The following is a 115,343-nucleotide window of genomic DNA, read 5'->3' on the forward strand; positions in this document are numbered from 1 at the left end:
CCAACGGAATCAAGGTGTTTTTCATCCAAAAACCTACCGACCGGGGTGGATTAAAAGGGAATAGCATCCCGCCATTTTCGGCTAATGTTGTCCGATACATCAAACCCATCGCTTGCTGCTGGCGAGTTTGAGCCACCTCTAACTGAATGACCTGCCCTTTAATTTTGGTTTGAGCGGCGATCGGCAATTGCTGGCCCATATTCTGCTTAACTTGACCTACGGTTGGCTGAATAGTAGGCTGACGCTGAGCTTGTCTTGTGGGTGCAACTGTAGAAGAGGGTGCTGCACAAGCTAACAACAAACTACTTAAACCGATAAATATCAATTGAGACCCAAACTTCACGGCGCTGTATTCCTGCGGGACCTTATGAGCGGAAAATATTGTTCGTTTTAGCTGAGGGCTTGCGAGGTGCGGCAGCCCCACACATAGCTTTAACTCGTTTGTCTTACGCTTCTCGAAGAACATAGCCAACACCTCTCACAGTCTGAATCAAACGCTTTTCACCCTCATCCTCGATCTTCAGGCGCAGGTAGCGGATGTAGACTTCAATGACGTTAGATTCTCCCAAAAAGTCGTAGCCCCAGACATTCTCTAAAATTTGTTCACGGGTCAAAACTTCTCGCGGGTGCTCCATTAAATATTTGAGCAATTCAAATTCCTTCATGGTGAGTTCAATGGCTCGACCATTACGAAGGGCTCTACGAGTAGCTAAATCTAAGACTAATTCACCAAATCGTAGCTGCTCGGTGCTATGCGTGTCAGGTTGGAGATAAAGCCGCACTAACTTTAAAAATTCTTCTGTACGGTAAGGCTTAAGGAAGTAATCGTCTGCTCCTGCCTCTAAGCAGGCTACGCGGTCATCTACCGCATCACGCGCCATTAACATGAGTACTGGCACCCTAGCCCCTGTATTCCGGAGATGATTGCATAGCTTTAAACCTGATTCTCCTGCCAGCATGCGATCGATCACAACTAGAGCCGGTTGCAATGTGTGGGCTTGATGCAGGCCGCTGGTAGCGTCATGAACAACCACAGCTTCATAGCCAGATTCCTTTAAATCAAGCATGACATGTTGAGCTAAAGCCTCATCTGGCTCAACTAGCAAAATGCAAGGACTGCGGTCAGAATTAAGAGTACTCATGACACCTGATGAGAGAGAAGTGAAGTAGAGAGCTTTGGCCGTCGTACCCCTAGGGGCTTCAACTAGCAATCAATACACTCACTAGGTTTGCTGATAGATGAAGATGATAGATGAAATAGGCTTTGCCCAACCTCTACAGGTACCTACTCAATCAGCCGAAGGGCTACAAAATGCCAGGGCAACCTGCGAAGGAGTGAGTATTAATACTTTTAACGTGCTTCCCTTGTTGTAGCACGTCCGTCAGGTATCGACTCTCCACTACGTGGTCAGAAACGATGATTAAGGCAGTTCAACCGAGGTGGGCTTGGCGATGTGAGGCAGTCCCCAACCAAGCTTTTCTCTGAGTAAATGGAAGAACTCTGGCTGTTGCAAGCGGATGAAACGAGCTGAATATTGCGATCGCACCATCCGGACTCGATCCTCTGGCAAGATATAACATCCTGCGTTGCCATCCACCACCATCACTAACCGATTTGGGTTGGCAGGAAAAATAGTCACAGGTTCGCTATCTGCAAAAACGAGGGCCCTAGAAGCCAACGAATGGGGACAAATAGGAACTAACTGCAAAACCGGGACACCTGGGGTAATGACAGGACCGCCCGCTGAAAGAGAATAAGCTGTAGATCCGGTGGGTGTGGAAACAATGATGCCGTCTGCGGCAATATCTACCGGGGCGTGCCGACCAATTTCGATTTCAAAGTGGCACATACTGGTCAAGGGTTCTCGATGCATGACCATTTCATTCAGGCACAGAGCTTCCCACAACAAGCGATCGCTGCGAAAGACTTGAACCGAGAGCATCACCCGCTCTTCTACTTCATAGTCACCCGCTAAAACCAGCTCTAAGGCTTGCGGCAAATAATTTAAGTAGGTTTCAGTGAGAAACCCCATGTGTCCGGTGTTAACGGTCAGTAAGGGGATATGGCAAGGAGCAATTTGTCGAAAAGCTGAGAGCACTGTACCATCGCCTCCCAAGACAATGGCAAAGTCCATCGTTTCATCAAACCCATCTGGAATCAGATGCTCAATCGGGGTATGACAGATCGGCCCTTCTGGTCCAGAGCACCCAAGAATTCCACCAGCGCCAGTAGTTGAGCAAACCTCCCAACCAGTTGCGGTGAGCTTGTCCTCTAGCTCCTCAGCCATGCGACAAGCAATAGGTTTGATGTCGTTGTAAATAATGCCGACTTTGGGCACGCTTAAAATCCAGCTTATAAGTCAATTTAAGGGGTTAGGAAGAAACTCAACTGCAACTATTATCTACGACTGATGCGAGACTCAATCCATTGCAAGGCGGTGAATGGAACCTGTAATCTTTCACAAATCAAGATGTTGCAAGCCGCGGCTTTAAGAGCCTATAGGCAAAGCTAAAAATCCATCTTTAAGGACGGAGGGGCTAAGCTTTTGAGTTTTCCAATAGCTCTAATGGTACCAGGTTGGTCACCGTAGGAAGTAGACCTCTCAAGTAAGCCACTGCATCAGAGCAACCAGTTAAGTCGATAGCAATGGCTAAAACAATGATTGGTTGCGGCTTTCATACATTTTTTTATAGTCCAAATAACGGACTAAGAGCAATAGGCGCTGCTGTCCTGATGCCAGTTATTTGAAAAAGCCAGACTTGAAGGCTGTCTTTTTATTGGTTTGTTTAGTAGCTTGGGTTTGCTCGTAGTCCAATTCCTTTAGCTTTTTCAAGATGCGACTGAAGTAATCTTGCAAGTAAACTTCTAGGGTTGTTGTCTCTTGAGGATCGATCCCAAAAGCACTGTAGGTCTCGTCCATCGAAGCTTTGAGCGGTTTTCCGGTTGCCAAAACTTCTGTGAAGGCTAAGCGATCGGCTAAGTTCCAGCTCCACTGGAAGAAACGAGCGCTCCGGCGTACCGAGCGCAACAGCCCCATCGGCATCCGAGTGATTTTTGCTTCTTTTCCAGACAGGCGTTCGCAAAGCCGAATAATTTCGTAGCTGCCCCAAGCCCGTGAACCTACTATGGGAAACGCCTTCTTTTCGGTTTCTGGGGCGGAGAGGGCTCGGATCGCAAATTTGGCAATATCTTGAGTGTCCATATAGGCAATGGGCGTGTCTTCTCCAGTCACCCAAACTGCCTGCTTTTCCAAGATTGGAATGGCGTATTGCCCGATTAACCCTTGCAAAAATCCGCAAGGCCGCAAAATTGTGTAGTTTAAGCCAGATTCAGCTAGAAATAGCTCGGTGCACCGCTTGATTTCCATCAATGGTACGTCTGGGTACTGGTCGGCATTCAAAATTGAGAAAAAGATAAAACGCTGGACGCCAGCTGCTTTAGCCGCTTGAATTAAGGCTACTTTTCCTTCCCAATCGACTTGCTTGATGCTCAGAGAATCGGTAGGACGGCTCGTGGCAGCATCGATAACGGCTGTAACGTCTTTAAGCGCTGGGATGAGGCTCTCCGGTTCACACAAGTCTGCTGGGATGAGTTCTGCTCCCCACTCCTTCAAGAAAGCTGCCTTCCTGAGACTGCGAACCAAGCAACGAACTTGGTGTCCCTCATCAAGGGCCCGACGAGCTACTTGCCTTCCCAAGGTACCAGTGGCACCGACAACTAATAACTGCATGAAGGGTGAATGATAGTTTGTTAACTTTTTATAAGATATTATCAGAAATTGTTGGTTTCTTGACAGCGATTACAATTCGCTATCTCAATGGCATCGTCTACCCTCAACGTATGAGGCCATTTTCAGGGCTCAGGAGCTGATAAGGATGAAAAATGAGAGGATCTAACAGGCGATCGCCGTTAATTCAGGTTGTAGAGTTTGGTGCGGAGTTTTATGGCAGCTTGGCCTGCGATCGCAGCGCTGATGTAAATAGAGCCAGCACGATTCGTTGGCTTCCTGCGATAACGTTAAACTGGACAGAACGACTGGTCCCTGAAACGGCTGATCCCTGAAACGGCAGAAGATAAATAAAAATTGAGCTTTTCCCGCAAGCTTTAGGGTTGCAAAAGTTTATTCTTCGAGCTCTACAATCAATCCACGACTGAGTTTTTAACCCGCTATGTCTAATCTTGAGTCTCTGTCTGTTTGCTCCGCCCCAGCTACTACAGCACCAGTGGCAGACGATCTCAATTGCAAAGACCAGCACCCGGTGAATCTGAGCCATGTGCGGCAACTACATCGAGATATTCTAAGCGTGGATAAAGCCCAACGCATGGCAGAATTTTTTGGGTTATTAGGAGATGCTAACCGCCTGCGAATTGTATCGGCTTTGGCAGTCCAAGAGTTATGTGTGTGCGATCTCGCTGCTGCTGTCAAAATGAGTGAGTCAGCGGTATCGCACCAGTTGCGGGCTTTGCGGACTATGCGCTTGGTGGGTTATCGAAAGCAAGGTCGCAATGTTTTTTATTGCCTCAAAGATAGCCACGTGCTGAACTTATATCGAGAGGTGGCTGATCATTTGGATGAACCGGAAGACTAAATTAAGCTCCACTATCACCGTCTTGTAAAGAGCAGTGAGCTATCTTAGAGGGCCAGACTTACTCTTCGCCGCCTTGGATTTTGAGCAGTAGGAAACCCATGCCCAATCCGACCAAGATCAAGGTAAAGGACAAAACAGCTGCATTGAGAATTTCACCATTCATCGCTTTAATGCTCCTTGTTAAACCCGCAGTCAGTATTTTAGAACAGTTTGACCCCTAATCCTTGCTCTGAGTATCGGCAAGCTCCCAGGTTCTATGAGGATTCAATCTACTCCAATTGCTTTGCCTACAACAGCGTTGCCACAGCTTCCTCGGTTAGTAGTGACGTTAGGTGATCCGGCGGGAATTGGTCCCGAAGTTGTTTTGAAAGCATTGGCTGAACCTAGCCTGACCTCAACCTGCGAGATCACGGTGGTAGGCAGCCAAAGATTATTACGCCAAGCTTATCTGCAATTGAAGCGGCAACAGAGTTTGGGCGATCGCGAAGCTGAACCCCTAGCAGATCCAGATCAACTTTTGATTTTAGATTTGCCTCTGAATCAAGCAACCGAATCCCAGATCACGGTAGGGGCTGGCAATGCTGCTAGTGGAGCTGCAAGTTTTGCTTATTTAGAAACGGCGATCGCTCATACTTTGGCAGGAGAGTTTGATGGTATCGTCACGGCTCCCATTGCCAAGTCAGCCTGGAAAGCAGCAGGGCATGAATATCCTGGACAAACAGAGTTGCTGGCAGAGCGCTCTGGAACTCAACGCTTCGGTATGTTGTTCGTAGCGCGATCACCTCATAGTAATTGGACATTGCGAACGCTGCTTGCAACTACTCACATTCCGCTGCGTCAAGTGCCTGATGTTCTAACGCCAGAGTTGATGACGGCTAAGTTGGAGCTATTAGCAGCATGCTTACAGCAGGATTTTGGTCTCAGTACCCCTCGAATTGCGATCGCCGGTCTTAATCCTCATAGCGGTGAGCAAGGCCAGTTAGGTCGAGAAGAGCAGGAGTGGCTGATTCCTTGGTTGGAGCAAGCCCGTCGTCAGTGGCCGCAGTTGCAACTCGAAGGTCCAGTCCCTCCGGATACGCTTTGGGTGAAGCCTGGACAAGCTTGGTATGGTGCCGCTGGTGCAGATTCCTCAGCTCATGATGCTTACTTAGCGCTGTATCACGACCAAGGCTTAATTCCTGTCAAGTTGCTAGCTTTTGACCGAGCTATTAACACATCTATTGGTCTGCCCTTTGTCCGCACGTCTCCCGATCACGGTACTGCTTTTGATATTGCGGGTCGAGGAGTTGCCAACGCTAACAGTATGAAAGCTGCGGTGCAATTGGCAGCGGAATTAGCCAGGCGCAGAATGAAGTCTTTTCCATCAACCTAAATAAACGCACCTGATCTGGGTATTGCTAATGAAGCCCAGACAATGATGGCAGTGCTAGCTCGATCCAGTGCAGCGATCGCCTTGCATTTGTTAAGACAGATTGAGTGCGATGTAGATATGTTAAGTTGGCGCTAAGTTTTCGGAACTTGAGGTCATCCTAGACCCATAAGACTCATAAATCTGAAGCTGCAAACTCGCTCCAATCAAACCAAATCTGTCTCAAGACAGTTTAATTGCGAAAATAAACATGCAGAAAACATCAACCTTTAATGACTTTTGCAATGTTTATTAATATAATCGAGTAAAAACTAGCGTGAAAATAAAAAACATTCAGTATAGGTGATTACAAAGTTATCTGAGCTACAAATTTTCTAACTACGTTATTTTGTTTGGATCCTTTGTAGTTTTCCAGTTGCGCTCAAAAGGGTAAATATGATTCAGTCCATTCAATACTCTATTAACTTGATTCAAGATGAAGCGTTGCACCTGGTGCAGCAGGGCGTTGTAAGTCGTCAGCAGCCGATTTATGCCCTGTGCAAATACATTCCAGCCCGTGAATGGGCCTTGGTGGAATGCGAACTAGAGCGCAGCAATTTCTTGCTCAGAGACCGCATTGGAGATCTGATTAGCTGCGAAAGTTGGGAAAACGACTAAATAATCTCTAAATATCAAGTCTAGACGTCTGATCCGAAGACGCCTCACTCGCTATATTTCTCCTGTGAGATGAGCCAGTTAATTTGAAAAGGCGATCGCTACAACCCTACTATTCAGTTGGGTTTTGACTTCTGAGTTTCTCCAATTCAGTTCGAATTGCGGCAATTTGGGCAGTTAATTCTTGCAACTCAAGCTGCACATCTGGAGGGGCAGCCGGGGTAGCTGTAGCAGTGTTTGTCTGAGCTTGAGTCGTAGCATCGTAAGGCGGCTGAGCTTGTTGACGCTGGCGCTGCTCTAAGATCGTATCAACAAAGTTGCGGGCTTCTTGCTCGGTCATAGCGCCCTTAGCATCCCATTCCTCTGCCAACTGACTGAGGTCAGTTCTTAGCTGGCTCAAGTTTTGCTCCCGCTTTTGGGGATCTTGCAGCACTTCAATCAAGGAAGTAGTTGCCCCGAGGGTCACCCGTAATCCTTTTTGCAGTAAGTAAGTCAGATTATTAGAATCCATTGGTAGGAATTAAGTGCTAATGGTGATTGGTTGCCTCGATTTTACTGTAAGTCACGATTAGGCAGCCTGCTCTAGGTACTGATTTACGTCTTCGACTAAACGCGTTAGTTCTGTTTCGGTTGTTAAACGAATGCGATCGTCGCGTAACGTGACCAGCACTTTGGCAGCAAAGGGAGTGGGCCAAATGTTGGGATTACAAAAGATTTCTAAAAACACATCCCCGGTGTAACGATACTCGACTGATTTCTGTGGATTAGGTCTGCCACCTGGAGTAGTTGCTGCAACCGCTTTCAAGCTTTCTAACAGTCCTGTTAAAGCAGCTTTCAGCTCTTGAGCCGCCTGAGCTGTAAAGTTAAAAGCAACAGAGCCTTCGCCCAAATTGAGAGTGAGTGGAGTCGCAGCCATAAGCGATCTATTTTGAGAGTCTGAGTGTTTATCGTACCGGGGAAACGGCCTGCGCAATACTAGTGATCTGAACAGATATCTCGTTTAGACTGAAGGCCAGAGAACTCTGATCCGGGTTCAGGAGAGTTCGATCATGGTCGTTGACAACCGTTCACAAGTTCGCAAGGTATTGCTCATTACCTTGGTGCTCAATCTATTTGTGATGCTCTTAAAGGCATTGGTGGGATGGTCAACAGGTTCGCTGAGCTTGCTGGCTGATGCTTTGCATAGCGTCACAGACAGCGTCAACAATGTTTTGGGATTAGTAGCTAGTCGTTTTTCCTCTCCCGAACCCGATCGCGATCATCCCTATGGTCATCAGAAATTTGAAGCTGTGGGTGCTTTAGGAATTGCAGCTTTTTTGGGGATCGCTTGCTTCGAGATTTTGCAAGGAACGGTCGAACGATTACTCCGAGGTAGTCAACCCGTCAACATCTCGGCCTCCGAGTTGTGGCTCTTGCTGGCGGTATTGGGGATCAATATTTTTGTCACTTTTTATGAGCGGGCAGTTGGGCAACGAGTCAACAGCCCCATTCTGATTGCTGATGCGCAACACACCATGAGCGATGTTTGGGTAACGATTAGTGTACTGGCTGGTTTGGTCGGGATTTGGGCTTGGAATCTGCAATGGCTAGACTTGGCGTTGTCGTTTCCAGTAGCGATTCTGGTATTTAGTAGTGGTTGGTCAGTGTTGCGGTCTAATTTGCCTTGGCTAGTGGATGAAATGGCGATCGCTCCAGAAGCCATTCACGCGATCGCAGCCCAAGTTCCTGGCGTGATCAACTGTCACAGTATTGCTTCAAGAGGAGTCTTAGGTCGGCAAGTCTTCATCGAAATGCATTTGATTGTGGATGCTGCGGATGTTGAAACCGCCCACCAAATTACCGAAGCCCTAGAAGCACGACTCGAAGAACGATATGGTCCAGCGCGAATTAATATTCACGTGGAGCCTCCTGCCTACATGTCTAACCAAATTAGTTACGAAAATGATTTGTCTTAGTTACCGACTTAGTGCTTAAAAACAAAAATCTGCATCTCATGAGGAAAGGCAAGAGTTAGATTTCCCATGGAAGCTTTTAATTAATTTTTAATAAACAGTTAATAAAGACTATAGTTTTCCACAGATCAAGGGGTTTTTCCACAGATTTAGCCCTGTTTTCCACAAAAAATTTATAAGAGTTATGGTGCCGCTATTTATTTCTTTAATAGCAGCACCCTATTTATTAGCAGTGATTAGCGAGATGGATCAGCGAAGTAGAACCTAGCTGATAAGAAGACTTAGCTATCTCGGGTCATCTCGGCATCGCAATAAATGAACCAGTAGAAGCTAGAGCGCACCTATTCCCACTCGATTGTGCCGGGGGGCTTAGAGGTAATGTCATAAACTACCCGATTGACACCAGGTACCTCGTTCACAATCCGATTGGAAATGGTTTCTAGCAGATCGTAGGGAACGCGAGACCAGTCTGCGGTCATGCCATCTTCGCTGGAAACCAATCGCAGGACAATGGGGTAGGCGTAGGTTCTTTGGTCACCCATGACACCGACACTGCGAACGGGCAGCAATACAGCAAAGGCTTGCCAGAAATCGTGGTAAATGCCGCGCCGATTAATTTCTTGACGCACAATTAAATCTGCGTCACGGAGAATTTCTAAGCGCTCTTCGGTGATTTCTCCTAGGATGCGGATGGCGAGACCAGGCCCAGGAAAAGGATGCCGCTGCACAATTTCTTCAGGTAAACCAACGGAGCGGCCCAACTTCCGCACTTCATCCTTAAACAATTTGCGGAGGGGTTCAACCAGCTTGAAGCACAAGTCTTTAGGTAAGCCACCGACGTTGTGATGACTCTTGATTTTGACTGCTACCCGTTCGCCTGTCTTTGGATCAACATTAGTATCTGCAGACTCAATCACATCCGGGTAGAGAGTACCCTGAGCTAAGTAGTCGAAAGGCCCTAGCCGCCTGGATTCTTCTTCAAATACGCGGATGAACTCATGACCAATCCGCTTGCGCTTTTCTTCGGGATCGGTAATTCCATCCACTGCGGCTAAGAAGCGATCGCGGGCATTGACGTAGGCAACATTGATGTGGAATTGCTCCTCAAACAGCTTCACCAACCGTTCTGGCTCATACTTCCGCATGAAACCTTGGTCGATAAACATGCAGGTGAGTTGATCGCCGATGGCTCGGTGCATCAAGAAAGCTAACGTCGAGGAATCAACGCCGCCAGAGAGAGCCAGCAACACTCGCTTATCACCAACTTTGGCCCGAATTTCCCGGATCGATTGCTCAACGAACGCAGCCGTGGTCCAAGTCGGTTCGGCTTGGCAGATGTGATAAACAAAGTTGCGAATCAACGGCATGCCGCCGAGGGAATGCACCACTTCTGGGTGGAATTGCACGCCATACAGCTTCCTCTCGTGGTGAGCGATCGCCGCACAGGAAGTATTATCTGTGTGCGCCAGCAATTCAAAGCCATCTGGTAACTTCGTCACCGAGTCGCCATGACTCATCCACATCGTGGTGCCATCGTCCACATTGGTGAGCAAGTCAGTGGGATCATCAATCACGAGAGCTGCTTTGCCATATTCCCCGCGATCGGCCCGCTCCACTTCGCCACCGAGCTGTTGCACCATCAACTGCATGCCATAGCAGACTCCCAGAACTGGAATGCCCAACTGCCAAATCTCTGGATCACACTGAGGAGCGCCCTGGTCATAGACCGAGCTGGGACCGCCAGAGAGAATAATGCCTTTGGGGTTGAGCTGCCGTAGCTGTTCCGCCGTGGTGCGATAAGAGATGACCTCAGAGTAAACCTGAGTTTCGCGAATCCGACGAGCAATCAGCTCTGAGTACTGAGAGCCGAAGTCTAAAATGACAATAATTTGTCGATCCAGCTGTTTTAAATCTTCAGCTTGAATCACTGGTTCAGTCTGTAGAGTCACGGACGTATCCTGATGCAGTTGGGGTAGATGTAGAGATAAACCCTTGCTATGGCGTGCCTAAAGCACAAAAGCAATGCCAAAAACGAATCCTAAAAATTTCTTTACTTTTAAATCAAGTGTACGCGCATTTAAGCTAGATTAACAGACTTGGGACAATAATTTCTGCGCGATTTCGCTTCGCACTAAAATGTGGCGATCGCGATCGAACAAAATTGAGCCAACTTGAACAGTGCGCTCGCTATGGGTGTAGATGTAGGCTTGGCAGCGCTGATCAATTTGTTGGGCGATCGCGCCATAAACCTGTTGCACCCAATTGTTGTCTGATGCGGTGTCGAGCGATCGCAAGTGGTTTAAAGCAGCTTCAGCCGTAGCGCTGGCAAATATGGTGGGTAGAGTTTGACTGGGTAGGCCTAGATTAGCGCAGTGAGCGGTCAAGATTTCTAGTCGTCCGTCAGCAACGTGGTGATGCGTGTGAAAAATGCCGCCAGCCAACTTGATCAACTTGCCGTGGTAGCCAAATAACAACACCGCTTGCACTCCTGCTAAGCCTGCTTCAACTAGCATGGGGCCAATCCAATTCGCAGTTTTAACCAAGCGATTCGGATTAATGCCTATCTGAGTGGCTAAGTCCAAGCCATTTTCGCCCACGCAAAAGACCAAACCATCGAAATAAGATTGCTTGGCGTGTAGCGCTTCCCGAAAGGCTTCAAGTTGTCCGGGAGCGCTCAAGGGCTGGGAAATACCTGTGGTGCCAAGAAGAGATAATCCTTCCACAACCCCAAAAGCCGCGTTAGAAGTGCGTTCTGCCAAAGTCCGTCCCTCTGGCAAAATAATCGTGACTCGAATTTTTTCACCTGACGTTAACTGCCGCTCCAAGTTAGTGTGCAAGAGCCGCTGAGCATAGGCATAGATCGCCGCCTGATTCTCTTGGTTTTCTGCCTTAATCTGTCGCCCCACCCCTTCTCCACCCTGGAGCACAACTGTCTCTAGCTGATTTGGCTCTCCCCACTCGACTAAGGCCCAAATAGGGGTATCGCGAGTCAGGTCTAAGTTATCGCCGGGGTCACTGTGGGCGATCGCTAGAGCCGAGTTAGCCGTGAGTCCAGCCACCTGAGCAATGGGAATTGTCACCGTTTCAGCAGGCTCGACTAAATCTAGGTCAACGGAAGAGATGCTTTGGGGGCCTTGGCGTAGCCATCGTAATGCAGCGATCGCGGCAGCGGCAGCAAAAACAGGCAGCGTGTATCCAGCTCGTAATTCGGTCAAGTAAAAAATCCTCAGTCCAACTCCGTGAATATACTTTTGTGACAAAAATCACGAAAAGTAAGTGATTGATCACAGTTTCTTTATAAGAATTTTAGGTTCAGATTGGATATGGAGGAGTCTGTCCTCTGGCAGTTGGGGTTTCAACGTCCAGCCTCAATGCCGCCTCTCTTGTGACGTTTCCTGGAGACCCCAATGAAAACCGTCATAAACTCGACTACGAATACTCTTAACTCCGATGCGATCGGCGTAGAAGAGGAGGCAACAACCCTTACTGTTGTGCTGCAACCTCAGGGTTGCTTAAACACGGCTAGCAGTCCAGGATTTCAACAGGAGCTAGAGCAGGCACTGGCAGGGGCATCGAATGCAGTGATTGTAGATTTGTTGCATGTAGAGGCAGTAGAGCCAGCAGGAGTGAGCGTCCTGTTAGCAGGAATTAAGCTGGCGACGAGCTTGAACAAATCTCTATCTATCTGGTCCATGAGCCGGGTGACGCGGGTGGCCTTGGAAACGGAGTGGGGCCGTCAGCGTGCCGTGACTTTAGGAACTTGGAGCGACTTGTGCAAGCAGGAATTTGAACTATTTTTGCGTACCAACAGTTGGGCTCGGAAGCAATCAGTGGCAGCTCAAGCAGTAGCGGCTCAAGCGGCGGCTAAAATCCCGGTAAACATCCCTGTTCCACGACGCATGAGTTATGTAGCTGGTAATACTGACCTAGAAATGCGAACGCAGCAGACTGCTTAGGACCGTGTACAGCCTAGAACCTTTGGGCAAGCGGCTGAGAGGTTTAGGAATTATTGCAATAGTTTGAGAAAGATATCTTTCGCCTGGATGGTGTTTAGGAGCGATCGCCCAAAATACTGTCAAAAGAATTGAGCAGCCTTAACCACAGGCTGATGGTATTGCGCCTACAAAATTAGTAAAAATATTTAACAAATCAAGATTTCTAGCTTCAGCATGCTGAGACAAGCAGTGGATTTGACAACTGTTGAGGTGGCAGCGGTTCCTGTGTCTGGAATTCTAGATCCGGTTGCCGATCCGGAACCTATAACGGTCTCTCGAAAACCTTCTAAGCAAGCAATTCGGATTAGCCTCAGAGCCTCCACCCTAGATGGTGTTTTTGCGACCATCTTCTCGAATGTGGCAGGCGGGGTTTTACTCAGCAACTTCTTGGTGGAGCTGGATGCCAGTCCTGTCGAGCTAGGGATGTTGGCCTCAATTCCACTGCTAGCCAATCTGCTGCAACCTTTGGGAGCTTACTTAGCCAACCGCACTACCAGTCGCCACCGCTACGGTTTGTGGATTTATGCTCCGGCTAGATTGCTCTGGCTAATTCTGGTCCTTGGCATTGGAGTCGCCAGTCTTCAGCCAACTCCTCCCCATCTTTTAGTGCAGTGGGCTTTGGCGATCGTCGTGCTGACCCATTTTTTAGGGGCTTTGGGGGGAGCCTCATGGTTCAGTTGGGTGGCAGCTCTAGTGCCTCGGCAATTGCGCGGTCGCTATTTTGGCATTCGCAACAGTGCCATTAGTTTGACCAACTTACTCAGCGTTCCTTTGGTGGGACTGGCGGTGACGGCTTGGCCAGGAGGTAGCATCCAAGGATATGGAGTGTTGCTATTCTTGGGCGTGATTGTCGGGCTGGTTAGCATCGGGTTTCAGTACTGGATGGTGGATGTCAATCCTCAAGCGCAGCAACAGGAACATGCTGAGTCATTGGCCCAGGAATCTGCTGATTTGGATGCAGTTGCAGCAGCTGAGCCTTCTAAGAGTAAAAGCTTTTGGCAAGACAGAAACTTCTTGATGTTCTTGCTCTACTTTGCCTTGTGGGGTTTCTCAGTTAACTTGAGCGCTCCCTTTTTTAACATTTATCTGTTGGATACTCTGTCTTTAGATGTCAATTGGGTGACTACTTATACGAGCCTGGGAGCGGGAGCTAATTTACTCATGCTGGTGCTGTGGGGCAGATTAGCCGATCGCATTGGGAATCGCCCCATTCTTGTATTAGTGGGCATTCTGGTCGCGGTTACTCCCTTGCTGTGGCTAGGGACAGGGACGGATTTAACATCCCTACTCGTTTGGTTTCCACTGCTGCATATTTTGGCGGGGGGCACTTGGGCCGCGATCGATCTGTGCATCAATAACATTCAGCTAGGAGTTGCACCCGTTCAGCATCAGGCTACCTATTTCGCGATCGCCGGAGCCGTAGCAGGAGTCAGCGGAGCCTTAGGAACAACCGCAGGAGGATTTCTGATCGAGTTCACAAACTCTGGTGGCATCTTGGGACTGTTTGCCCTCTCCAGCGTCATTCGCTTAGCGGCAATTTTGCCCTTGCTGTTTGTTCGGGAGCAACGTCCACGCTCAGTTCGCCAAGCAGTGCAAGCTCTCGCGCAAGGTTTGAGTAACGCCCTGAAAATACCAAAGCGATCGCCCTTGCTCTTCAAACCACAAGCTGTAGCAGTAGAAGCCACGACCTTCCCAGATCAGGCACAATAAAGACATCCATTACCTATTCCTGACTCAATAGAATAGGTTGTCTGGGGATACCAGTTGTAGATGAATCAGGTAGATTACCTTCGCATCAGCTTGATCGATCGCTGCAACTTCCGGTGCCTTTACTGCATGCCGGAGGGTACAGACTTAGAGTACGCACTTCAGCAAAACTTGCTAACTCATGCTGAGTTGCTCACTTTAATCAACGAAGTGTTTGTTCCAGTTGGGTTTACTCAGTTTCGCTTGACCGGAGGCGAACCCTTGATTCGTCCAGGGGTGGTGGATATTGTCAGGGCGATCGCGGCTTTGCCAGAAACTCAAGATCTATCCATGACCACCAATGGTTTTTTGTTGGCAGACCTAGCGCAGGAGCTTTACGATGCGGGTTTGCGACGAATCAATATTAGTTTGGATTCTCTAGAGCCAGAAACCTTCGACAAGATTATTGGCCATCGGGGGCGATCGCGTTGGCAGCAAGTTTGGGATGGTATTCAAGCGGCTCATCGAGTTGGGTTTAACCCGCTGAAGCTGAATGTCGTGGTGATTCCGGGCGTAAATGACCAAGAAGTTTTAGACTTGGCGGCTTTGAGCCTCGATCGCGAGTGGCACATCCGGTTTATTGAATTTATGCCGATTGGCAATGCTTCTCTGTTTGGCGATCGCGGTTGGATTGCTTCAGAGGAATTAAGACAGCAGATTCGCGATCGCTGGGGTCTGACGGAAGGGGAAGTGCGAGGAAATGGCCCTGCTGATGTGTTCCGCATTCCGGGAGCGCAAGGAACATTGGGCTTTATTAGCCAAATGTCTGAGTGTTTTTGCGATCGCTGCAATCGCATGCGACTCTCTGCCGACGGTTGGCTCCGCCCTTGCCTATTGAACGAAGATGAGCAAGTCGACTTAAAAACTGCTTTGCGCTCTGGGGTACCTACCGCTCAGTTACGCGCCCAAGTCAGAAAGCTGCTGCAACTGAAGCCTGAAATTAACTTCAAGCAACGCGACTCTGGAACTCAATCGGGTGCTTATAGCCGCACTATGTCGCAAATTGGCGGCTAATCCAAAATAATCCAAAAACTAAGGTTTAAAAAATCAAAAGCTCCCAAATGACGGTTCGGGAGCTGCTGATCAAATATTTCAATGCCGCGGTAACACAAGAATGCTGAAAAGAGTTCTGAACGATTAAGCTTGGCGAGAGTAGTACTCAACCACAAGCAGTTCGTTGACTTGGAGTGCGATCCATTCCCGCTCAATCACACCATTCACCTTGCCAGTGAGTTTGCCTTTGTCGAACTCTAAGTGGCTAGGCAGGTGAGCGAGGCCAGGATACTGTAGATTTTGTTCAATCAACTGACGAGAGCGATCGCGGTCTCTAACACCAATGACTTCGCCGGGACGGCACTGGTAGCTAGCAATATCTACGGGACGACCATTCACAGTAATGTGACCGTGGTTGACTAACTGACGTGCAGCAGGAATCGTAGGAGCCATACCGAGACGGAAAACGGTATTGTCCAGGCGCATTTCTAGCAACTGCAACAGGGTTTGTCCGGTAGAACCCGCAGCCCGACGAGCTTTCCGTACATAGCGAAGTAGCTGTCTCTCGGTGATACCGTAGTTGAAGCGCAACTTTTGCTTCTCTTCTAGACGGACACCGTATTCAGATTTCTTCTTGCGTTCTTGACCGTGCTGTCCAGGTGGATATGCCTTTCTGGGAGACTTCCGAGTCAAGCCAGGTAGGTCACCCAAACGACGCACAACTCTGAGGCGAGCGCCTCTATATCGCGACATGTAGCTTCCTCAAACTAAAATTTACCCAAAGATCCCAGTATAGACCCTGTTTTAAGAACAAGAAAGAGGCTATGTCAAATTAGTCTGTAGCTGCTTGTTGTGCCGTCGTTCAGAACTGTCAGCGAGAAATACAGACAAAACCAAGCGACTTAAAATGGAATTTATGAAGCGCTTAGTCATCGGCTCGATCCGGGGTTATCAAATTTTAGTTTCGCCACTGCTGCTGCCTGCTTGCCGCTTTCACCCGACTTGCTCTCAGTATGCGTTGGAAGCGGTAGAGCGGTTTGGCCCTTGGCGAGGTGGTGGATTAGCACTGCGCCGAATTGCTCGCTGTCACCCTTTCCATCCCGGTGGCTATGATCCTGTCCCTGCCGTAACGCCTGCTACTGATGCTGATGATGAACCCAGTCTCTGAGCCGATCGTCAAAGATTTGGTGCTAGTGGGTGGAGGTCATAGCCATGCGATCGCCCTACGCATGTTGGGGATGCAGCCTCTCTCTGGGGTGCGGATTACGCTCCTCACAGAAGCCTCAGATACTCCCTATTCGGGGATGCTGCCTGGACATATTGCGGGCTTTTATAGCCACGATGAATGCCATATCGACCTGCGACCACTCGCTCAGTTTGCTCAAGCGCAACTGTATCTCGATCGCGTGGTGGGCTTGGACTTAGCAAACAAGCGAGTGATTTGTGCCCATCGTCCGCCTGTGGCTTTTGATGTCGTTTCTATTGATATTGGTAGTACCCCGACGATTCCAGACATTGCTAGGGCTGTGGAGTCGAGTATTCCAGTCAAGCCAATTCGTCGCTTTCTAGATCATTGGGATCAACTCATTGAGCAGGTGGCAGAAAATCCTGAGAAACCAATCTGCATCGGAATTATCGGAGGTGGCGCGGGTGGCGTGGAACTGTCGCTTGCAGTCCAGCGACATCTGCACAAAGTTCTGAGGCGATCGCAGCAACCACCAACAAATCTATCCCTACATCTGTTTCAGCGTGGAACCGTTTTGATGCCAGGGTATAGCCGTTGGGTAGGCGATCACTTCCACAAAATCCTAGCTCATCGAGGCATTCACCTCCACCTCGGAGAAACAGTCACAGAAGTCCAGGCGCATCAAGTTAAGTGTGAATTGGGGTTGACGGTGGCTTGTGATCATACGTTTTGGGTCACGCAGGCTGCGGCACCAAATTGGATAAAAGCATCTGGCTTGGCTACGGATGCTCAAGGCTTTATTGGAGTGGATGAAAATCTGCGATCGCTCTCTCATCCCTTCGTGTTTGCCGCTGGTGACATCGCCACTATCAAAAACCATCCCCGACCTAAAGCTGGGGTGTTTGCAGTGCGTCAAGGCAAGCCACTATTTGAGAATTTACGCCGAACCTTATCAGGGCAGCAGCTCAAGCCCTACATTCCCCAGAAGCGTTATCTCAGCTTAATCGGCACCAGCGAGGACTCTGACTCTAATCAACACAATGCCGCGATCGCTTCTTGGGGTCCGTTTGGTTGGCAGTCTTCTACACTTTGGCAGCTTAAGGATGGAATCGATCGGCGGTTTATGGATCGCTTCAGTCAACTGCCGGAGATGATGCACCAGCCCACCTCAACTCTTGCTGCACAGTTACAGCCACAACCTCAGAGTCAAATCCAAAATCTTATGCGGTGTGGTGGCTGTGGGGCCAAGGTTGGTAGCAGCGTTTTAGAGCGAGTTCTCCAGCGCATTCAGCAAGAATATCCCCAGCCTAGCGATCGCGCCGATATTCTCATCGGTTTAGATGCACCGGATGATGCAGCCGTCTTGCAAATACCTGCTGATCGCGTTTTGGTACAAACCATTGATTACTTTCGCTCCTTAATCAACGACCCGTTTGTGTTTGGTCAAATTAGTGCCAACCACTGCCTCAGCGATATTTTTGCGATGGGAGCCATGCCTCAAAGTGCTTTAGCGATCGCGACGGTTCCCTACGCCCTGGAAGCCAAGGTGGAGGAAACGCTCTACCAGCTGCTAGCGGGTGCTTTAAAGGTTTTACATCAGGCAGGAGCAGCTTTAATTGGTGGTCACACGACAGAAGGAGCAGAATTGGCTTTTGGCCTAACTTGCAACGGTTTGGCTGAGCGCGATCGCCTTTTGAGAAAAACGGGAATGCACCCAGGACAAGTTCTGATTTTGACCAAAGCGTTGGGGACGGGAGCCTTGTTTGCGGCAGATATGCAGCGCCGAGCCAAAGGTCGTTGGATTGATGCGGCGGTAGAGTCGATGTTGCAGTCGAATCAAGCGGCTGCTGAATGCTTGATGCAACATCAAGCCAGCGCTTGCACAGATATTACGGGGTTTGGGCTGTTAGGACACTTGGCTGAGATGACCCAAGCTTCTCAAGTTGCGGTGGAACTAAAGCTGGCAGCGATCCCACTGTTGGCAGGAGCCAGAACGGTTGTAGAACAAGGCATTGTGAGTTCGCTGCAACCCCAAAACTTACGGGCCGCGTTAAAAGTACAAAATTGGTCGGAGATTAGCGATCGCCCGGAATCCGCTTTACTCTTTGATCCCCAAACTTCTGGTGGTCTGCTTGCCGCTGTGCCCGCAGAACGAGCTAGCGATTGTGTTAGTGCTCTCCAGTCATTGGGTTATCAGCAAAGTCGGGCGATCGGCGGCATTTTTCCCTGCACTTCATCCCCTGAGCCGATTACGATCGAACTGTAGGGTTGCTTGCTGTTTGGTTTGATTCATGCCCCAAGTCGTTGATGTTGCTGAGTTTTTGCATTGCCCTGGCCTGATTCTGGATGTTCGCAGCCCAGGAGAATTTTTTCAGGGGCACATTCCGGGTGCGCAGAGTTTCCCGTTGTTTAGTAATGACGAACGGGCCGAGGTGGGTACGTGCTACAAACGGCAGGGACAAGAAACAGCGATTGAATTAGGTCTGGCGATCGTCGGTCCCAAACTCGCTGGTTTTGTGACTCAAGCCAAAGCCCTAGCCCCTGAGCGTCGGGTACGATTGCACTGCTGGCGAGGCGGGATGCGGAGCAACAGTATGGCTTGGCTCCTGGAAACGGCAGGTTTTCAGGTCACTCTGCTGCGCAGTGGCTACAAAAACTTTCGTCATTGGGTGCGCTCCACCTTGGCTACTCCAAAAACTTTGGCAATTTTGGGAGGGATGACAGGCACTGGCAAGACAGAAATCTTAGTGGCCCTGGCAGAACAGGGAGAGCAAGTTCTGGACTTAGAAAACTTAGCGAACCATCGAGGCAGTAGCTACGGCAGTTTGGGGTTACCCGCGCAACCCACGACCGAGCAATTTGAAAACCACATTGCTTTGGTTTGGAGCCAATTTAATCACCAGCGGCCTGTGTGGATTGAGGCGGAAAGTCGGCGAATCGGACTGTGTCGGATTCCAGACGAAATCTTTCAGCAAATGCTACAAGCCCCTGTGTTGCAAATTCTGCGATCGCGTCCTGAGCGAATTGAGATTTTGCGCCAGGTCTATGGTTCGGTCAAACCAGAACAACTCATAGAAGCCACGGAACGTTTACGAAAAAAGCTAGGTGGCTTACGGACTCAACAAGCCGTTGAAGCGATTCATCAAGGTGATTTGACTACTGCAATTGATTTAGTTTTGGATTATTACGACAAAACCTATACCCATGATTTGCAACGGCGAGGTGTCCCGATTCACTCAATCGACATTGCCGATGCTTCGCCAACTGCTAGCGCTGCGTTATTAATGGAAAAATCTCAGGATTGGCTAATAACTTCTCAACCAATGCCTATCAGTATTACTGCCACTTAATGACCTCAGACGTTAAAGTCCACAATCTACCTCCGGAGTTGCGCTTCTCTCTTTCTTATTGATTTAGCTATAGTGATTTGGCTATATAGGGTGTTATGGAAAAGCCTTCTAATCTGTTGGTTAAATTTAGCCAGCGCTTATTCAAAGATGAAGTTTATCAAGAGGAATTTATCGATGCTTTGGTGAAGCCTAAGCCCTTTAATCCAGCAATTTTGTGGTGCCAGTCCCAGCCTGAAATATCACCATTTAAATTAGCACCACCGACGCTTTGGCAACCAAAGTTCATTGAGCGATTGGTCTTGGATGAGAAACCAGGCAAGCATCCTCTTCATGATGCTGGAAATTTCTATTGCCTAGATTTTTCTTCAATTTTTGCTGCTTCTACTTTATTGACTATCGAGCAACCTATTGATCTAGTTTTGGATATGTGTGCCTCACCGGGAGGCAAAAGTGTCTTTGCTTGGACTGCCCTACAACCTCGACTGCTGATTAGTAATGAGGTGATTGGGAAGCGTAAGGGAGCTTTAATTTCTAACCTAAAACGCTGCCATATTAGCCCTGCGATCGCCCTTAGTTTAGATTCGCAAGTGCTGGCTGAGCTAATTCCTAATACTGCTCAACTAGTCTTGGTAGATGCTCCTTGTACAGGTCAGTCTTTATTGGCAAAAGGCAGTAAAGCCCCAGGTTGCTTCCATCCAATTTTGATTAATAAAAATGCCAATCGACAAAAACGAATTCTGGCAAACTCAGCAAAGTTGGTCGCGCCTCAAGGCTATTTAGCTTATATGACTTGTGCTTATTCACCCGAGGAAAATGAGCAGGTGAGTGAGTGGTTTTTAGCTAAATTTCCTCAGTTTCAAGCTTTGGTCGTCCCCCATTTGGTTGCGGCACAGTCCCACTTAACAGACATTCCCTGCTATCGCATGTGGCCCCATTCAGGTTTAGGGGCAGGAGCCTTTACAATTCTGTTCAAGAACATGGAAGAGGGCACAAGGAGTGAGCTTCCTACCGAATTTTTAGAGCGCCCTGACTTTATTTATCTTTAGCCACTCGCTGAGGCAATCCCAAAGGACTGCCCCATAGTTTTGCCCTCAGCTTGCCAACCAGTAATTAACTAACTATGGCTGCTAACTGAACTAGCCAATCGCTGGTATCTACCAGTAGAACGGGGCCGAGTTGGAGTAGTTGCTGTAGGCCATTTAAGTTAATAGGGGTTGCAGAATCTTTGAGATGGAACTGAAGTTTATCTCCGCTCTGCCCCTGAGCCTGTCGCTGTAGTAAATCGACACAGACAGGCAAAATGTGACTTTGCAAAAATGAGAAATAAAGCTCTTGAGCCCGGTCAATTGAGAGGGCCAGTTTCAGTTGCTTCCCAGTTGTTAGCAAGCGTTGTAGTTGCTTCATCTCATCTGCGATCGCTTCTGGCCTGAAGTTGTGCAACAGGTTCCAAAGCGATCGCAAAATTAACCGCTCCAGAATTTCTTTGCCTGCGGCCAGGTTCAAGTGGCAGTGCAAATGGTTCGCTTCAGTGGCGATCGCTTCTAGCTCAGCGATGTGACTGAGGCAAGGGGGCGGTGCAGTGGTAGGATCGCTCATCTCCTGTTCCAGAGCTTGCAACGACGCGATCGCTCGGTTCGTCAAGGCAATCTCTGCGGCCACTTGCAATTCTTGCGGTACCTGCAATTTGTCTCGATGGAAGGCCATCAATACGCCGTAGTTATCTCGGTAAACCTGCGTGTAGAGCTGATCGAGACGGAGCAGAGTTTCTTGAGTCAGCAACTGCATAATCCGGTGGCGTTCTTCCTCAAACAGATTCTGTAAGTTGTAGGACTGATCCCCAAAAATGCGATTCATCGCCAAAATAGTCTGGGCAGCGCTCGCCTGTTTCAAAGCGGCAAACAAATTTTCTTTGAGCCGACTGTAGTCCCGCCGTCCCGAAAAGTTTTGAATGCAGCAGTGGAAGTCCCATCCGCCTAAATGCAGCACTGCAAAGGTGAGGTGAGTGCTTTCCCAGGTGATTTCAGAAACGAGTTGCACCTGCCCAACGGCCAAAGTCAGCGATCCCATGCGCTGCAATTGGTAGTCGAGTTGATGAGCGGTGTAGCAGTAAACTCGGTGCTCTGAGGGGTAAGTGGTGAATAGAGAACTAATGGCATAGTGGGCTGCCACCTGCTCTAGCGTAATTTGCGCGGTGGTCACCAAATGGCGGTACACCCCAGATCCATGCCGGAAATATTCAATATTGCTAGGTGCTGTGCCTAAGCGCTTGATAAATCCTTTCTCAAGCTGAACACCTGCGACATCACCTGCCAACTCTAGCGCCCGCGCCGCATAGCGGAGAATTTGCACTCCTTCCGGTCGAGACAACTCTTCAAAGAACCAGCCGCAACTGGTATACATCAGAAGAGCGTGACGCTGCATTTCTAACAGGCGCAGGGCATCCACTTGGTCGGCAGCGCTTAGCTTACGGGTGCGATGGCGGATCATGAAGCGCTCAATATTGCTGGCACTGCGATCGCGCATCACCTGAATGTATTCATCTCTGGCAAGCCAGGGGTCACGGAAAAACTTTTTGCCGCTGTCCTCATAGACTTTAATCAACTGATCCCGCAGCCAATCTAAGGCATCGCGCAAAGGTCGTCGCCATTTTTGGTGCCAAACCCCACCTTCACCACCACAGCCGCAGTCGTCTTGCCAGCGATCGACACCGTGGGCACAACTCCAAGCAGTCACAGGCTTGAGTTCTACTTCCCACGTTGGGGGATGAATGCTGAGGTAGTGAGCAAAGTTAGTAACAGTCCAACCGCGATTGGCGAATTCTTTCAAGAAGGCATAGGCCAGGGTTTTTTCTGTGCCGCCTTTGTGGTGGCCGAAGGTTTCGCCATCGGTCGCAACCGAAAGGACTTGAGCGGGCCGTTGATCCCCGCGTACGGCTTGACCAATCCGCCCCACAAAATGATTGGAGTTGTAGAGGACATCACTAAAGCCCATATCCCGTGAGATGGGACCGTCGTAAAAGAAGATGTCGATGTAATCATAATTGGGATTGCCCCCCGGCAAGAAGCAACGATAAGGACGAGTGGGATCAATCTGACCGCCTCCCACTTCATGCCATTGCGGGTGGGGTTGATGCTCACGAGGGAAGGGGCGACAACGTTCTGCTTGGGAAGGGGCCAGCACGATAAAGCGAATCCCTTCGGCAATCAAAGCCTCAACAGTCGGGTAATCTACCGCTGCTTCTGCCAGCCACATCCCTTCGGGATCACGACCAAAGTGAGAACGAAAATCTGCTTTGCCCCACCGAATTTGGGTGTATTTGTCTCGCTCATTCGCTAAGGGCATGATGATGTGGTTATAGACCTGAGCGATCGCATTACCGTGACCATTCAGGCGATCGCAACTCTTACGGTCTGCTTCCACAATCCGTTGATATACCTCCACGTCATGACGCTCTATCCAGTTCATCAACGTGGGGCCAATGTTAAAGCTCAAATACTCATAGTTATTGACGATCCCAGTTACTTCACCTTGGTCATTTAGCACTCTGGCAAAGGCATTGGGACGGTAGCATTCATGATGAATTCGCTCATTCCAGTCGTGAAACGGCCCCGCACTCGGCTGGCGCTCGATCGCATCTAGGTAAGGATTTTCTCTGGGCGGCTGGTAAAAATGACCATGAACTGTCACATAGACTCCCAATGCCGTTTGCAGGGGATCATTGCCAGGAGACACCTGAGTAGTGATGGAGCCAGAATGGGTGGCTTCACCCTTACGAGATGGTGAGAACTCAGCTAAATCTATCAGCCCAGATTCCTCATGCTCTGAGGTGAAAGCATCGGAGTGTGAAGTCATCTTAGGTCTATCCAAATAAAGAAAGGAGCGAGACAGAAATAACTTACCTAGCCACCACGGAACCACGGTGTTATGGCAGGAGTTAGCAATAGCAACAAGCCTTGTGAGATGTGATCCTGTGAGATGTGAAAGGAATAATTAATGGGCGTCAGCTTGGCTTGACCAGTGGTTTCTGGAGAAGGTAACGCACAGAGAACGACAGGTAAGCTGCGATCGCACCAAGGCTGTTCGAAGATTCAGGTAGCACTCTATCTAAGAGTAAACGACTAAACAATCTGACTAAAAGCACAATCTAAGCGTCCTGAAACTGAGCCTTGAGAATTAGGCTCTTCGGGGATCAAAGACCAGACGGCGATGCAAGGCGCGAAAGTTAGCAAAACATTGCTTGGTAACATAGCCCGATTGAACCGCAAAGGCCAGATAAATTTAACAGTCAGTTAAGGATTCGCAATAAGAATTGCGCGTAAAACACCAAAAGCAAGGTTTTGTTACTTAATTTGGTCTTGAAATAGTGGCTTTTGGGAAGATAATGAGCCGAAATTAGCACCCGGTGCGGTGTTGGGTATTCTAGAGTCGGGATTCGTTCACCTAACTGCAAATCTATAGCGTTCAACCTTAATGACAATTAAAGACATAGTTTTTACTGGATTACTGATCTTTGTGCCCATTTCGATCGCCGCTCATTTGTTGGACTGGGGATCGCTAGTGGTTTTTATCACCGCTGGGTTAGCAATTCTACCCCTAGCCGCTTGGATGGGCACTGCGACCGAAGAAATTGCGGTTGTGGCTGGGCCTTCTTTGGGTGGGTTGCTCAATGCTACCTTTGGCAATGCCACGGAACTGATTATTGCTTTAGTCGCCTTGCGAGCAGGATTGATTGATGTCGTTAAAGCTAGCATTACGGGCTCGATCATTGGCAACTTACTCCTCGTCATGGGCCTCTCGATGCTGCTGGGCGGGTTGCGTTACAAAGAGCAGGAATTTCAACCTATTGTGGCGCGGGTAAACGCCTCTTCCATGAACCTAGCCGTGATTGCTCTGCTGCTACCCACCGCAGTGAATGTCACCTCAACCGGGATCAGCCCCATCACTATTCAAAAGCTATCGATCGCTGTAGCTTTAGTTTTAATCGTGGTTTATGGCCTGACTCTCTTGTTCTCCATGCGGACCCACACCTATCTCTATGATGTGGGACTGGCAGAACTGGCCCCCGAAGAACTTGCCGAGGCAAACTTGGCCCCGGATGGCTCTGAGCATAAAGTCAATCTACCCTTGTGGATCGGAGTTTTGTTAGGTGCCACGCTTCTAGTTGCTGTGGAATCAGAGTTGCTAGTGGACACCCTAGAAGTCGCTACAACTCGCCTCGGCTTGACTTCCCTCTTTACAGGAGTGATTTTATTACCCATTGTCGGTAATGCCGCAGAACATGCAACGGCTGTGACCGTGGCCATGAAAAACAAAATGGATCTTTCCGTATCAGTAGCGGTCGGTTCTAGCTTGCAAATTGCTCTGTTTGTGGCTCCGGTGTTGGTTTTAGCAGGATGGCTGATGGACCAGCCGATGGACCTAAACTTCAATCCTTTTGAGCTAGTTGCCGTTGCTGTTGCTGTTCTAATTGCCAACTCGATTAGTTCGGATGGTCGCTCTAACTGGCTAGAGGGGACTTTGCTCCTAGCTGCTTACTTAGTCCTAGGATTTGCTTTTTACTTTCACCCTGTAGTCGAGGGTCTGATCTAGCGAAATTACTAGACGAGCTATAGCTTCTCAATCTATTTCTGGAGGTAAAGACGTAACTTAATGTCTTTGCCTCCTAATTTTTAAGAGCAATGTCTCACAAAGTCATGAGTTTGACACTGAGTTGCTTAGTACTTTATTAAGTCAGTAGTAAAAAATTTAGGTAGCAGATTTTACTAATTTATTGGGAAACATACATATAGTTTGCCAGGTGTGTTTCTGATAAGAACCTAGCTAAACCTTTAGAAAAGCTCTGAAGCGTGTAAATCTTAGCTGAGCGCTCAAATGCGATCGCTGAGTAAAACCGGATACTCATTGTCCAGGCACCCAATCTACTTCTGACTAGTGAGTGGCTCAGGGCATTTCTTTGAAAGTCTGTCTTCCTCACCCTTGATTCATTGGAGTAACGAGCCTGAATGACTGGTAAGCAAATTTCTCAGAAGAGTGGTCTAGTAGGTTTAAAGGCTTGGACTGCTTCAGAACTAAAGTCAGGAATGACTCAAGCCGTTCTGGATGCCCTAAAAGGCAACGGCTCAGTGGTTGGGAACCAAGTAGGTTCAGCTTGGCGGCAGGCTCAGCTCCAGTCTACCTTCTCGGTCTATCCAGCCTTGGTGTCATCTGTTGCTTTTAGTGCAGATGGGCAGGCCTTAATTTGTGGTCATTCTGCTTGGGATGGGCAACCTGGTCACACCATTAAAGTGTGGCACCGACAAACCCAAAAACTTCTTAGTAGCTTTCCGAGTCATATTGGTTCTGTCAGTTCCATCGCTGTCAGCTCTATAGCTGTAAACGCCAAGCTAGCCAGTATTGGCACCACTCCAGATGGCCAGCGAGGAACGGCCCAAGAAGTCTATCCCTGCTTAGTAAGTAGCAGTGCTGAAGAGGACGCCATTAAAGTTTGGGATCTACGAACCAGGACTCTATTACATACCCTCAAGGACCATACGGCTGGAGTTAAGACTGTCGCGATCGCTCCTGATGACCAAATAGCAGCTAGCGGCAGCTATGACAATAGCGTTAAACTCTGGGATCTCTCTACAGGCATGTTGCAGCAAACTTTCTTGGGGCATACGGATACAGTCAGTGGCGTCGCGTTCGATCCCCAAGGCCAAGTTTTGGCGAGTTGTAGCTATGACCAAACTATCAAGCTTTGGGATCTTAAGACAGGAAAACTCTCAAGTACGTTAGTCGGTCATTCCCATCGAGTTACTTCTCTTGCCTTCAGCCCGGACGGTTCTATCTTGGCCAGTGCTAGTGAGGATAAAACAATCAGGCTGTGGAACTGGGCCAGTGGTGAACTGCAAATAATTCTGAATGGACACGCAGGTGATGTTCTATCTGTTGCCTTTAGCCCTGATGGACAAACCGTAGCTAGTGGTAGTGCCGATGAAACGGTGAAGCTTTGGTGTCCTCTAACTGGCAGATTACTTCGAACCTTCGGTAAGTCTTGGAGCCGTCTACTGCCTGGTCATGCGAAATGGGTGAGTACAGTTAGCTTTAGCCCGGATGGTTGTTCTGTAGCCAGCGGTTGTACCGACGGCAACATCAAAATCTGGAGCTGTACTAAATAAGTGGTAAAACAAAGCGATCGCCCCCCCTATTTACGTTGAAGTTACGTTGGAGGCAATCGCTTACCGTTAAAAACCTTGAGTTCAGTTAAACCGCTTAACGATGCATGTGCTGTTCTAACAATTGCTTAGCTCTGGGTTTAAAGAGTAGGTAGAACAAAGACTCCAAGTAGCGGAGCATATCTTCTCGGTCTTCCTGAGAAGTGTAATTCCAGAAGCCATAAATCTTAGCCAGCGACAACAAGCGCGTGGTATGGATTCTCCAAGTGTAAGTACTGTAAACCCGCTCTACGCCTCGGCTAGAGATTTCTTGCCAATAGTCAGGATTTTGCTCGCACTTAGAAACAAACTCCAGAATCTTCTCAGCCATTTCGTCCAGTTTTGTCGGGTTGATGTAGAAGCCATTCACCCGATCCTGAATAATTTCTAAGGGTCCACCAAACTGAGTGGCAAACGTAGGTATACCAGAAATCATGGCTTCTAGAATCGTCAAGCCGAATGCTTCAAACAGCGCTGGTTGCACAAAAATGCCTTGGTGATCCGCGATGACGCGATAAATTTCACCGGAGTCAGTCTTGGGCAAACGCACCCCCAACCAACGAATCTTGCCGTGAAGATTGTATTCATCAATGATGCGGTAGAGCTTTTCCATTTCGCTAGCTTCTTCGCGATCTGCTGTATCCTCTACCCGCAACTTACCTGCCACCAAAATTAGATTGCAACGCTCTTGTAGTTCTGGACTGCGACCAAAACACTCGGCTAACCCAGTCAAGTTTTTAATGCGATCGAGTCTCGCCATGGAAAACAAGGGCTGTTTGCTCGGATCATCAAGCTTTCCATAGACCTGCTCTGGGTCATCCAGCGTGAAAAGCAAATCCTCTAAGCGATCGCGATCGTCAGGTAAGCGATCTTCGCTGCGGGTATAGGGGAAGTAAACCGCTTCATTTACTCCTGGCGGGACCACATTAAACTTAGGGCTGAACAGCTCCACACCATTCACCACATGGTAAAGCTCTGGCATGGTAAAGCACTTGTAAGACTCATACTGACCAATGCTGTCAGGTGTCCCTACAATTTCCTGGTAAGTGCTGCTGATAATGAAATTCGCAGCGTTCATGGCAATCAAGTCTGCCGTGAACTGGAGCGAGAAGTGGTATTGCTCCTCGGAATCTTGCCAGTAGAGGTTGCTGAACAAGTACTTTGACTTTTCCAAAGCGTGAGCAACATTACATTGCGTGACTTTCAGACGACGGGCTAACAAAAAGGCCACTAAATTGCCGTCTGAATAGTTACCTACAATCAAGTCAGGTCGGCCTTCAAACTCTGCTAGAAGCTCTCTCTCAGAATCGATCGCGTAGGTTTCCAAATAAGGCCAGATTTCAAAGCGGGAAATCCAGCTTTGAGTCAGATTTGGATTGAAATCCCGGAAAGGAACTCGCAAAATCCAAGCATTATCCGTACCGTGGACTTTTTCTAAACGCTGATTACAACGAGTGCCATCACTATTGGGGATTAACCGACTGAGAATAATGACCTTAGGTTTTACCTTTGTCACATCCAATCCAGCCAGACACAAATCCTCTTGGAGTTGCTTCTCTAAACTTTTGGCTTGGTCGAGCACGTAGACAACTTGACCGCCTGTGTCTGGTCGTCCCAATACGCCTTCTTGACCAAACCAACCGTGAGGAGACACTAAAACCACCCGGAACACCATTGGAATCCGAGAGATGAAAGCTTCCAAAGTTTGGTGGTCTGGGGAATCAACTAGTTCGTCTAAAAGCTCTAAGGTCTCCTTAACCCGACCCGCTGTGTTCCCCCAACCGGGTTCAAAACCCATTGATTGAAAATCAAAGCGAAAGGTTTCGTACGCAGCCGTATCTGGACGCCCACTGACAAATTGCAGCGCTTTCTTGACTTGCGAAGAAAGCTCACCCTGACTTTTGATGCGTTCGTTAATTAAGAGCTGGGTTCCGTTGTGACGGTGGAGACTCAAAAACTTAAATAGCGCTTCTAACCACTCCTGTGGGTCTTGAAACAACTTACTGGATAGAAAGCGGTTGAGAAACTGAACGCCTTTACCAATATTTTTGGGGTCGCGAATGCTTGGCGAATAATCGTAAAAAGGTTGGAAATCTAGCTCTAAGACATCCCCTTCGTTGGGATGGAATCGATTAACCAAGAGGTCACGAATATCCAACAACTCTTGTACCGTCATCACATCAACGGTGAGGTCATCCTCAGAGAGGCGAAAAACTTCTTGGCTGGCAATTTTGGGACGAACAATGAAACAGAAGCTGCCCTCATCCAAAATAATTTCTTGCGTGTAAGCAATCAGCTTACCGAGATGAGAAGCATGGTAAAACTGTTCAGGTTTTTCATGATGGCTACAATAAGCCGAAAATGCATTCAAAATCTCATTGCGTAATAGGTAGCGCTGCTCTTGCTGGCGTAGGTCTCTAAGAAATTGGCGCAGATCCGTCTTCTCATTGTTGTCTAGAACGGCCTGAATCAGTTCTGACATGTCAACTCCCTTTACTCACTTGTATCAGTGTCAATAAATATGTATTGATGTTTTGCTGAAGTAATTTTTAGCTAGATGTTGTCTGAGAAAGCTTGAGGGTCTTCAGCTTCGCATTAGCGGCAGCACATCCCTTGATCAGCAAAACAGATAGCCGATGTTACGACTCAACCAAGTCCTAATTAGGTTTAGTTCTCAACCCTGGCAGTAGAACACTACAAGAAGCGTCTTGCAGGAGTCACCCAGACTCGAGTCTGAGATTAGTGTTTTTTGGGGTGGCTTACCTTTGCTATGAGAGATGAACCCTGCGCCTAGACCAAAAATAAGGCGGCACGCCTTGCTTTGTAACTCTAGAGCGAATAAACTACCCTCCCTCTAAAGTTCGAATTCAAAACGATTGAGGGCTAGGCGCGCCGTCGCTTGAAGTATTACAGCGACCCTGAAGTGAAAGGTGACCTACCAGGATGCAGAGCGGTGAATTGAGCAAGTTCAGGCTCTGGTTGCGTAAGTCCAACATCTCACAGATTGCTGGTTTGATCCGTAAAGCTACTAATAAAAGAGTGGACTTCTGATAAAGAAAACACGAAGAACAGCCGCCTGCAAGTATTAATCCGGACTAGAATCCAGCGGTGGTTGGGGTGAAGTAAAGTACAAAGCTCGGACTTGAGGTCCGAATACCACAACATCGTCATGAGCTAAATCCCACGCTCGATGCTTACGACCGTTAATCATTAGACCATTTGTGCTGCGCTTACCCCCTAAAGCACCATCTACAATCTGGTAAATATAGGTACCGTCATCTCGAAGAATCTTGAGCAAAGTTGCATGTTGCCGAGACACAAACTGCGAGTGTAGGCAAATATCACTTTTGGGGTCGCGACCGATGGAGTAGGAAGATTTCTCAAGAGTGATTTCTCTCGTTCCCTGCTCATCTTCTAGGACAAAAATTGGTTGCTGCTGGGTATGGTTAGTGCCTGGATGAGCAATAAAAACGGATGTTTCATTTGCTTCGATCGCAGCTTCATCTAAGGGGTTTAACTCTGAATAGCCCCGCCCATACCAAACAGGATTGGTAGTTGGTTGCTTGTAAGCTAGACCCGATCGCTCCAGAGCACAGCTACGACCATAACTAGCCGCTTGGTCGTTAGGTTCAATTTCTAGCGCTCGATCATAGCTGGCAATCGCCTCACTATATCTAGTAAGTTCAATCAAAGCATTGCCTCGATTGCGCCAAGCTAAGTAATAATCTGGTTTGAGCTGTAACGCTCGGTCATAGCTGGCGATCGCCTCGGCATATTGGTTGAACCCATATAAGAGAGCATTGCCGCGATTTTGCCAAGCTTGGTAATGTTCTGAATTAGCTTGTAACGCTCTGTCATAGCTGGCGATCGCGTCGGCATACTGCCCCAAACCATATTGCTGAGCATCGCCGCGATTTTGCCAAATTACGCAAGCTATATCTTTGGGGGGTTCCAGTTGTAGTGCTCTGTCGTAGCTGGCGATCGCATCGTTGTAAGTACCTAAGTTTTCTAATGCCAAACCACGTTCATACCAGACATCAAAGCAATCTGGTCTGACTCTAAGAACGCAGTCATAACTCACAACCGCTTGCTCGTACTCTTTTTGGGTTGCAGAGAGAAGACCCTGCTGAAACCAGAGTAGAGGTTCGCCACTGAGGGGAAGTTGACCTGTGTCAAGCATGGCTTGAATTATTCAGTAAATCTGAGCTGAATGCTAATAGGGCAGTAAGGCTCAGATGGGACAAATTTCTATCAAAGGAAGTTAATCCTGACAGAAGCAAAACTTGCTAGGGCTTTTACGTCTTTACCAGTATAAGTAAACCTGGAGACTACTGTCTCTGCCTTAGGTCACTGCTTTGACTGTCACAAATACATTAATTTATATAGCGATCGCGATTCCACATGGGGTGTGCCTCTCACAGCCCACCAATTTTATAAATCATTTTAAGACTGCTATAGTCGCTGAGTGACTGCTTTAACAGGAAAACTTAGCAAGAGTTGAGTTTTGGATCTAAAAAAGTACTTAAAGCTAACCAATAAAACACTTCTTTAAACTAAGCAACCTGAAAGTTGAATAATCTGGCCGATAACTAGAGTTGACCAGCAAAGAATTCTGACTCATTGCTGAGCCTAGCCTGCTCAAGTAACTGATCAGCAGCTCGTGCTACAAACTCGCGAGTCTCAAAATAGCGCTTGATACTCCGCGTATTGCTGCATCTCGTTAAAAATGGGCTCTGTTTTAGCCATCAGTCGATGCAGGTTGGGGCTAAGGTCAAAAGCTCGATACAGATTGTTGATAGTTAACTCTACATCCCCTAACAAAGCGTAGCAACAGGCTTTGCCATACCAGGCATTTGGATTGGAGGATTCACTGTTTAGAGAGTGCTCGAAGCTAGCTAGAGCCTCTTGGCAGCGTTCTAGCTTGATTAGCACAATGCCCCGGTAGTTCCAAGCATAGTGACAACGGGGTTTGATCGTCACGGCATTTTCAAGGCTGGTGAGTGCATCCGAGTAGCGCCCTAGATATGCCAACGCTACACCGCGCTTGTACCAGGCCTGGTACTTGTCAGGCTTAAATTCTAAAACTTTGTCAAAAGCCGCGATCGCTTCTTTATATTGGCAAAGATGACTGAGAGCATTGCCTTTGTTGTACCAAGCTCGGTAGTCATCGCGACTCCATTTAAGAATGCGATCGAAGCAAACCACCGCTTCTTCGTAACGGTTCAGTCTACCTAGGGAAATGCCTTTACCATGCCAGGCTGGAGCAAATTTAGGGGCTAAGGAAATAGCTCGCTCAAAACTTACAAGTGCTTCTTCGTAGCGCTCTAAATGTTCTAAAGCATAGCCGCGATCGCACCAAGCCTGATAATTGTCTGGTTTTAGCTCCAACACGCGATCGTATCGATCGATCGCGCCTTCATAGCGTCCGAGTTCACTCAAAACATGCCCTTGACTATACCAAGTCTGAGACCCTTGACTCTGGTCCATATCACCGAGATTGGAATTAAAACATTACTGAGTCAATTCCTGTATAACATTATCCCTTCCGGATTAATTATTTCTTCCTAACACTAAAATTTGGAAGTCTAGACTTTGGCGAATTGGTTTAAAACAAGCGTCTATCTTAGCCATTGTTCGGTATACATTCGGGCTTTGCTCAATTGCCTTCTGTAAACATTTAAACGCTTGATTGAGATTTTCCTGGGCAATGTAACAGCGGGCCATGCTGTACCAAGCTCCTGGATTATGCGACTTCGCCGCAAGTGATTGGTCAAAGCTATCAATCGCTTCGCTGTAACGTTTTAATTTCGCTAAGGCAATCCCCCGGTAATTCCAAGCATAGTAGCAATTCGCTTTAATCATGAGAGCCCGGTCGAAATTGCTAATCGCATCTTCATAAAAAGTCAGCTCGGCTAAAGCGGTTCCTCGGTGATACCAAGCTCTGTAGTAATCAGGCTTGAGATTTAGCGTGCGATCAAAGCTGAGGATGGCTTCGGCATGCCGGCGCAGGCGCACTAAAGCATTGCCGTGGTTATACCAGGCTTTCGGATCTTCTGGTTCTAGCTCTAAAGCTTTAGTAAAGCTCTCGATCGCGCCCTCATATTGATGACTTTGAGCTTGAGCAATGCCCTTGCCATGCCAAGCCAGGACAAAATCTGGTTGCAGAGCAATGGCTTGGCTAAAACTGGCGATCGCATCTACATAACGCCGCAAGTGGGACAAAGCATACCCGCGATAACTCCAAGCCTCAAAATCATCCGGTTGCTTCTCTAGCACTCGGTCATATCTAGTGATGGCCCCTTCATAGCGGCCTAACCCATAGAGGGTGTTTCCGTGGTTATACCAGGCACGAGAGTCTTGATCTGGACTCATATTGCACCGCAGCATGAGGTAGAGCCTGCCTTAATCATAAGAATATTTGCTGGTGACCGAAAGCTAGACTTCAAATTTAGCCTAGGTTATATCAGTTTAGTGATGGGGCTTATAAGCTTAAGCTACCCAACTTATATGAGTATCCAACAGAACTTATACCTTGCTTAGAGCTTTCAGGCTCGCTGCGTGTATTTACAGGTTCTGCCAACAATTCATCGGGCTAGAGAATGGAGGAAGGGACCCCGAAGCGATCTGAGCTGTTTCAGGGTGAGGTTTTGGGGCTAAGGTGATCGCTTGGAGCAATTGAGCAACTGCTTGAGCAGTTTGGGCATGAGAGAGCGTTGCTTTAGCGATCGTTTGCATTAATTGGTCAACCTGGTGAGATGCCTCCAAAATCTGTTCTATGCTGCTGCGCTGGGCATCCTCTATCTGGACACCCTTCATTAAGTTCATTGACTCTATGTCTAGCTCTATTGATGCAGGATGCAGTTCCAGAACTCCAGCTTGAGGCGGTGCTGTCTCCAAAGGAGGGTTGATGCTCAATGAGGAGGTTTGTAGGGCAATTTGGTGAATCAACGAAACGACTTGCGAGATTTTTTGAGAAGACTCATCGAGCTGCTGCACTTTCTTAGCTGTATGAGCCACCGTTTCGCGTAGTTTGAGGAGACGCTTGACAGTTTTATCTATGGCTGTTCCTTGCAGCCCAGTCGACGTTGAAATTTCGTTAGCTTGCTGAGCGTTGACGGCTACTGCTTGAACAGATTGTGTGATTCGTTCTACAGCATTGAGGGTTTGAGCAAGCTCTGCGGTCTGTCTCGCTGCAACTTGAGTGAGCTGAAGGGTAACAGATTTATGCTCGCCTGCGGCAGGATTAATTTGCTCTGCTGTTCTTACCATTTGAATAATCATGCTCCGCAGTTCTTTGCCAAACCTATCTAGTCTTATCAAATCGGCTCTGTCTGTAGCCTTCTAGAGATTGCAGGTAGGTGCTTTGGCACCAGGCCCATAATTCAAGATCGGGCCTAAAGCTCGCACCTGATTGAGCCTGAAATTTTAGATACAGCTTGGGTACTTCTATAGTGCAGGCGGAGACAGATAAACTAATCAGACAAATGTCTCAACTGTCTCAGGCATTTTGCGGATTTTAAGCTTTGGCCGCTGCTTACACCAGGATTGAATGGGGAAGTCATGATGAATGCACTAGGGAATACGTCCTTTCGAGTTGAGCGCGACTCGATGGGAGAGCGACAGATTCCAGCAGAAACTTATTATGGAATTCAGACTCTACGAGCGATCGAGAACTTTCCCATTAGTGGTCTCAAACCCTTACCAACTTATGTTGATGCTTGCGTACTGATTAAAAAGGCAACCGCGATCGCCAATGGTGAGCTAGGTTGCATTACGCCAGAGGTCGCTCAGGCGATTGTGCAAGCAGCCGATGAAGTGCTGTCTGGGAAGTTGCGCGATCAGTTTGTGGTGGATGTGTATCAAGCAGGCGCAGGTACCTCGCACCATATGAACGTGAATGAAGTCTTGGCGAACCGAGCCTTGGAATTGTTAGGCGACGAGAAAGGCAACTACAAGCGGATCAACCCCAACGATCACGTTAACTACGGCCAATCGACGAATGATGTCATCCCCACGGCCATTCGAATTGGCGGACTGCTGGCACTAGAGCACACTCTGTATCCTGCTTTGTCTGGGGCGATCGCAGCACTCGATACTAAAGCCGAGGAGTTCCAAGATATTGTGCGATCGGGTCGCACCCACTTACAAGATGCGGTTCCGGTCCGCTTGGGCGAAAACTTTCGAGCTTGGGCGCAGATCCTCAGCGATCATTTAACTCGCTTAGAATCTGCCTCCCAAGATTTAATGGTGTTGGGCTTGGGTGGCAGTGCTGCGGGAACGGGGCTGAATACCCATCCGCAATATTGCGATCGCGTGGCTCAGATTTTGTCCCAGTTGCTCGATCAACCGCTGCGTCCTGCACCTCACTTGATGGCGGCGATGCAGAGCATGGCTCCGTTTGTGAACGTGTCGGGAGCTTTGCGGAATTTGGCTCAAGATTGCGTCAAAATTTCTCACGACTTGCGCCTGATGGACTCTGGCCCTAAGACTGGCCTTAAGGAAATTCAACTTCCCCCAGTGCAGCCTGGTTCCTCAATCATGCCTGGGAAGTACAATCCGGTGATGGCTGAGATGACCTCAATGGTTTGCTTTCAGGTAATGGGTTACGACGCAGCGATCGCGCTGGCGGCTCAAGCAGGGCAACTGGAACTCAACGTGATGATGCCGTTGATTGCCTACAACCTGATTCACAGCATGGAAATTTTGGGCAATACATTGGCAGCTTTGACAGAACGTTGCATCAACGGCATTACGGCCAATCGCGATCGCTGCGCTTACTACGCCGAAGGTAGCCTCGCCTTGGTGACCGCTTTGAATCCTCACATCGGTTATCTCAACGCCGCCGCTGTCGCCAAAGAATCTTTAGAAACAGGCAAATCCCTGCGTCAGATCGTACTGGAGCAAGGTTTGATGAACCCTGAAGAACTAGCTAAAGTTCTAGATCTAGAGCAAATGAGCGCGATGCCTAAGCCAGAGAGTGCATGATGGCGATCGCCTCTGCCAAACTAGCTTAGAGACTTGGAGCGTTGTGGTTGAAAATGCCCGCAATTTTCAAAGAAAAGGTACAGAAATTCCCATCTCTGAGCGGTTCAACTTAAGATGAATCATTTCTGAATTGCAAACATTAGTAAGAGGGCTTATGTATAGCCAGGAATCCGAGCCAACCCCGACTTACATTACCTTTCACTACTTGAACGGTCAGTCAGACTCATTCAATATTCATCACTTGACTGAGCCTGGAGTGACGCGACAAGATATTCGGCAAGAAATTCGGCGGTTTCTGAGTGAAGGGTGGTGGGTTGTCAAACTGCCAGATGAAACTCTCTTCATCAATGCCAGTCAGGTAGTAAAAATTGAGATGAAGCCACCGATCACCTCGCTAGAAGGAGAAGGAGTGCTCTCAGAAGCTCAGTGGGTGACCGCCCTAAATCGGCCTCGATAGAGATTGACTTCCCAGATGCAACAGGGCTGAATTTTAGGTAGGTTCTATGCCTTTAATCGCAACTGATAGAGGCTAGCATCCGCAGGCCCTGGCTGCTTCTCGATTCACCTTCTCTGTTTCACCCATCATTCCGCTTGACTATGACATCATTACAACCTTGTGTGAGCTTGCTGCGAGCTGACTCTTACGAACTGAGTCAACTTCGAGCCAGTTTGGAGCAATTACTAGAGCCTTTGGGCGGAATGAGCGCCTTTGTCAAACAGGGCGATCGCGTCCTGTTGAAACCGAACTTACTGACGGGTGCGCGTCCTGGCAAAGAATGTACTACTCGCGCTGAACTGGTTTATTGTGTCGCTCAAATGGTTCAAGCGGCGGGTGGTCAACCGTTTTTAGGAGATAGCCCCGCCTTTGGTAGTGCCAGAGGAGTCGCGATCGCCAATGGCTATTTGCCCTTGATTGAAGAACTGAATCTACCCATTGTGGAATTTAGTGGTAAACGGTACGAAACCGTGAGCGCAAACTTCAATCATTTGTTGCTGTCTAAGGAAGTGATGGATGCGGATGTGGTGATCAACCTGCCAAAGGTGAAATCCCACGTCCAACTGACTCTGACACTCGCAGTCAAGAATTTGTTTGGCTGTGTCCCTGGCAAGATGAAAGCTTGGTGGCACATGGAAGCAGGCAAAGATAGCCAGCGCTTTGGTGAAATGTTGGTCGAGACGGCACGAGCAATCGCCCCTGACCTCACGATCGTCGATGGCATTATTGGTCACGAAGGCAACGGCCCTAGTGGTGGTGAACCTCGCCATCTGGGTGTGATTGGGGCCTCTACCAACGTCTTCGCCCTCGATCGCGCCTTGCTCGAAATCCTCAATGTTGACCCTGCCGCAGTACCTATCACAGCGGCAGCTCAACGGTTAGGGCTAAACGTAGAGCCAGCCGATATGCAGTTTCCGCATTTGCGACCCGAAGACCTTAAAATTCTGGATTGGCAGTTGCCCAGCCGCATGATGGCGATCGATTTTGCCATGCCCCGCGTGCTCAAATCTACGTTTAGGCATTTCTACATTCGCTTCATCAAGGAGCCAATGAGTGCGTATGCTGGCCGCTAAATCTGAGCGCTAATTAATGGAATACTCCACCGCTTTCGCGTAATCTCCCAAGGCATAGCAGGCGATTTTTAAGCTGCCAAGGGCTTGACGTTCTGCCTTAGAGTCGCAGAGTTGTCTGGCGATCGCTAAGCGTTGCTCATAATATTCCACCGCTTTGGCATAGTTGCCGAGGGATTCGTGGGCAACCCCCAAACTACCTAGCGCTTGTTCTGCACCCCGATGGTCTTTGGCTGCTTGAACGAGCGCCAGCCGCTTTTGCAGATACTCGATCGCCTTAGGGTAGTTCTCTAAGGCAGAGTAGGCACTCCCAAGATTCCTTAAAACTTGTCCCTCAGCCTTCCGGTCTTGCGTGGTTTGAGCGATCGCTAAGCGCTGTTCGTAGTAGACAATGGCTTGTTTGTAGTCACCAAGCGCGTAGTAAGCATTGCCCAAGTTGCGCAACACTTGGCCCTCAATTTGTCCATCTTGGAGGTCTCGTGCGATTTGCAAGCTTTGCTGCTGGTATTCAATGGCTTTACTGCAATCTCCTAAAGCCTTGTAAGCCAAGCCTAAATTGTTGAGAGCTGCCACTTCGGCGCGACGGTCTTGAATTCCCTGAGCCACTCGTAAGCTTTGCTGAGAATATTCGATCGCTTTAGGGTGATCTTTCACGTGGCGGTAAGCATTACCGAGATGGCCTAGTGCTTGGCCTTCGGCGCGGCAGTCTTGAAGTTGACGGGCGATCGCTAACCTTTGCTGAGCATACTCAACCGTTTTGCCGTATTCGCCCAAGTCGTAATGAATATTGCTAAGGCTACCTAGGGCTTGCCCGATCCCTCTTAGATCTTTCAAATCTTGGTAGAGGGTCAAAGCTTCGTGGCAAAATTGCAAAGCTATACCAGGCTGATTGACCTGGAGCTGCTCAACTCCTTGCCTGAGTAAATTGTTTGCAACTAGCTGTTGAGGGTTATCTCCAATGGTTTGAATCCCCTCATTCCACTCGGTTGCTGTCAGAGTTCCTTGATCATCTCTCACAAGATCACCCATTAGCATCTAGCGCCTTGGTTAGTAGTAGCACTATTTATACCCGGAGCATAACTTATACTCAGAGCGTAACGCGTTGGATGAAGCCTAGAACTCAGTACCATCCTCAGGCTTGATCATTAAGTGTTTGTCAAATCGCTAGTATTTATACTGAAAACCCTAATTTTTGGCCCCTGAGATTGCGATCCTCTCTGTACTTATAACTTAGAGCGCGATCGCCAGTGGGGCAATACAGGAAGTCTGTAAGTGTCAAACGCTTGCCAATATGAAGCGCACTCAAAGCTATGAGTAAAAATTAAGTAGTCATGTAAATGAATCTTAGAAAACTTGAAAAATAAGCCTGCAAGGGCAGGCTAGTTGGTTCCAACTCGGCCTAAGTGAGAACTCAGCACCTATCTGACTCCTCCGACAAACTCTAGTCTTCGTGATCTTCAAAGGGATCGCTCAATTCCTTTGAGGGCGGACCAAAAGAGGTATAGATTGAAAGCCCTGTAATGGCAATAACAATGGCACAAACGGAAATGCTAAGAACTGTTGCGGGTTCCATAGGTTCGATCGATTATGAGGACTCTCCCTCTATAATATTACGAAGCATTAAAAAGTTCTGTCGAGATCCACATACAGGTGACCCATGGCTCAACGCACTTGGTTGGGAGATGTTCTCAAACCTTTGAATTCCGAATATGGTAAGGTCGCGCCCGGCTGGGGTACCACGCCATTGATGGGCGTTTTTATGCTGCTATTTTTTGTCTTCTTGTTGATCATCTTGCAGGTTTATAACTCCTCGCTGTTGATTGAAAACGTCGATGTGGACTGGAGAAGCTTAGGCGGCTAGGGCTATTGAATGCCTAGAGCTTAAAGTTCAGTATCTAGATGTTCCCGGCTTCGACCGGGTTTTTTGTTGGCTTTATACTAGAAAGAAGGCCAAACTGAGCAATGCTCCAGAGAGAAACTGAGCCGTCCGGGATTTGACTAGGAGGAACTTGCGTGAATATTTTTGGCATCGGCCTACCGGAGATGGCGCTGATTATGGTTTTGGCTTTGCTAATTTTTGGGCCAAAGAAGCTGCCAGAAATCGGTCGGAGTTTAGGAAAGGCGATTCGCGGTTTTCAAGACGCCTCTAAGGAGTTTGAAAATGAATTTAAGCGAGAAGCCGAACGACTAGAGCAAATTGTCACTGAGCCAATGGAGGCCAAGCTGGAACCTCCGTCTCAGCCTGTGCTCTCTCCTGCTGTTACCGAAACTACCGCTCAAGCAGAGACGGATGAGGTCGTGGTAGCAGTTTCTCCAGACGAAGTAAAGAGATAGCCTGAATTGTTAGCGTCAAGATTTACTGCCTGTAGATTAGTAATTGAAAGCCAATGACAGAGCCTGCTTCGACACCCAAACTGGTGGTGCCGCAATTAATTGTGGGGTTAGGAAATCCGGGCGCTAAGTATGAGCAAACCCGCCATAATATTGGTTTTGCTGCTATTGATGCCTTAGCTCGCACCTGGCGCATTTCGCTATCGGAAAATCGTAAGTTCCAAGGTGTAATTGGCGAAGGGCCAGGTTTGCAAGGTAATAAAATTCGCTTGCTCAAGCCGCTGACTTACATGAATCTTTCGGGACAGTCGATTCGAGCTGTGTTGGATTGGTATAAGCTGCCCCCAGAGTCAGTGCTGGTGATCTATGACGATATGGATTTGCCTGTGGGTAAAATCCGGTTGCGTCTGTCTGGATCAGCAGGTGGACAAAATGGGATGAAGTCAGCGATCGCTCACTTAGGTACCCAGAATTTTCCTCGTTTGCGAATTGGCATTGGTAGTCCCAAGGACGAAAATACAGCTACTCAAGATGCCGTGTCTCACGTCTTAGGTCGATTTGCGCCTAACGAGGCACAAGTCATCACTCAAGTTTTAGAGATGACCGTAGACGCTGTAGAACTAAGTCTCAAGCAAGGCTTTGAAAAAGCCATGAGCCTCTACAACGGTCGTTCTGTTGTAAGTACCAAAGTTTGAACAACTTCTGTATTAGGCGCTGAATCTGTGTTTTAACTGTTGGCTGAATGAACTGAACTCCGGTACATTGGCATTTACTGGATGGCCCCACTAAGTCGAACTAGCCTCAGATGGGGGTTAGTTCAATTCGTACCAAAGGCAGATCAAATCAGGTCTTTGGTTTTGCCACCATTGCAGGAGAAGCCTTTATGCTGGATAGTTCCGATCCTCTCTTCATGGCTGAGAGCGCTGCTACATCACTAGCGATTTTAGATCAAAGGCTGGTGAAACGGTGCCATATTCAGCTGCCTGACATGCCTAATCCGATGAGCGCCATTTGTTATCAAGGGTGCTTTTATAGTTATGTTCGGTTTTTTCCCTCACTGGAAACAGCTCAAAAGGCGGCTGGACGTTTGCTTACCAAAGGTAATGCGGTTGTCTTTACTCAGGTAGCGAAAGGTTTGGTATTGTGGGTGCTGGAAGCGGAGGCCCAGTTGGCTAGTAAGCCTGTAGTGAGATAAGTAGAGACTGTGAGTGCTAACCGTCTACCTGAAACCATTGCTCATGTCCGGATCACGCATCAGTCGTGGAATCAGGGCAAAATTGAGGGGGAAGTCAGAGCCAATCAATTTGAGTGGCAGTTTCAGTGGTGTTTTAAGCAAGGCAGCTTATTAGTGCAGCCTTCTCTCGGTAGAGCTTTGATCCAAGAACCCCTAGGGCGCTTTTTAGAGAAATGTGACTATCAACTAGAACCGGGTGGTGACTACTCGTTCACGATTCGCGCCCAGCTCTAAGCTTAAGTTTAAGCAGATGCGACTAGGCGTTCTAAGTAACGCTCAATCAATAGAATCGCCACAATATCATCGAGCGATCGCGGTGGGGTTCGCATCCCTTGAGGGATCAAACGATACAAGCCTTTAGGGGGGTACATCTTCCAGTAGCGATCGCGAGCTTCTAAGCTGCTGTAACGCTCGTCTACCAAGACGACCCGGAGCGGATCGGGTAAATCATCACTTAGCTTTTGTTTCCAAGTTTTCGCAGTCGTTTGATCCCCCATTACTACGATCGAGATGGGTAGCTGTTTTTGGAGCTGTTGAATCGTAGCTACCACCTCATCCGCTGCAATAACTTGGTGGTAATGTAGCGTCCGGTCTACTCCCATCGCAGCTAAACCACATTTGTGGCGACCAGGATCGAAGCCTAAGATGATCGGCTGATCAGGATTGGGGGGAGGATTTAAGACCATGAAATTCTAATCATTTGCCAGCAGAGCGGGGAAACAGTTCAACTTGTCAGCGTTACTCTGCTTTATTGTAACGACCTACCGTTACAAATCGTCAGGACTGACGAAGGGGCTGGGAGAGACATCTGACGGCTTGGAATTGGGAGCTTTTCCAGGGTAAGGGTCTGAATGTTGAAACTCAAAATTAGCGTCCTCTTGAGTCACGCTGTTGTTTGGATTGTTTGGATTAGGAGTGGCATTGTTGGGTTGAGGAGATGGACTGCTGTTGGGTTGAGGACGATTGGGTTGAGGAATGTCCCGACTAGTACTCAGCACCACTTGGCCATTCTGAATCGCTAACAACTCCACCTTCAGCGGGCCTGCTGTGTAGATCACACCCGTGGTTACAACCTTTAAATCGAGCGGCTGGCGATACTGCTTCAACTGCTCGGCAAAGCTCAAAATTGCCGTGACGCTGGGACCATTTGCAGCGATCTGTACTCCTTCCGTGAGTACCCCCGCACCTCTGGCTCGAAACTCCGTGGCGGCTAGCAGCAGTTCGATCCGCTTTTGAATGTCGGCTTCAGTTAGGATAGATGGATCAACTGAAGCGGCAGCAATGACATCACCAGACAGAAATGCCACTTGGTTGAACGTAGCGCTCGCCACCACCTGAACGCTCTTTTCTCCTAGGACATAGTTACCCGCTGAGAGAATTCTAATCACGTAATCGCGACCATCTTCAATTTGGTCAACCAGTTGTTCTACTTCCGGTCTGGTGATTTGAATAATCTGTTCGCTGACTTGACCAGCACCAGGACGGGTCAACTTGATAGCGTTACGATTTGCTTCTCGCAGTAACTGGTCTACTGCTTGCTGAGCGCCTGTGGGAGAAACGATCCGCACGACGCCTGCTGACAACACTTGTCCTCGGAAGAGAGCGACGTTGCCTTGGCGTAGGGTTTCATATTGCGCTTGATAGTACTGGTAGTACCGCTGCAAGGTTTGGACAGCTTTCTCTAGATTGGCTTGTTGAACCTCTAAATCTTTAGTTTCTTTAATCAAGTTTTGGCGCTCGTTATCCAGTCGGTCGATCTCGGAGCGGAGTCCCGTTGCTTGCTGAGAAACAGTGCTTAGTTGCGTTTGAGTTCGGTTTAGTTCTGCTTCGGTGCGGTCTTTGGCATCTTCAATCCGATCCTTTTCTGCTTCCGCGCGGCTCAGTTGGCTCTGAGTTTGGTCGAGTTGAGCTTCGGTGCGGGCTCTTTCGGCCTCGACTCGGCCTAGCTGGGTTTGGGTACGATTTAGCTGTGTTTCTGTCGTCGCTTGCTTAGCGATCGCGGCCTTAAGAAACAAATTAATCCGATCTAGCCGTTGTTGGGCCGAAACTTGCTCAGCGCGGGCTTGGGTCAGCTCTTGCTCAACTTGGTTTTTTTGAAATCTCGTCTTTGCTAAGTCTTCTCGCGCCCTAGAGAGGTTTTTCTGAATTTTGCCCAATTCAAAAACGCCAGTCCGGAGTTGATCACTCACAGCAAACAAAATGGCGAGTGTAGAAGCAGAAATGATGCCACCCGTGACAATCGTCACCAAGACCGCGGTTTTGCGGGGACGCAAGTTAAACAAGCTGAGGCGAGCCTTGCCTACGCGCGTGCCGATGCGATCGCCCACCGTTGCGATCACACCCCCCAACACCAAGATTGCCACAATTAAGATGTACCCGCTGGTCATCTACCCTCAGGAAGCCATTTGGCTCACACCCAACTCAGATACAGCCTATCTCATGCCCTGGAAGTTTTGTGTGCCATCACACCTGTAGGACGACAACAAGCAGACCCAGATAGCAAAAGTTGCTGCCTTGCCTCAGCGTCAGGAGAGCATCACGGCTCTCTTTGTTTCCTCGCAGGAGTGCCATGAAGCACCTTCCTCGGCCAGAGAGCTGTATTCAAGTCGCTGTAAGCGCTTGTTATTACTAGAGGTTAACCATAGCAGATCAACTGAACTGTTGACTGAGGGCGACGGGATTATGAACCGTAATTTTTTTCTTATGGATGGAAATCATCTTCTCCTGCCGCAGATCCCCCAGTAGGCGCGTGACTGTGACCCGTGTGGAACCAATCGCCTCTGCGATCGCCTGATGCGACAATTTCAAGTCAATCGTGATCCCGTCAGGGCCAGGAACACCAAAGTCACGACAGAGGATGAGCAAGAAGCTGACCAAGCGTGATCCCATATCCCGGTGGGCCAAGGTTTCGATCATCATCTCCGTTTGCAAGATGCGCGAAGACAACCCTTGCAACATCAGCATCGACAGCTCTGGGTTATCCTTGAGGGCTTTTTCCACTTGCTCAATGGGCACCGACAGCAATTCCGCCGGAGTAAAAGCAACTGCGTGATAAAAGCGATCGGAACGATTGCCCGTAATCAGCGAGAGAACCCCAAAGACACTATTTTCTCGCAGCAAGGCTACGGTGATTTCTTCGCCCGCTTCATAAACGCGAGACAGTTTGACCGCACCTCGGACCAAAAAGTAGACACGCTCCGCTGGATCACCGGGGAAGAAAATCGTCTTGCCTCGATCAAACGTTTCGATCACGGGAGGAAATGCTCCGCCTCCCAGTTGACGAAACACAGATGCTAACGGCCTATCCTGCGTCATTACCATATCCTTTTACCTTTTCGATGCCCTTCTCCAACCTTCATGGGCCGCTCGTCTGGAGATGAACCTTACGAAGGTGAGCCAACTGTAAGCAATTGATGACTTTAGAACACTTAAACTTACTCCAGAGTCATTTTTTGTTCTATTTGATACACAATCTGCCAGCGATCGCCAATGGCTGAAGAATTTAACTGCTGTTTCGAGGACCACAAACGAACGGAGCTTGGCTGTCAGCGGCCTATTTAGACCCTATCTTACTCCCCCTAAAGACAGATATCTTGTGATAGGACTCAAGGCAGCGTATCACCCTACAAGCGACAGTCGATGTCAATATCTTTAAGCCCCCATCTTTGAGTATTCTCGTAATTGCCCTTAACGAAGAGATTGCCATGCTGGATCTGACCGGAAAAAATGCCTTAGTCACAGGCATTGCTAACAATCGCTCGATTGCTTGGGGAATTGCCCAACAACTCCATAAAGCGGGTGCCAACCTAGGGATTACCTATCTGCCCGATGAGCGGGGCAAGATGGAAAAAAAAGTAGCAGAACTGGTTGAACCGCTACAACCCAGCTTGTTTGTGCCTTGCAATGTGCAAGATGATGCGCAGATTCAGTCCACCTTTGAGACTGTGAAGGAGAAGTGGGGCAAGCTAGATATCTTGGTTCACTGTCTGGCCTTTGCCAACAAAGATGACTTATCTGGCCACTTTAGCAACACCTCGCGGCCAGGATTTACCACAGCCTTAGACATCAGCACTTATTCGTTGATTCAGCTCAGTGGTGCCGCTAAACCCCTGATGACAGAAGGCGGCAGCATTGTCACTTTGACTTATTTGGGCGGGGTGCGCGTGGTGCCCAACTATAACGTTATGGGCATTGCCAAAGCGGGCTTGGAAATGAGCGTTAAATACTTGGCGGCAGAACTGGGCCCCCACAATATTCGAGTCAATGGCATTTCTGCTGGCCCGATTAGAACTCTCGCCTCCTCTGCGGTTGGAGGAATTCTGGACATGATTCATCATGTGGAGGAAGTGGCCCCCCTGCGCCGCACTGTGACTCAACTAGAAGTTGGCAATACGGCAGCGTTCCTATGCAGTGATTTGTCCAGCGGTATGACAGGGCAAATCCTCTATGTCGATTCTGGCTATGAGATCATGGGGATGTAGTGGTTGCCATTCAGTGACTACAGTCGTTTGGCCTGCCTGTGCAGGCTCAAAGTTTCTTACTTCCTGTTTCTACTTCCCAGTTTTTACTTCCCAGTATTGAGTAGGGCCTATGCAGACTAGCATTCATGAAGCGTCTTCCCAAGAGCACCGCACAGCCTTCGAGCAGGCCAACGGAGCATCATTAGAACCCGTATTTTCAGGACGAGTGGCCTCAGTCAGTCGCAAAACGGGTGAGACAGATGTGCATGTCACCATTAATTTGGATGGACAGGGTCGCTGTGTAGCCGCCACAGGTATTCCATTTCTCGACCACATGTTGCATCAGATTGCTTCGCATGGGCTGTTTGACCTAGAGGTGCGAGCGACGGGTGACTTGGAAATTGATGACCATCACACCAACGAAGATGTAGGCATTACCCTGGGTCAAGCTCTGGCTAAAGCGTTAGGCGATCGCAAAGGCATTGTCCGGTTTGGCAATTTCCTCGCGCCCTTGGACGAAGCTCTAATCCAGGTAGCTCTAGATTTATCTGGTCGGCCTCACATTAGCTATGGCCTGCAAATCCCCACCGAACGAGTCGGCACTTACGACACGCAACTGGTACGAGAATTTTTTGTGGCAGTGGTGAATCACAGCCAGATGACGCTGCACATCCGTCAGTTAGATGGCATTAACTCACACCATATTATTGAGGCTACTTTCAAAGCTTTCGCTCGTGCCTTGCGGATCGCCACAGAAACCGATCCCCGTCGGGCTCACACTATTCCCAGTTCCAAAGGCGTTTTGTAATTCTGATCGCTCAAAAACTTCAATTGCTGGTAGAGCATGGCAATTTGCGGGAGTTGAACTCCTGCGGCTTGGGCAGCTCGGAGTGGGCTGCCAAAAATTGCCTCGACTTCCAGAGGTCTGCCTTCGTCGTAGTCAATTTTCATGCTGGTGCGGTAGGGCTTCATCTTCACCGTGTCATCCAGCATTTTTTGAATGAAATCATCAGCGATCGCGCGACTTTGCACTTTTGCTCCTAAGGCAACTTCTCGCATCAATTGCTCTGCCAAAGCATAAGTGTAGCGATCGGCCATCAGCGCATCAGTTGTGGCGTTGAGTACAACAGATAAGCCGTTGAAGGGAATATTCCAAACCAGCTTGCGCCAGCGGGCTAGAAGCAGATCTGCCGCCAAGTGGATCGAGATGCCTGCCTGGGTAAAGTCTTGGGCGATCTGAGACATGCGCTCTGTGACACCACCTGCTTGATAATCCGCTGCGTACTCACCTAGGGTGATAGCTCCGTAGTCCAAGTGGCGAATGTGGCCAGGAGCGACTTTGTTGGAACAAATAAAGCACAGCCCACCCATGACGCGCTTCGCACCTACGATTTGAGCCACTTCTGCTTCTAAGCCCAAGCCATTTTGCAGCACTAAGACGACACCATCTTCTTTGAGCAACGGCGGAATTAGGGTTGGCAACAAGTAATTGTGGGTACTTTTGAGCGCGACCACCACTACATCGCAGCGAGGCATCTCCTCGACTCGACGGTAAGCATAGACCTGAGGCAGTGTGAAATTCCCCTCGGGTGACTCGATCACTAATCCTTGCTGCTGCACCTGTTCGTAGTCACTTCTGAGCAGGAAATGGACTTCTATGCCTGCTTGCTGAAGCCGGGCTCCATAAAAGCCCCCTAATGCTCCTGTACCTAAAATTGCATAACGACGATTGGGCGTAGCACCCAAAGAGGCCCCCATTGCTCCTAACTCCCGGCTTACTCCTGTTCAAACATACTGCAATGAGGAGATGTGGCCCTAGGCTGACTAGAGCTTTATGGGTCGCAAGGCGGATTTAAGGACAGCCTAGAGAACAGACGGCTATCATGGTAGGCATTGATATTTATGAACAATTATCAATGATTGTTTCTGAATCTGGTTGGTCCAAAATCAAGTCATCTTTCACAGAAAAAGTTTTCTTTGGGCAGGAGCCAAGCGCAGAGTTAACAGCGATTTTGTTGGTTTACTTTGTGCAAGGCATTCTCGGCTTGGCTCGCTTAGCCATTAGCTTCTTTCTCAAAGATGAGTTAGGGATTGGTCCAGCGCAAGTATCAGCCTTGATGGGAATTGCGGCGCTGCCTTGGATGATTAAGCCTGTCTTTGGCTTTGTTTCCGATGGGTTGCCGATTTTTGGCTATCGTCGCCGCCCTTACCTAATTTTGTCGGGTGTGCTAGGAGCAAGCTCCTGGATTGCTCTGGCGACGGTGGTGCATACGGCTTGGGCTGCCACGCTCGCGATCGCTCTTGGTTCGTTGTCTGTAGCGGTTAGCGACGTGATTGTGGACTCGCTGGTGGTAGAACGGGCCCGCGAGGAGTCGGTGAGTACTGCGGGCTCGCTGCAATCTTTATGTTGGGGCTCTTCGGCGCTAGGGGGGCTGTTGACTGCTTACTTTAGTGGCTCCTTGCTACAGCGCTTTGATGCTCATACCATCTTCGCTATTACCGCTTCCTTTCCTCTCATTGTCTCAGCCGTAGCTGGCCTGATCGCTGAGTCCCGCGTCAGTGCTAGGCCCAACTGGTCAGTGGTGAGTCATCAATTAGGTCAGTTGCGCCAAGCAGTGACGCAGAAGGCAATTTGGTTACCCACAGCTTTTCTCTTTCTTTGGCAAGCCACCCCCACGGCTGATTCTGCTTTTTTCTACTTCACAACCAATGAGCTAGGATTTCAACCCGAGTTCTTGGGGCGGGTGCGGTTGGTCACGAGTTTGGCGTCTTTGGTGGGGATCTGGCTATTTCAGCGTTTTTTCAAAGAAGTACCGTTTCGCGCCTTTTTCGGCTGGACGACATTGCTCTCGGCTGTGTTGGGCATGAGTATGCTGCTGCTCGTAACCCACGCCAACCGAGCTTTAGGAATTGATGACCATTGGTTTAGCTTGGGCGACAGCTTGATTCTGACGGTGATGGGCCAGATTGCCTACATGCCCGTCTTAGTGTTAGCGGCGCGTCTCTGTCCTGCGGGGGTAGAAGCGACTCTGTTTGCCTTGCTAATGTCAATTACAAATCTAGCAGGGCTGGTGTCCTACGAGCTGGGAGCCGTGTTGATGCACTGGTTAGGGATTACTGAAACCAATTTCAGCTCTCTCTGGTTGCTGGTGCTAATTACCAATCTCAGTACTTTGTTGCCACTGCCATTTTTAGGTTGGCTGCCAGGAGCTGACCCGAAGACAGAGTCTGGGACTGCCAGTTTGCAAGCCACACCCGCTATGGAGCGAGACCTATTGACTACCAAGCAATTAGGTCAGCCATTTTTGCCAGATTTGATGTCGGAATGGGTACCGCAGTCGATGCGGGAGCCTGTGGAAGAAACCATTGATTAATCATTTGGTTTGCAAGTTTTGAACTCGTTTTAATTAAACTTCGCTGATTACGGACTATGCAGAGTTTTCAGCTCCAAGAGCGCGCCACAACTGTCCCAATTGATCCTTACAATCCTCAGGATTGGCAAAAAGGCTATCGTTCCTTGCTTAAGGAGTACGACTACCGCATTGATGAGGTGGAGGGCGAAATTCCTCCCGAGCTCCAAGGTACTTTGTTCCGTAACGGCCCAGGATTGCTTGACGTCAATGGTCAGTCATTGCACCACCCTTTTGATGGCGATGGCATGATTTGCGCGATCGCCTTTAAAGACGGTCAAGCCCATTTTCGCAATCGCTTTGTTCGTACCGAAGGTTTCCAGAAAGAACAAAAAGCTGGCAAGATCCTCCATCGCGGCGTATTTGGCACCCAAAAGCCAGGGGGACCACTAGCGAATGCTTTTGACTTCAACCTCAAAAATATTGCCAACACGCAAGTGATTTACTGGGGTGGCAAGCTGTTGGCACTATGGGAAGCAGCCGAACCACATCGGCTTGATCCGCAGACGCTAGAGACTTTAGGCAGAGAATATTTGGATGGCGTCTTGTCTCCGGGGTCAGCGTTTGCTGCTCACCCGTGGATTGATCCGGGCTGTGCTCAAGATAATGGCGCTCCCTGTTTAGTCAACTTCGCGATTAAACCTGGGCTATCGACCAACATTACGGTCTATGAGCTGAATCCAGACGGTAAAGTTGTGCGGCAATCGGTCCACTCAGTGCCTGGATTCGCCTTCATTCACGATTTTGCGATTACACCAAACTATTGTGTGTTTTTCCAAAATCCGGTGCACTTTAATCCCTTGCCCTTTGCCTTGGGTTTACGCGGAGCCGCTGAGTGCATCACTTTCCAACCAGAGCAACCGACCCGAATCTTGGTAATTCCTCGACGCGCTTCAGAGTCGATGCAGATCTTAGAAACCAAATCGGGATTTGTCTTCCACCATGCCAATGCCTTTGAGCAAGATGGGTCGATCTACATTGATTCGGTTTGCTACGAAGCTTTTCCAGAAGTAGAACCTGGCTCGGATTTCCGAGAAGTCGATTTTGCCAGCTTAGCGCCGGGTCATCTGTGGCGGTTCCACCTAGATCTCGCAGGCAAGCAAGTTGAGCGGCAACTTATAGAGAGCCGTTGTTGCGAGTTTCCCTTTGTGCATCCATCCAAAGTAGGCCGTCCCTACCGTTATGCCTATTTAGGTGCAGCCCATGCAGCAACTGGGAATGCACCTTTGCAAGCGATCCTGAAAGTGGATCTGGAATCGAGCGATCGCCAACTTTGGAGTGCAGCGCCCCAAGGCTATGTCGGTGAACCCGTGTTTGTGCCCCGCTCGGGTTATAACGAGCAAGGATTACCGCAGGCTGAGATGACCGGGGAAGAAGATGACGGTTGGGTGTTGACCTTGGTTTATGACTCGAAGCGGGAGCGATCGGATGTCGTGATTCTGGATGCTCGTGACCTCAACCAAGGACCAGTCGCGCGGTTGCATCTGAAGCATCATGTGCCCTACGGCTTGCATGGTACCTTCACCCCTGCATACTTTGGACGCGATCACTAGCCTGGAATGCCTCGCACGCGCTGGTTACGACCTCGTTGCGATCGCCTGCTGGCACCACCTCAAGTTCATTAGCACTGATTGCTTATCTTTGCTTATCTTAAAGACTTGATGAACTTTGGGTGCCAGCTATGGCTGATTCTCGGTACTTGGATGAAGATGGGACAGAAAAGCCCGTATAGATACTTAGGTATTTGTAGCTAAAGCAAGGTTAGAAGATAACTGCTTGCTGCTAACAGGGTTTCAGCGCCATAAGGGCTGCTTCTAGAACGAGTGAGCTGAAGATGTGTTAAGACAGTGTTACGAAATTCTGCCTCGCTAATTTAGCCCAGCTCAAGCTAAGGTCCAACCCTGTCCTTTCGTACTGATTGAAATTCCTCAGGTTGCCGCTATGAGATTCAGCATTGTGATCACAACTTACAACCGCTTGTCTCTGTTGAAGCGAGCGATTGCTTCAGCCCTAGACCAAACGGTGTCTTGCGAGGTTGTCGTTGTCGATAATTGCTCCTCAGACGGTACTGAAGCGTATGTTCGCAGTTTAGGCAACCAGGTTGTTTATCATCGCAACTCTGCCAACTTGGGCCATTCCGGAGCAGTGAATACTGGAGTCAAAGTTGCCAAGGGTACTTGGATTAAACCCGTGGATGACGATGACTATCTAGCACCTAACTGCATTGAGGAAATGGCCAAGGCGATCGCTCTGCGCCCCGAAGCTGCCATCTGTTCTTGCCAAGCGGCCCAAGTCGATGACAACGGAGTTGAACTAAGCCGAACTCGACAGGTGGGGCCAGGGCAAGCCTTCTACATTCCGCAAGAAGATGTTCATTATGGGATGTTGCTGGAGCAAGTTCCCTTCGGTACTCCGATTCAAGTTGCCTTCCGAAGAGACGCATTTTTAGAATCTGGGGGTTGGGATACCAGCTTAACGAGCTGTGACGATATTGATTCGTGGATCAGAATTGCCAAATATGGCGATGCCATTTTCATCAATCAGTGTCTGACCTATCGGACTGTTTGGCCAGGTGGATACGACCAAAAGATTGCCCTAGAAACCCGCATGAATACAAACATCCTGATGAAGGAAAGAATTCATGCGTTGGTGAATGAAAAATACCGCTCAGCGATTCCAGCCATTCAAGATATCCGTCATTATCTCTGCCTGCATTGGGGCTTAGTCGCCTTGAAGCAAAAGAAAATTGTGAGTGGTCTTCAGATGGTGCTACCCGCTACGGCATCTCCTGCTGCTTGGAAATTGTTGCTAGGAGCTCGCAAGGGACATCAACCAAACCCAACCGTTCGCAAGTTGGTCTTATTGGATGTTCACTCCTCTGCGCCAGCAGCAATGCTGATGAATTCTTAGATTTGCGTTTCTGATTTCAAGGCCATTAAAAAGCACCTTAAAAAGCAGGGGTATCTTTGAACCACCCCTGCTTTTATCGATTTAAAGACACTTGAGAGGCTAGATCCGGGCTCCTTCTGGAATGGGTCTGCCCTTGGGTTCTGGCAAAGCTGGCCGCCGTTCATAAGGTGTAGGAATGTATTGAACGGTAGGTCTGCCGCCTTGAGGTTGAGGATAAAGCTCCATCAAGTTGTAGATCGAGGTGGATAAACCTACAGTTATCGGTAAACCCAACTCAGTGGCTTCTTCCACGGTAACTGGGTAATCGTGAGTGACTTTGCCAGTGGTTAACGTGTCAATAATTAATTCAATTTTGTCATCTGCAATTTTCTGCTGAGGTACATTGTCTTTGAGCAGGGTTCTGACAAATTTTTGCACTTGCTGAATCGCCTTGCGAGACAAATCAGCCATGATCAAAGTTTGATCATCAATGTCACTAATTGGTTTTTCTTCGACCACCTTTAGGACACTAGCGGCTGGAAAGTTACCCAACTGCGGATCTACTGGACCGAGTACTGCATTGGCATCCATGACAATTTCATCCGCAGCTAAAGCTAGCATGGTGCCGCCACTCATGGCGTAGTGAGGCACAAAAACTGTCACTTTGGCAGGGTGACGAATCAAGGCTCTAGCAATTTGTTCTGTCGCCAGCACCAGACCACCAGGAGTATGCAAAACAAGGTCAATGGGCATATCGGGTGGAGTGAGGCGAATCGCTCGTAGGATTTGCTCGGAATCCTCAATCGTGATGTAACGAGATAAAGGAATCCCTAATAAATTGATTGATTCTTGACGGTGAATTAAGAGAATTACTCGACTGTTATGTTGTTGCTCTAGCCCCCGCAAAGCTTGTAGGCGAGAGGATTCAATGCGGCGACGCTGCCACATCGGTTGTAGCGAAGAAACTAATAGAAAAACCCAAAATAGGTCTAGAAAACTAAAGGTCATTTGAAAAATTACTCATCAATAGAACTTAGCGTGAAGCCCTTTTATTATTTCAATCGCGGTGAGAGGTTGAGTCTATCGGAAGCATTAAAATAGCTTTCTAGCGATCAATAGGGCGATCGCTCTATTCAATCTATAAAAGCTATAAAAATTTTCAAACTAATACTAAATAGATTCACCTCTAGTTTCTGACTTCTATTTTTATCTTATTCAAGCGAATCTATCTTTAGATGCAGGTTCTTTAGAGCGCGTACTATAGCAGGGTTACATGCCTGAATTCAGCTTGAAGATTTCATCTAAGTTGAGGAATTCTATCGATTTGTTTACCACTTTAGAGCGAGGGTATAATTTATTCTCTGTCCTTGGGTTAATAGTTTTCGACTGATTGCGTCGATTAAGCTGAACTTGTATCAGTCAACACTTTTAATCTTGTTTGAGGATAGATTTATGGATAATAAAACAGATAAAAATTCACCCGCTGTTGATAGTCAAGGTCGTGCTGAAGTAGATACCTACGATCGCGGCATTGTGCCCGCCGAAACAGCTGCCCGTAAAGAAAGAGAAGGTAGTGCATTTAAGCAACACCCAACTGAAGCTAGCCAGCAGCAGGCTAGAAATGATGATGAAACCGATAGCAACAGCATCAAAACAACTGAAGGTTACACCTCCGACAAAGAAGGCTTAATTAATAACTACGCGATTGAGCCAGAAATGTATGTGGATGAACCAGGAGATTTAAGAGAAAAAGAAGCACAGCTAAAAGCTGAGCGTACGGGAGAAATCAACGAAGCCAATCAAGACAAGGACGGTCAACTGTCAATGGAACATGACAGTCGTGGTAAAGGCCCTGGCATGATCTAAACCTACGGCTCAGGCTTGAAAGAAAACGCTCAAGAGAGGGCGGGGGTGTAAAGCTACACCCCTTTTTTTGTTTGCTGTTTAGCTGGTTTAACTGCGGGCAACTCCATCTTGGCGAGCCGCCCGTTGCACTGCTGCCGCTACAGAAGTTGCGACTCGCTCATCCAAGACAGACGGAATTACATGTTCTCGATCTAGGTCAGAAGGCTTAACCAACGAGGCGATCGCTGCTGCGGCTTCTAGATACATGCTGGTGGTTAAGGCGGCAGCTCGACAATCTAGGGCACCTCGAAAGATACCGGGGAAGGCCAAGACGTTATTAATTTGGTTGGGGTAGTCGCTGCGGCCCGTCGCCATCACCGCAACATCATTCACGACTAGCTCGGGTTGAATCTCTGGAATCGGGTTTGCCATGGCAAACACAATCGGATCGCTTGCCATCGATCGCACCATTTCAGGGGTTAAAACTCCAGGAGCACTAACGCCTAAAAAGACATCTGCCTCAACTAAGGCATTGGCTAGGGTGCCACTTTGGGTAACGGCAAATTCTCGTTTCTCTGCTGTCAAGTCAAGGCGGTCCAGGCAAAGCAAACCTCTAGAGTCGCACATATAAATCCTGGTCGCCCCGGCTTTACATAACAGACGAGCGATCGCCACTCCTGCCGCCCCTGCGCCATTAATCACAATTCGCACTTGGTCTAGGGGTTTGTGGACTAACTTCAGAGCGTTGGTTAGGGCTGCCAGGGTGACAATCGCAGTGCCATGCTGATCATCATGAAAAACCGGAATATCGAGTTCACGCCGCAGGCGATCTTCAATCTCAAAGCAGCGAGGAGCCGAAATATCTTCTAGATTGATCCCGCCAAACACAGGCGCGATATTCTTCACAGTTTCAACGATCGCATCCGTATCTTGGGTTGCTAAGCAGATCGGGAAGGCATCAATTCCAGCAAATTCTTTGAACAGCATCGCCTTACCTTCCATTACAGGTAAAGCCGCTTCAGGCCCAAGGTTGCCCAACCCTAAAATGGCACTGCCATCTGTCACCACGGCGATTGTGTTTTGCTTAATGGTTAGGTTATAAGCTTGCTCTGGGTCTTGGGCGATCGCATGACAAATACGACCTACCCCTGGGGTATAGGCCATCGCCAAATCTCCCTGGTTTTTGAGCGAGATTTTGCTTTCTACCCGAATTTTGCCGCCTCGGTGCAAGTTAAAGGTGCGATCGTAAACGTTGATAAACTTGATGTCTGGCAAATCTTTGACTGCTTGAACAATGGTTTCCGCATGCTCAGTGCTGGCCGCATCAACGGTAATATCGCGCAAAGAAAACTGGCGGGTCTGCTCGATTAAATCAATGTGGCCCAGGTTGCCTCCAGCCCCGGCGATCGCTTGGGTGACGCTAGCCAACATGCCCGCCCGGTTAGGCAGTTGGAAACGAATCGTTAGGCTAAAACTAGGATTAGGAGTTAAATTCACCATAATGCTGTCGTTTCCTCTGCTGGCTCAAAGACGTTGTTAGATGGAGTGGGAGAGAGGCAAAAGTCTTGTAGTCATTTTTAGCTTAAAGAAATTAAAGACCCACGATTGTACTGAGTCACACTGATAGATTTGAATTGCAGCTATGCCAAGCCTCTACGCTGAAATTGAAATTGATGCCCCTAAACCAAAAGTGTGGCAAGCGCTCGTGCAAAAAGATCAGTGGATGTACTGGAATACGTTTTTGTACGACTGTGATGCGTCGCGCCCCTTCAAGCAAGGCCAGGAAGTGTTACTTTCTCTACGACGAATTCCAGGTGAAGAAGAAACCGAATTTGAACCTTTAGTTACTTTGATTCAACCAGAAGTTTGTTTGAAGTGGTTTTCGGCGATTCCAGGCTTGCAAAACGAGCATGTGTTTGAACTTCAAGAAATTGATCGAGAGCGCACTAAGTATATTCATCGAGAAGCTTTTTCAGGCTGGCTGGCTCGCATATTTTGGCCGTTTATTCGGGCTGACGAGCAGCAGGGCTTGAGACGAATGGCACGAGAGCTAAAACAATATGTGGAATACCGTTGAAATGACGACGCTTCATTAAAATACAGTCAGAACTTAGTATCTGCCTCATCTAAGTGGGCATACTGAACTCATAATAAATGGGTTACCAGTATCAATCAGGCGCGAGAGAAAATTCTGGTTTAGAGCTGATCCGGCTTGTTAGTTGAGAAAGAAGGCTTAGAGGTTGCTTGAAGCCAGCGACTATCTATTCCTTTAGCACTCAGTTTATATCGTAATTTCAGTGAGTCTCCTCAATTGTTGTATCCCCTCCACCAACGATTCAGTTCCGATTATCTGGTTCATCAGTGACTATGAACTATAAAGACGGATGGGCTTTAAAGCACTTCCGATGGTTGCGATATGGTGTGGCCGTATTAGTGGTTGTAGCGGCAACTGTAGTGCGATTACTGCTCAACCCGTTGTTGGGCAATGCAGCACCGTTCTTGCCATTTATCTTAGCTGTACTCTTTAGTGCCTGGTATGGCGGTTTGCGGCCAGGTTTGCTATCGACTGGCCTGAGCGCCGGGATCATCCATTACTTCTGGCTACGGTCAAATGGTACAGACGTCGTGGGGTTTAGAAACCTGATTCTATTAGGGCTGTTTCTCGTAGCTGGGATTGGCTTGAGTTGGGTAAATGAAGTTCTGCACCGATCGCGCAGAGGCAGTGAAGCCACTCTAAAGGCTTTGCGCTCTAGCGAAGAGCAGTATCGGCTTTTGGTCGATGGCGTTAAAGATTGCGCCATTTATCTGCTGGATGCTCAAGGCTATGTGATGAGTTGGAATGCGGGAGCTGAGCGGATCGAAGGGTATCGGGCCGAAGAGATCATCGGCCAACACTTCTCCCGTTTTTGCCCTCCAGAAGATGCGGCCCAAGGAAAGCCAGAACGAGTACTAGCGGCAGCGATCGCCCAAGAGCGCTTTGAGGAAGAGGGGTGGCGGGTTCGCAAAGATGGTTCTCGATTTTGGTCTCATCTCCTAATGACTGCTTTATGGGATGAAGCAGGAGAACTGCGTGGCTTCTCGAAACTGGTTCGCGACATCAGCGATCGCCAGCGTGCCGAAGCTGAACGTCAGCAGTCAGAAGCTGCTCTACAGCGAAGTGAGGAGCAATTACGCTTGGCACTGGATGCTTCTCAAGCAGGAATTTGGGATTGGAATTTGCCCACCGGAACTGTAAGTTGGTCCAGCAAAACCGAACAATTATTAGGTTTGATTCCAGGCACTTTTAGCAAAACTTATGAAACTTTTCTAGAAGCTGTTCATCCTGGCGATCGCGACCAAGTTGTCCAAGCGGTAGCTAAGGCACTGGAGACCAAAAAAGATTACGCTCAGGAGTTCCGGGTCACCTGGCCCGATGGTTCTATTCACTGGATTGCAGGAGCAGGCAAGCTGCTCTTGAACGATCAGGGCGAAGTTGTGCGGATGCTGGGCACTAACATGGATGTGACTGAGCGGAAGCAGACAGAACTGGCCTTGCAGCAGCAAACCGACCGAGAACGCTTGATTGGGGCGATCGCTCAGCGATTGCGACAGTCTCTCAATCTAGAAGAGATCCTCAACACAGCAGTTGCTGAGGTGCGACAGTTCTTACAAACTGATCGAGTAATCATTTATGAGTTTCAGGCTGATCAGAGTGGAGTCGTTGTTGTAGAGTCGGTCGCTCCAGAGTGGACTTCCCTTCAAGGCACAGTGGTACCCCCCTTGGAGGAAGCCTTGGTGCAGCTATACCGAGCCGGCCAAGTATCCTCACTGTCAGATATTTATGCAACTCCCCTAGAACCAGATTGCCTGAATTTGCTTACGCAGTTTCAAATCCGAGCAGACTTGGTTATCCCAATTTTGCAAGGCGAGGAACTGTGGGGCTTATTGGTTGTTCACCATTGTGCTTCAGCGCATGAATGGAAAGCTGTAGAAATTGATCTGCTAAAACAGCTAGCGGCTCAGTTAGCGATCGCCATCCAACAATCCCAGCTCTACCAACAGGTCCAGCAACTCAACTCCAACTTGGAACACCAAGTCCAAGAACGGATGCAACAGTTGCAGCAAGCGCTCAACTTTGAGGCGGTACTAAAACGGATCACCGATAAAGTGCGGGATAGCTTAGATGAGGGCCACATCCTGCAAACTGCCGTCCGAGAACTGGCACTTGTGCTACAGGCAGATAGTTGTAACGCGGCGCTTTATGACCTGGAGCAAGGGACGGCAGACGTTTGCTATGAGTACACCACCTCAACCTTTGCTTTCCAAGGCCGACGTCTGCACCTAGAATCCTTTCCAGAAATTTATCAGCCTTTGCTGCAAGGTCAATGCGTGCAATTTTGCTCCATTATGTCCTCCTCTCGCCAAGACCAAGCGGCCCTGCTGGCTTGTCCGGTCCTAGATGACCAAGGAGTGTTGGGTGATTTATGGTTGCGGCATCGGCCAGAGTACATCTTTACGGAGCAAGAGATTCGCCTAGTGCAGCAGATTGCCAATCAAGGGGCGATCGCGCTTCGCCAAGCTCGACTGTATCAAGCCGCTCAAGCGCAAGTCGAAGCCCTAGAAAGACTGAACCAACTCAAAGATGACTTTCTCAGCACGGTCTCCCACGAGTTGCGAACTCCAGTCGCCAATATGAAAATGTCGATTCGGATGTTGGAGTTGGCGCTGAAGCAAGAAGTTCCCACCAGCAACCAGCCCCAAAAGTCTGAGCGCTATCTACGGATTTTGCAGGATGAGTGTGAACGGGAAATCAGCTTAATCAATGACTTGCTCGACTTGCAGCGCTTAGAAGTAGGAGTTCAACCGCTCACTTTGACCACGATTGATTTATATACCTGGGTCGAGCAATTGGTAAAGCCTTTTGAAGACCGGATGCGAGCTAGACAGCAAACTTTACAAGTAGAGATCGCGCCTGAGCTGCCTCCTTTGGTTTCTGACTTATTAGGCTTGGAACGCGTTCTTGGCGAACTCCTAAATAATGCTTGCAAGTACACACCACCGGGCGATCGCATTTGCGTGAAGGTGCAAGCCCAAGCCGAGCGGATACGGTTTCAGGTAATTAATCTGGGATCAGAAATTCCTGCTCATGAACTGTCACGAATTTTCGACAAGTTTTATCGGGTTCCTAGTGCGGACCCCTGGAAGCAAGGTGGCACTGGCTTAGGTTTAGCTTTGGTGCAAAAACTAACTAGGCATCTGCAAGGTCAGGTCTATGTAGAGAGCGCTAATCACCGCACCGTCTTTACCGTTGAAGTGCCTATGACACTCGCGGCGGAGCTAGCCGGAAAGAAGTCTAATCGATAACGATATAACGCAACGGGACGAGTATTGCTTAACCCTCCAGCCTTGAAGTAATCAGGGTCTTGGGGAGAGAGATAAACAGCGGTAATTTGGTCAGCTACGATCGCTGGGGCTTCACCAGCAGATTTTTGAGCAGATTTTTGATAACAGGTAGTTGTCTCGACTTGATTGAAGTAAAGCTGCGGTGCCCCGCGAAATTGCTGTTGAAACACCTCAGTCGTAATAAATTGATCAGCCTGGGGAGTTTCAGTCGCTCGTCCAGTCACAATCGAGACCAATTGGCGATCGCCCCGTAACAAGGTGATTTGACGATTAGGAGAATGAGGGTCCACTTTGACTGCTAAGACAGCGCGATCGCCCAAATAAGCTTTAGCAATATTCAAGCCATTAAAGGCGCGATCGGCCACCACTCCAACTCCATTTTTAGGTCTGGGCGTAGGCAGGAGCAAAGACTTAGGTTTATTGGATGTTGCTGCTGGCGCAAATCGCACCCGAAATTGCACGGGTTGTTGCAAATACTGACGATTGCTCTCAAAACCTGGGGTGATTACCTCTGGAGCTAAAGGTGCCGCCAAATCTACCAATGTGCTAGTCACATCCCAGTTGCCCGCCAACCATCCCGGGTAAACCAAATCTCCCTTAGCCGCTTGAACGGGGGGTTGTTCCTGCCACTGTGGAAAAGCTGCGATGCGATTGCCTAAAGGTCCTGCTTGCGCGATCGGTTGCCACAGCATGACCAAGATGCTGAGACAACACCAAAGCAGATTGCGCCAATCAAAACTCCATTGCTTCAACTGCGATCGGCTCCTAAACTTCCTTACGCTAATGGCTAAGTTGAACCAATCAATTATTGTTCGTACTGTTCGTAAGCAGCAACAATTCGCTGGACTAAAGGATGGCGCACCACATCGGCTTGAGAGAAGTGGCAGAAAGCAATGCCTTCGACATGTTGCAGAATTTTCTGAGCCACCGCCAAACCCGAAGTTTGTTGAGTCGGCAAGTCCGTCTGAGTCAGATCGCCCGTGACTACCATGCGCGATTTGAACCCAAGCCGAGTCAAAATCATTTTCATTTGAGCCGGAGTTGTGTTCTGCGCTTCATCCAAAATCACAAAAGCGTTGCTGAGAGTGCGGCCTCGCATATAGGCGATCGGGGCGACTTCAATCACCCCCCGCTCCATTAAATTCGGAATCTTCTCCGGGTCAATGAACTCATACAAAGCATCGTAAAGCGGGCGCAAATAGGGGTTAACCTTCTGCTGCAAGTCTCCTGGCAAGAACCCCAATTTTTCACCCGCCTCCACCGCTGGACGAGTCAAAATCAAGCGTTCGCACTGATTAGACAGCAACGCTTGTACCGCTAACACCGCCGCTAAAAAGGTTTTACCCGTTCCCGCTGGGCCAATGCAAAATGTCAGATCATGGGTGCGAACAGCTTGAATGTATTGCCGTTGTCGAAACGTTTTAGCTCGAATATCTTCCCCGCGACGAGTTCGCGCTAAAACGTCATGCTGCATCTCATTGAACTCATCTTGACGATGGGTGTCCAAGGCTTGACGAGCGGTGAGAATGTCGGCTCTAGAGATACTTTTACCTTTGCTCCAGAGGTCTTCGAGCGATCGCACCACTTTACAACTCAAATCAACTTGAGTTGCAGTTCCAGAGATCAACAGTTCCTGTCCCCGGAGAACAATCGTGGCTCCAGTTTGGCGAGCTAGGGTTTTAAGATTTTCTTCTTGTAAACCAGCCAGGGCGATCGCACTCTCAGCCGTGGGTAACTGAATGGATGCAGCCTCTACCATGCGAATATCGGTGCTCCTAAAAAGGTTTTTGCGCCAGCTTGCTTAATCGTGAACCAAAGTATTACAAAAAATCGTTTTTGAATCATAAAAAGACGCCTGAACCGAATGCAATCTTGGTTGGCAGGCGTCTACTCACTTTAATATTTTGCTACCCCTTGAAACCACTGTAAAAGCGTGGATTTGCTATCTACATCGGGGTTTAATTACATCTCATGCACTTAAGGGCGACGCTTACGGGAAGCTTCGGACTTGTGCTTACGACGAAGACTAGGCTTCTCGTAACGTTCGCGACGTTTAACTTCAGATAAAATTCCTGCTTTCTGAATCTTCTTCTTGAAGCGTCTTAACGCTGATTCAATAGATTCATTTTCACCTAGACGCACTTCTGCCACTCGCTGTGCTCACCTCCTTGCTTTGGATTTTAGGATAGGGCTGTGTTTTTGCAACCGCACTTTGAGAAGGCGGAATCCCTGCTCACGTTCCTAATTTATACCTTATTGAGTCCGTAGTTTAGGAGCAGATTTGGGGGGTGCAGAGCGAGGAGGCTGAGACTTTGAGCTAGACTCCGGCTCCGCTGCTTCGTCTCGGTTACCTACTGGGTCACCGCCAAAAACATCTAAGTAGATAGCTTGGCCCGAAGATTGAGCCGCAGCTTCTAAAACAGTCCGAATGGCCTGGATGTTACGTCCACCGCGACCAAATACACGCCCTTTATCCGAGCTATCAAAAGCTAACCGAATCCAAATTTTGGGTCGGCTAGCAGATAGCTCACAGTCTACTTTTAAGGACTCCGGCGACTCCAGAAAAGGTTGAATTAGGAACCGCACCAATTCAACATAGTTGGGGTTAGCAGAGCGAGGCGGAGTTGAGTGACCCAACCCCTCTCGACTGGATGACTCAGGCATTGACCTGTTCGAAGACATTGGCCTTTCTAAGAATGCTGCGTACCGTTTCGGTAGGCTGAGCTCCTTCCTGGAGCCGCTTGACGATCGCGTCAACTTTTAGACGCACTTCATCCGTTCTGGGATTATAAAAGCCCAACTCTTCCAGGGGACGACCATCCCGGCGAGTGGTGCTATGCATTGCCACAATCCGGTAACTGACTTCACGCTTTTTGCCGTATCGCTTCAACCGCAGTTTGATCATGCTTGAAGGGTTTGCTCCTAGGGAATTACAAGTTTTAAAGCTAATAGCTATGAGCTTTTAGCGATCGCCTATCAGGCTTTACACAATAAGCACTACTGAATTGATCATCATATCATTTGCCTGGACTCACCCGCTACTGCGCTCAGATTATTTGAGACTCTTATGGATGGCTGGGTGACTTAAGTGCTAACGCGCGAAAGGCTCATTGCTCATAGTTAGTTGCCCAATGCTAATTGCTACAGATTGCCAAAGCCTTTTTTCTTTTTCTCCTTCTTTTTCTTGGTAGGAGCTCCCCCAGGATAGCCACGCCAACCGGGTTGTGGTGGTTGGTTGCCACCATAGCCAGGCCCGCCGCCGAACGGTCCCCCACCAAACATCCCAGGCATGGGAAGTTGGCCCTGTCCCAACTGTTGCATCAGCGATCGCATCTTCTGGAAATCGGCCACTAACTTGGCTACATCCGATTCGGCATAACCCGCACCACGAGCAATACGACGACGGCGGCCAGGAGAACCCGCTAACAAATCAGGGTCTTTGCGCTCCTCAGGCGTCATGGAGTTGATCATCGACTCAGCCCGCTTCAGCTGGGTTTCTCCCTGCTGGAGTTGCTCGCTGCTCAGCTTGTTCATGCCTGGGATCAGCTTCATGATGCCACCCAAGGAACCCATGTTTTTCAACAAGCGGGTTTGCTTGAGGAAATCAGTGAAGTCGAATTTGGCCGAGAGGATTTTCTCCTGCATTTTCTCGGCATCAGCCAGATCCACGGCTTCCTGGGCTTTCTCTACCAGGGTCAGCACGTCTCCCATGCCCAGAATTCGGGAAGCCATCCGATCTGGATAGAAGGGTTGCAGCGCATCAACTTTTTCCCCCACCCCAATAAACTTGATGGGCTGACCAGAGATGCGGCGAACTGAGAGGGCTGCCCCACCCCGGGTGTCGCCATCCATCTTGGTGAGAATTGCCCCAGTAATGCCAATTTGGTCGTGGAACGTGCGAGTCAAGCTGGCGGCTTCTTGCCCTGTCATGGCATCTACGACCAGCAGCGTCTCATGAGGCTGAATGGTTTCTTTGATGCGCGCCAACTCCGACATCATGTTTTGGTCGATTTGCAGACGACCCGCAGTGTCGATAATGACAGTATTAATTCCTTCTGCCCTGGCTCTTTCTACCCCTTGGCGAGCAATTTCAACGGGGTCAGCATCTTTGCCCAGTTCAAACACGGGCACTTCGATCTGTTTACCTAAGGTGACGAGCTGGTCGATCGCGGCAGGGCGGTAAACGTCGGTAGCCACTAAAAGGGTGCTGCGATTCTCTTTACGCAGATGCAAAGCCAGTTTAGCGGTCGCAGTGGTTTTACCCGTTCCTTGCAGACCTGCCATCAAAATCACGGTGGGCGCTGGGCTAGCTTCTGCCAGGGGAATATTGGTTTCCCCCATCACGGATACCAACTCGTCGTAAACCAGTTTGATGAACTGCTGGTCAGGCCGAACGCCAGCGACCACCTCTTCGCCTAGGGCTTTGGTCTGCACCTCTGCAACAAAATCTTTCACCACTTGGAGGTTGACGTCCGCCTCCAAAAGAGCGCGACGAACTTCCCGCAGGGCTTCCTGAACGTTCGATTCAGAAATTTTGTCTTGACCCCGCAGGGTTTTCCAGGCAGATTCTAAGCGTTCAGCGAGCGCGTCAAACATAACTTAATGACTTCAGATAATGAGTCTTCAATCCAGAGGTGCGTTTAGAAGCAAACTGTTGCTTTCCCACTTATCCAGATTAATCGTTTTCGCTCCAGGTCGGGTGGAGAATTCGTCGAAAATACTATTGCCATGCTTTAGACCGGCAATTTTCATCTTTGCATGCGGGGCTCTACAGCCGCGATCGTGGGCTTAATTTGGCAGGATCAGCAACATGGCTGATAAATATCCTTGCCTCTGGGCTTATAGCCCTGAATTAAATGGGAAAAACTAGGTATTAGGTCACTAAAAAGCTGGTGGGTTTACGGGAGAACTCAGCGATCGCCAGTGATGCTCTAACCGAGCATGAGCAGCTTGGTGGCCCTACGGTTTATTCAGGTGATCTCCTTGCGTCAAGTTCAAGCCCACTTTCTCAAGCTTCTAAGTTTATTTCTATTAAGTATGCTGCTGTGCGTTGCTTGTCACAGCTCTACTTCAGTCACACCACAGTCGAATCAACCGCCGCTAAAAGTGGGTTATAGTCTGTGGCCTGGGTACTTCCCGATGGTAATTGCCCAAGAGAAAGGGTTTTTTGCTGAGCAAGGCGTGAACGTTGAACCTGTTTATTCTGAAAACTATTTAGAACCGATCTCTAACTTCAGTGCAGGCCAAACCGATGGGGTGACACTGGCAATGGGTAGCTTAATGGGCATCATCGGGCAAAACCCAGATATTCAAATGGTCATGCTCACCGATCAGTCTGCGGGTTCTGATGCTTTAGTGGTTCAGCCTGAAATTACCAGTGCGAAAGACCTGAAGGGCAAGCGAATTGGAGCCAAGCTGGGGGATTTTGGCGAGTTGTTTGTCAGGCAGTTAATGGAAGCTCACAACCTGACATCCGATGATTTTACTCTGGTGAATATGGAAGGGGAGTCAGTACCCGCTCGACTGCAAAGCGGCGATATTCAAGCAGGACACACCTGGGACCCTTATGCGACCCAAGCCGTTCGAGCGGGTGCTCATACTCTGTTTACTAGCAAGGAAACACCAGGCTTGATTCCCAGTGGCATTGTGTTTCACAGCTCAGTGATTCGCGATCGCCCCCAAGAGCTAAAAGCCTTTATGAAGGCTTGGTTTCAGGCTCAGGACTACTGGCTAACGCATCCTCAAGAAGGAGCAGCCTTAATCGCCCAAGCGCTCAACCTCAAGACAGCAGATGTCTCCACCGCAGGGGTGCAGTTGATGACGCTACCCAAAAATCTCAAAGCACTGACCCCCGGCACCACCACCGAGTCTCTTTACTACACAGCTCAGTTGTATGCTGACTTCTTTATTCGTACTGGTGGATTGAGTACTGCCCCCGAAGTTGAGAAGTTAATTGTTCCCTCATTTGTGCAGGCGCTCAGTCAGGAACAGCCATAATGAACTTTCTCAAATTCTCCACACTGCGTAGCAAACTCATTTTTTCGCTTTTGGGTGTCGCGCTATTACCGATCTTAATCTTGGCCCTGCTGAACCAGCGATCGACCCAAAAAGCTCTGACTAATAATGCTAACTTGGCTCTCTTGGGCGCTGCTTCCCAAACGGCCCTGAGCCTAGATTCGTTCATCAAAACCAATCTTGATGCAGTCCGAGTTGAAGCCCAGCTCCCTGTTCTAGCCAAGTACCTCAGTCTGCCTGCTGCACAGAGACCAGCTATGCGAACTGAGGTGGAAACTACCCTGCTCGCCTTAGGCCGTAAAGATACCCTTAACATCTTGTCCTATGCCTTACTCGACGTACAAGGGCAAAATGTGGTTGACACCTACACAGTCAATATAGGCACTAGCGAAACCGACCGTCCCTACTTCCAGCAACCATTCAAAACTGGTTTGCCTTACGTTTCGCCCATCCAATATTCAGTCAGTGATAGAGTAGCCAGCTTATATTTCACGAGTCCCATCCGTAATGCGCTAGGCAAGACGATCGGCATTTTACGAGTGCGTTACAACGCCAATGCCATTCAAAGATTAGTCGCGCAAAATAGTGACCTAGTGGCGGGCGGCAAAGGCTCGTTTGCAATTTTATTAGACGAGAACCAGGTTCGTTTAGCGCAAGGCTATGCTCCGGAGTTGGTTTTTAAGTCAGTTACGCCCCTGCCTGCTGCACAAGTCAAAGCTCTACAAGCAGCGGGACGATTACCCCAAGGAACTCCAGCAGAGCTAGCGACTAATCTGCCAGCGTTTGAGCAGGGACTTAAAAATACTAATCAATCTGCTTTCTTTACAACTCCTTTAGCCGTTAATAGGGATGAGTTAAATTCAGCGGCGGTGACGAAGTTAAAAACTCAGCCTTGGTCGGTCGTTTTTGTTGAGTCACAGAGTTTGTTTCTAGGGCCTATCCAAGCTCAAATCCGGGCAACTCTGTTGTTGGCGATCGCGATCGCCGTTCTAGTCGCAGCCGCTGCCATTACCCTCAGTGAATTGCTCACAAAACCCCTAATTGGGCTGACTAGCATCGTTACCAGCTTTACGGCGGGTGACCTGAAAGCTCGTAGTACCATCCAGACCGAAGACGAAATTGGGGTGCTAGCAGGTAGCTTCAACCAAATGGCTGAGCAGGTGGGTAAGCTACTGCAAAACTTGGAGGAACGAACGCAAGAGCTAGAAGTGAGCCAACAAGTGACGGGGGCTGTCACTGAGCTGTCGCGGGTCGTCTTAGACCCCAAACGCTTGTTACGAGAAGCGATCGCTCTGATGCAAAGTCGTTTCCACCTGCACTACATCCAAATTTACTTGCTCAACCCTGATAAACAAGTTTTGTATAAGGAAGTTGAGTCTAGCCAGGAAGATATTACGAGACTGGGGCAACCGACTCGAATTGCTTTAGATGATGATGAAAGCTTGATTGCCACTGCCGCTCGTACCCAAAAGATTATTTGTGTTAATCAGGCGGACTCTACCCCTGAGGTAAAAGGTGTCTACTCAGCGACTCTAGGTTCCGAAGTTGTGGTGCCTTTGGTGACGCGCGGCTCTTTGCTAGGCGTGCTTAACATTGAGGATAAGCAGAGCGATCGCTTCAGCCCAATGGATTTAGAAACCTTCAATACCTTGGCGGGGCAAATTGCTACAGCGCTGGATAATGCCCGCTTGTTCGCGGAAGTGCAAAAGACTAGCGCCGAACTGCAAGAGAAGGCGCAAGAGCTAGAACAAACGCTGCGTGAACTGCAACAAACCCAAGCTCAGGTGGTACAAAGCGAGAAAATGTCCAGCCTAGGCCAGCTTGTGGCAGGCATAGCCCATGAAATTAACAACCCCGTGAATTTCATCTACGGCAACCTCAACTACGCCGGAGAGTACATTCAGGACCTGACTGGGGTATTGAAGCTTTATCAGCGACAGTTCCCGCATCCTACTCCTGAAATTGCTGAGGAAATAGAAGCAATTGACCTTGATTTCTTGCTAGCAGACTTGCCCAAACTTCTCGCTTCCATGAAAGTAGGCGCAGATCGCATTCAAAAGATTGTCTTGTCTCTGCGGAACTTCTCCCGCATGGACGAAGCTGAGATGAAAGCGGTGGACATCCATGAAGGTATTGATAGTACCTTAATGATTTTGCAAAATCGGCTCAAAGCCAAGAGCGATCGCCCTGAGATTGCAGTGGTCAAAGATTACGGAAATCTGCCGCTCGTCGAGTGTTATGCGGGGCAACTCAACCAAGTCTTTATGAACTTGCTCAGCAATGCGATCGATGCTTTAGAGGATAGCCAAACTCCAGCTTCTGAACCTCCGCAAACCCCAACGATTGCAATTCATACCCGCCAGCTAGGCTCCCAATCCGTTGAAATTCGGATTGCTGACAATGGTCCTGGCATTGCTAAAGCTGATCAACGGCGATTATTTGACCCCTTCTTTACGACCAAACCTATCGGCAAAGGAACAGGATTGGGGTTGTCAATTAGTTACCAGATTGTGACTGATAAACATGGGGGAGTACTGCACTGTAACTCTGCCCCAGGAAAAGGCACCGAGTTTTTGATTGAAATTCCTTTGCGCCAAACCTAGGCATGGCTTTTGGTTTGTGGGCGATCGCGATACTACGACCAAGATTTGTCAGACTGTTCTATCTTGTTCTTGGCTTTACTCTCAATGGTCTTGAGGGTTTGTAGGATGAGCATTTCATCCAAATAAGTGGGTGGATTCAGATTATCAGAGGGAGCGCTAGCACGGTCTGTAATGGCGCTCTGAACTTTGTCGTCAATATTTTGAGAAACAACTTTGATTTTGTGGGAAAGACGCTCGTAGAGTTTTTGGACTAAAGGCGACTCAGAAAACATAGCAAGTAAGTTTTATTTTTAAATGTAAACTTGCTACTGCTCTAGAGCCCTGTCCCTTTGGTCATAAAGAGCACTCAGAAGGCTATGCTGACAGAATTATTTTTGTAGTAGTTAACAAAATTCATTGACTAGCAGCTCGCAGCCTTGGAGACCTAAGCTGGGAGTGCTGCGATAAGCTGCGCTAGGAACCCAGATACGTACAGTGCGGTTGGTAGCAATGTAGTAAAGGTAATCAACTTCTGGGCGATAGGTGAGCCCTACGCGTAGATGGGAGAAGTCATCCTCACACATTTCATACCCAAATCTCACGACCAACTGAGCTACCAAACACTCTGGCGTATCACAGTATTCTCCAGAGCTGTCTCTTTCCTGCCAAAATTTTGCTAAGAAAGGCTGAAGCCGAGGCAAAATTTTCGTGGGAGTTCCTTCTCTACTGGCGTAGATGATTGCTGGATTACCTTCTACGATGATGTGACAGGGTGTAGCCATGTGGTTGAACTCCTGATAGTTCGGCGTTGAACTGCTTATATACAGAGCTGCAAATGAACCTAGCATCGCAGTTTTGCCAAGTTCAGTCTGCCCATTGATGAACAATTGGCACCATTACTTACCAAGTTCCTATTGTTTCTCGTCCCTTTGGTATGTCGGAAGGAGTGGTTCAGGTGAACGCAGCCGAACAGGCCCTCGACCTTGAAACCGCCAGCAAAATCGCAACGGTGGTTAATTTATTTAAGCTAAAGTTTCCTGATGCCAGAGCTGATCTCAAGCCTTGGGCGAATGATTCCGATACCAGGGACTTAGTAGACCCGGACTCAATTGACATTGGGTTTCACTTTCCGGGGCGCAGTCGTTTGTTTCAAAGTCGCAGTATTTTGGTGCAAATCCGGTTGTATCAAGACCCGCTGACAAAAATTCGGCGAGCGATCGGGGTGGAAGCAGTCGGGTTCGACCATAAAGGTAAACAGTGGCGGCTTTCGACGATAGAAAACTGGGCGTTTGAAGGAACGACTCAGCCTGTGCCCGAAATTGCTCAAGAACTAAAAGGATTTTGCCGCGAGATCTTAGAACTGTTCAACTATTCCAGCTAGAACTGGTGGTTACAGAAAAAGGCTAAACTACCAAGAATTAGGTAGTTCAGCCTCTAATCAGTTATTGGGTTTAGCTAACTAGAAAAGCCTTAAGCAACACCAGCAGGGATTCTGTCGGCTGATTTAACTTGACTTAAGAGCTTGTGCAGTGTTTCGCCTTCAATCACTTCTGTTTCGAGGAGTTGAGTGGCGATCGCCTCCAATAAGTCTCGGTTTTGGTTCAAGATGTCGAGGGCATGTTGATGAGCCGTTTCAACAATGTCCTTAACTTCGCGATCGATCTCTTCGGCCACTTTTTCGCTCACCATGCGGCGAGGATTCATGCCCTCGCCCCCTAGGAACATGCCTTGCTGACCTTTGTCATAGGCGAGCGGCCCGAGAACTTTGCTCATACCGTAGGTTGTGACCATGCGCTCTGCCAAATCGGTAGCGCGTTGGAGGTCATTGGAAGCGCCTGTAGTAATGCTGCCAAAGATAATCTCTTCAGCAGAGCGACCTCCCAACAACGTGGCAATTTGACCGCGCAGTTCTCCTTCATCCATCAAGAACCGATCTTCAGTAGGAAGCTGCAAGGTGTAACCCAGCGCTGCCATACCGCGTGGAATAATCGAGATTTTTTCTACGCGACCACTGCCAGGAATAAGAGCACCAACTAAAGCGTGACCGACTTCGTGGTAGGCCACAATCTTTTTCTCTTTTTCGTTGAGGACGCGGCTCTTTTTCTCTAAGCCCGCTACCACCCGCTCAATCGCTTCCGCAAAATCTTCTTGCGCTACAGCTTGACGATTTTGACGAGCCGCTAGGAGAGCAGCTTCGTTGACCAAGTTAGCTAAGTCAGCACCCGCAAAGCCAGGAGTGCGAGTGGCGATTGCTCGCAAATTCACATCTGGGCCTAGCTTCACCTTCTTGGCGTGAATACTGAGGATTTCTTCACGACCCGATAAGTCTGGGCGATCGACCAACACTTGACGGTCGAAACGGCCTGGGCGTAGCAACGCTGGATCTAAGCTCTCAGGACGGTTGGTTGCCGCTAGCACGATCACAGTCGCGCCACCCGCCGCAAAGCCATCCATTTCAGTGAGCAACTGGTTGAGGGTTTGCTCGCGCTCGTCGTTGCCACCGTAGAAACCACCAGAGGCACGGGACTTACCGATCGCGTCTAATTCATCAATAAAGATGATGCAAGGCGCTTGTTTCTTGGCTTGCTCAAACAAGTCGCGGACACGGGAAGATCCGACACCCACAAACATTTCGACAAACTCAGAACCAGAGATGCTGAAGAAAGGCACACCTGCTTCACCTGCAACTGCCTTCGCCAACAGAGTTTTACCCGTACCCGGAGGGCCGACGAGCAACACACCTTTGGGAATGCGAGCACCAATTTGCAGGAAGCGATCGGGAGTCTTGAGGAAGTCCACAATCTCAACCAGTTCAGTTTTGGCTTCTTCTACGCCTGCCACATCCGCAAATGTGATTTTGGCAGACTCACCTTCCACATAAACTTTGGCCTTGCTCTTGCCAATGGACAACACGCCGCCTTGAGAGCCACCACCACTCCGAGCAATAAAGAACTGCCAGATGCCGATGAAGATTAGCGGGGGAATCACCCAACTGACGAGGGTGCCGATCCAGCCATTCTTAGGTGGTGGAGTCGCACCAAACTCAACTCCTTTTTCTTCTAAAAGCTTAGGTAAGTTGAGGTCAAAGATGGGCGTAGTGCTGAGAACTTGACCCTGTTGGTCACCTTCTCCTTTCAACTGATAGCGAATTTCGTTTTGGCCTACAGAAGCTCTAGCGACTTCTTGTTCATCAACTTGATGAATGAACAAACTGTATGGAACTCGGGGTACTTGGGAGGCAAATAAAGTCGGGAAAAATAGATTTACCAACAAAAATAAGCCTGATAGCAATAGCAAGATATTGCCAATTTGGCGAGAACGGGGAGCTTGAGGCTGATCTTTTTTAATTGGCATTTCTGAAAGCTCTTGAATTCTCTTAAAGCAATTGCTTGAATTCTAGAAGTCAAAGAGCGTTCGGGTAAACCTGCTGAAGGGGTGGTTATCCGCTATACCGTTTCCATCCAGTCGAATACGCGATTGAGCTGGTCAAGGGTGATCAACCCATACTGCCAAAGAATCATCGGTAGCTGGCTCATATCTTGCTCCCGATGGCGTAACCCAATAGCGATCGCGGCGGCGGGCACTGCCAACTCCTCTCGCAAAAATTTAATCAATCGGGCCAATCTTCTAGTTTCCATAACGGTTTTTACGAGTTTTTGTTAAAGAATGTGAAGAAAAATATTAAGTATTGAAAAGTATTTTTCAGAATTGATGGCTGAATTATACAAGAAACAGTTGCCTTTCAGGAGCACAAAGGCAGAGGGGATCTCCGTACTTCAGCTCCGATATTTGCTTGAACTGCAATGTACTGTAGCAGCTATAGCCCTCGACTCTTCCTCAAGATCAGTCCTATTCCCATCCAAGAGACAGAACTGAGAAATTAAGGTTCCTGTAGCGAATTTGTAAACAGGTCTCTCATTTTTCATTAGTGAGGAGTGAGGGAAGAGAAGTGAGGAGTCAGAAGTCAGGAGCGAAGGGAGAGGAGATAGATGGTAGGAGTAAGAGAATCTAAAGAATCGAAACGCTCACACTTAGCCTCGTTTGGAGGGGGCCTGGGGGACGCAACCGTCCCTCAGCGGGAGTTTGAGGGCAGGTGCCCTCAAGGGCTTGGTTCTCAAGTGTGTCACTAAGATTCAGCTTGCTTCGTCAGCAATCCTTCATCCCACAAACCTCACCCCACCATCTAGCCTAGAGATAACCCGACCCGGTGAGGTGCCATTATGGCTCATTTGCAGCAGCGTCACCCTCAAAATATCAACGGTGATTTTTATGTTGATACGACTTGTATTGACTGCGATACCTGCCGTTGGATGACCCCAGAAGTGTTTCATCGCGAAGATGAGCAGTCAGTAGTCTATCACCAACCCGTCGATGAAACTGAGCGACTGCGGGCCATGCAAGCCCTATTGTCTTGCCCCACCGCATCGATTGGCACAGTTGCAAAGCCGACAGATATTAAAACCGCTCAGCACAGCTTCCCAATTCAGTTAGAAGCCAATGTGTATCACTGTGGCTACCACGCAGAAAGCTCCTATGGAGCTGCTAGTTACTTAATTCAGCGACCCGAATGCAACGTGTTGGTAGACTCTCCCCGATTTGCGCCGCCATTGGTAAAGCGACTGGAAGAACTCGGTGGCGTGCGTTATCTCTACCTAACCCATCGAGATGATGTGGCCGACCATCGTAAGTTTCATGACCACTTTGGCTGCGATCGCATTTTGCACCAAGATGAAATTAATCATGGGACGCAGGATGTCGAAATCCAGCTCAAAGGTGCGGAACCTGTGCAACTAGCTCCTGATTTGCTGATTATTCCTGTGCCAGGGCATACGAAAGGTCATACCGTTCTGCTCTACGACCATAGGTTTTTGTTCACAGGCGATCATCTAGCTTGGTCTGAGTCCCGGCAGCAGTTAGTGGCTTTTAGGGATGTGTGCTGGTACTCCTGGCCAGAACTGGTGAAATCGATGCACAAGTTAGCTAAATATGACTTTGAGTGGGTGTTGCCTGGGCATGGTCGTCGCTACCACAGCGATCGCGCCACCATGCAGCAGCAGATGCAAAAATGTTTAGCTTGGATGGCTACGGTCTAATGCACCATCACTTCTGACATTTCTGGGGCTGGGACAGAACATAACTGGTCGAGATGAGTGGCAGGCATCGTTAAGTACAGAACATCCCCCGCTTGAAGGCAGGTGTTGAGTAAGTCCCAACCATGCACTCTGCGTTGCCCGGTTTCTAGATACAACGGGACGAAATCCGCATCCATAGCGGCATCTTTAACAACTCGCTGGCAAAAAGGATGCCCAGAAGTAATCAAGGTAGACAACGCCACCCACAGACTATGCCCTGTCATGCCGTTGCCTAGAATTCTGCCTCCTAGAGCAGCGGCGGCAAAGGTGGGAGCTACCAGTTCTGTGGGACTGAGGACGGCTTCAAAGCCAAATACTTGATGGGCCATCCGGGCAAAGGTGGGATCTTGGTAACGCACGATCGCAGTACTTTTGGGAGTTAGACCCTTAGCAGTGAGGGCAATTTCTAAATTGGCAGTATCGTTGCTAGTCACGGCTAGTAAGGCAGAGGCGTGAGCCAGGTTAGCTGCCTTAAGCGTAGTCGGTAAACTAGCATCGCCTAAAATGACTGGTACCTTCAAGGCTCTAGCAATGCTTAAAAACCGACAGTTGGCATCCTGCTCGATCGCCACTACGTCATAGCCACAACTCCGCAAGTGTTGCACAATCTGAATTCCAACTCCGCCTAAGCCACAGACAATGTAGTGATGATGAGCTGGAACTTGCACCGTATCCCAAAACTGGCGAAAGCGAGTGCCCAACACAAAGTCATTGAGTAAGGCGTAGCAAATGCCAATCACTCCCGCTCCTAATAACATCATTAACGCGGTAAAAACTTTAATGCTGTTAGGAGCCTGCTCTATAACTTGCTCTTCACCGCCTGCCCCTGTAATCATGCCGACGGAGAAGTAGAGGGCATCAATGATGGAGGTATGGCGATTGAAACAAACATAGGTGAGTGTGGCAATCAAAATCGTCACTAGCAAAACCAAGGTGACGACAACCATTGACTGACCGTAGCGCTGAAATTGGCGTAAGTTATTCACCAGCTTGGTGCCACGCTGTCGCCAGGATCGTCGCACCGCTTGAACGCTAGCATTCGGCTGACTGCCAATAATTAAGCGATCGCCGACTTGCAAAACTTGTCCTCGAATGACCGCAGAGACTAAGTCCATCCGTTTGTCGGCAGGCAGGTAATAGATCAACATGCGCGATCGCTCATCCCACAGCTCGCTGAGTTTGCGGCCTTGCCAAGGATGGTATTCATCAATGTATTCTTCGTGAATTGGCCAAGTCTGGTTAAACAATCGCAACTGCCCGATCGCTCGGCTGCCCAACGCGGCAAAGGCAAACACAGGAGCCGCTAAAGCTGCCACGCTGAGGCTGACATGATGCGTGAGCGTGTGGTCAAGGCGATCGCCTAAACTAGTGTTGAACAAACGATTGATCACGCGAATGTGAGGATTCAAGACTCTAGCCTGCATTAAAATGGCCAGATTCAAAGCATCATCCGAGCTGGCAATCACTAGCGTATGCGCCTGTTCAATGCCCGCAGCCATCAGAGTGGGAGTGGCCTTTAGGTCCCCGACAATCACATCTGGATCGGTGAAGCTTAGTGGTTGGTCATGAATCCCAACCACTGGGATGCCCTGTTGTCGCAACAAAGAGAAAATTTGATAGCCAGTTCGACCCAGACCACAAACAATAATGCGAGATTCCATAGCGAACCCGGAGCTTGGCAGAGCTGTCTGAGTTCCTATTCTTGGCTAGGACCAGGCGTAAGACTGTAGCTGAAAGTACGGGTTTACAAAATGTTGATTTGTCAGCTCTTGAGGCTTGGAATGCTTTGTCTTGGCACGCTTACTGAGACGTGGTAGTGATGTAGCCGTTCTTTTGCAGGAAATCTCTTAAGTCGATGAAATATTGGCGGCGATCGTCGTATGGATAAGCCTGCTGCACCAACTGCCACCCCTCTTGTCCTTGACCGAGCAAGTGCTTATCGGCCAAATAAGCCGCTAAAAACCCCCGAGTGGCACTAGCTCCAAGGTCTTTACTAAAGGTGTAGTTTTGCCAATGTTGCACGGCATCTTCGTAGATCAATTTAGGATAATTGCGCGTTACGTTCTGCATTTGCGATCGCCGATATTGCCAAATCTGGATTGGCAGCCCAGAAGCCGCGTGAGCGGTAAATTGAGCATCGAAGCGAGGGTCACCACTGACAAACTCAGGCAAATTATCTTGGTCTAAATCTTCTAGCCTGTAGCTAGGACTGCCCCAAAATTGCTTGACGTTCCGATAGGCGTTTTGGGTGGCATTGTAGCCATAAATATAAGAAGACGTGCAACAGTAAGCGCCACCACTGAATAAATCCACCACGACTTCCGGTTCCTGATCGCCATCCAGATCCCGCACTTCCAGATTAGAAAAGCGCTGTAATCCTTCGTCCACTGGTATTGCTGCTTCTAGAACTGTCTGACCGCTGCGACTAATTTGAATCCGAAAATTGTCAGCTAAAGGCTCACGGGGTCGATAGGTCAGTTGTACCCGGACATTTCCCTCCTCAGCAGTCTTGGTCTCCGTCGAAAATTGCTGAGTGTTGGCAATATATTGCGTTGGCACTAATCCAGGCTGAATCGCTTGACATAAGAACGTAGCGATCTCCGCCCGGCTAGCGAAGCGGGTAGGCTCTAGCTGCTGAATTTTAGGATAATTAACGACCAAATTCTTCTCGGTGGCGGCTGCTACGGCGTTGCGCGCATAGTCTGGGATTGCTCCCGCATCCGCATAAGCTGCATTTAGAACTGCTGTTGTTGGCTGTGTTGCTGCATACTTTAGGCCACTTGCTAGCGCCACGAGAGCCTGGACACGGGGAATTGATTGAGTCGGGATAAACTTGCGATCGGGATATCCGGAAAGAAACCCCCGGCGATAAGCTTCCTGAATGGCAGCGGCAGCCCAATAGTTGCTTGGGACATCGACAAACCCGATGGCCTCTCTGACTTGCGGTTGATTCGGAAAACCTTGCCGCAATAGCGCCGCAAACTCTGCTCGTGTCACTGGGTCAGCCGGACGAAACCGACCATCTGGATATCCCTTAATGATCTGCCGTTGCGCTAATTCTCCAATGCAAGCAGCAGCCCAATTGTTTGGCTGTACATCACTAAAACCAGTTGTTTGGGCGATCGCACTAGACATGCCACTAAATGGCGCGATCGCGTTTACTGCTACCCCCAAAGCAGCAACTAAACTCAACCTTACTGGCCTTCTGCGTGCAACAACCACACCAATCTCCTTGCCAAGCTAGCCACACAGGTATTCTAGGTTAGGTAGAGACTTTGAAAGTAGCAATTTTCCAGGGAGCAATTCGGGTGGATTGCAGCGTTCCTGATGAGTTCTCTGGTTCGATCGCTTGCTCTAAAAGGTTTACGGGATGAGCGATCGCTAAGCCTAAATCACTTTTTAGCCTTAACTCGGCGGGTTGGCCGTGGCACTCATAACACCGCAAAATCCACTGTTGCGGATGATCTTCAGATTGCTTGAAAGCGCTCAAAATCAGGTTTTCAGATTGCAGATCTAAAAACTGGCCTTCAGCGGGCAGTGTGGTTATTGAGGAATGTAGCGATCGCTCACTCTCTAACCAAATCGCTTGCAAAGGAATGTTTAGCTCATAACCCTGGCGAACTGTTTGGGCGGTTTGCCAAGTTCCTGCGTGAGGGTAAAGGGCATAGGTAAACTGATGCTGGCCGCGATCGGCTTCTGGATCGGGCCAAGTTGCCCCCCGAAGCAGGGTAAGGCGGAGTTGATTCGGTTGAGCATCGTAGCCGTATTTGCAATCATTCAGCAGGCTCACCCCATACCCATAGTCTTCACTGCTTAAATCAGCCCAGTGGAGGGCGGGTACTTCCCACTTGGCCTTATCTTTCGGTTCTGTAGGATTGGTGGGACGAGCGATCGCGCCATAAGGGATTTCGTAAGTGGCCTGCTCTGATGCCACGGTCAAGGGAAAGGCGGCTTTCACCATCACATGCCGTTCTTGCCAGTCAACCTGGGTAGCAATCTTGAGTACCGAAGCGTCGGCTGGCAACACATAATCTTGGCAAAATTTCGACTGGCCCAGTTGCCGTATCACTCTCACTCGCTGTAACAATATGCCGCGATCGAGCCACTGAATTGATTGCAGCTTGGTGGGTGGTAATAGGTTTTGGGCATAGTTGGGGTCAATATTCCAAGCATCCCAGTATTGCCCCTGGTCCTGAAAAGCCTGGAGTTGATTGCCTGCACCACCCAACACTTCTCGCTGTTGAACTTTGTCCCAAACACTCTTTAGATCGCCTGTTTCTGGATCAACGGTTACGCGCAAAGCTGCATTCTCTAAAAGCCATTCATCAGCGGGCAAAGCGGCTATAGAAGGTTCGGCGATGGCTTGTGGACTTAAGTAGAAAACGCAATATCCCGCGCTAGGAACTTGTTCTGCCCAGAACAGTAGGGTGGGGTTTGATTCGCCTTGTTCGTCATAGGTTGTGACCTGGCAAGGCACCACTGCACCCGCTGAGCTATGTACTTGCCAACTTGATTCAGTGCCCGATGGAATTGGAATCGAAACCACTTGCGATCGCGACCAATTCAAGGAATTAAACACCACAATCGGTTGGGCATCAGGATGCGGCGGTTTGGGTAGGTGAATGGAAGCGGCGATCGCCTGCAAGCTTGCCTGTAGTAACTCCTGTCCCGTCTGCTCTGCTTCTTGCCAAAGCTGATTGGCATCGACAAATACTTCTGGAATGGACGACCCTGGCAGAATGTCGTGGAATTGATTAAATAACACTTTCTTCCACGCTGCCTCTATCTTTGCTTTCGGGTACGCAACGCCAGCCGTCAGCGTTGCCAATGAGGCAAACAATTCTGCTTGGTAAAGCAACTGTTCACAGCGACGATTCCAACGTTTCTGCTCTGCGTGGGTGGTGTAGCAGCCTCGGTGGAATTCGAGGTAAAGTTCGTCGTTCCAGGTGGGGCTCCTCTCCCCTCTCCCCTCACTCCTCACCTTCCCCAAATACTCCTCTGCCGTCGCAAATATCAACTGTGGCAAGAAGGGTGAGGTTTGCCAGCGTCGGGCCATTTCTAGCATGTCTCGCGTCGGGCCACCGCCATGATCTCCTACTCCTGGTAGCCACAGCGTTTCGAGATTGCCTGTTTTGGCTTCCCACATTGAGGCGTGCTGGGTCATTTTGATGGGGTCTATGCTTTCGCCAATGGCAGCGGACATCAAGCTGAAAATTTCGGTGCCGTCCGGCGATCGCCACCAAAAGGCTTCGTAGGGGAATTGGGTGGTGTCGTTCCAACGCAGCTTTTGGGTGACGAAGTACTCAATTTCACCTTGCTTCAGGATTTGAGGCAACTGCCAGCAAAAGCCAAAGGTATCGGGTAGCCAAGCAACTGGGCTAGTTTGGCCGAACTTTTCTTGGGTGTAGCGCTGTCCGTACAGCACTTGACGCACAATCGATTCCCCACTGACTACATTAAGTTCTGGTTCCACCCATAAGCCACCCAAAGTTTCCCATCGTCCCGCTGCTACTTGCGCTTGAATAGCAGCAAACAACGCAGGGCGGTTGGTTTCGATCCAGTCATAGAGCGCCGGAGTGGAATGACAGAAAATCAGCTCTGGAAAGTCTTGCTGGAGTTGCAACACCGATTTGAATGTGCGCTCAGCGGCTTCCCAGGTTTCGCTCACAGGCCATAACCAAGCCAAATCTAAATGCGCATGACCCAACAAGCAAATTTGGCGTTGCTTGATCCAATCACTGTACGGCTGCAAGGTTTGGCGGAGTTGCTGCAAGGATTGGTCAAATGGGTTGGGTGAGCGATCGCTCTGGCTCAGAGCGGCCCAATCCAGCTCTGCGATCGCCGCTGCCAAATCTGGCAACTTCTCTGGCCCAAAAGCGGTGAGATACTGCTGGAGAACCGCCAGTTCATCAGCGACGAAGCTTGGTTCCACGCGATCGCCCAAGGCTGCGGAACTGGATGTTGCTGAGCCAGATGCCACTTCATAGAGGCAAAGCGATCGCACCAAGGCTCCATCGTCATGCCCTGGGCTAACCAAGCGCAGAGCTACGGTGATGGTCTCTCCAGGTTGGGCCGCAGCACTTAACAAAATCCGGGCCGAGCAGTCAAACAAATCACCTTCTTGCACCAACTGCCCATTGACAAAAATCTGGGCAGATTCAGCCCACCAAGTCAGGGCCAAACGCAAAACTAGCCCCTCCAACGGGTAGCCTTGCAAGTCAACAGGAATCAGCAAGCTCTGACCTAGCCACAAGACCTGTCGTCCCTGGGACCAAGCAACATGCTCTCTGGCATTGAGAGTTACCGAAGGCCAAGACTGCCAGCGCTGCGGTTGATTGGCCTCAGCGATCGCTAAATCCTCCTCGCACAGATACCAGCCTGTCTGGACGTTAAGCTGCGTGAGTTGCCGAAGTTGAGTAATTGCCTCAGAGATTTGGGCTTGGAGTTTCGCTGGGTCAGCCATCTTTAGATAGAATCAGGTCACTAGCTGTACAGCCTGATTCACGCTGAAGTCGCTACGCCGTGGCAGCCTGTACACCATCCTCACTTTACAGCAGCCGCCCGCTGACAACTGCCATGTCCTCCGCCTCTTCTGGTCGCTATCAAAGTCGGTTGTTCAACTTTTTCTCTCGGCAATCGCGTGAGCTTGTAGATCAGTGCGATCGCGCCTTCCGACATGCAAAAGTCGCGACGGTTTGGGGAGCGCAAATTTTGCTCTACCCGCTCTACGCTATGTTTCAAGCCACCCGTTTGGTGGGTAAGCAGATTCAAACCTCGGTTGAGACTGAACGACCCTCTCTAGATGCAGCCCAGGCAGTGGCAAGCGATGCAAGCTCAGAACCACCGTCGGTGAACCAACTGGTTTGTAACGTCTTACAGGTGGTCGAAACGTTTGCCTTACCAGAAGTTGTAGTACCGCCAATCGCAGCTAATAGCAGTTTGGCGGTCTCTCGGGGCCAGGTTGTGGTGCGCTCTAGCCAATCATCCGCTGCTGCAACCCTCGGTGCGACCAAGACTTCAGTCACACTAGGCCAGCAGTCAGTGATCGCGATTCAAGGGGTGGCTACAGCTCTAGAAACTCGAACCTTGGTTTTAGTCACCTGCCAAAACCAAATTCTGAATATTTTGACGCTGGAGCAACAACAGCAGCTCTACCAACGCATTGTTTGGGAAGTCAGCCACTATCAACGCTACTTACAGATGTTGGTTCGCCAGCGATCGCGCTTCCCGCTCCCGCTTCCCAGCGACGACTCCAAAGTTTCACCGCCAATGCGGTTGGTGCGGCAGATGATGGCTTGGGTGCAAACTGGGCCTGTGGCGATCGCGCTCAACTGGTTTCAGGAATCAACTGCGGTAGCTCAGCCCATCCACTTAGGGGAGCCATACTTTAGCAGTTCTGCAACTTTCACGGCTGGAATCTTGCCTATTCCACCCATTCCCTACGAAGCGCTAGCGCCTCTCGACCAAGCGATCGCTCAGCTAGAGGCTCACTCCTTACCGCCAGTGCTGACACTGACTGATGGGTTGGTGCAACGAGGGCAAGGGCTACTCAGCACGGTACGAACCAAGCTAGTCTCGCTCCCCCCCACCTTCAACCGCTCTACTGTGGACCCTGAGATGGCTTCCCAAGTTGCAGCGGCACCCATGCCACTACAAAGTTTGCTGCGGGCGGCAGTTGACTATTTCTTTGGCAATCGCCATCTAGGCTTATCAGTAACAGGCAATCCATCTCACTCAACCCAAATGGCTGGGGATCAGGCCAACCGCGATCGCTTGTTGACAGGCGACTATGACTGGCACCCCGATCCTTGGTTGAGCTATGAAGATGTTTTCGGTCAGATCCCAAGTGCTAGCCGCGATCGCCCCCCGGCTGCCCCGAATGCTTTATCCGAAGCTTTATCCGAAGCTTTATCCGAACAGGCGATCGTTTCCCCCGCTCCTCTGTCGCCAGGGCTGCCAGTGCCCATGACGACGGCCAAGAATTTATGGGCCAGGCTAATCAACCGATTCTGGCATCGTGATGCACGAGCCGATAGTGACGCGATCGTGACAACTCTCAAATCATCCCAGGATTTAGATCTTCAATCTGCTCAGACAACTGCTGCGACTCCGGTGCAGAGCCTTGGAGGTAGGGCAACTTACAGCACCCCTACGTCAGCGGGATTGCCCCATGTAGGCTCTGGCACAACTGCAACCAGGGATCAGCTCACCGCTAGTAACTTAACCATGTCCGGTGCAGAGCTAGCGGCTCGTTCTGAAGACTACGGCGAACTCAGCAATACCTGGATTGAGGCAGAAGCCACTACACTTGGTTACGTCAAGCATCCTCTAGAGCGGATTCTCGGCTGGCTCGATCGCGCCATGCTTTGGCTCGAAGAAGTCATGCTCTTAGCAGGGCAATGGTTACAACAGTTGTGGCGCAAGTAGTCTTGGCTCTGATGAAAGTAATTACATTTACCTAGTTGTAGGAAGGCCCAAAAAGACTTAATGTAACCAAGCAGTCCCTGCTGTAAATCGGTTAGTCTCAACCGCTGGGAACGTCTAGTCAGGAATGGCGTCAAAGCTGACTGAAGCCTGGAGCCAGACTGAGGATTACTAAGACGGCTGAGTAGACTCAAAATTGAGGCAGCATTCCGATATGATTAGAGAGACTTGTCTCTCAAGGTCCTGGTATGGCAACCCTCAAGATTGTGGTCTATATCGTCGTTACACTCTTTATCTGCTTATTTGTGTTTGGATTTCTATCCAGCGATCCTACTCGCAACCCTGGTCGGCGGGATTTGGAATAAGCAGCTACTGAATTCATTCCTCAGGCCATAGAATTGCCTCTGAGACGGTTGAGGTAACGTGTCCGGGCTGTCTTGTCGGAATCATTCTGCTAAAGTATGCCCTACCCGGTCCTACCCCCTGAGCCGCCCGCTATTATCAATTCCTTGCCGCCTGAGGAACACAAATCCTCAGTGACGGTTGCAGCGACGGTACTTGAGCCTGCATTCCATGCATCGGAAAACGTTTCTGAAGCTGCTCAGTCTGTCGTGGTAGGGACCTTAAGCGCCCCTACCCCACCAGAAACTTTTGCACCTGAAAATTCTGCCGCTGAGCAGCCCTCCGCTGAGCCTGCTTCGCCTGCGGTATTAGCGACCGAACCTGAGATAGCAGCTCCTCCAGCTCTCCCGCCTGCTGCAGAAAGTAATGCTGAGTCGGCTGCGGCCTTAGGCTCGCCTCAAGTTGTTGAGATTGGAGATACATCGGTTGCAGCTTCAGAGACCGATTTACTCATTGAGCCTGCCCAATCTGCTAACCATCGCCACTCTGACGTTCACATCAACGCTACAGCTTCAGTGCTGCCGCCTCGCTACACTAACAGCGTTGCAGTCAAGCAACCTACAGCGATCGCAACCTTCATTCCTAGCCTCACGGCTTCATCTAGTCCCCGTTCTACCGCTAGGTCGGGCTCTGCGGCGATCGCACCCACTCGCCCACTCAAAGCTCCAGTTTCTAGCCCAGCCCCATCGGGTGTGGCGATCGCTCCGCCTGCGCCATCCGGTTGGTCGATTGTGGCTACGCCTCCTGCGAGCAATAGCAAGCCGAGTTCTGGCCCCAAACTGCCCTCCTTGAGCCCAGCAAAACCAACACCTCCTCCAGTCACCCCTGCTGAGCAGCCCCCCGTTCAACCTGTCAGAGAGCGACCTACTCCTCAGCCAGCTCAAGAAACGACTCCTGAGGTTACTCCTGCGGCTGCTCCAAGCACCCCAGCCACTCCGCCTGCTCGCCCTCAGCCTACTGTTTCTCCATCGGATACGCCGACATCGGATACGCCGACCTTAGTCATACCAGAATCCACACCGCCAGTCGTGCCACCCCAATCGGCACCTGTGGTCATGCCCCCCAGCCCTAGTACGCAGTCCAGTGCTGACCCTGCCACCAGTGGCGTGATCGAACTCAGTGCCGATCGCCAGGAATATGACGAACAGCGGCGGGTGTTTACGGCTGAAGGCAACGTCTTGATGCGCTTTCGAGGAGCCGTACTCGATACCGAGCGTCTCCAAGTCAATATTCCGAATCGTCTGGCAGTCGCTGAAGGTAACGTAGCGCTCACTCGTGGCGAGCAAGTTCTACGCGGCGATCGCTTTGAGTACAACTTTGTGCAAAACACAGGCACGATCGCAGGTGCGAAGGGTGAGATTTTCTTGCCGACGGCAAGCACCGATTTTACCCCCACATTGCCAACGGATGTGAGTGCTGGCGTCACCTATGACCGCCCGTTGAGCGATCGCGTTACCGCAGCTCAGCCGACTCAAAATGTTTCTAGCCCTGGAGGAATCAATGTAGGAACAGGTGTAGGTCAAGATGCACCCACTGCGGTTCAGGGAGGCTCCGTGCGGCGGCTGCGGTTTGAGGCGGGGCAAATCGCCTTCAACCCGAGAGGTTGGCAAGCCCAGAATGTCCGAATTACCAATGACCCGTTCTCGCCCCCCGAATTGGAGTTACGCGCGGATGAGGCGACACTGACTAACCTTTCTCCACTCCGGGATGAAGTGAGAGCCAAACGGCCTCGGCTAGTCTTTGACCAACGTTTCTCTCTGCCGCTGCTGCGATCGCGGGTGATACTCGATCGCCGGGAACGCGATCCTGCCTTACTACAATTTGGCTACGACGAGGAAGATCGAGGTGGCTTGTTTGTCCAAAGTACGTTTGAGCCGATTTCTAACGAGAAGATTCGCTTTAGCGTCACGCCTCAGTTCTTTATTCAAAAAGCCCTAACAGACAGTAATGGTGCAATTTTTGATCCTTCTGTGTATGGCTTAAAAACCAAGTTGACGGCTAATCTCAGCCCTCGTACCACGCTGACCAGCTCCGTAACACTGAACAGCTTAGATCCCAGCGATTTTGATGAAGAAGCACGAGCTAATGTGCGTTTGCGTCAACTCCAAGTCGCAGGCAACCACACCTTAGCGCTTGACTATAGCTATCGCGATCGCCTGTTCAATGGCTCGTTGGGTTATCAGGATGTGCAGAGCAGTTTGGGTGCTTTCTTAATTTCTCCTGTGGTGCCTTTGGGAAATACCGGAATTAGCTTGAGCTACCAAGCGGGAGCCCAATTTGTCACGGCTGATAGCGATCGCTTAGATTTACTTGATGCCAATCGTACTAACAATCGGTTGAGCTTGGGACGTTTTGAGGCCAGCGCTGCTCTGAATAAAGGATTCTCCCTTTGGCAAGGCAAAGCTTTACCGCCCACTGCTACCGAAGGTCTACGATATACTCCCGCTCCGGTAGTGCCTTATTTGCAACTATTTACTGGAGTCAGAGGCGTTGCCAACGGCTATACCAGTGGCGACAGCCAAACGACTCTAACTGGCACGATTGGGTTGCAAGGACAGGTAGGTCATTTTTCTCGGCGCTTCTTTGACTACACAGGTTTCAATCTCAGCTACTCGCAAAGTGCGATCGGCGGTCAATCTCCCTTCTTATTCGATCGAGTCGTGGATGATAAAGTTGTCTCCGCTGGGATTTTGCAGCAGATTTACGGCCCATTCCGCCTCGGATTTCAAACTGCAATCAATGTGGATACAGGCAATGAAATTAGTACGGATTACATCTTAGAATACAGCCGCCGCACCTATGGAGTGACGGCACGCTACAACCCAGTTTTATCGATTGGTTCCATTGGCTTACGCATCAGTGACTTCAACTGGAGCGGCGGAACAGAACCCTTTGCGGGCACTGGTATCCGCCCTGTAGAGGGGGGTGTGGTGCGGCCCACCAACGACTAATCCTCCTTAAGTCATTTGAATCTAAGGGCGATTTGCGGTTTAATGGCAAAATCCGTCGCTACTCCAGTCTGCTAACTTTTGTAGACTGCGTTGGGGCCGAAGATCCGTTGTCAATCAGCTTAGACCTAGGTCCCACCCTCCTGCGAAAAGCGATCGCAGTTTGCCTAAGCTAATTTGAAAGGGGGATGCAGTAAACAATTGAGATGACAGAATCAGTAAAAGACTCTGTGAGCGCAAATGCAGCGGCTCTGCTGATTCACTACAGCTTTGACCTCAATGGCTACACTGCTGATGAATTAGTGGCTGCTTGGACAGGCATCTACCAACCGCTTTGGATACGCTCAGCCGTCATTGAAGCCTTGTATCAAGGGCGTTACAAGGGGATTTCGGTTGAGCAAATCTTGGCGTTGTGGCTACGTCGAGGGCAACCGCTTTATCATTTCAACCATGAATTTGAACGTATTGTTTGCAGTAAATTCCCGCAGGTGCTAGTGCCCAAACCTGCTACTGCAAGGGAAATTGTGGCTTTGCCACCCCCCAAGTTTCCACCCCAGTCTCACTGGCGCTACTTGCTGCCCGCAGCGGTCACCCAGACTGACAACCTATCTACGGCTCCAGTTAAGGTAGCGGCGACCGAGTTGCCTTCCATCGCAATCTCCTCGCCACCGCTCCAAAATGAAGGACTAAACCTTGCGTCTGTCGCTGGGGAGGAGCAACCAGACCAGGTTGGGGCTACTAGGTTAGAAAATGCTTCCGAACCAACCGTGGCCGCGTCAGCTTCCAACTCAAGCTATGCCCCAATGGATGCTGTGGCCGCAGAGCCGATATCAATGGCGCTAGAGCCGAGCATCGATGAATCTGAAGTTGTTGCAGAATCCAACGCTCTATCTAACCCGACATTGCCTCTAACTTCCAGCTCCCACCTTGCTGAAATGGCAGTTGAGTCAGACATGGCTTCGGATGGAGCCCTAGAATCTGTTCTAGAAGAAGCCGATCGCCTACTCTCTGACTTGTCAATCACAGGCAGCGAAGCTTCTGGTTCAGAGATGACTCAAGCAGGCCAAGCTAAGCCCGAACCGATTCACCAGTTTGTACCGCCTCCGGAATCCTCTGAGTTCTATAGCAAGCTCAAGGCCGTAGCCCAACCCCAAGAAAACTCCCTCGCTCTATCCGAACCCTTGAGTCCTAGCGAAACCAAGGGTCAGCGGGTCTGAAAAATGTTTGAGCTTGCCCTACATCATGCCTAGATGAGGGCATTTACTAATTAACCTACGATCGCCCTTAACCCATTAGGTATTAGTGGTGGAGTTGGCAGCTTCGGCCTGAGGTTGCGTGACACCCATACGAATTTCTGAGCAGAAGGTGGCCATGCTGAAACCACCAAAACGCTTTAGGATGCTGTTACGCAAGCGTAAGTTGGGACTGGCGAACCACAGGCGCTCTTCAGAGTACATAGATTCATACTCGGTAATCAGCGTCAGGGCTTCGTCGTCGCCCATTTTGTAACGACCTGCGACAGGAGCCTTTTCGGCGTAGCCCATTTCGCGCAACAACTTGCCTTCCTTGGGGTTTTCTGGATCAGCGATCGGAACCAACACTGTGGAGCCAGTGTGTTTTTCTTCGTCCCATTCCATCGTGCCGTTCCAGGTGACGCGAGCACCACAGAGAGCCAGCGTGGGATCAATTTCATATTGTTCGCACAGCTTTACCACTTCGGGGTTATCGCTGGGCAACATCTCAATCACAATATCTGATTTGCCACTTTCTGATTGCTTGAAAGCCAAGTGGTGACTGGTGCGCTGGGAAAACCACTTGCCAGCACTCTGCTGGAAAAACTCCACAATATTCATGAATTAAACGATCCTATTGCCCACAATTTCTAATCGTCATCTTTACTAAGTTTAAGGTGCAAAACGAAGAAATTTTATCAACCTCCGCTTGATTGCTGTAGTGCTGTTGGTGCACCTACCACTGTTGCCACGAGACCTCGCTTAGCTCAACGGTTCCCCATTTGAGGACCGAATCGTGATGTCACCCTTGGCCTGGAAAATTACTTGAAACCGCGCGAAGGTGGCTACCTCAGACCCATATTTCTCTTGATTTGCCTGACTTGCCTGCCCTGCTAGCTCTGCCTCAGCTAAAGCTGGGAGTGGGGTTTGATCTGCGTAGTCAAATGCGGCTTGGTTTACAGGCTGATACATCGCGATCGCGCCTTCTACCGTCATATCCACCAGATAAATCAAGTCTTGGTCTTCCGCAATCTCAGGAATATCTGTTTGGGTTAATTGAGTATGGAGTTCTTGTGCTATCGATCGCAACTGGGCTAAATCAGTGATTTCTGGTGTGGCATGGAACGCAGCCTCACTAGATGGGCGACGGGCAGAACTACCTTTTTGTCGGAGGCCACAGAGTGCGATCGCGGGCAGCAATCCTTGAAGAGTTAAGGCTGGAATTAATGCTACATAGGACGGTCCTGGCAATCCTACGGCAATTCCTGTCGGCGTCTGCCCTAGCATGACCAAAAACAGCAAGCTAGAGAGCACAAACGTAATCGGAGGAACAAACAGCCAAAGCCAAGCAGACCTGGCATCACGTCGTAAGACAAACCCTTGCGCTAACCCCAACCAAACATAGGCTAGGCGGCTCAGGACAAGCCCTAGCTTAGCTTGCCACCCGAATCCTACTGCTTGGGCGATGAGTCCACCCATGCCCGTCGCTACGATCCAGAGATGAGTCAGTCCATATTGGCGTAAAATCACCCACTGAGCCAGCCCCAAGACAAAGCTGGATATGGCCCAATCTGTATACCGCCAAATTGCGGCAGCAAAATCGCTGAGGGTGTCTACCGCGATCGCCCCCGCAAGGCCACGCTTAAAAGCCAGCTCTACCAAACCAGCCAGGACAGTTGCTAGCGTCAACCCGCAGATAAAACTCAGTCGCTTAGCAGGTGGAATCAGAAAAGGCTGCGGCGCGGGCGGGGCTAGTGCTGGAGGGACTGATGAGCTAGGGTCAAATTGCATAAGTTTTGTAACGGTAAGCCAAGCAAAACAAGCATTGACACCATCCTGCCCGATCTTGTCATCATTGCCTGGTTAATTCCCGTCGCTTTCTCAAACTCACAGCGAGAAAGGGGGATCGGGGAATGATAAGCTAACAAATGCATTTAAGAAATGAATGGTGAATCTTCAATGGCCGGATCGACCCAAATTCCTTATCTGTTGCGGGCTGCTCGTGGAGAAGTTCTAGATCGGCCACCCGTGTGGATGATGCGACAAGCGGGTCGCTACATGAAGGTGTATCGAGACTTGCGCGACAAATATCCCTCCTTCCGGGAGCGCTCCGAGAATCCTGATCTGGCAATTGAAATTTCCTTGCAACCTTTCCGGGCATTTCGGCCCGATGGCGTGATTCTGTTCTCTGATATTTTGACGCCGCTACCCGGTATTGGCATTCCGTTCGACATTGTGGAGAGCCGAGGACCGATTATCGATCCGCCGATTCGTAGCATAGAGCAGATCAACAATCTGCATGAGATCGACCCAGAAGCGTCGATGCCCTTTATTCGCACGATTCTGCAAACCCTGCGCCAAGAAGTTGGCAATGAAGCAGCGGTACTCGGCTTTGTCGGCGCACCTTGGACCTTAGCTGCTTACTCGATCGAAGGGAAAAGCTCTAAGGACTACACCATCATCAAGGGCATGGCCTTCAGTGAGCCAGAAATGCTGCATAAGTTCCTGGCTAAGATTGCAGACGCGATCGCTACCTATGCGTGCTACCAAATTGAATGTGGGGCGCAGGTAATCCAAATGTTTGATTCTTGGGCAGGTCAGCTTAGCCCCCAAGACTTTGATGCCTTTGCTGTCCCTTACCAAAAGCAGGTGTTTGCCAAGATCAAGGCGGCGCATCCTGATGTGCCTCTGATTCTCTACATCAATGGCAGTGCTGGAGTGCTGGAGCGGATGGCACAAACCGGCGCTGATTTCGTCAGTGTGGACTGGACAGTCGATCTAGCCGAAGCTCGTCAGCGTCTCGGCGCTAACATTGGTGTGCAAGGGAATATTGACCCCTGTGTGCTGTTTGGCTCCAAAGACTTCATCCGCGATCGCATTCTAGATACAGTGCGGAAAGCGGGCAATCGTCGCCACATTCTCAACCTTGGTCATGGGGTGCTGCAAGGCACTCCTGAAGAGAATGTGGCTCACTTCTTTGAAACTGCAAAGCAAGTTGACAAACTCTTGGCAGTTCATGCGTAGGTGGTGGTAAACAGGTAATAATTTTGAGTGGTGTACTACTCAAAATTATTACCTGTCTAGAACTACCCATGCGTAATGGGAGCTGGGGTCTCGGCTCCACTCCTTAACTCTCTATTCATTCATACCTCCATGCTCCCCAAGCGAATTTTCATGACGGGTGCCAGTGGCTGCATTGGTCACTACATCGCGGAAGCTTTGATTCAGTCCACTGAGCATGAATTACATCTGCTGGTTAGAGACCCTGCAAAGCTGAAGTTTGACTACCAAGCTCGTCCTGGAATTCACATCATTAAGGCTAATATGCGGGACGTTGACCGCATGGAAGACTTATTGGCATCAATGGATGTGGCGATTTTGGTGGCTACTGCTTGGGGGAATGCTCAAGAAACCTATGATGTAAACGTTTTAAAGACGTTGCGGTTGATGAGCTTGCTCGATCCAGAGCGCTGCGAACAAGTAATTTACTTCTCAACTGCCAGTATTCTCGATCGCAAAAACCACTTGCTCAAAGAAGCAGGGCAACTGGGAACCGACTACATTAGCTCGAAGTACTCTTGTTTTCAGCAGTTGTCAAAGCTGGCGATCGCTCCTAAAGTTACTACTTTGTTCCCTACCTTGGTGTTTGGTGGGGATGAGCATAAGCCTTACTCAGCCGTAACATCTGGGATTCCAGAGGTTGTCAAGTGGATTGATTTAATTCGCTTCCTCAAAGCTGATGGTAGTTTCCACTTCGTTCACGGGCGTGATATTGCCCAAGTGGTGCAGCATCTAGTAGAGCATCCGCCAGAACTAGGCCAACCACGGCAGTTGGTGCTGGGAAATGCTCGGGTGACGGTGAACGAAGCGATAGAGACAGTTTGTGATTATCTAGGAAAGAAAATTCAGTTCCAGATTCCGCTGTCGCCTGTGCTGGCTGATGTGCTGATTGCAGTATTTCGGATTCAGATGGCAGCTTGGGACCGTTTCTGTTTGAAGTATCAGCATTTCACTTACGAGAATGTGGTGAATCCAGCTACGTTCAATTTGCCGACTTATTGCGCCACATTTCGAGATGTGTTGAAAGTTAGTGGGGTGCCTGGGCAGGGTGGGGTGAGGGCTACTGAGGCTAAAGAGCGGGCGATCGCTGAGTAGCTATTCTTTCAAACTTCGCTGCATCACATCCTTTGAGACAAGAACCGAACCATTGGGGGCACTCGCCCTCAAACCCCCGCTAAGGGACCAGGGCTGTTTCATTGTAGGGAGAGCATAACTCGTTCGACCTGGTTCGCAAGTTGGCGCTTTGCTTGGGCAATCGAGGTAAAGCCCAACTTGCGCGCTCCCGTGATGAAGAAGTTGCGCACAATCGACCAATTGGCGGGCGCATTCTGTCCTCGCTGCCGAGCCTTATCCTCACCTAGCACCACATCCTTCGGCCAGTGCAACTGATTCTCAATCGACCAATGTCCTCGCACTAAGACCAAGAATTCTGTGGCCTTCCACTGTAAATCGCTTAGATAGTAATGGGTTTGGGCAAAGGCTTGTCCATCGCGCACTCCCCAACGCTCCACTTTCAACCAACGGTGCACATCCTGCCATTGCTCTGCCCAGTCCCCCACCTCCTGGTAGAGCGACACCCGTCGATGCACCTGTCGCCCATGAGTGCGCTCAAAATGCTCGGCCACCTCGATGGGTGCTTGAGTTTGAGCCCAGGCCAATAACCAGCTATATAACTTCGGATGGTTGGCCTTCACGCACAGCAGATAATGAGCCTCCTGCTGGCGTAGGCCGCTCGACCGTTTTTTTGGGTGTGCAAGGCATCCGCTGTCACCACGGCACCTGACAAATCGAGGACTTCGAGTAGTTGCTGAACCACATGCAACTCACTGATGACCTTGTTCTCCATCGGTTGAGAGTGGAGGACAAAGCCACGCTTGTGGCTGAACACACTCACTAACATGACAAAGTTCTGTTGGTGAGTCTCGTAATCAGTGACACTGCCCTTAATACTTTTGCCATCCACCGCTAGCCATTCTCCGGGCTCAATGGGGACATGCTGCTGTGCCCATTGGTTGAAGACTTGGGCGAACACCTGGAAATCTAACTCCAGAATCACCCGCCGAAACGTCGAGTGAGAAGGCATTCGACGGGGGAGGGGCTGATTCAGATGCTGGCACACTTGCGCTCCATAGAGTTGACTGAACTCCGCGAGAGGGCGGTACCCCCAGTAGCCAGACATCGCTCCGACAATCATCAGCAGTAAAATAAACCACAACTGATGCCGTTTGCCTCGAAGCTGGCGAAATTCAGGTACCGTTTTCAGTAGTTCGACTAAAGACATGGTGGATCCTCAACCCTATCTTTAGCTTGCTTTTTCTATATCCGTATGAAACAGCCCTGCCGCTAAGGGACGGCTGCGTCCCTCAGGCTCCCTCCAGAAGAATCTGAGGGTGGGTGTTTCGATACTTTGGCTTTTCTCTTGCTACAGCTAGTTTTTTGGTCTTTAGTGCTACTTGCTGCTCCTGGAATCGCTCAAAGCATACGTTTTTGAGTTGCGTCTGTTAAACTCCAGTACAAGTGATATAGGAAGTTCCTTGATCTTTGCTCGAAGGAATACACTTTTTATTGCGAGGATTGGCTTGCTTCGCGTCGAGTTGATTCAGTCAATCGTTGTTCATTGACTGAAAGCTTTTATCGTGAGAGTTTTCAGGATAGATAGACATATCAATATATCTGAGAACAGGCCGTCATTTAGATAAGAGGCTAACAATTAATGCGAGTTTTACTTCTCTACCCCCTTTTTCCTCGGTCGTTCTGGTCTTTTGATAAGGCTCTAGAACTGATTGGGCGCAAGGTTTCGCTACCTCCGCTGGGAATGATTACGGTTGCTGCGATCCTGCCTCAAGAGTGGGAGTTTCGCTTGGTGGACCGTAATGTGAGGCTGGAGACGGAAGCTGACTGGGATTGGGCAGAGTTGGTGATTATCTCTGGCATGATTGTCCAAAAGCCAGATATGTTGCATCTGATTCAGCAGGCTAAGCAACGTGGCAAGTTAGTTGCAGTGGGTGGCCCTTATGTCACCTCTGTCCCAGATGCAGCTCAGGAAGCTGGAGCTGATTTCTTGGTATTGGATGAGGGTGAAATTACGCTTCCCATGCTGGTTGAGGCGATCGCCCAAGGCAAAACTTCCGGTATCCTTCGGGCCGGGGAAGTGAAACCAGATGTTACCACTTCGCCAATTCCGCGCTACGACTTGCTAGATTTCAAGGCTTATAACGAGATGTCGGTGCAGTTTTCGCGCGGTTGCCCGTTCCAGTGCGAGTTTTGCGACATTATTGTGCTTTATGGGCGGAAGCCTCGCACCAAAACTCCAGCTCAGCTCATTGCTGAAGTGCAAACCCTTTATGACTTAGGCTGGCGGCGATCGATCTTTATGGTCGATGACAACTTCATTGGCAACAAGCGTAATGTCAAGCTGTTGCTGCGTGAACTCGGCTCCTGGATGGCAGCTCACAACTATCCCTTCCGCCTCGCTACCGAAGCCTCGATTGATCTGGCCCAAGATCAAGAACTGCTGGACTTGATGATTGCTGCCAACTTTGGTTCTGTGTTTATCGGCATTGAAACTCCTGATACCGACAGTTTGGCGCTGACTCACAAATTTCAAAACACCCGCACCTCGTTAGTGGAGTCGGTGCAAACGATTAATCGAGCGGGCCTGAATGTGATGGCTGGCTTTATCCTGGGCTTCGATGGCGAGAAACCAGGGGCAGGTCAACGCATCATCGATTTTGTTGAAGCTACCTCGATTCCCAAGGCGATGTTTGGTTTACTCCAGGCACTGCCCAACACGGCACTCTGGAACCGACTAGAAAAAGAAGGTCGGATGCTAGAGGCAAACAAAGAAACGCAGGGCCACCAGATGGCGCTGACCAACTTTATCCCCACCCGTCCCGTAGAAGAGTTGGCGCGTGAGTACTTAAGTTGTTTTTGGGAGCTGTACGAACCCAGCCGTTATCTGTCACGGGTTTATCGCAATTTCATTCAGCAAAAGCCATCGCCGCACAAGGTGCCATTTCGGATGTTGGAACTAGTAGAACTCCGGGCTGTGTTTACCATCTTTTGGAGACAAGGCATTAAACGCAGTACCCGTTGGCAGTTTTGGCGGCAGCTCTTTGCGATTCTGCGGCATAATCCCAGCGTCTTTGTGCCTTATATGAGCAATTGTGCTTTGAGTGAGCACTTCCTGGAGTATCGTCAAACCGTTCGCGACGAAATTGAAGCTCAACTAGCAGAGTACTTAGCCACTAAAGCGAAATCGCAGGCTCAAACTGCAAAGTCAGCCGTCACCGCTAATATCAATGCGATCGCCAGCTAAATCGCGAGCTAAACTGAATTCTCCACTTTCGCCCGGTTTGTGGAAGCTTCTCCGGGAAAAGTGAATAACCATCCAGCAGTTCGCCCAAGCTTTTTTGACCGGGCTCTTAACCTGTGAGGCTAAATTTAAATGCGAGTTTTACTCCTCTACCCCCTGTTTCCTAAAAGCTTTTGGTCATTTGAAAAAACTCTAGAACTGGTCGAGCGCAAAGTTTTACTACCACCTCTGGGCTTAGTCACCGTTGCGGCCCTTCTACCTCAGGAGTGGGAGTTCAAACTGGTCGATCGCAATGTCCGCGCTGTCACAGAAGACGAGTGGGCTTGGGCTGACTTGGTGATTCTCTCCGCCATGATTGTGCAGAAAGAGGATTTCTTGGCCCAAATTCAGGAAGCCAAGCGCCGAGGTAAACCCGTAGCAGTGGGTGGCCCTTACCCAACCGCTCTACCAGAAGAGGCCCAGGCGGCTGACTACATGATTTTGGATGAGGGCGAGATCACTTTGCCGCTCTTTATTGAAGCGATCGCGCGTGGCGAAACCCAGGGAGTCTTTCGTTCCAATGGGGTGAAACCAGACGTTACCACCACACCCATCCCCCGCTTCGAACTGCTCGACTTTAGCGCTTATGACAGCATGGCGGTGCAGTTCTCACGCGGTTGCCCGTTCCAGTGCGAATTCTGCGACATTATCGTTCTGTACGGACGCAAACCCCGCACTAAGGCTCCGCAACAACTCTTAGCCGAGCTGAACTACCTCTACGAACTCGGCTGGGATCGTAGCATCTTCATGGTGGACGACAACTTCATTGGCAACAAGCGCAACGTGAAGTTGTTCCTCAAGGAATTAAAAACCTGGATGGAAGACCACCAGTATCCCTTCTCCTTCTTCACCGAAGCTTCGGTAGACTTGGCCCAAGACCCAGAAATGATGGAGTTGATGGTGGAGTGCAACTTCACTGCCGTCTTCTTAGGCATTGAAACCCCAGACGAAGACAGCCTAGCCCTCACCCAAAAGTTTCAAAACACCCGCGACTCTCTCAGCGAGGCTGTGGAATCCATCACTAAGGTGGGTCTGCGCGTCATGGCAGGCTTCATCATTGGCTTCGATAACGAAAAACCGGGTGCAGGCGATCGCATCGTCCAATTCGTCGAAAAAACCGCGATCCCCACCGCGTTGTTTAGCATGTTGCAAGTCCTTCCCGACACGGGCCTTTGGCACCGCCTGAAAAAAGAAGGGCGCTTACGCGGCGAAGCAGGCAACATCAACCAAACCACCTTGATGAACTTCGTCCCCACCCGCCCCTTAGAAGAAATCGCCCGCGAATACATGCGCGCCTTCTCCGAGCTTTACGACCCTGAGAAATTCCTCGATCGCGTGTACCGCCACCATCTGATCATGGGATCGCCCAAATTCAAAGCCCCCGGTAAAATGCCAGCCTGGGTTGATGTTCGCGCCCTGCTCACCGTCTGCTGGCGGCAAGGCGTGGTTCGCAGCACCCGCTTCCAGTTCTGGCGCAACCTTTGGAACATTTTCAAGCACAACCCCAAAGTCTGGGATCGCTACCTGACCGTCTGTGCTCACAATGAACACTTTAGCGAATATCGCCAAATCGTCTGTGACGAAATCGAAGCGCAACTCACCGAATACCTAACCGCCGAAGCAGAGGCGCAGAAAACTGTGCAGGTTGCTAGTACAGCGAATGTTGAAGCGATCGCTAGCTAAAAAAGCAGGACGCAGGCTCACAAGGAAAGAGGAGGGAGCAAAAGCTAGAAGCGAGGAGCGAAGAGTTTCTATAGCGCGATAGGATTGCCCAACAATCTCCCAGTTGGCATAATGCTGGAATTCCAGTCAGTACAACTGTCATGCAAGACGACCTCCTCAAGCGCGAACGCGAATTTCACGACCTGTGGGCTGCGGCCATTGACATCGAAGGAATTCAAGTTCGAGATTATTTTGAAGCCTGCACTGCTCCAGAGAATCGCTTTATCCTCAAGCACTTAGGAGATGTCAAAGGGAAATATCTACTCGACCTGGGCTGTGGGGCTGGGGAGAACAGCGTTTATTTTGCGACCAAAGGGGCACGTTGTGTTGCCGCCGATTACTCGCCAGGTATGGTAGATGTCGCGCTCAAGCTGGCAGCAAGCAACCATGTGGCAGTGGAGGGTCGCACCATTAATGCGATGGAAATTGAGTTTCCTGACAACACTTTTGACATTATCTACGCCTCTAATTTACTGCACCATATTCCTCAGCCAAAAACAGTTATCCGGGAAATGTATCGAGTCCTGAAACCAGGTGGTAAAGCTTGTTTTTGGGACCCGCTGAAACACAATCCAGTGATTAATGTCTACCGTCGTATTGCGACTAAGGTACGGACTGAGGACGAAACTCCCCTCGATATTAATATTGCCAACTTTGTCCAATCTGTATTTACAAAAACGGAATATGACACCTTTTGGTTAGCTACTCTTTGGATTTTCCTACGCTTTTATTTAGTAGAAAAAGTTGATCCGAACAAAGAGCGATATTGGAAAAAAATTATTTTGGAGCATGAACGCTTGAGACCAACTTATCTAAAGTTGGAAAAAGCAGATCAAAGCTTGAAGAAATTGCCCCTAATGAAGCGATTTGCTTGGAATATTGCAGTAGTAGCGACTAAATAAGATGAATAGTTCTAAGCGGCGGGCTTTATGGCAACGAGCTGGCATGTACAGCTTGCTAGGGGCGATCGCGCTGATAATGCTGTTGCCCTTGATGTGGCTGGTCAGTACCTCGCTCAAGTCTCCAACCGAGAACATTTTTCAGTTTCCACCGCAACTATGGCCGAGCCAACCCACTTGGCAAAATTTCGTTCGAGTGTGGCAAACTAATCCATTTGGTCGCTACCTGTTCAACAGCACCCTAGTCGCCATACTGACAGTTACGCTGAATTTGCTGTTTTGTTCGTTGGCAGCTTATCCATTGGCGCGGCTAAATTTTCGGGGCCGAGATGCGATTTTCACCCTCGTTGTCTCAACAATCATGATTCCTTTTCAAATCGTGATGATTCCGCTGTACATCTTGACCGTACAGTTGGGGCTACGAAACACCTATCTAGGACTAATTTTTCCCGCAATCGCTTCGGCTTTTGGCATCTTCTTGTTGCGGCAAGCGTTTCAGAGCGTGCCTAAAGAGCTGGAAGAGGCGGCCCGTATGGATGGCTGCTCAGAACTGGGGTTGTGGTGGCATGTGATGCTACCTTCAATTCGCCCGGCGCTGGTGACGCTAGCAATTTTTGTATTTATTGGTTCCTGGAGCGATTTCCTCTGGCCTTTAATCGTGCTCGATCGCCCGGAATACTATACGTTGCCGCTGGGAGTTGCAACGCTAGCAGGAACGTTTTCCCTGGATTGGCGCTTGATTGCGGCGGGTTCTGTCATTTCGATCGCGCCGATTTTATTTTTCTTTTTGGTGATGCAGCACTATATTGTGCCAACTGAGGCGGGGAGTGGGATGAAGGGGTAAAACTAAACCCCTTAAGGGTACCTGCCCCACACCCATGTAGGTTTCTACGAGAAGTCTGTACTCAATGAATAGGATTCTCAATGTTCTAGCCTCTCACCTTCTTGGGGAGCAGAAGCTGGAACCTTGGTAAAGACGTGCTTGGTTGAAACCTAAATGGGTGAGGACACCTGACTCCCAAAGGCTCAGTTCTAGATCAACTTGGCAGCCCGCAGGCCAAAAAACAAACCAAGAGCCGCAGCATAAAACGAACCGAGCACTAACACGTAAGTGATTACACCAGACATTGACAATTCTCCACAAAGCCCAACAAAACTATTGAATCATTTAGTGGAGTAGTATTCCACCACATTGGTTTTACGGGCTAGGCAGGCTGCGCCAGCCCCACCATCCGATGTGGTGAAGTAGTAGAATACAGCCCACGGGCATTTGTTAATCGCGGCAGCACGAAACCAATGAAGTCTGTAATTCCTGTCGAATTACCACAACAGTCTTATGATATTGCGATCGCCTCTGGTGGTTTGGAGCAGCTAGGAAACTGGCTCATCGGGCACGGCTCACAGCCACTCAAACTCGGCAAAAAAATTCTCCTTGTTTCCAGTCCCCCGATTTTTAAGCATTACGGAGAGCAAGCGATCGCCTCTCTAGAGAAAGCAGGCTTTACCGTCGCTCAGTGCATTCTGCCCGCCGGAGAACGCTACAAAACTCCTGCCTCCCTACAAAAAATCTACGATGTAGCTCTAGAAAACCGTCTGGAACGCTCCTCCACGATTCTGGCATTAGGCGGTGGCGTCATTGGCGATATGGCAGGCTTTGCCGCTGCCACATGGCTGCGGGGCATCAACTTTGTGCAAGTCCCCACTACTCTGCTCGCAATGGTCGATGCCTCGATTGGTGGCAAAACAGGAGTTAACCATCCTCAAGGCAAAAACTTGATCGGGGCATTCCATCAACCCAAGCTAGTCTTGATCGATCCTCAAACTCTAAAAACCTTGCCAGCCAGAGAATTTCGGGCAGGCATGGCTGAGGTGATCAAGTACGGCATCATTTGGGATGCGGAACTGTTTGAAAAACTAGAGCAAAGCCAGCGGCTCGACCAACTGCGCTATCTTAGCGACGACCTGCTCCAAGAAATCCTAACCCGTTCCTGCCAAGCGAAGGCTCACGTCGTCAGCAAAGATGAAAAAGAATCAGGGCTAAGAGCCATCCTCAACTACGGGCACACGATTGGTCACGCTGTCGAGAGTGAGACCAAATACAAAGTAGTCAATCATGGCGAAGCTGTGGCGATCGGCATGGTAGCAGCGGGGCAAATCGCGGTAGCTTTAGGCATGTGGGAGCAAGCTTCCAGCGATCGCCAACTTGCTCTGCTTGAGAAAACTGGCCTCCCCACCAAGTTGCCCGGAGGATTGGATATTGAGGCGATCGCGGCTAGCTTGCTAACCGATAAAAAAGTCAAAGACGGTCGGGTGCGATTCATTCTACCCACCCAAATTGGCACCGTCACCATCACTGATGAAGTTCCAGCGGATGTGATTCGGCAAGTCCTTCACGCTATGCAACAGACCTAACCCACCAAGAACAATGAGTTACTTCCGTCCTAGTGTTGATGCAATGACTGGCTACCAACCTGGTGAGCAGCCTGCTCCAGGAGTCAAAGTCATTAAGCTCAACACCAACGAAAACCCCTATCCTCCGTCTGAGGCGGCCCTGCAAGTCCTGCGTGGCTTCGACGGTGAACTGTTGCGGCGTTACCCCCACCCGATGGCCGACTCGTTCCGTTACGCTGCGAGCCAAGTTTTAGGCGTTCCCCATGATTGGATTTTGGCGGGTAATGGCAGCGACGACATTCTAAATTTGCTGGTGCGGGCTTGTACAGAAGGCGATCGCAAAATCGTCTACCCTACCCCCACCTACGTCCTCTACGAAACGTTAGCGGAAATCCAAGACACGAAAGTAGTTGAGGTTCCCTACGATGAGGACTACAACCTCCCCGTCGAGCAACTGATTGCCGCGAATGGAGCGATCACCTTCATTGCTACTCCCAACAGTCCTTCTGGAACGCTAGTTCCTTTAGATGTGCTCAGTAAGTTAGCCAGCCATTTGTCTGGAGTGCTAGCGATCGATGAAGCCTATGTTGATTTTGCCGATTACAGCGCTTTAGAACTGGTGAGAGAGCACAACAACGTGATTGTCCTCCGCACTTTCTCTAAGGGCTATTCCTTGGCAGGTTTACGATTAGGCTTTGGCGTTGCCAATCCAGAATTATTGTCGGGGCTGATTAAAGTTAAGGATAGCTACAACGTGGATGCGGTGGCTTGTGCAGTGGGAGCTGCGGCGATCGCGGACCAAGCGCACAAAAACGCCAGTGCCGAGCGGGTAAAAGCCTCTCGTGCCAAGTTAACCGCTGGCCTCACCCAGCTAGGCTTCAAAGTGGGTCCCTCGCAAGCCAATTTTGTTTTGGCTCAGGCTCCCAATAACAAGGCTAGCTCTCTCTATCAAGCTTTGAAGGAACGTGGCATTCTAGTGCGCTACTTCAATCAACCCCGTCTTGCTGACAAACTGCGGATCACCGTCGGCACTGAAGAGCAAAACCAAGCCCTCATTTCTGCATTGACAGAGTTATTGGCTTAGGAAGCTAACCCCCTGCCCCTTCCCTACCAGGGAAGGGGAGTCAAATTCAAAGTCCTTCGCCTCTTAGGAGAGGGGTTTGAGGAGAGGTCTGCTTTTATTCGGCGATACTCACAAAAATGCTCGCGAGAGAGCCAATAGTTTCTCAGCCAGGGATTCAATCAATTCTCGATATGCCAAGCGCGATCGCCACTCCGCCGGAATTCCTGACTCACCATAGAATGCACCTGCAAGCTGGCCATAAACAGCTCCAGTAGTATCGGCATCGTCACCTAAATTCACTGCCAGCAAACAACCTTCCCGGAATGAGTTGCTATTGTGGAATGCCCACAACGCTGCTTCTAGAGATTTCACCACATAGCCAGAGCCTTGAATTTCCGGTGGGTGTCGCTGCTTGAAGGAACCTCTGGCAATCTCAGCGATTTCAGGAACGAGCGAATTAGCCTCCCAGGAACCTGAAATCGGGCTGTAGTGGTTTGCAAGCAATTCTTCTTTACTGTCTCCTTGAACCGCCCCAACGATTAGCGCGCCCAAATAACGGCAGGCATCAATTGTCGTGGGGGCGGCGTGAGTGGTGCGAGAACTCTCAGCGGATTTAGCGATCGCCTCCTCTGGCTTCTCAGCGTAAAACAATGGCACCGGAGCTAACCGCATAATTGAGCCATTGCCCGCAGATCGGGGATTGGTGGAACCGCAGTATGAATTTCCTGTGGCGACAAATTCTTCTAGGGCGGCGCGGGTGGCGTTGCCAATGTCGAAACAGCGTCCGGTGCTGCTGAGATAGCCTTCGCGATACCAACGGTTATATTTTTCTAGTTGATGTTTGGGCTCAAAGCCTTGGCACTCGATCAGGCTTTCTGCCAAACACAAGGCCATTGAGGTGTCGTCGGTCCACTGTCCGGGCTGGAGGTTGAAGGGGCCACCACCAACCATATCCGTGATGCGGGCAAAGGAACCCGGTGGCTTAAATTCTAGAGTCGTGCCAACTGCATCCCCCGTTGCCAGCCCTAGCAAGGCTCCTCGATAGCGCTCAATGAGTTCCACTATTCCTCCACTCGATAACCCAATTCTGCCAGGCGAGTGCGCGATTGCCGCCACTTCGGTTGGACTTTCACAAACAACTCTAGGTACACTTTTCCGGCGATCAACTTCTGCATTTGCTCACGGGCGGCACTGCCGATCGCCTTCAGCATGCTGCCGCCTTTACCTATGACGATACCTTTTTGTGATTGGCGCTCGACATGAATCGTCGCTAGCAAGCGGGTGATCGTTGGTTCTTCTTCAACTCGATCAATGGAAATTGCTACTGAGTGCGGCACTTCCTCGCGAGTGAGGAGCAAAATTTGCTCCCGGATCAGTTCGCCCATAATGAATCGTTCTGGCTGATCAGTGACCAGATCTGGCGGATAGTAGTAGGGGCCAGGTTCCAGGCGATCGCCCAACAAAGTTTGCAGCGGTTCTAACCCTTCCCCGGTCAGTGCTGAAAATTTCGCGATCGGCCAACCGTAAGGTTCTGCCAAGGCCCGATAGCTAGCGTCTAGTGCTTCTGTCGCGGCGGGTTGTTGATCACTTTTGTTCAGGCCCAAAATCACTGGAGTTTCGGTTTTGCTCATTAGCTCGGCAATGTAGCGATCGCCTCCGCCCGCATCGACTGAGCTATCGACCACAAACAGCACCACATCGACCGAGTGAATGGCAATTTGAGCATTTTTGACCAACACTTCGCCGAGTTGGTGGTGCGGTTTGTGAATGCCAGGAGTATCCACAAAAATAAACTGTGTATCTGGCGTGGTCAGAATGCCCAAGAGTCGATTGCGCGTGGTTTGAGCCACAGGCGACGTAATGGCAATCTTTTGCCCCACTAAATAATTCATCAAGGTTGATTTGCCGACGTTAGGACGGCCAATGATGCCCACAAAGCCTGATTTAAAGCCTTCTGGCGCAACTGGAATGCTCCACTGATCTGATAGGTCTGACATAAGTATGATTTTGCCTGCGCCTGTTCACCGTTTGCTGATTTTCCAAGAAGCGCAATATTGCCATAGTAACGTTGCCAGCGCTAGTCCTATTTGCCTGAATGCAACCAAGCGATCGCTATATCCCAAGCAACCATGCAGCTTGTACATCAGTGGGTGAATTAGATGTAAGCAAACCTAAAGCCAACCTGGAATTCTTTAGAAACGCCACCGCTTAGCAGTACTGTACAGCCTGACCTTATTTGTCGTTGAGGCGACGGCGGGCGATATGGGACAAAAGCAGATTGGGATTCTGACCAGTGGAGGCGATTGTGCTGGACTCAACGCTGCCATCCGAGCGGTGGTGTGTCGAGCGGTGGGTACCTACGATTGGGAAGTGCTAGGAATTCGGCAAGCGACCCAAGGACTCATGCACAGTCCACCCCAGGCAATTCGCTTAGAACTGGAAAACGTTGACTCTCTGCGGGTTGCGGGTGGCACGATGCTCGGTACAACTAATCAAGGTGATCCCTTTGCTTTTCCTATGCCCGACGGCACCCGTTGCGATCGCTCAGAAGACATTATTGCTGGCTACCATCAACTGGGTCTGGATGCGATCATCGGCATCGGGGGCGATGGCAGTATGGCAATTCTGCGACGCATTGCCGAACAAGGCAAACTGAATCTAGTGGCGATCCCCAAAACGATTGATAACGATGTCGGAGTGACGGAGCACTCGATTGGTTTTGATACCGCCGTCAATACCGCAACCGAAGCCCTCGATCGCCTGCATTTTACAGCCGCTAGTCACAGCCGCGTCATGATTCTAGAAGTGATGGGGCGCGATGCAGGCCATATTGCCATTACCGCAGGTATTGCTGGGGGTGCTGATGTGATCCTAATCCCCGAAATTTCTTACACCATCGCTAATATCTGCCACAAAATCAAAGAACGCCAAGAACAAGGGAAAAACTATTTGCTGGTGATCGTGTCGGAAGCGGTGCGGACGGAGGCAGGAGACCCAGTGGTGATCACCAATCGCTTGGGTCAATGTCGCTATGGAGGAATCGGCGACTACTTAGCCGATCGCATTTGTGCCTGTAGTGGCGCTGAAACTCGCGTGACAGTGTTGGGTCATGTGCAACGGGGCGGAACGCCTTCGCCGCTCGATCGCCTGGTCGCGTCGGCCTTTGGCGTGGCTGCGGTCGATCTAATTGCTGAGGAGAAATATGACCACATGGTCACTTGGCAAAATCGTCAGGTCGTCAGTGTCCCCATTCCTGAGGCGATCGCCCAATACCAAGCCGTTGATCCTAGTGGCACCTTAGTCAAAACCGCTCGTGGCTTAGGTATTTACTTAGGCGATTAAAAAAAGCCCTTTTTCCAAGGTGGAGAAGGGCTTTAATCTCTCCCCTTCTCTATAGGGAAGGGGTTGGAGGTTAGGTAATCGTTAGCGTTTCGACTTGAACGAATCTAACCACTCTCTGGTTTGTTGAGCTGCAATGTCTCGACCACCCAGACCAAAGGCCAGTGCGATCGCCACGGCAACGGCTCCTAGCAACAGACCAAACGCCAAGTTGACAATATTCGGCGCAATACCCATTTGTTGCAGGGCCATGGCTGAAATAAAAGCAATAATGGCAATTCGAGCGGTTTGCGCCAAAACTCTTGCTTGAGCGTTGCCAGAGCTAGCGATCAAGTTGAAGGCTAAGTTCGCCAAGTAAAGACCAATGGCGAACACCACCAAACCAGATAAGATGCGGCCAAAGACCACCAGCAACCCAGTCACAATCAGGGTGAGACCTGCAAAGTTGAGGACATTTGTCGCTGCCACCGTGGCAAACAACAGAATGCCAACCAACGTTACAATCCCAACCACTTCCGAAGGAGTCCGAGTTCTAGGAGTACTGGGGCTAACTTGACCCAACTCTTGAATCACAGGGGATTCATCTGTCGGACGAACCGGAGGTGCTGAGTAGGGAGTTGGTTGTAGCCCTAGCCAGTAGAAGATGTTGTTGAAGCCGAGGCTAGTCAGGATATTAGTGACCAGCTCAGCCACAAACTTCCCAATCACATAAGCGATCGCCAGAATCAGGGCGGCCGTGAAAATTTGCGGGATGGCATTGAGGATCTGAGTCAGCATCGAAATGGCTGGCTGAGAAATTGCATCAATCCGCAGCGCATTCAAAGCCGCGATCGCCGTTGGGATCAAGATTAAAACATAGACAATCGTGCCAATAATCCAAGACAGCGATTGGCCACCAGTCCCAGTTGTGCCTCTTAACCCAAACCGCGTCCCAATGCGATCGGTTCCTGCCGCTGCCAGCAGATTCGTCACGATCCGGCGAACCACCTGAGCAATCAGCCAACCCGCTGCTCCAATCAAAACTGCGGCCAAGATATTGGGCAGGATCGCCAAAATCTCATTCAACAGTTGTTGTACAGGTTGCAACGTCCCCTGCAACTCCAGCGTGTTTAGGATCGCTGGGAGAAACAGCAAAAAGATAAACCAGTACAACGCATTGCCAATCGTTTCGCTCAACGAAAATGGCGGATCAGACGGGGGCGGTGCAATCGGTCGAGTGGCACCAAGTGCATCCGGTGCATCCGCGCTAGCGGGTGGCTCATTGATTTGTTCACCCAACCGTTGATCTAAGCCAAATGCATGGAGTCCCTGCGTCACAATCAGCTTGACCACCGTTGCCAGCGCCCAAGCGATCGCCAGCAAAATCCCAGCCCCTGCCAGCTTAGGCAGGAAGCGCAAAATTTGGTCGAGGAAGGTGTTTAAAGGTTGAGAAACAGCGGTTAGGTTGAGCGCCTGCAAAAAGGCCACAACCGTAAACACGACGATTAGCCAAAAAACAGCGTCTCCTACCCATTTTTCTACGTTGGGTGGTCGCGCTCCTGGTTGGTGGCGGATAACACGCGCGGCTAGTTTATTGTCTATGTCGGTGCGGTTCAACAAGCCCCGAACCACGGCTGAGACCAGCGCCGCAATGAGCAGCCCCACCACTAAAATCAGCAGGGCTTTAATTAAAGCTGGAATTGAAGTGCCCAAACTCAGGCCAATTCCCTGGAGGAAACTGTCTGCACCCGTGGGGTAAGCCCCTGGGTCCGCTTGTGGTGCTGTAGTTGTCGCTGGGGGAGAAGTCGCTGGAGCCTGTGCCAATAGGAGGTTAAGTTGCGGTATTGGTACAGATGTGTTGACGATTTGTGTAAATTCTTGCCAAGTTCTAATCATAATTCCTGAGCTAGCTTTAGCCCCTCAGTCCAGTAAGAACACGACTTTTGCACGATAGATTCATTTGTGAGAATTAGCTTACGTAGCACCCCACGTTTCTACTGTCATCCAGCTAGCAAAGTACAAGCTGAGCGACGTAGAACTAAACATTGATAAAGTAAGCTCCAATTCTGGCTTTTTCATCTATCTATATGGAGAATTAAGACGTAAAAAGCTAGGATTCGTTGATTTTTAACGATTATTCAAGACTTAACCCAAAAACCTTAGGCAAAGGTGAGTTTGATAGGCAATCTTTACGCTGACAACAACCAACTGTGCACTAATTTGGTGAACTAGTTTGATGAAATGGTTGTGCGTGCTGAAGCAGGTGGGTTCTCGCTAGAGTAGACGAGTCAACAGTTGCTGGAGCCAATCGGTGGCTTGCTTCTTCTGAATGTTTAAGTCGTTTAGTAATAGCGGTAGGATGCGTTCTATTCCCACCCTGAAAAAGACCAATCAGCGCCGAATGCCATTTCAGCAAAGTTTCGAGCAGTCTGTTCAAATCAACGCCAGTGCCACCGCTGTAGAGCGATGCATTACAGATCTCAGCTTGATGCACCGTTGGCTCAATCCTGCCCTGCGCTGCGAACCCGTGGGCGAGTGGAGTACGGACGTTGGTAGCCGTAGCCGTTTTGTGATTCAGATTCCTTTCCTACAGCCTAGTTTGAGTAGCGTAGTTGCTGCTCGCGAACCTGGTTTAGTAGTTTGGGAGTTCGACGGCTTTTTTCATGGCCGCGATCGCTGGGAGTGTAATCCGAATGATCGGGGTACCTACTTGCTCAATCGTTTTGAGTTCGAAATCCCTAACGCCTTGGTACGATTCGGCTTCAACACCTTTGCCGCCACCTGGACTCAAGAAGACATGCAAGCTCAACTCCGACGCCTAAAACGGGTCGCAGAAGAGCTACACCAAAAATTGCATACTTAGGCGAGATCCAATGGAGCTAGACTGTACCTGACTAAACGATTAACTCAGTTAATCTATTAGAGCGAGTACACCTGGCCATCAATCAGCAGGCGAGTAATGCCCTTCGCTTGCAAATAGACGCTAACTTTCGGTAGTACTCTGCCATCAGGAACTTTGATAACTCGCTGATTGCGCTTAGAAAAGCGACGAGCAATTCGGTGATTGTCAAAGATGGGCAAGGTTTTTGCTTGAACATCTTCGCTAGGAATCTGTCCTAAATCTCCAAACTCCCGGAGGGGTCGAGTAATCAATTCCGCCATTCGATCTACAACTAAGTAGAAAGTTTTGGGAATCGAGGCATCCGCTAACGGCAAAACTCGTACAAACGCTTGAGTTTGAAGCTGACCTCCCATGAAGGCATCAGCATCATCTAAATCATCGTCATCGTCGTCTTCATCCTCGTCATCAAGATCATCGAGGTCATCGTCATCGAGGTCGTCGTCATCAAGATCATCGTCGTCTAAGTCAACCAACTCAGCAGCCTGCGCTTGTAGATCCGCCGACAAGCTTGCTTCTGTAAACCCTAGATTCGGCTCAGCTTCTATTGGCGCTGCCACAACTTTTATGGGTGGCGCTTTCGTTGGTTTTTTCTCAACTTCCGGCGCAACCGAAGGAACTTCTAAAAGCTGTAGCTGCGCCTCTACTACTTCCGGCGGCTCAGAAGCAAGCTCAGACTCGTTTGTTGATATTTCATCAACGGCACCGGAACGTTTACGCTGCCGTCGCGTAATTGGTGGTGCGATCGCTGGTTTTGGCGTTGAAGTGGCAACTGCTTCTACCGTTTCCACAGGCGCTACTTCTGCAGCTACTTCTACAGCTTCTACCGAGATTTTAGGCTGAGCGATCGCGGCTTCACTCACCTCTATAAACTCTTCTGCGGCTACTTCTACTTCTGTGTTTACTTCTACGGCTTCTACGGGGATGTCTGGTTGAGCGATCGCAGCTTCACTTGCCTCTATAGGCTCTTGAACAGGCTCTTCTACAGGCTCCTCTACAGGTGCTGTTTCGAATTCCTCAAAGGCTAGTTCAGCAGCAAATTCTGCAAAGCCTGCTTGAGGACGAGCCGCTCGCTTTTGTTGCACGAGTGCTTCATATTCATGTTCAGGCAACAGACTCTTTAAAACACGGCTAATTGTCGTGTTACTGACTCCATAGCGCTCTGCCAGGGTCGAAGTTGTCTCTCCTGGATGCCGATACAGATGCAAGATGTTTTGTTTATCCGACTCAGACAGTTTTCTTGGAGTCATGCCACCGCTTCAGAAAGAAAAATCACTGGCTAAATTGTTTAGCCATCAACATTAAAAGAGGAAGGAATATTTTGCTCTCCAACGGAGCGCTCGCTTAGCTAGAAAAGATTTGCCCTCTCGGTGCCAACCTAGCAAAGCTGAGTGTGCTGTTCATGACAGAACTAGCTTCATCTATTCTATGTCGTACCTTGACGACAGAGGGAGATAAATTCTAGATGCGATCGCCACCATTCTACGTCCGGATTGATTGGGAGCTGTGCTTAAGCTCGTCTTCGGCCTCCGGTTCGTCGCGATCGGGTAGATAAGTCATGTTCTAGCGCTGCCCCAATGCCAAATAGCACCCCGCTAAACACCCAAAATACTTCCGGCAAGCTACCTGTTTGGTAATCGGGGATGTGTTTTTGAGCATATCCGAGCCAAATATCAGCAATGTAAAGCGAGAAGGCTGCGGCTGCAATCATGCGCCAAGATTGCGAAAAACGCCCGCCCCAAAACGCCAGTAGCAAGACGGTGGCAATGATCAGCAAAGCCAAGTCACTGACGACATAGAACCAGCCCAAGATAGTTTCTAAAGGAGCTAACGTCTCCTCTACGCTCGTTACCCAAGCAGGTACATCCTTCTGATCGGTTGTGGCTGGCGTTGACGAAGTGGCTGGAGCAGGAGTTGATACTGGGGCTGCGGATTGACCTGGCTTTAGCGCAGGTGCCTTCACCGCTTTGGGTGGTGCAGCAGTTTTTGGAGCTGGGGCGGTTTGCGCGATCGCAGGCGGCATCAGGAATGATTGAGCCGTTTGGGTGGGTGCAGCGATCAGCCAAGCCAACAATCCACCAATGACTGCGATCGCGCCAACGACTATCCACTGCCAATTCTCTAAGTTCAAGCGTCTGGAGAGCACCGCTAACAGCATGCCCCAACCGAGGAAGAGATAAGTCGCCACAAAAAATAAGTCACCGGGCGACACCGTAGGATCTTGCTTCAGGCCCAGTTCCCAATAGCCCAACACCAAGTTGCCCAGGAAATAAGACAGCATCCCTAGGCCAATCCCTAGCCAGACATTGCGACCACTCACGATTTGGGGACTACGCCAATTTCTCAGGCACAGTACCGCCGCTCCCAGATAGGCCACCTCTTCAAAAATATAAGTCCCAATGGCATACCAAGCTGGGCGTTCTTCTCCGGGTGCTGAAGTGCTGAACAGTAAGAAGAAGAGGAGGGCTAGCACAGCCCAACTCACCGCACTGAGAACAATCGTTTGGACTGACAGGAGGGATTTAGGGCTAACGGACTTATTTGAAGGGCTGCTCATGGAAGGTCAAAACCGGGTAACTGGCAATTGAATAATGGAAAGGGCAGCAATACCGAGATTGTCTGCAAGCGTCGCACATCCCTGTCGGTTATGGGGCTGTGATCAAACATTCTTAAGGCTATTGCCACAATTTCCCTACCGGAGACTGGCTCAGCCATTGCAGAAATTGACCACGGTCTCCAGCAGACATATCCTGCAAAGCCTCTAAAGCCCGCTCTGCAAACGTAGCATTGCCGAAATAGGCTTTGCCGAGGCGATGCAGCTCCTGCATCAGTGTATTGAGATGATGCTCTTGCCAAGGTGGCAGTTGCAAGGCACTCACAGGGTCCATAGTCAGCAAATAATTGATTGCTTCTGGGGATTCTGCTTGGGGGAACCGCCACTGGCGTAAAACTTCCGTAATATCTTTTTGGAATAGGCCTGCTTGTCGGCTCCCTAGCAAGTCTTCAATGTCAATGTAGAGAGCTTGCAAAATTAGCAGACCTGCTTGAGTAAAGAAAGAGGCGGTCGCATCTCCCGCAATAGCGCCCTCGCTTGCCAACTGTTCTATGCGAACTTTGCCCCAGACACTATATCGCTCTGGTTCTTCTAGCAGCACACAAGCTTTGCCACGGTTGTCAGTGAGGTCTCGCCAAAAGGCTTTTGCCTCTTCTTCTTGACTGGCATTAAAGACACTAATCAAGCGAAAGGTTTGCCCCTGATAATGGAGAATCAGAATCTGTTGATCCCGCTTGGGATGCTGAACGCTTGATATTTCAACATCCTGCCTTTTTAGAATAAACATGACGCTGCCAATTGACTCCTATCCGGGTCGGGGATGCTGTACGGGGAATAACCGAGCAACTCTTTTGATATACAGCATGCTAGTGCAGAAATGATGGCTTACAGGCGATGCATTTCTTAGTCACGACATCCTACTATGCCAATGTCATAGCGGCCAAGGTCATAGGTGGCGATCGCGTTGCTTAACACACTACCTCAGTCAACGCTTCATTATCTGGTTTTTAGCGTACATTTACTATCAATCCGTTCTAGGTGCTACCCCATCGAGCGGTTAAGCTGCTCGACTCTAGCTTTCCCTTAAAACACAGATAAAATTTACGTGAGCTGGTGTATTTAGATCAAGCTTTGTTCTAAGCGATTAGCTGAGCATCTAAATTAAGGTTCACGAGTTGTCCCACGACCTAACCGTGACTCCTTCTGATACTATTACTTTAGGGCTGTCAGAAACTTGCAGTCTGATGTTGTGGCGAATGCCAAACTTGATCATTGCTAGCTCCAGTAGCTCAGTGGATAGAGCATCTGCCTTCTAAGCAGATGGCCGTAGGTTCGAATCCTACCTGGGGCGCTTTTAGTAAAGTTCTTTGCATCTTGTACAAAGGCGCAAAAGCCATAGTGGGCGATCGCTCTTTGAGCCTTTGATGCGGTTTTCTAGCTAGATATTCGTAGGAGCAAACGGCCGTTCGCCCCTACAGCCAATCATTTGTAGCCCGATTTTTAGGGATTGGTATAAACCATAAAGGGAGATGCATGCGCGACGTACAAAAACTATCAGCAAAAAGTTGCGGCAAAAACAAGTTTGTTTTTGCCGCAACTTTTTAATATTTAGCTAAAGAGCCCGTGACGAGGATTGAACTCGTGACCTCACCCTTACCAAGGGTGTGCTCTACCACTGAGCCACACGGGCGTTAATGAACGCACAAGATCAAGAACTTGGTTTGTGCGTTCCGTGGATGGGCCGGGCTGGATTTGAACCAGCGTAGGCGTAGCCAGCGGATTTACAGTCCGCCCCCATTAACCACTCGGGCACCGACCCGTTCACCCACGGAAACCTATATTAACATAACGATTTGGGAAATCAAGTACTTCCTAAAAAAAATTCGTAGACTCTAGCCGAACTGGAATGCCTGGAGTCATCGAGATGGGCGTTATTCATTCTCTGCCATTGCTCTAAGAACTAGAACGGTTGCCGGAAAGGAGACCTAGCCTTTTAGCTGCCTTAGAGCGGGCGGGAAAGTCGCTTTCGTCGTAAATTTCCCCTACCAACTGCTCCAGAATATCTTCCAAGGTTACTAAGCCTACTGTGCCGCCATACTCGTCAACCACAATGGCAATGTGAAACTGTTGTTGCAGCATCTCTTTCAGCAGGTTGGTGACTCGCTTGCTCTCAGGAATGTAAACAGGCGGGTCCATCGCTTCTGTAACTAGGCCATTATCCTGCCCTGCTTTTCGCAGTTGTTTCAACTGTTGCAGAGCCCGCTTTAGATGCACAATGCCAACAATTTCATCTTTCGACTCTTCTTGGACTGGGATGCGCGAATAGCCCGTTTCTAAGCAAAAATTGACCAAGTCTTGTAGCGTGGCTGCTTGAGAAATCGTTTGCATGTCTACTCGCGGCTTAACCACGTCTCGTGCCGTGACGCGATCGAGCATTAGAGCTTTATTGAGGAGTTGATGTTTGTGGAGGTCGAGTTGACCTTTGCCGCCCAAGATCTCGATCATTAGTTGCAAATCTTGAAGTGATTCGCCTTGCTGGGCAGCATTTCCCTGGAACAAGCGCACCACACTCTGAGCGATCGCCTCAAAAAAATAAATGATGGGCAGCAAAATCACCGAGAGCCAGTAAATAGGCCGAACGGCCAAAATAAATACTGGCATCACATTATTAATAGCGATGGATTTTGGCGTAATCTCGCCAAAAATTAGTACCAGGAAAGTGACAACGGCGGTAGCGACCCCAATCCCCGCATTTCCCAGCCAAATGGCGAATAGATTGCTGGTGAGAATTGCAGAGAAGTTGTTAACTAAGTTATTACCCACCAACAGCGTGGTAATAAAGCGAGCCCGTTTCTCTAGAACTAGGCGAAAAAGGCGATCGGGGTCGCCCTGCTCTTTGATTAAAGCTCGTAACTTCAAGTTATCAAGGGCGGTAATGGCTGTTTCAGAGCCAGAAAAGCAGGCTGATAACAGCAGCATGACTACCAAAATGACCAGGTCGAACTGCACATTCCCTAAGAGGGGACCAGGTTCGGCGATCGCCAAGGGATGAGTTGGAGCAAACAAAACAATCACAAGTTGCCCTAAGGCGAAGTATGAATCAAAGATTTCTAAAGCAAAGGAGGAGGCTATTTAGTTGATGATAACCTCCTCCTTTCTCTCCCCTGCATTAAAATTGCGCGATGAGCCTGGGCGATCGCTTCTAGCGTTTCTTGTCTAGCTTCTGCTGAATTTGCCTTGGCTAAATTAGCTCTCCAGTTTCTTGCAAGGAGTGCAAACGGCGATAAATTCCTGCTTGGCGCAGAAGTTCATCATGGTTGCCCATTTCCACAATGCAGCCTTGATCGAGGACTACAATTTTGTCTGCCTCTCGCACTGTGCTCAGACGGTGAGCAATGATGATGGTGGTGCGGGTGCCGAGAATCGATCGCATAGCCAGTTGAATGGCTCGCTCCGATTCGTAGTCGAGGCTAGAGGTAGCTTCATCAAAGACCAAGACATCTGGTTCAGCCAAGAGGGCTCGTGCAATGCCTAAGCGCTGCCGCTGGCCCCCAGAGAGCCGCATGCCTCGCTCTCCCACGATTGTTTTGTAACGCTGCGATAATTGCTGGATAAATTCTTCGCACTGAGCGATGCGACAAGCTTCTTGTACTTGCTCAAAACTGGCTTGGTGATTGCCGTAAAGCAGATTGTCGAGCAAGGTGCCATTAAAAACATCTACTTCTTGATGCACGATCGCCAACCGTTTTCGGTACTGAGTTACATCCAATGTGCTGATGTTCTCCCCATCCATCAACACAGAGCCTTGGCTTGGCTCAAAGTAGCGAAAGAGCAGCTTGACCAAAGTGGATTTGCCAGAACCAGAGCGACCGACTAGCGCCACGGTTTGGTAAGGCTCGATCAACAAGTTAATGTCTTGCAGCACAGGGCGCTCGCGATGATAGCCAAAGGTGAGATGGGAAAACTCCACTTTGCCTGTAAATGAGTAAGCCGCATCTTGCTCGGACGGGGGCTGCAAACTGCCTGCATCAGACCCAACGGGTAACTGCATAAACTCATGGAATCGCAGCATGGACGCATAGCGCCGGGCAAAGGTCTCGGCCAAGTTACTAATGGGTTCTAGCTCTGAGTAAGCCATGCTGGAAACGGTCAGCAGAGTGACAAAGTGCCCTAGAGAAATTTTGCCGCCCACCGTTGCCACTAGCGTAAAAGCCAGAATAAAGAACACGCAGCTTTGCACTACTAGGCGCTGCCAAGTTCCCAAACGGGTATAACCCTCGTGAATGCGGTACTCCACCACTTTTAGCTCTCGGTCTAAGCGTTGCGACTGTCGCTTTAGCTCGGTTGCTTCTGTAGCAAATGCTTTCACCGTTTTGATGTTGGTGATTACTTCTGAAGTTCGGCTTTCTGTGTTCTCCTGGTAGCGATCGAGAATTTCTTCTCGCTGAATCAGCCGTCCCAGATGAGCAAACGTGAAGCTCAGAATGAAAATAAACGAGACCAAGAAGGCGATCGCAATGCGCCACTCAATCAGCCAAATGACCACAAAGATGCCCAGCACCCGAAACAACTTAGGAATTAGTTGACCAGCGATTTCTGGGTAGCTCCAGGTATGGTTTGCCAAGCCTCTTGCCACCCGACCCGCAATGCGGCCTGGGTTGTTTTCGTCATAAAACTCTAACGGCAGCGTCAGAATTTTTTCCAGTACCTCCCTAGAGTGATCGCGGCGGCTACGGAGCGCAATATCCCAATGGAACCAACTACCAATCCAAGGCTGGATGGGTGCTCGTACCACTGTAATGATGAAGATGACACCCAACAGCACTGCTAACTCTAGGAAGCGCTGGTTAGGTAGGCGCACTAAGCTGGCGACAAGCGCCACTAGATCTTGCATAAAGGGATCTAGCGGTTCCTGCGAGAGCACATTCAAAATTTGGCCGATCGCGTAGGGCACTCCAAGATCAATAATTTCGAAGGCACTGGAGGCAGTGATACTAAAGGCGGCTGTAGGCCAATAGCGACGGTAATAGCCGAGGACATCCTGGAAGGTGGCCATGACTTTTCCTAGAGAAACTGCAAAATGATTTTTCAGAGCCTTAATTTTATGAACAAGCTCTAAAAAAGTCGTACGAATGAGCTGAGCAATGATTTACTCAGCTACTTAGTTCAAACGCTGAAAAACTGTGAGGGCAAGTAAGTAGCGCGACGATGGGATGATTCACTTGAGCCTACGGATTGTAGCATGATATGTAGTATGTTGTAATCTCTGGAGGCGATCGCAACTTGTGGTCATTCAAGTAGAGATTCAGGCATCTCAGAATTTTCTGGTCTATGCTGGGTCTGTTTAAACTTGGCTCACTTACAATCATTCGTGTTGCAAATAGAACTTTCCACCGTGAACATTGCAGGACTGCTTTTGGCAGGGCTCGTGGGGCTGATCATTCTATTGGAACTTGGCTTGCGCTTACTCTTTGGCTTTGGTAAGCCCTTGATTTATCTCGCCGACCCAGACATTGGTTATCTGCTAGCGCCGAACCAACAAACTCGTCGCTTTGGCAATCGCATCGCCATTAACCAATATTCCATGCGGAGTCCCGCGATCGCGCCAAGTGCTGCACCCTCCACGCTGCGAATCTTGCTCTTAGGTGATTCCGTGGCCAATGGTGGTTGGTGGACTGACCAAACCAAAATCATTTCCGAAATTTTGCAGCAGCAACTACAGCCAGACTTGCAGGGCACCCGTTGGCAGCAGGTAGAAGTGCTGAATGCTTCGGCTAACTCTTGGGGACCCCGCAATGAACTAGCTTACCTCCAACGCTTTGGCAGCTTTGAGGCTCAAGTCGTTGTGCTGTTGCTGAACACGGATGATCTGTTTGCTACAGCTCCTAGTTCACTGCAAGTGGGTAATGATATCAATTACCCAGATCACAAACCGCCTTTAGCCTTGGCAGAAGTCTTGCGGCGCTACCTCTTTCCACCTGCGCCCAATCCAGATTTCAAAGCGAAGTTCAAAGCTGTCCAAGCGGAATCTGGCGATCGCGTGGGGTTTAACTTAACGGCGATTCAACAGATTCATAGCTTAATCCAAAGCCAGGGTGGGCAATTATTGCTGGCTATGACACCTTTATTGAGAGAAACCACCGCCAAAGATGGTCCCCGTGATTACGAACAAAAGGCTCGGCAACGCCTGTTAGACTTCGCTGAGCGCGAACAGATTATCTACGTTGATTTTTTGCCGAGCTTTAATGCTGTAGCCCAACCAGAAACGCTCTACCGAGATCACATTCACCTCAGCCCAACCGGAAATCAACTGGTGAGTGAAACGATGCAGCGATCGCTCCAACAAACAATTCTGGACCGCTCAACTTCCCAAACTTCCAGCGACCCAGAATCGTAAAAACTCGCGATCGTCTCTAGTTCTACTCCCCTTACTCTGTGGCCCCTCTACAGGAGTTGCAACTAAACAGGCACAGCAGAGGAGGGGGAAAGCTCCAGTTCTAACTCCTGGGTTTGCCAAACTTGACCATCTAAAGCCATTTGCTCAATCAAGCTCGCTAAACGCAAGGCTTTTAGGGCTTGTTCGCCTCCGACAGAAGGTTGGTTGCCGCCCCGGACACAAGCGACAAAGTGCTCCAACTCAGCATGTAGCGGCTCGATATTGCTGGTGTATACCTTCTCGATTAAACCATCTTGGCGGTACAGCACCTGACCGTAATCGGTCATGTAGTCAGCGGTGGTCTGGCGGTGAATGGAAATATCGTTGCTGAGGAAATCTGCTTCGGTGAGCGAGTTTTTGCAATGGGCAGCAATTCGCCGGATTTTGCGGTGGGTGACTTTGCTAGAGGTTAAAGTTGCGACGATGCCGTTAGCAAAACCTAGTGTAGCTGTGACGTAATCGAGGTAGCCAGAGTCAGAGGCGCGACTGCCACTCGCCGTCAGCTTAGTCACTGGAGAACCTGCCAACTCAAGCAGCAAGTCAATGTCGTGGATCATCAAGTCCAGTACGACCGACACGTCATTGGCGCGGTTTGAGTAAGGACTCATGCGGTGTGCTTCTAGGGCCAGCAGTTCCTCAGTTTTGAGCACCTTGCTGAGTTCTTGGAAGGCTGGGTTAAACCGCTCAATATGTCCTACTTGCAAGATGCAATGAGAGTCTGCTGCCGCATTCACTAAAGACTCAGCTTCTGCAATACTGGCCGCGATCGGCTTTTCGATCAG

General features: G+C 49.6%; 101 protein-coding genes and 3 tRNA genes (2 of these 104 cut by a window edge). 51 read left to right on the forward strand and 53 right to left on the reverse strand.

The window, feature by feature from the left end:
* The 4 genes from H6F68_RS28570 to H6F68_RS19115 form a co-directional block, all read right to left on the reverse strand.
* Positions 1-343, reverse strand: the 5' portion of a protein-coding gene (locus H6F68_RS28570) for a DUF192 domain-containing protein (RefSeq protein ID WP_313930193.1). It extends 221 nt beyond the left edge of the window; 343 of the gene's 564 nt are visible here — the first part of the coding sequence; the start codon lies at positions 341-343; its stop codon lies off the left edge, out of view.
* Positions 344-446: 103 nt separating this feature from the next.
* Positions 447-1,142 (reverse strand): response regulator transcription factor NblR, encoded by a 696-nt coding sequence (gene nblR / locus H6F68_RS19105; protein ID WP_190561395.1) that lies wholly within the window; start codon positions 1,140-1,142, stop codon positions 447-449.
* A gap of 279 nt (positions 1,143-1,421) precedes the next feature.
* Entirely contained in the window at positions 1,422-2,339 is a 918-nt protein-coding gene (locus tag H6F68_RS19110; protein ID WP_190434043.1) for an NAD(+) kinase, read from the reverse strand.
* Between the two features lie 402 nt (positions 2,340-2,741).
* Positions 2,742-3,731 carry an SDR family oxidoreductase gene (locus tag H6F68_RS19115; RefSeq protein ID WP_190561397.1) on the reverse strand — a complete coding sequence of 330 codons (990 nt, stop codon included), beginning with the start codon at positions 3,729-3,731 and terminating at the stop codon, positions 2,742-2,744.
* A gap of 152 nt (positions 3,732-3,883) precedes the next feature.
* Between H6F68_RS19115 and H6F68_RS19120 the strand changes: the two genes are divergently transcribed.
* Both H6F68_RS19120 and H6F68_RS19125 read left to right on the forward strand, forming a co-directional pair.
* Complete coding sequence (locus H6F68_RS19120) at positions 3,884-4,063, forward strand: hypothetical protein (protein WP_190561399.1); 180 nt, start codon at positions 3,884-3,886, stop codon at positions 4,061-4,063.
* A gap of 107 nt (positions 4,064-4,170) precedes the next feature.
* Positions 4,171-4,590: a helix-turn-helix transcriptional regulator gene (locus tag H6F68_RS19125; RefSeq protein ID WP_190554572.1), complete on the forward strand. Its 420-nt coding sequence runs from the start codon at positions 4,171-4,173 to the stop codon at positions 4,588-4,590.
* A 58-nt stretch (positions 4,591-4,648) separates the two neighbouring features.
* Here the strand turns inward: H6F68_RS19125 and H6F68_RS19130 are convergent, their stop codons facing one another.
* Positions 4,649-4,753 carry a PetM family cytochrome b6-f complex subunit 7 gene (locus tag H6F68_RS19130; protein WP_190434035.1) on the reverse strand — a complete coding sequence of 35 codons (105 nt, stop codon included), beginning with the start codon at positions 4,751-4,753 and terminating at the stop codon, positions 4,649-4,651.
* Positions 4,754-4,846: 93 nt separating this feature from the next.
* Between H6F68_RS19130 and pdxA the strand changes: the two genes are divergently transcribed.
* Both pdxA and H6F68_RS19140 read left to right on the forward strand, forming a co-directional pair.
* A complete protein-coding gene (gene pdxA / locus H6F68_RS19135) occupies positions 4,847-5,962 on the forward strand; it encodes a 4-hydroxythreonine-4-phosphate dehydrogenase PdxA (protein ID WP_190561401.1) in 1,116 nt (371 codons plus the stop codon).
* A 432-nt stretch (positions 5,963-6,394) separates the two neighbouring features.
* The gene (locus H6F68_RS19140) at positions 6,395-6,616 is read left to right on the forward strand and encodes a DUF4327 family protein (protein WP_190434031.1); all 222 of its coding nucleotides are present in this window, start codon (positions 6,395-6,397) and stop codon (positions 6,614-6,616) included.
* A 109-nt stretch (positions 6,617-6,725) separates the two neighbouring features.
* On the opposite strand, the gene H6F68_RS19145 is transcribed toward H6F68_RS19140, so the two are convergent.
* Positions 6,726-7,124 (reverse strand): hypothetical protein, encoded by a 399-nt coding sequence (locus H6F68_RS19145; RefSeq protein ID WP_190561403.1) that lies wholly within the window; start codon positions 7,122-7,124, stop codon positions 6,726-6,728.
* A gap of 57 nt (positions 7,125-7,181) precedes the next feature.
* Complete coding sequence (locus H6F68_RS19150) at positions 7,182-7,529, reverse strand: hypothetical protein (RefSeq protein WP_190561405.1); 348 nt, start codon at positions 7,527-7,529, stop codon at positions 7,182-7,184.
* Positions 7,530-7,662: 133 nt separating this feature from the next.
* Between H6F68_RS19150 and H6F68_RS19155 the strand changes: the two genes are divergently transcribed.
* On the forward strand, positions 7,663-8,568 hold the full coding sequence (locus H6F68_RS19155; protein ID WP_190561407.1) for a cation diffusion facilitator family transporter: 906 nt from the start codon (positions 7,663-7,665) through the stop codon (positions 8,566-8,568).
* A gap of 338 nt (positions 8,569-8,906) precedes the next feature.
* Here H6F68_RS19155 and guaA read toward each other — a convergent pair whose 3' ends face one another.
* Together guaA and cbiD are read right to left on the reverse strand one after the other, a co-directional pair.
* The gene (gene guaA / locus H6F68_RS19160) at positions 8,907-10,466 is read right to left on the reverse strand and encodes a glutamine-hydrolyzing GMP synthase (protein WP_206755542.1); all 1,560 of its coding nucleotides are present in this window, start codon (positions 10,464-10,466) and stop codon (positions 8,907-8,909) included.
* Between the two features lie 186 nt (positions 10,467-10,652).
* Positions 10,653-11,780, reverse strand: a complete 1,128-nt coding sequence (gene cbiD, locus H6F68_RS19165) for a cobalt-precorrin-5B (C(1))-methyltransferase CbiD (protein WP_190561411.1) — start codon at positions 11,778-11,780, stop codon at positions 10,653-10,655.
* A 192-nt stretch (positions 11,781-11,972) separates the two neighbouring features.
* Between cbiD and H6F68_RS19170 the strand changes: the two genes are divergently transcribed.
* From H6F68_RS19170 to moaA, 3 genes are all read left to right on the forward strand, one after another.
* Positions 11,973-12,521, forward strand: coding sequence for an STAS domain-containing protein (locus tag H6F68_RS19170; protein WP_190561413.1), 549 nt, complete (start codon positions 11,973-11,975; stop codon positions 12,519-12,521).
* 213 nt (positions 12,522-12,734) lie between these two features.
* Entirely contained in the window at positions 12,735-14,270 is a 1,536-nt protein-coding gene (locus tag H6F68_RS19175) for an MFS transporter (RefSeq protein WP_190561415.1), read from the forward strand.
* Between the two features lie 60 nt (positions 14,271-14,330).
* Complete coding sequence (gene moaA / locus H6F68_RS19180) at positions 14,331-15,320, forward strand: GTP 3',8-cyclase MoaA (RefSeq protein WP_190561417.1); 990 nt, start codon at positions 14,331-14,333, stop codon at positions 15,318-15,320.
* Positions 15,321-15,443: 123 nt separating this feature from the next.
* Here moaA and rpsD read toward each other — a convergent pair whose 3' ends face one another.
* On the reverse strand, positions 15,444-16,052 hold the full coding sequence (gene rpsD, locus H6F68_RS19185; protein ID WP_190434012.1) for a 30S ribosomal protein S4: 609 nt from the start codon (positions 16,050-16,052) through the stop codon (positions 15,444-15,446).
* A gap of 163 nt (positions 16,053-16,215) precedes the next feature.
* On the opposite strand from rpsD, the gene yidD reads away from it, so the two are divergent.
* The 4 genes from yidD (at position 16,216) to H6F68_RS19205 (ending at position 20,881) form a co-directional block, all read left to right on the forward strand.
* Positions 16,216-16,467 (forward strand): membrane protein insertion efficiency factor YidD, encoded by a 252-nt coding sequence (yidD, locus tag H6F68_RS19190; protein ID WP_206755540.1) that lies wholly within the window; start codon positions 16,216-16,218, stop codon positions 16,465-16,467.
* On the forward strand, positions 16,448-18,751 hold the full coding sequence (selD, locus tag H6F68_RS19195; RefSeq protein WP_242065567.1) for a selenide, water dikinase SelD: 2,304 nt from the start codon (positions 16,448-16,450) through the stop codon (positions 18,749-18,751). Before yidD ends, selD begins: the two co-directional genes overlap by 20 nt.
* 25 nt (positions 18,752-18,776) lie before the next feature.
* Entirely contained in the window at positions 18,777-19,835 is a 1,059-nt protein-coding gene (gene mnmH / locus H6F68_RS19200; protein WP_190561421.1) for a tRNA 2-selenouridine(34) synthase MnmH, read from the forward strand.
* A 95-nt stretch (positions 19,836-19,930) separates the two neighbouring features.
* A complete protein-coding gene (locus H6F68_RS19205; RefSeq protein ID WP_190561423.1) occupies positions 19,931-20,881 on the forward strand; it encodes an RsmB/NOP family class I SAM-dependent RNA methyltransferase in 951 nt (316 codons plus the stop codon).
* A 64-nt stretch (positions 20,882-20,945) separates the two neighbouring features.
* Here H6F68_RS19205 and H6F68_RS19210 read toward each other — a convergent pair whose 3' ends face one another.
* Positions 20,946-23,687, reverse strand: a complete 2,742-nt coding sequence (locus tag H6F68_RS19210) for a DUF3536 domain-containing protein (protein ID WP_190561425.1) — start codon at positions 23,685-23,687, stop codon at positions 20,946-20,948.
* 618 nt (positions 23,688-24,305) lie between these two features.
* On the opposite strand from H6F68_RS19210, the gene cax reads away from it, so the two are divergent.
* Together cax and H6F68_RS19220 are read left to right on the forward strand one after the other, a co-directional pair.
* Positions 24,306-25,424 (forward strand): calcium/proton exchanger, encoded by a 1,119-nt coding sequence (cax, locus tag H6F68_RS19215; RefSeq protein WP_190434003.1) that lies wholly within the window; start codon positions 24,306-24,308, stop codon positions 25,422-25,424.
* 413 nt (positions 25,425-25,837) lie between these two features.
* Positions 25,838-26,992, forward strand: a complete 1,155-nt coding sequence (locus tag H6F68_RS19220) for a WD40 repeat domain-containing protein (RefSeq protein WP_190561427.1) — start codon at positions 25,838-25,840, stop codon at positions 26,990-26,992.
* A gap of 94 nt (positions 26,993-27,086) precedes the next feature.
* Here H6F68_RS19220 and H6F68_RS19225 read toward each other — a convergent pair whose 3' ends face one another.
* The 5 genes from H6F68_RS19225 to H6F68_RS19245 all read right to left on the reverse strand — a co-directional run bounded on the left by H6F68_RS19225 (position 27,087) and on the right by H6F68_RS19245 (position 34,309).
* A complete protein-coding gene (locus H6F68_RS19225) occupies positions 27,087-29,510 on the reverse strand; it encodes a sucrose synthase (RefSeq protein WP_190561429.1) in 2,424 nt (807 codons plus the stop codon).
* A 603-nt stretch (positions 29,511-30,113) separates the two neighbouring features.
* A complete protein-coding gene (locus H6F68_RS19230; protein WP_190561431.1) occupies positions 30,114-31,208 on the reverse strand; it encodes a tetratricopeptide repeat protein in 1,095 nt (364 codons plus the stop codon).
* Between the two features lie 500 nt (positions 31,209-31,708).
* Positions 31,709-32,515 carry a tetratricopeptide repeat protein gene (locus H6F68_RS19235; RefSeq protein WP_190561433.1) on the reverse strand — a complete coding sequence of 269 codons (807 nt, stop codon included), beginning with the start codon at positions 32,513-32,515 and terminating at the stop codon, positions 31,709-31,711.
* A 63-nt stretch (positions 32,516-32,578) separates the two neighbouring features.
* Entirely contained in the window at positions 32,579-33,400 is an 822-nt protein-coding gene (locus tag H6F68_RS19240) for a tetratricopeptide repeat protein (protein WP_190561435.1), read from the reverse strand.
* A gap of 192 nt (positions 33,401-33,592) precedes the next feature.
* On the reverse strand, positions 33,593-34,309 hold the full coding sequence (locus tag H6F68_RS19245) for a methyl-accepting chemotaxis protein (protein ID WP_206755541.1): 717 nt from the start codon (positions 34,307-34,309) through the stop codon (positions 33,593-33,595).
* Positions 34,310-34,588: 279 nt separating this feature from the next.
* Between H6F68_RS19245 and H6F68_RS19250 the strand changes: the two genes are divergently transcribed.
* The 3 genes from H6F68_RS19250 to H6F68_RS19260 all read left to right on the forward strand — a co-directional run bounded on the left by H6F68_RS19250 (position 34,589) and on the right by H6F68_RS19260 (position 37,582).
* Positions 34,589-36,013 carry an aspartate ammonia-lyase gene (locus H6F68_RS19250; protein ID WP_399314546.1) on the forward strand — a complete coding sequence of 475 codons (1,425 nt, stop codon included), beginning with the start codon at positions 34,589-34,591 and terminating at the stop codon, positions 36,011-36,013.
* 154 nt (positions 36,014-36,167) lie between these two features.
* Positions 36,168-36,470, forward strand: a complete 303-nt coding sequence (locus H6F68_RS19255) for a hypothetical protein (protein WP_190433987.1) — start codon at positions 36,168-36,170, stop codon at positions 36,468-36,470.
* Between the two features lie 140 nt (positions 36,471-36,610).
* On the forward strand, positions 36,611-37,582 hold the full coding sequence (locus H6F68_RS19260) for a DUF362 domain-containing protein (RefSeq protein ID WP_190561439.1): 972 nt from the start codon (positions 36,611-36,613) through the stop codon (positions 37,580-37,582).
* Between the two features lie 9 nt (positions 37,583-37,591).
* Here H6F68_RS19260 and H6F68_RS19265 read toward each other — a convergent pair whose 3' ends face one another.
* Together H6F68_RS19265 and psbN are read right to left on the reverse strand one after the other, a co-directional pair.
* On the reverse strand, positions 37,592-38,608 hold the full coding sequence (locus H6F68_RS19265) for a tetratricopeptide repeat protein (protein WP_190561441.1): 1,017 nt from the start codon (positions 38,606-38,608) through the stop codon (positions 37,592-37,594).
* A gap of 412 nt (positions 38,609-39,020) precedes the next feature.
* Positions 39,021-39,152 carry a photosystem II reaction center protein PsbN gene (gene psbN / locus H6F68_RS19270; protein WP_190433980.1) on the reverse strand — a complete coding sequence of 44 codons (132 nt, stop codon included), beginning with the start codon at positions 39,150-39,152 and terminating at the stop codon, positions 39,021-39,023.
* Positions 39,153-39,236: 84 nt separating this feature from the next.
* On the opposite strand from psbN, the gene psbH reads away from it, so the two are divergent.
* The 5 genes from psbH to H6F68_RS19295 all read left to right on the forward strand — a co-directional run bounded on the left by psbH (position 39,237) and on the right by H6F68_RS19295 (position 41,378).
* Positions 39,237-39,440: a photosystem II reaction center phosphoprotein PsbH gene (gene psbH / locus H6F68_RS19275; protein WP_190433979.1), complete on the forward strand. Its 204-nt coding sequence runs from the start codon at positions 39,237-39,239 to the stop codon at positions 39,438-39,440.
* 152 nt (positions 39,441-39,592) lie between these two features.
* Positions 39,593-39,913 carry a TatA/E family twin arginine-targeting protein translocase gene (locus H6F68_RS19280; protein WP_190561443.1) on the forward strand — a complete coding sequence of 107 codons (321 nt, stop codon included), beginning with the start codon at positions 39,593-39,595 and terminating at the stop codon, positions 39,911-39,913.
* Positions 39,914-39,966: 53 nt separating this feature from the next.
* A complete protein-coding gene (gene pth / locus H6F68_RS19285) occupies positions 39,967-40,605 on the forward strand; it encodes an aminoacyl-tRNA hydrolase (RefSeq protein WP_190561445.1) in 639 nt (212 codons plus the stop codon).
* Positions 40,606-40,715: 110 nt separating this feature from the next.
* Entirely contained in the window at positions 40,716-41,105 is a 390-nt protein-coding gene (locus H6F68_RS19290; protein ID WP_190561447.1) for a hypothetical protein, read from the forward strand.
* Between the two features lie 9 nt (positions 41,106-41,114).
* Complete coding sequence (locus H6F68_RS19295; protein ID WP_190433972.1) at positions 41,115-41,378, forward strand: DUF3146 family protein; 264 nt, start codon at positions 41,115-41,117, stop codon at positions 41,376-41,378.
* Positions 41,379-41,386: 8 nt separating this feature from the next.
* Here the strand turns inward: H6F68_RS19295 and H6F68_RS19300 are convergent, their stop codons facing one another.
* The 3 genes from H6F68_RS19300 to ntcA form a co-directional block, all read right to left on the reverse strand.
* On the reverse strand, positions 41,387-41,830 hold the full coding sequence (locus tag H6F68_RS19300) for a pre-16S rRNA-processing nuclease YqgF (protein ID WP_190433971.1): 444 nt from the start codon (positions 41,828-41,830) through the stop codon (positions 41,387-41,389).
* Between the two features lie 81 nt (positions 41,831-41,911).
* The gene (locus H6F68_RS19305) at positions 41,912-43,531 is read right to left on the reverse strand and encodes a DUF3084 domain-containing protein (RefSeq protein ID WP_190561449.1); all 1,620 of its coding nucleotides are present in this window, start codon (positions 43,529-43,531) and stop codon (positions 41,912-41,914) included.
* Between the two features lie 262 nt (positions 43,532-43,793).
* Complete coding sequence (ntcA, locus tag H6F68_RS19310; protein ID WP_190433969.1) at positions 43,794-44,465, reverse strand: global nitrogen regulator NtcA; 672 nt, start codon at positions 44,463-44,465, stop codon at positions 43,794-43,796.
* A gap of 383 nt (positions 44,466-44,848) precedes the next feature.
* Between ntcA and fabI the strand changes: the two genes are divergently transcribed.
* The gene (gene fabI, locus H6F68_RS19315; RefSeq protein ID WP_190554736.1) at positions 44,849-45,625 is read left to right on the forward strand and encodes an enoyl-ACP reductase FabI; all 777 of its coding nucleotides are present in this window, start codon (positions 44,849-44,851) and stop codon (positions 45,623-45,625) included.
* Positions 45,626-45,734: 109 nt separating this feature from the next.
* Positions 45,735-46,412, forward strand: a complete 678-nt coding sequence (hisB, locus tag H6F68_RS19320) for an imidazoleglycerol-phosphate dehydratase HisB (RefSeq protein WP_190561451.1) — start codon at positions 45,735-45,737, stop codon at positions 46,410-46,412.
* Here hisB and H6F68_RS19325 read toward each other — a convergent pair.
* Entirely contained in the window at positions 46,379-47,362 is a 984-nt protein-coding gene (locus H6F68_RS19325) for a putative 2-dehydropantoate 2-reductase (protein ID WP_190561453.1), read from the reverse strand. The genes hisB and H6F68_RS19325 overlap by 34 nt on opposite strands.
* A 158-nt stretch (positions 47,363-47,520) precedes the next feature.
* Here H6F68_RS19325 and H6F68_RS19330 point away from each other — a divergent pair, with 158 nt between their 5' ends.
* The 3 genes from H6F68_RS19330 (at position 47,521) to H6F68_RS19340 (ending at position 51,924) form a co-directional block, all read left to right on the forward strand.
* Positions 47,521-48,978 (forward strand): folate/biopterin family MFS transporter, encoded by a 1,458-nt coding sequence (locus tag H6F68_RS19330; protein ID WP_190561455.1) that lies wholly within the window; start codon positions 47,521-47,523, stop codon positions 48,976-48,978.
* Between the two features lie 56 nt (positions 48,979-49,034).
* Positions 49,035-50,567 (forward strand): carotenoid oxygenase family protein, encoded by a 1,533-nt coding sequence (locus tag H6F68_RS19335; protein WP_190561457.1) that lies wholly within the window; start codon positions 49,035-49,037, stop codon positions 50,565-50,567.
* A gap of 388 nt (positions 50,568-50,955) precedes the next feature.
* Entirely contained in the window at positions 50,956-51,924 is a 969-nt protein-coding gene (locus H6F68_RS19340) for a glycosyltransferase family 2 protein (protein WP_190561458.1), read from the forward strand.
* 99 nt (positions 51,925-52,023) lie between these two features.
* On the opposite strand, the gene H6F68_RS19345 is transcribed toward H6F68_RS19340, so the two are convergent.
* A complete protein-coding gene (locus H6F68_RS19345; RefSeq protein WP_190561460.1) occupies positions 52,024-52,911 on the reverse strand; it encodes an SDH family Clp fold serine proteinase in 888 nt (295 codons plus the stop codon).
* A 444-nt stretch (positions 52,912-53,355) separates the two neighbouring features.
* Here H6F68_RS19345 and H6F68_RS19350 point away from each other — a divergent pair, with 444 nt between their 5' ends.
* A complete protein-coding gene (locus tag H6F68_RS19350; protein ID WP_190433961.1) occupies positions 53,356-53,769 on the forward strand; it encodes a hypothetical protein in 414 nt (137 codons plus the stop codon).
* Between the two features lie 87 nt (positions 53,770-53,856).
* Here H6F68_RS19350 and H6F68_RS19355 read toward each other — a convergent pair whose 3' ends face one another.
* Positions 53,857-55,248, reverse strand: coding sequence for a malic enzyme-like NAD(P)-binding protein (locus H6F68_RS19355; protein ID WP_190561462.1), 1,392 nt, complete (start codon positions 55,246-55,248; stop codon positions 53,857-53,859).
* A gap of 142 nt (positions 55,249-55,390) precedes the next feature.
* Between H6F68_RS19355 and H6F68_RS19360 the strand changes: the two genes are divergently transcribed.
* Complete coding sequence (locus H6F68_RS19360) at positions 55,391-55,825, forward strand: SRPBCC domain-containing protein (RefSeq protein WP_190561464.1); 435 nt, start codon at positions 55,391-55,393, stop codon at positions 55,823-55,825.
* A gap of 290 nt (positions 55,826-56,115) precedes the next feature.
* Positions 56,116-59,091, forward strand: a complete 2,976-nt coding sequence (locus H6F68_RS19365; protein ID WP_190561466.1) for a PAS domain S-box protein — start codon at positions 56,116-56,118, stop codon at positions 59,089-59,091.
* Here H6F68_RS19365 and H6F68_RS19370 read toward each other — a convergent pair.
* From H6F68_RS19370 to ffh, 6 genes are all read right to left on the reverse strand, one after another.
* Complete coding sequence (locus H6F68_RS19370) at positions 59,016-59,882, reverse strand: DUF6816 family protein (RefSeq protein WP_242065568.1); 867 nt, start codon at positions 59,880-59,882, stop codon at positions 59,016-59,018. The two genes, H6F68_RS19365 and H6F68_RS19370, sit on opposite strands and share 76 nt — an antisense overlap.
* A 53-nt stretch (positions 59,883-59,935) precedes the next feature.
* Positions 59,936-60,889: a PhoH family protein gene (locus H6F68_RS19375; protein WP_190433953.1), complete on the reverse strand. Its 954-nt coding sequence runs from the start codon at positions 60,887-60,889 to the stop codon at positions 59,936-59,938.
* Between the two features lie 218 nt (positions 60,890-61,107).
* Entirely contained in the window at positions 61,108-61,281 is a 174-nt protein-coding gene (gene rpsU, locus H6F68_RS19380) for a 30S ribosomal protein S21 (protein WP_190433951.1), read from the reverse strand.
* Positions 61,282-61,383: 102 nt separating this feature from the next.
* Entirely contained in the window at positions 61,384-61,794 is a 411-nt protein-coding gene (locus H6F68_RS19385; protein ID WP_242065569.1) for a KH domain-containing protein, read from the reverse strand.
* A complete protein-coding gene (rpsP, locus tag H6F68_RS19390; RefSeq protein WP_190433947.1) occupies positions 61,787-62,035 on the reverse strand; it encodes a 30S ribosomal protein S16 in 249 nt (82 codons plus the stop codon). Before rpsP ends, H6F68_RS19385 begins: the two co-directional genes overlap by 8 nt.
* 236 nt (positions 62,036-62,271) lie before the next feature.
* Positions 62,272-63,726, reverse strand: coding sequence for a signal recognition particle protein (gene ffh / locus H6F68_RS19395; RefSeq protein ID WP_190554604.1), 1,455 nt, complete (start codon positions 63,724-63,726; stop codon positions 62,272-62,274).
* A gap of 345 nt (positions 63,727-64,071) precedes the next feature.
* On the opposite strand from ffh, the gene H6F68_RS19400 reads away from it, so the two are divergent.
* Together H6F68_RS19400 and H6F68_RS19405 are read left to right on the forward strand one after the other, a co-directional pair.
* Positions 64,072-65,127, forward strand: a complete 1,056-nt coding sequence (locus tag H6F68_RS19400) for an ABC transporter substrate-binding protein (RefSeq protein ID WP_190561470.1) — start codon at positions 64,072-64,074, stop codon at positions 65,125-65,127.
* Positions 65,127-67,748: an ATP-binding protein gene (locus H6F68_RS19405; RefSeq protein WP_190561472.1), complete on the forward strand. Its 2,622-nt coding sequence runs from the start codon at positions 65,127-65,129 to the stop codon at positions 67,746-67,748. The genes H6F68_RS19400 and H6F68_RS19405 overlap by 1 nt, the downstream gene beginning before the upstream one ends.
* Positions 67,749-67,780: 32 nt before the next feature.
* On the opposite strand, the gene H6F68_RS19410 is transcribed toward H6F68_RS19405, so the two are convergent.
* Positions 67,781-68,020, reverse strand: a complete 240-nt coding sequence (locus H6F68_RS19410) for a hypothetical protein (protein ID WP_190561474.1) — start codon at positions 68,018-68,020, stop codon at positions 67,781-67,783.
* 111 nt (positions 68,021-68,131) lie between these two features.
* Positions 68,132-68,509 (reverse strand): histidine kinase, encoded by a 378-nt coding sequence (locus H6F68_RS19415; RefSeq protein WP_190433938.1) that lies wholly within the window; start codon positions 68,507-68,509, stop codon positions 68,132-68,134.
* Positions 68,510-68,682: 173 nt separating this feature from the next.
* Between H6F68_RS19415 and H6F68_RS19420 the strand changes: the two genes are divergently transcribed.
* A complete protein-coding gene (locus H6F68_RS19420; protein WP_190434343.1) occupies positions 68,683-69,108 on the forward strand; it encodes a hypothetical protein in 426 nt (141 codons plus the stop codon).
* An 89-nt stretch (positions 69,109-69,197) separates the two neighbouring features.
* On the opposite strand, the gene ftsH4 is transcribed toward H6F68_RS19420, so the two are convergent.
* Together ftsH4 and H6F68_RS19430 are read right to left on the reverse strand one after the other, a co-directional pair.
* A complete protein-coding gene (gene ftsH4 / locus H6F68_RS19425; RefSeq protein WP_190561476.1) occupies positions 69,198-71,081 on the reverse strand; it encodes an ATP-dependent zinc metalloprotease FtsH4 in 1,884 nt (627 codons plus the stop codon).
* A 92-nt stretch (positions 71,082-71,173) separates the two neighbouring features.
* Positions 71,174-71,365 (reverse strand): DUF2949 domain-containing protein, encoded by a 192-nt coding sequence (locus H6F68_RS19430; protein WP_190433933.1) that lies wholly within the window; start codon positions 71,363-71,365, stop codon positions 71,174-71,176.
* A 582-nt stretch (positions 71,366-71,947) separates the two neighbouring features.
* Here H6F68_RS19430 and H6F68_RS19435 point away from each other — a divergent pair.
* Entirely contained in the window at positions 71,948-72,820 is an 873-nt protein-coding gene (locus H6F68_RS19435; protein ID WP_190561479.1) for an MBL fold metallo-hydrolase, read from the forward strand.
* Here H6F68_RS19435 and H6F68_RS19440 read toward each other — a convergent pair.
* From H6F68_RS19440 to H6F68_RS19450, 3 genes are all read right to left on the reverse strand, one after another.
* Positions 72,817-74,520 (reverse strand): TrkA family potassium uptake protein, encoded by a 1,704-nt coding sequence (locus tag H6F68_RS19440; RefSeq protein ID WP_190561481.1) that lies wholly within the window; start codon positions 74,518-74,520, stop codon positions 72,817-72,819. The genes H6F68_RS19435 and H6F68_RS19440 overlap by 4 nt on opposite strands.
* 139 nt (positions 74,521-74,659) lie before the next feature.
* On the reverse strand, positions 74,660-76,051 hold the full coding sequence (locus H6F68_RS19445; protein WP_242065570.1) for an S-layer homology domain-containing protein: 1,392 nt from the start codon (positions 76,049-76,051) through the stop codon (positions 74,660-74,662).
* 70 nt (positions 76,052-76,121) lie between these two features.
* Positions 76,122-79,322 carry an alpha-mannosidase gene (locus H6F68_RS19450; RefSeq protein WP_190561483.1) on the reverse strand — a complete coding sequence of 1,067 codons (3,201 nt, stop codon included), beginning with the start codon at positions 79,320-79,322 and terminating at the stop codon, positions 76,122-76,124.
* 113 nt (positions 79,323-79,435) lie between these two features.
* Here H6F68_RS19450 and H6F68_RS19455 point away from each other — a divergent pair, with 113 nt between their 5' ends.
* The 4 genes from H6F68_RS19455 to H6F68_RS28575 all read left to right on the forward strand — a co-directional run bounded on the left by H6F68_RS19455 (position 79,436) and on the right by H6F68_RS28575 (position 85,850).
* Entirely contained in the window at positions 79,436-81,286 is a 1,851-nt protein-coding gene (locus tag H6F68_RS19455) for a hypothetical protein (RefSeq protein ID WP_190561485.1), read from the forward strand.
* A 245-nt stretch (positions 81,287-81,531) separates the two neighbouring features.
* Positions 81,532-81,648: a photosystem II reaction center protein I gene (locus H6F68_RS19460; RefSeq protein WP_190433921.1), complete on the forward strand. Its 117-nt coding sequence runs from the start codon at positions 81,532-81,534 to the stop codon at positions 81,646-81,648.
* A gap of 96 nt (positions 81,649-81,744) precedes the next feature.
* Positions 81,745-84,636 (forward strand): DUF3769 domain-containing protein, encoded by a 2,892-nt coding sequence (locus H6F68_RS19465; protein ID WP_190561487.1) that lies wholly within the window; start codon positions 81,745-81,747, stop codon positions 84,634-84,636.
* 203 nt (positions 84,637-84,839) lie between these two features.
* Complete coding sequence (locus H6F68_RS28575; RefSeq protein WP_199300171.1) at positions 84,840-85,850, forward strand: hypothetical protein; 1,011 nt, start codon at positions 84,840-84,842, stop codon at positions 85,848-85,850.
* 75 nt (positions 85,851-85,925) lie between these two features.
* Here H6F68_RS28575 and H6F68_RS19475 read toward each other — a convergent pair whose 3' ends face one another.
* Positions 85,926-86,486, reverse strand: coding sequence for a phycobiliprotein lyase (locus H6F68_RS19475; protein ID WP_190561489.1), 561 nt, complete (start codon positions 86,484-86,486; stop codon positions 85,926-85,928).
* A gap of 141 nt (positions 86,487-86,627) precedes the next feature.
* Positions 86,628-87,656 carry a hypothetical protein gene (locus H6F68_RS19480; RefSeq protein ID WP_190561491.1) on the reverse strand — a complete coding sequence of 343 codons (1,029 nt, stop codon included), beginning with the start codon at positions 87,654-87,656 and terminating at the stop codon, positions 86,628-86,630.
* 168 nt (positions 87,657-87,824) lie between these two features.
* Here H6F68_RS19480 and hemE point away from each other — a divergent pair, with 168 nt between their 5' ends.
* Together hemE and H6F68_RS19490 are read left to right on the forward strand one after the other, a co-directional pair.
* The gene (hemE, locus tag H6F68_RS19485) at positions 87,825-88,889 is read left to right on the forward strand and encodes a uroporphyrinogen decarboxylase (protein ID WP_190561493.1); all 1,065 of its coding nucleotides are present in this window, start codon (positions 87,825-87,827) and stop codon (positions 88,887-88,889) included.
* A 129-nt stretch (positions 88,890-89,018) separates the two neighbouring features.
* A complete protein-coding gene (locus H6F68_RS19490) occupies positions 89,019-90,020 on the forward strand; it encodes an NAD(P)-dependent oxidoreductase (protein ID WP_190561495.1) in 1,002 nt (333 codons plus the stop codon).
* A gap of 98 nt (positions 90,021-90,118) precedes the next feature.
* Here H6F68_RS19490 and H6F68_RS29430 read toward each other — a convergent pair whose 3' ends face one another.
* Positions 90,119-90,619 (reverse strand): ISAs1 family transposase, encoded by a 501-nt coding sequence (locus H6F68_RS29430; RefSeq protein WP_399314571.1) that lies wholly within the window; start codon positions 90,617-90,619, stop codon positions 90,119-90,121.
* A complete protein-coding gene (locus H6F68_RS29435; protein WP_190561497.1) occupies positions 90,616-91,206 on the reverse strand; it encodes an ISAs1 family transposase in 591 nt (196 codons plus the stop codon). Before H6F68_RS29435 ends, H6F68_RS29430 begins: the two co-directional genes overlap by 4 nt.
* A gap of 432 nt (positions 91,207-91,638) precedes the next feature.
* Here H6F68_RS29435 and H6F68_RS19505 point away from each other — a divergent pair, with 432 nt between their 5' ends.
* The 4 genes from H6F68_RS19505 to H6F68_RS19520 all read left to right on the forward strand — a co-directional run bounded on the left by H6F68_RS19505 (position 91,639) and on the right by H6F68_RS19520 (position 96,744).
* Complete coding sequence (locus tag H6F68_RS19505; RefSeq protein ID WP_190561499.1) at positions 91,639-93,243, forward strand: B12-binding domain-containing radical SAM protein; 1,605 nt, start codon at positions 91,639-91,641, stop codon at positions 93,241-93,243.
* Positions 93,244-93,372: 129 nt separating this feature from the next.
* Positions 93,373-94,962 carry a B12-binding domain-containing radical SAM protein gene (locus H6F68_RS19510; protein ID WP_190561501.1) on the forward strand — a complete coding sequence of 530 codons (1,590 nt, stop codon included), beginning with the start codon at positions 93,373-93,375 and terminating at the stop codon, positions 94,960-94,962.
* 140 nt (positions 94,963-95,102) lie between these two features.
* On the forward strand, positions 95,103-95,903 hold the full coding sequence (locus H6F68_RS19515; protein ID WP_190433906.1) for a class I SAM-dependent methyltransferase: 801 nt from the start codon (positions 95,103-95,105) through the stop codon (positions 95,901-95,903).
* A gap of 1 nt (position 95,904) precedes the next feature.
* Positions 95,905-96,744, forward strand: a complete 840-nt coding sequence (locus H6F68_RS19520) for a carbohydrate ABC transporter permease (RefSeq protein ID WP_190554619.1) — start codon at positions 95,905-95,907, stop codon at positions 96,742-96,744.
* Positions 96,745-96,932: 188 nt separating this feature from the next.
* On the opposite strand, the gene H6F68_RS19525 is transcribed toward H6F68_RS19520, so the two are convergent.
* Complete coding sequence (locus tag H6F68_RS19525) at positions 96,933-97,028, reverse strand: cytochrome b6-f complex subunit PetL (protein WP_190433902.1); 96 nt, start codon at positions 97,026-97,028, stop codon at positions 96,933-96,935.
* 168 nt (positions 97,029-97,196) lie between these two features.
* On the opposite strand from H6F68_RS19525, the gene aroB reads away from it, so the two are divergent.
* Together aroB and hisC are read left to right on the forward strand one after the other, a co-directional pair.
* A complete protein-coding gene (gene aroB / locus H6F68_RS19530; RefSeq protein WP_190561503.1) occupies positions 97,197-98,312 on the forward strand; it encodes a 3-dehydroquinate synthase in 1,116 nt (371 codons plus the stop codon).
* Between the two features lie 13 nt (positions 98,313-98,325).
* A complete protein-coding gene (gene hisC / locus H6F68_RS19535; RefSeq protein WP_190561505.1) occupies positions 98,326-99,375 on the forward strand; it encodes a histidinol-phosphate transaminase in 1,050 nt (349 codons plus the stop codon).
* Positions 99,376-99,483: 108 nt separating this feature from the next.
* On the opposite strand, the gene H6F68_RS19540 is transcribed toward hisC, so the two are convergent.
* A complete protein-coding gene (locus tag H6F68_RS19540; RefSeq protein ID WP_190561507.1) occupies positions 99,484-100,416 on the reverse strand; it encodes an ADP-ribosylglycohydrolase family protein in 933 nt (310 codons plus the stop codon).
* Positions 100,416-101,351, reverse strand: a complete 936-nt coding sequence (gene era, locus H6F68_RS19545) for a GTPase Era (RefSeq protein ID WP_190561509.1) — start codon at positions 101,349-101,351, stop codon at positions 100,416-100,418. Before era ends, H6F68_RS19540 begins: the two co-directional genes overlap by 1 nt.
* A 4-nt stretch (positions 101,352-101,355) precedes the next feature.
* Between era and H6F68_RS19550 the strand changes: the two genes are divergently transcribed.
* Together H6F68_RS19550 and H6F68_RS19555 are read left to right on the forward strand one after the other, a co-directional pair.
* Entirely contained in the window at positions 101,356-101,508 is a 153-nt protein-coding gene (locus H6F68_RS19550) for a hypothetical protein (RefSeq protein WP_190561511.1), read from the forward strand.
* A gap of 108 nt (positions 101,509-101,616) precedes the next feature.
* Positions 101,617-102,696 (forward strand): ATP-dependent 6-phosphofructokinase, encoded by a 1,080-nt coding sequence (locus H6F68_RS19555; RefSeq protein ID WP_190561513.1) that lies wholly within the window; start codon positions 101,617-101,619, stop codon positions 102,694-102,696.
* Positions 102,697-102,777: 81 nt separating this feature from the next.
* Here the strand turns inward: H6F68_RS19555 and H6F68_RS19560 are convergent, their stop codons facing one another.
* Positions 102,778-104,568 (reverse strand): mechanosensitive ion channel, encoded by a 1,791-nt coding sequence (locus H6F68_RS19560; RefSeq protein WP_190561515.1) that lies wholly within the window; start codon positions 104,566-104,568, stop codon positions 102,778-102,780.
* A gap of 463 nt (positions 104,569-105,031) precedes the next feature.
* On the opposite strand from H6F68_RS19560, the gene H6F68_RS19565 reads away from it, so the two are divergent.
* A complete protein-coding gene (locus H6F68_RS19565; protein ID WP_242016844.1) occupies positions 105,032-105,535 on the forward strand; it encodes an SRPBCC family protein in 504 nt (167 codons plus the stop codon).
* 56 nt (positions 105,536-105,591) lie between these two features.
* Here H6F68_RS19565 and H6F68_RS19570 read toward each other — a convergent pair whose 3' ends face one another.
* The 3 genes from H6F68_RS19570 to H6F68_RS19580 form a co-directional block, all read right to left on the reverse strand.
* Positions 105,592-106,821 (reverse strand): transposase, encoded by a 1,230-nt coding sequence (locus H6F68_RS19570; protein ID WP_190561517.1) that lies wholly within the window; start codon positions 106,819-106,821, stop codon positions 105,592-105,594.
* A gap of 260 nt (positions 106,822-107,081) precedes the next feature.
* Positions 107,082-108,128: a hypothetical protein gene (locus H6F68_RS19575; protein WP_190561519.1), complete on the reverse strand. Its 1,047-nt coding sequence runs from the start codon at positions 108,126-108,128 to the stop codon at positions 107,082-107,084.
* Positions 108,129-108,246: 118 nt separating this feature from the next.
* The gene (locus H6F68_RS19580) at positions 108,247-108,912 is read right to left on the reverse strand and encodes an Npun_F0813 family protein (protein WP_190561521.1); all 666 of its coding nucleotides are present in this window, start codon (positions 108,910-108,912) and stop codon (positions 108,247-108,249) included.
* Between the two features lie 491 nt (positions 108,913-109,403).
* Here H6F68_RS19580 and H6F68_RS19585 point away from each other — a divergent pair.
* Positions 109,404-109,476, forward strand: a tRNA-Arg gene (locus tag H6F68_RS19585).
* Positions 109,477-109,743: 267 nt separating this feature from the next.
* Here H6F68_RS19585 and H6F68_RS19590 read toward each other — a convergent pair.
* The 4 genes from H6F68_RS19590 to H6F68_RS19605 all read right to left on the reverse strand — a co-directional run bounded on the left by H6F68_RS19590 (position 109,744) and on the right by H6F68_RS19605 (position 113,181).
* Positions 109,744-109,815 (reverse strand) — tRNA-Thr (locus H6F68_RS19590).
* A gap of 47 nt (positions 109,816-109,862) precedes the next feature.
* Positions 109,863-109,944: transfer RNA gene (locus H6F68_RS19595), tRNA-Tyr, on the reverse strand.
* 134 nt (positions 109,945-110,078) lie between these two features.
* Positions 110,079-111,200, reverse strand: a complete 1,122-nt coding sequence (locus H6F68_RS19600) for a hemolysin family protein (RefSeq protein WP_313930194.1) — start codon at positions 111,198-111,200, stop codon at positions 110,079-110,081.
* A gap of 166 nt (positions 111,201-111,366) precedes the next feature.
* Complete coding sequence (locus H6F68_RS19605; protein ID WP_190561523.1) at positions 111,367-113,181, reverse strand: ABC transporter ATP-binding protein; 1,815 nt, start codon at positions 113,179-113,181, stop codon at positions 111,367-111,369.
* Positions 113,182-113,496: 315 nt separating this feature from the next.
* On the opposite strand from H6F68_RS19605, the gene H6F68_RS19610 reads away from it, so the two are divergent.
* A complete protein-coding gene (locus H6F68_RS19610; protein WP_313930195.1) occupies positions 113,497-114,522 on the forward strand; it encodes an SGNH/GDSL hydrolase family protein in 1,026 nt (341 codons plus the stop codon).
* Positions 114,523-114,584: 62 nt separating this feature from the next.
* On the opposite strand, the gene H6F68_RS19615 is transcribed toward H6F68_RS19610, so the two are convergent.
* On the reverse strand, positions 114,585-115,343 hold the 3' portion of the coding sequence (locus H6F68_RS19615) for a Gfo/Idh/MocA family protein (RefSeq protein WP_190433877.1). 309 nt of this gene lie beyond the right edge of the window; only the last 759 of its 1,068 coding nucleotides appear in the window; the start codon falls outside the window, past its right edge; the stop codon is at positions 114,585-114,587.

It is taken from the genome of Trichocoleus sp. FACHB-262, from assembly GCF_014696035.1.
Classification (GTDB): Bacteria; Cyanobacteriota; Cyanobacteriia; order FACHB-46; family FACHB-46; genus Trichocoleus.

Excerpts from the sequence above, each read along its gene's own strand:
- nblR (WP_190561395.1), bottom strand. The coding sequence starts at position 1,142 with ATGAGTACTCTTAATTCTGACCGCAGTCCTTGCATTTTGCTAGTTGAG.
- H6F68_RS19115 (WP_190561397.1), bottom strand. The coding sequence starts at position 3,731 with ATGCAGTTATTAGTTGTCGGTGCCACTGGTACCTTGGGAAGGCAAGTA.
- H6F68_RS19120 (WP_190561399.1), top strand. The coding sequence starts at position 3,884 with ATGAGAGGATCTAACAGGCGATCGCCGTTAATTCAGGTTGTAGAGTTT.
- H6F68_RS19125 (WP_190554572.1), top strand. The coding sequence starts at position 4,171 with ATGTCTAATCTTGAGTCTCTGTCTGTTTGCTCCGCCCCAGCTACTACA.
- H6F68_RS19130 (WP_190434035.1), bottom strand. The coding sequence starts at position 4,753 with ATGAATGGTGAAATTCTCAATGCAGCTGTTTTGTCCTTTACCTTGATC.
- pdxA (WP_190561401.1), top strand. The coding sequence starts at position 4,847 with ATGAGGATTCAATCTACTCCAATTGCTTTGCCTACAACAGCGTTGCCA.
- H6F68_RS19140 (WP_190434031.1), top strand. The coding sequence starts at position 6,395 with ATGATTCAGTCCATTCAATACTCTATTAACTTGATTCAAGATGAAGCG.
- H6F68_RS19145 (WP_190561403.1), bottom strand. The coding sequence starts at position 7,124 with ATGGATTCTAATAATCTGACTTACTTACTGCAAAAAGGATTACGGGTG.
- H6F68_RS19150 (WP_190561405.1), bottom strand. The coding sequence starts at position 7,529 with ATGGCTGCGACTCCACTCACTCTCAATTTGGGCGAAGGCTCTGTTGCT.
- H6F68_RS19155 (WP_190561407.1), top strand. The coding sequence starts at position 7,663 with ATGGTCGTTGACAACCGTTCACAAGTTCGCAAGGTATTGCTCATTACC.
- H6F68_RS19170 (WP_190561413.1), top strand. The coding sequence starts at position 11,973 with ATGAAAACCGTCATAAACTCGACTACGAATACTCTTAACTCCGATGCG.
- H6F68_RS19175 (WP_190561415.1), top strand. The coding sequence starts at position 12,735 with ATGCTGAGACAAGCAGTGGATTTGACAACTGTTGAGGTGGCAGCGGTT.
- moaA (WP_190561417.1), top strand. The coding sequence starts at position 14,331 with ATGAATCAGGTAGATTACCTTCGCATCAGCTTGATCGATCGCTGCAAC.
- rpsD (WP_190434012.1), bottom strand. The coding sequence starts at position 16,052 with ATGTCGCGATATAGAGGCGCTCGCCTCAGAGTTGTGCGTCGTTTGGGT.
- yidD (WP_206755540.1), top strand. The coding sequence starts at position 16,216 with ATGAAGCGCTTAGTCATCGGCTCGATCCGGGGTTATCAAATTTTAGTT.
- selD (WP_242065567.1), top strand. The coding sequence starts at position 16,448 with ATGATGAACCCAGTCTCTGAGCCGATCGTCAAAGATTTGGTGCTAGTG.
- mnmH (WP_190561421.1), top strand. The coding sequence starts at position 18,777 with ATGCCCCAAGTCGTTGATGTTGCTGAGTTTTTGCATTGCCCTGGCCTG.
- H6F68_RS19205 (WP_190561423.1), top strand. The coding sequence starts at position 19,931 with ATGGAAAAGCCTTCTAATCTGTTGGTTAAATTTAGCCAGCGCTTATTC.
- H6F68_RS19210 (WP_190561425.1), bottom strand. The coding sequence starts at position 23,687 with ATGACTTCACACTCCGATGCTTTCACCTCAGAGCATGAGGAATCTGGG.
- cax (WP_190434003.1), top strand. The coding sequence starts at position 24,306 with ATGACAATTAAAGACATAGTTTTTACTGGATTACTGATCTTTGTGCCC.
- H6F68_RS19220 (WP_190561427.1), top strand. The coding sequence starts at position 25,838 with ATGACTGGTAAGCAAATTTCTCAGAAGAGTGGTCTAGTAGGTTTAAAG.
- H6F68_RS19225 (WP_190561429.1), bottom strand. The coding sequence starts at position 29,510 with ATGTCAGAACTGATTCAGGCCGTTCTAGACAACAATGAGAAGACGGAT.
- H6F68_RS19230 (WP_190561431.1), bottom strand. The coding sequence starts at position 31,208 with ATGCTTGACACAGGTCAACTTCCCCTCAGTGGCGAACCTCTACTCTGG.
- H6F68_RS19235 (WP_190561433.1), bottom strand. The coding sequence starts at position 32,515 with ATGGACCAGAGTCAAGGGTCTCAGACTTGGTATAGTCAAGGGCATGTT.
- H6F68_RS19240 (WP_190561435.1), bottom strand. The coding sequence starts at position 33,400 with ATGAGTCCAGATCAAGACTCTCGTGCCTGGTATAACCACGGAAACACC.
- H6F68_RS19245 (WP_206755541.1), bottom strand. The coding sequence starts at position 34,309 with ATGATTATTCAAATGGTAAGAACAGCAGAGCAAATTAATCCTGCCGCA.
- H6F68_RS19250 (WP_399314546.1), top strand. The coding sequence starts at position 34,589 with ATGATGAATGCACTAGGGAATACGTCCTTTCGAGTTGAGCGCGACTCG.
- H6F68_RS19255 (WP_190433987.1), top strand. The coding sequence starts at position 36,168 with ATGTATAGCCAGGAATCCGAGCCAACCCCGACTTACATTACCTTTCAC.
- H6F68_RS19260 (WP_190561439.1), top strand. The coding sequence starts at position 36,611 with ATGACATCATTACAACCTTGTGTGAGCTTGCTGCGAGCTGACTCTTAC.
- H6F68_RS19265 (WP_190561441.1), bottom strand. The coding sequence starts at position 38,608 with ATGGGTGATCTTGTGAGAGATGATCAAGGAACTCTGACAGCAACCGAG.
- psbN (WP_190433980.1), bottom strand. The coding sequence starts at position 39,152 with ATGGAACCCGCAACAGTTCTTAGCATTTCCGTTTGTGCCATTGTTATT.
- psbH (WP_190433979.1), top strand. The coding sequence starts at position 39,237 with ATGGCTCAACGCACTTGGTTGGGAGATGTTCTCAAACCTTTGAATTCC.
- pth (WP_190561445.1), top strand. The coding sequence starts at position 39,967 with ATGACAGAGCCTGCTTCGACACCCAAACTGGTGGTGCCGCAATTAATT.
- H6F68_RS19290 (WP_190561447.1), top strand. The coding sequence starts at position 40,716 with ATGGGGGTTAGTTCAATTCGTACCAAAGGCAGATCAAATCAGGTCTTT.
- H6F68_RS19300 (WP_190433971.1), bottom strand. The coding sequence starts at position 41,830 with ATGGTCTTAAATCCTCCCCCCAATCCTGATCAGCCGATCATCTTAGGC.
- H6F68_RS19305 (WP_190561449.1), bottom strand. The coding sequence starts at position 43,531 with ATGACCAGCGGGTACATCTTAATTGTGGCAATCTTGGTGTTGGGGGGT.
- ntcA (WP_190433969.1), bottom strand. The coding sequence starts at position 44,465 with ATGGTAATGACGCAGGATAGGCCGTTAGCATCTGTGTTTCGTCAACTG.
- fabI (WP_190554736.1), top strand. The coding sequence starts at position 44,849 with ATGCTGGATCTGACCGGAAAAAATGCCTTAGTCACAGGCATTGCTAAC.
- hisB (WP_190561451.1), top strand. The coding sequence starts at position 45,735 with ATGCAGACTAGCATTCATGAAGCGTCTTCCCAAGAGCACCGCACAGCC.
- H6F68_RS19325 (WP_190561453.1), bottom strand. The coding sequence starts at position 47,362 with ATGGGGGCCTCTTTGGGTGCTACGCCCAATCGTCGTTATGCAATTTTA.
- H6F68_RS19330 (WP_190561455.1), top strand. The coding sequence starts at position 47,521 with ATGATTGTTTCTGAATCTGGTTGGTCCAAAATCAAGTCATCTTTCACA.
- H6F68_RS19335 (WP_190561457.1), top strand. The coding sequence starts at position 49,035 with ATGCAGAGTTTTCAGCTCCAAGAGCGCGCCACAACTGTCCCAATTGAT.
- H6F68_RS19340 (WP_190561458.1), top strand. The coding sequence starts at position 50,956 with ATGAGATTCAGCATTGTGATCACAACTTACAACCGCTTGTCTCTGTTG.
- H6F68_RS19345 (WP_190561460.1), bottom strand. The coding sequence starts at position 52,911 with ATGACCTTTAGTTTTCTAGACCTATTTTGGGTTTTTCTATTAGTTTCT.
- H6F68_RS19350 (WP_190433961.1), top strand. The coding sequence starts at position 53,356 with ATGGATAATAAAACAGATAAAAATTCACCCGCTGTTGATAGTCAAGGT.
- H6F68_RS19355 (WP_190561462.1), bottom strand. The coding sequence starts at position 55,248 with ATGGTGAATTTAACTCCTAATCCTAGTTTTAGCCTAACGATTCGTTTC.
- H6F68_RS19360 (WP_190561464.1), top strand. The coding sequence starts at position 55,391 with ATGCCAAGCCTCTACGCTGAAATTGAAATTGATGCCCCTAAACCAAAA.
- H6F68_RS19365 (WP_190561466.1), top strand. The coding sequence starts at position 56,116 with ATGAACTATAAAGACGGATGGGCTTTAAAGCACTTCCGATGGTTGCGA.
- H6F68_RS19375 (WP_190433953.1), bottom strand. The coding sequence starts at position 60,889 with ATGGTAGAGGCTGCATCCATTCAGTTACCCACGGCTGAGAGTGCGATC.
- H6F68_RS19385 (WP_242065569.1), bottom strand. The coding sequence starts at position 61,794 with ATGCCTGAGTCATCCAGTCGAGAGGGGTTGGGTCACTCAACTCCGCCT.
- rpsP (WP_190433947.1), bottom strand. The coding sequence starts at position 62,035 with ATGATCAAACTGCGGTTGAAGCGATACGGCAAAAAGCGTGAAGTCAGT.
- ffh (WP_190554604.1), bottom strand. The coding sequence starts at position 63,726 with ATGTTTGACGCGCTCGCTGAACGCTTAGAATCTGCCTGGAAAACCCTG.
- H6F68_RS19400 (WP_190561470.1), top strand. The coding sequence starts at position 64,072 with ATGAGCAGCTTGGTGGCCCTACGGTTTATTCAGGTGATCTCCTTGCGT.
- H6F68_RS19405 (WP_190561472.1), top strand. The coding sequence starts at position 65,127 with ATGAACTTTCTCAAATTCTCCACACTGCGTAGCAAACTCATTTTTTCG.
- H6F68_RS19410 (WP_190561474.1), bottom strand. The coding sequence starts at position 68,020 with ATGTTTTCTGAGTCGCCTTTAGTCCAAAAACTCTACGAGCGTCTTTCC.
- H6F68_RS19415 (WP_190433938.1), bottom strand. The coding sequence starts at position 68,509 with ATGGCTACACCCTGTCACATCATCGTAGAAGGTAATCCAGCAATCATC.
- ftsH4 (WP_190561476.1), bottom strand. The coding sequence starts at position 71,081 with ATGCCAATTAAAAAAGATCAGCCTCAAGCTCCCCGTTCTCGCCAAATT.
- H6F68_RS19430 (WP_190433933.1), bottom strand. The coding sequence starts at position 71,365 with ATGGAAACTAGAAGATTGGCCCGATTGATTAAATTTTTGCGAGAGGAG.
- H6F68_RS19435 (WP_190561479.1), top strand. The coding sequence starts at position 71,948 with ATGGCTCATTTGCAGCAGCGTCACCCTCAAAATATCAACGGTGATTTT.
- H6F68_RS19440 (WP_190561481.1), bottom strand. The coding sequence starts at position 74,520 with ATGGAATCTCGCATTATTGTTTGTGGTCTGGGTCGAACTGGCTATCAA.
- H6F68_RS19450 (WP_190561483.1), bottom strand. The coding sequence starts at position 79,322 with ATGGCTGACCCAGCGAAACTCCAAGCCCAAATCTCTGAGGCAATTACT.
- H6F68_RS19455 (WP_190561485.1), top strand. The coding sequence starts at position 79,436 with ATGTCCTCCGCCTCTTCTGGTCGCTATCAAAGTCGGTTGTTCAACTTT.
- H6F68_RS19460 (WP_190433921.1), top strand. The coding sequence starts at position 81,532 with ATGGCAACCCTCAAGATTGTGGTCTATATCGTCGTTACACTCTTTATC.
- H6F68_RS19465 (WP_190561487.1), top strand. The coding sequence starts at position 81,745 with ATGCCCTACCCGGTCCTACCCCCTGAGCCGCCCGCTATTATCAATTCC.
- H6F68_RS28575 (WP_199300171.1), top strand. The coding sequence starts at position 84,840 with ATGACAGAATCAGTAAAAGACTCTGTGAGCGCAAATGCAGCGGCTCTG.
- H6F68_RS19475 (WP_190561489.1), bottom strand. The coding sequence starts at position 86,486 with ATGAATATTGTGGAGTTTTTCCAGCAGAGTGCTGGCAAGTGGTTTTCC.
- H6F68_RS19480 (WP_190561491.1), bottom strand. The coding sequence starts at position 87,656 with ATGCAATTTGACCCTAGCTCATCAGTCCCTCCAGCACTAGCCCCGCCC.
- hemE (WP_190561493.1), top strand. The coding sequence starts at position 87,825 with ATGGCCGGATCGACCCAAATTCCTTATCTGTTGCGGGCTGCTCGTGGA.
- H6F68_RS19490 (WP_190561495.1), top strand. The coding sequence starts at position 89,019 with ATGCTCCCCAAGCGAATTTTCATGACGGGTGCCAGTGGCTGCATTGGT.
- H6F68_RS29435 (WP_190561497.1), bottom strand. The coding sequence starts at position 91,206 with ATGTCTTTAGTCGAACTACTGAAAACGGTACCTGAATTTCGCCAGCTT.
- H6F68_RS19505 (WP_190561499.1), top strand. The coding sequence starts at position 91,639 with ATGCGAGTTTTACTTCTCTACCCCCTTTTTCCTCGGTCGTTCTGGTCT.
- H6F68_RS19510 (WP_190561501.1), top strand. The coding sequence starts at position 93,373 with ATGCGAGTTTTACTCCTCTACCCCCTGTTTCCTAAAAGCTTTTGGTCA.
- H6F68_RS19515 (WP_190433906.1), top strand. The coding sequence starts at position 95,103 with ATGCAAGACGACCTCCTCAAGCGCGAACGCGAATTTCACGACCTGTGG.
- H6F68_RS19520 (WP_190554619.1), top strand. The coding sequence starts at position 95,905 with ATGAATAGTTCTAAGCGGCGGGCTTTATGGCAACGAGCTGGCATGTAC.
- H6F68_RS19525 (WP_190433902.1), bottom strand. The coding sequence starts at position 97,028 with ATGTCTGGTGTAATCACTTACGTGTTAGTGCTCGGTTCGTTTTATGCT.
- aroB (WP_190561503.1), top strand. The coding sequence starts at position 97,197 with ATGAAGTCTGTAATTCCTGTCGAATTACCACAACAGTCTTATGATATT.
- hisC (WP_190561505.1), top strand. The coding sequence starts at position 98,326 with ATGAGTTACTTCCGTCCTAGTGTTGATGCAATGACTGGCTACCAACCT.
- era (WP_190561509.1), bottom strand. The coding sequence starts at position 101,351 with ATGTCAGACCTATCAGATCAGTGGAGCATTCCAGTTGCGCCAGAAGGC.
- H6F68_RS19550 (WP_190561511.1), top strand. The coding sequence starts at position 101,356 with ATGATTTTGCCTGCGCCTGTTCACCGTTTGCTGATTTTCCAAGAAGCG.
- H6F68_RS19555 (WP_190561513.1), top strand. The coding sequence starts at position 101,617 with ATGGGACAAAAGCAGATTGGGATTCTGACCAGTGGAGGCGATTGTGCT.
- H6F68_RS19560 (WP_190561515.1), bottom strand. The coding sequence starts at position 104,568 with ATGATTAGAACTTGGCAAGAATTTACACAAATCGTCAACACATCTGTA.
- H6F68_RS19565 (WP_242016844.1), top strand. The coding sequence starts at position 105,032 with ATGCGTTCTATTCCCACCCTGAAAAAGACCAATCAGCGCCGAATGCCA.
- H6F68_RS19570 (WP_190561517.1), bottom strand. The coding sequence starts at position 106,821 with ATGACTCCAAGAAAACTGTCTGAGTCGGATAAACAAAACATCTTGCAT.
- H6F68_RS19575 (WP_190561519.1), bottom strand. The coding sequence starts at position 108,128 with ATGAGCAGCCCTTCAAATAAGTCCGTTAGCCCTAAATCCCTCCTGTCA.
- H6F68_RS19580 (WP_190561521.1), bottom strand. The coding sequence starts at position 108,912 with ATGTTTATTCTAAAAAGGCAGGATGTTGAAATATCAAGCGTTCAGCAT.
- H6F68_RS19605 (WP_190561523.1), bottom strand. The coding sequence starts at position 113,181 with ATGGCCACCTTCCAGGATGTCCTCGGCTATTACCGTCGCTATTGGCCT.